This window comes from Variovorax sp. AB1(2024), assembly GCF_037482385.2.
Taxonomy (GTDB): Bacteria; Pseudomonadota; Gammaproteobacteria; order Burkholderiales; family Burkholderiaceae_C; genus Variovorax.
This window is the reverse complement of sequence record NZ_JBBHKP020000001.1, coordinates 2,594,801-2,709,380: the sequence shown is the minus strand read 5'-3', so window position 1 is coordinate 2,709,380 and position 114,580 is coordinate 2,594,801. Positions and strand designations below refer to the sequence as shown.

General features: G+C 67.0%; 100 protein-coding genes and 1 other RNA gene (2 of these 101 cut by a window edge). 62 read left to right on the top strand and 39 right to left on the bottom strand.

Translation table 11 applies throughout. From position 1 onward, the window contains the following. From WIX39_RS12620 to WIX39_RS12610, 3 genes are all read right to left on the bottom strand, one after another. Positions 1-4,961, bottom strand: partial view of an Ig-like domain-containing protein gene (locus tag WIX39_RS12620; protein WP_409195104.1) — the 5' portion only. 4,534 nt of this gene lie to the left of the window's left edge; only the first 4,961 of its 9,495 coding nucleotides appear in the window; it begins with the start codon at positions 4,959-4,961; its stop codon lies beyond the left edge, outside the window. A 26-nt stretch (positions 4,962-4,987) separates the two neighbouring features. Next, positions 4,988-5,968 carry a winged helix-turn-helix domain-containing protein gene (locus WIX39_RS12615; protein ID WP_106935164.1) on the bottom strand — a complete coding sequence of 327 codons (981 nt, stop codon included), beginning with the start codon at positions 5,966-5,968 and terminating at the stop codon, positions 4,988-4,990. A gap of 409 nt (positions 5,969-6,377) precedes the next feature. Then, positions 6,378-8,309: a sensor histidine kinase gene (locus WIX39_RS12610; RefSeq protein WP_106935165.1), complete on the bottom strand. Its 1,932-nt coding sequence runs from the start codon at positions 8,307-8,309 to the stop codon at positions 6,378-6,380. A 59-nt stretch (positions 8,310-8,368) separates the two neighbouring features. Between WIX39_RS12610 and WIX39_RS12605 the strand changes: the two genes are divergently transcribed. The 7 genes from WIX39_RS12605 (at position 8,369) to WIX39_RS12575 (ending at position 15,579) form a co-directional block, all read left to right on the top strand. Beyond that, the gene (locus WIX39_RS12605; protein WP_234382717.1) at positions 8,369-9,100 is read left to right on the top strand and encodes a response regulator transcription factor; all 732 of its coding nucleotides are present in this window, start codon (positions 8,369-8,371) and stop codon (positions 9,098-9,100) included. A 170-nt stretch (positions 9,101-9,270) separates the two neighbouring features. Next, positions 9,271-10,764: an NCS1 family nucleobase:cation symporter-1 gene (locus WIX39_RS12600; RefSeq protein ID WP_081266787.1), complete on the top strand. Its 1,494-nt coding sequence runs from the start codon at positions 9,271-9,273 to the stop codon at positions 10,762-10,764. A gap of 31 nt (positions 10,765-10,795) precedes the next feature. Next, positions 10,796-11,533, top strand: coding sequence for an aspartate/glutamate racemase family protein (locus WIX39_RS12595; protein ID WP_106937510.1), 738 nt, complete (start codon positions 10,796-10,798; stop codon positions 11,531-11,533). Between the two features lie 14 nt (positions 11,534-11,547). Continuing rightward, positions 11,548-12,312: a GntR family transcriptional regulator gene (locus WIX39_RS12590; protein WP_106935166.1), complete on the top strand. Its 765-nt coding sequence runs from the start codon at positions 11,548-11,550 to the stop codon at positions 12,310-12,312. Positions 12,313-12,322: 10 nt separating this feature from the next. Beyond that, entirely contained in the window at positions 12,323-12,883 is a 561-nt protein-coding gene (locus WIX39_RS12585) for a helix-turn-helix transcriptional regulator (protein WP_081266790.1), read from the top strand. A 69-nt stretch (positions 12,884-12,952) separates the two neighbouring features. Further along, positions 12,953-13,936 carry an NAD-dependent epimerase/dehydratase family protein gene (locus WIX39_RS12580; protein WP_106935167.1) on the top strand — a complete coding sequence of 328 codons (984 nt, stop codon included), beginning with the start codon at positions 12,953-12,955 and terminating at the stop codon, positions 13,934-13,936. Positions 13,937-14,088: 152 nt separating this feature from the next. Continuing rightward, positions 14,089-15,579 (top strand): nucleobase:cation symporter-2 family protein, encoded by a 1,491-nt coding sequence (locus WIX39_RS12575; protein ID WP_409195103.1) that lies wholly within the window; start codon positions 14,089-14,091, stop codon positions 15,577-15,579. Between the two features lie 15 nt (positions 15,580-15,594). Here the strand turns inward: WIX39_RS12575 and WIX39_RS12570 are convergent, their stop codons facing one another. After that, positions 15,595-16,452, bottom strand: coding sequence for an aldo/keto reductase (locus WIX39_RS12570; protein WP_106935169.1), 858 nt, complete (start codon positions 16,450-16,452; stop codon positions 15,595-15,597). 31 nt (positions 16,453-16,483) lie between these two features. After that, positions 16,484-17,956: a sensor histidine kinase gene (locus WIX39_RS12565; protein WP_409195102.1), complete on the bottom strand. Its 1,473-nt coding sequence runs from the start codon at positions 17,954-17,956 to the stop codon at positions 16,484-16,486. A 348-nt stretch (positions 17,957-18,304) separates the two neighbouring features. Here WIX39_RS12565 and WIX39_RS12560 point away from each other — a divergent pair, with 348 nt between their 5' ends. The 9 genes from WIX39_RS12560 to WIX39_RS12520 are packed head-to-tail and all read left to right on the top strand — an operon-like array spanning position 18,305 to position 28,406. Next, positions 18,305-19,387 carry a tartrate dehydrogenase gene (locus tag WIX39_RS12560; RefSeq protein ID WP_106935170.1) on the top strand — a complete coding sequence of 361 codons (1,083 nt, stop codon included), beginning with the start codon at positions 18,305-18,307 and terminating at the stop codon, positions 19,385-19,387. 39 nt (positions 19,388-19,426) lie between these two features. Further along, a complete protein-coding gene (locus WIX39_RS12555; protein ID WP_081266795.1) occupies positions 19,427-20,377 on the top strand; it encodes an ABC transporter permease in 951 nt (316 codons plus the stop codon). Continuing rightward, the gene (locus WIX39_RS12550; protein ID WP_237679443.1) at positions 20,374-21,255 is read left to right on the top strand and encodes an ABC transporter permease; all 882 of its coding nucleotides are present in this window, start codon (positions 20,374-20,376) and stop codon (positions 21,253-21,255) included. Before WIX39_RS12555 ends, WIX39_RS12550 begins: the two co-directional genes overlap by 4 nt. 7 nt (positions 21,256-21,262) lie before the next feature. Continuing rightward, complete coding sequence (locus tag WIX39_RS12545) at positions 21,263-22,264, top strand: ABC transporter ATP-binding protein (RefSeq protein WP_409195101.1); 1,002 nt, start codon at positions 21,263-21,265, stop codon at positions 22,262-22,264. Beyond that, positions 22,261-23,076 (top strand): ATP-binding cassette domain-containing protein, encoded by an 816-nt coding sequence (locus WIX39_RS12540; protein ID WP_081266798.1) that lies wholly within the window; start codon positions 22,261-22,263, stop codon positions 23,074-23,076. Before WIX39_RS12545 ends, WIX39_RS12540 begins: the two co-directional genes overlap by 4 nt. Before the next feature lie 45 nt (positions 23,077-23,121). Next, positions 23,122-24,615, top strand: coding sequence for an ABC transporter substrate-binding protein (locus WIX39_RS12535; RefSeq protein WP_409195100.1), 1,494 nt, complete (start codon positions 23,122-23,124; stop codon positions 24,613-24,615). Positions 24,616-24,619: 4 nt separating this feature from the next. Further along, complete coding sequence (locus WIX39_RS12530; RefSeq protein ID WP_409195099.1) at positions 24,620-26,032, top strand: amidase; 1,413 nt, start codon at positions 24,620-24,622, stop codon at positions 26,030-26,032. Positions 26,033-26,057: 25 nt separating this feature from the next. Next, positions 26,058-27,506, top strand: coding sequence for an aldehyde dehydrogenase family protein (locus tag WIX39_RS12525; protein ID WP_409195098.1), 1,449 nt, complete (start codon positions 26,058-26,060; stop codon positions 27,504-27,506). A gap of 9 nt (positions 27,507-27,515) precedes the next feature. Next, a complete protein-coding gene (locus WIX39_RS12520; RefSeq protein WP_409195097.1) occupies positions 27,516-28,406 on the top strand; it encodes an NAD(P)-dependent oxidoreductase in 891 nt (296 codons plus the stop codon). Positions 28,407-28,457: 51 nt separating this feature from the next. Here the strand turns inward: WIX39_RS12520 and ssrA are convergent. The 4 genes from ssrA to ompA all read right to left on the bottom strand — a co-directional run bounded on the left by ssrA (position 28,458) and on the right by ompA (position 31,022). Beyond that, positions 28,458-28,842: a transfer-messenger RNA gene (ssrA, locus tag WIX39_RS12515) on the bottom strand. Between the two features lie 12 nt (positions 28,843-28,854). Beyond that, positions 28,855-29,526, bottom strand: a complete 672-nt coding sequence (gene gph / locus WIX39_RS12510; RefSeq protein ID WP_409195096.1) for a phosphoglycolate phosphatase — start codon at positions 29,524-29,526, stop codon at positions 28,855-28,857. Beyond that, positions 29,523-30,242: a bifunctional 2-polyprenyl-6-hydroxyphenol methylase/3-demethylubiquinol 3-O-methyltransferase UbiG gene (gene ubiG, locus WIX39_RS12505; protein ID WP_409195095.1), complete on the bottom strand. Its 720-nt coding sequence runs from the start codon at positions 30,240-30,242 to the stop codon at positions 29,523-29,525. Before ubiG ends, gph begins: the two co-directional genes overlap by 4 nt. 129 nt (positions 30,243-30,371) lie before the next feature. Further along, positions 30,372-31,022, bottom strand: a complete 651-nt coding sequence (gene ompA / locus WIX39_RS12500) for an outer membrane protein OmpA (protein WP_081266805.1) — start codon at positions 31,020-31,022, stop codon at positions 30,372-30,374. A 224-nt stretch (positions 31,023-31,246) separates the two neighbouring features. On the opposite strand from ompA, the gene gyrA reads away from it, so the two are divergent. From gyrA to mnhG, 18 genes are all read left to right on the top strand, one after another. Further along, positions 31,247-33,892 (top strand): DNA gyrase subunit A, encoded by a 2,646-nt coding sequence (gyrA, locus tag WIX39_RS12495; protein WP_081266806.1) that lies wholly within the window; start codon positions 31,247-31,249, stop codon positions 33,890-33,892. Continuing rightward, positions 33,889-34,470 carry a DUF2059 domain-containing protein gene (locus WIX39_RS12490; protein WP_081266807.1) on the top strand — a complete coding sequence of 194 codons (582 nt, stop codon included), beginning with the start codon at positions 33,889-33,891 and terminating at the stop codon, positions 34,468-34,470. The genes gyrA and WIX39_RS12490 overlap by 4 nt, the downstream gene beginning before the upstream one ends. A gap of 69 nt (positions 34,471-34,539) precedes the next feature. Further along, positions 34,540-35,607, top strand: a complete 1,068-nt coding sequence (serC, locus tag WIX39_RS12485; protein WP_234382874.1) for a 3-phosphoserine/phosphohydroxythreonine transaminase — start codon at positions 34,540-34,542, stop codon at positions 35,605-35,607. A 29-nt stretch (positions 35,608-35,636) separates the two neighbouring features. Next, complete coding sequence (gene pheA, locus WIX39_RS12480; RefSeq protein WP_081266809.1) at positions 35,637-36,761, top strand: prephenate dehydratase; 1,125 nt, start codon at positions 35,637-35,639, stop codon at positions 36,759-36,761. Between the two features lie 20 nt (positions 36,762-36,781). Next, on the top strand, positions 36,782-37,672 hold the full coding sequence (locus tag WIX39_RS12475) for a prephenate dehydrogenase (RefSeq protein WP_106935177.1): 891 nt from the start codon (positions 36,782-36,784) through the stop codon (positions 37,670-37,672). A gap of 1 nt (position 37,673) precedes the next feature. Continuing rightward, positions 37,674-39,686, top strand: coding sequence for a bifunctional 3-phosphoshikimate 1-carboxyvinyltransferase/cytidylate kinase (locus tag WIX39_RS12470; RefSeq protein WP_081266811.1), 2,013 nt, complete (start codon positions 37,674-37,676; stop codon positions 39,684-39,686). Between the two features lie 204 nt (positions 39,687-39,890). Further along, positions 39,891-41,579: a 30S ribosomal protein S1 gene (rpsA, locus tag WIX39_RS12465; protein ID WP_081266812.1), complete on the top strand. Its 1,689-nt coding sequence runs from the start codon at positions 39,891-39,893 to the stop codon at positions 41,577-41,579. Between the two features lie 71 nt (positions 41,580-41,650). Next, a complete protein-coding gene (locus WIX39_RS12460; protein ID WP_081266813.1) occupies positions 41,651-41,977 on the top strand; it encodes an integration host factor subunit beta in 327 nt (108 codons plus the stop codon). A gap of 57 nt (positions 41,978-42,034) precedes the next feature. Beyond that, entirely contained in the window at positions 42,035-42,373 is a 339-nt protein-coding gene (locus tag WIX39_RS12455) for a LapA family protein (RefSeq protein ID WP_081266814.1), read from the top strand. Continuing rightward, entirely contained in the window at positions 42,363-43,532 is a 1,170-nt protein-coding gene (lapB, locus tag WIX39_RS12450; protein ID WP_106935179.1) for a lipopolysaccharide assembly protein LapB, read from the top strand. The genes WIX39_RS12455 and lapB overlap by 11 nt, the downstream gene beginning before the upstream one ends. 137 nt (positions 43,533-43,669) lie before the next feature. Next, complete coding sequence (locus WIX39_RS12445; RefSeq protein ID WP_409195094.1) at positions 43,670-43,987, top strand: ComEA family DNA-binding protein; 318 nt, start codon at positions 43,670-43,672, stop codon at positions 43,985-43,987. A gap of 76 nt (positions 43,988-44,063) precedes the next feature. Continuing rightward, positions 44,064-44,441, top strand: a complete 378-nt coding sequence (gene crcB / locus WIX39_RS12440) for a fluoride efflux transporter CrcB (protein WP_081266817.1) — start codon at positions 44,064-44,066, stop codon at positions 44,439-44,441. A gap of 76 nt (positions 44,442-44,517) precedes the next feature. Further along, positions 44,518-47,466, top strand: coding sequence for a monovalent cation/H+ antiporter subunit A (locus WIX39_RS12435; protein WP_106935180.1), 2,949 nt, complete (start codon positions 44,518-44,520; stop codon positions 47,464-47,466). After that, positions 47,466-47,816, top strand: a complete 351-nt coding sequence (locus tag WIX39_RS12430; RefSeq protein WP_106935181.1) for a Na+/H+ antiporter subunit C — start codon at positions 47,466-47,468, stop codon at positions 47,814-47,816. Before WIX39_RS12435 ends, WIX39_RS12430 begins: the two co-directional genes overlap by 1 nt. Before the next feature lie 41 nt (positions 47,817-47,857). After that, positions 47,858-49,528, top strand: coding sequence for a monovalent cation/H+ antiporter subunit D (locus WIX39_RS12425; protein ID WP_081266938.1), 1,671 nt, complete (start codon positions 47,858-47,860; stop codon positions 49,526-49,528). Then, the gene (locus WIX39_RS12420) at positions 49,525-50,016 is read left to right on the top strand and encodes a Na+/H+ antiporter subunit E (protein WP_081266820.1); all 492 of its coding nucleotides are present in this window, start codon (positions 49,525-49,527) and stop codon (positions 50,014-50,016) included. The genes WIX39_RS12425 and WIX39_RS12420 overlap by 4 nt, the downstream gene beginning before the upstream one ends. Further along, positions 50,013-50,291, top strand: coding sequence for a K+/H+ antiporter subunit F (locus WIX39_RS12415; protein ID WP_081266821.1), 279 nt, complete (start codon positions 50,013-50,015; stop codon positions 50,289-50,291). Before WIX39_RS12420 ends, WIX39_RS12415 begins: the two co-directional genes overlap by 4 nt. Further along, positions 50,288-50,644 (top strand): monovalent cation/H(+) antiporter subunit G, encoded by a 357-nt coding sequence (mnhG, locus tag WIX39_RS12410; RefSeq protein ID WP_081266822.1) that lies wholly within the window; start codon positions 50,288-50,290, stop codon positions 50,642-50,644. Before WIX39_RS12415 ends, mnhG begins: the two co-directional genes overlap by 4 nt. A 19-nt stretch (positions 50,645-50,663) precedes the next feature. Here mnhG and WIX39_RS12405 read toward each other — a convergent pair whose 3' ends face one another. From WIX39_RS12405 to WIX39_RS12375, 7 genes are all read right to left on the bottom strand, one after another. Beyond that, a complete protein-coding gene (locus tag WIX39_RS12405) occupies positions 50,664-51,686 on the bottom strand; it encodes an XdhC family protein (protein ID WP_081266823.1) in 1,023 nt (340 codons plus the stop codon). A gap of 19 nt (positions 51,687-51,705) precedes the next feature. Beyond that, positions 51,706-52,299 carry a CoxG family protein gene (locus WIX39_RS12400; RefSeq protein WP_106935183.1) on the bottom strand — a complete coding sequence of 198 codons (594 nt, stop codon included), beginning with the start codon at positions 52,297-52,299 and terminating at the stop codon, positions 51,706-51,708. Between the two features lie 35 nt (positions 52,300-52,334). Next, positions 52,335-53,558, bottom strand: coding sequence for a vWA domain-containing protein (locus WIX39_RS12395; RefSeq protein ID WP_409195093.1), 1,224 nt, complete (start codon positions 53,556-53,558; stop codon positions 52,335-52,337). 15 nt (positions 53,559-53,573) lie between these two features. Further along, positions 53,574-54,476 carry an AAA family ATPase gene (locus WIX39_RS12390; protein ID WP_106935185.1) on the bottom strand — a complete coding sequence of 301 codons (903 nt, stop codon included), beginning with the start codon at positions 54,474-54,476 and terminating at the stop codon, positions 53,574-53,576. Between the two features lie 151 nt (positions 54,477-54,627). Continuing rightward, positions 54,628-55,422, bottom strand: a complete 795-nt coding sequence (locus tag WIX39_RS12385) for an FAD binding domain-containing protein (RefSeq protein ID WP_409195092.1) — start codon at positions 55,420-55,422, stop codon at positions 54,628-54,630. A gap of 22 nt (positions 55,423-55,444) precedes the next feature. After that, on the bottom strand, positions 55,445-57,895 hold the full coding sequence (locus tag WIX39_RS12380) for a xanthine dehydrogenase family protein molybdopterin-binding subunit (RefSeq protein WP_409195091.1): 2,451 nt from the start codon (positions 57,893-57,895) through the stop codon (positions 55,445-55,447). Positions 57,896-57,905: 10 nt separating this feature from the next. Beyond that, positions 57,906-58,403, bottom strand: coding sequence for a (2Fe-2S)-binding protein (locus WIX39_RS12375; RefSeq protein WP_081266829.1), 498 nt, complete (start codon positions 58,401-58,403; stop codon positions 57,906-57,908). A gap of 178 nt (positions 58,404-58,581) precedes the next feature. On the opposite strand from WIX39_RS12375, the gene WIX39_RS12370 reads away from it, so the two are divergent. Further along, on the top strand, positions 58,582-59,727 hold the full coding sequence (locus tag WIX39_RS12370) for a helix-turn-helix domain-containing protein (protein ID WP_081266830.1): 1,146 nt from the start codon (positions 58,582-58,584) through the stop codon (positions 59,725-59,727). Between the two features lie 33 nt (positions 59,728-59,760). On the opposite strand, the gene WIX39_RS12365 is transcribed toward WIX39_RS12370, so the two are convergent. The 8 genes from WIX39_RS12365 to WIX39_RS12330 form a co-directional block, all read right to left on the bottom strand. After that, entirely contained in the window at positions 59,761-60,138 is a 378-nt protein-coding gene (locus tag WIX39_RS12365) for a nuclear transport factor 2 family protein (RefSeq protein WP_409195090.1), read from the bottom strand. 92 nt (positions 60,139-60,230) lie between these two features. Continuing rightward, positions 60,231-61,724, bottom strand: coding sequence for a M81 family metallopeptidase (locus WIX39_RS12360; protein WP_409195089.1), 1,494 nt, complete (start codon positions 61,722-61,724; stop codon positions 60,231-60,233). Beyond that, on the bottom strand, positions 61,721-62,974 hold the full coding sequence (locus tag WIX39_RS12355) for a Zn-dependent hydrolase (RefSeq protein ID WP_409195088.1): 1,254 nt from the start codon (positions 62,972-62,974) through the stop codon (positions 61,721-61,723). The genes WIX39_RS12360 and WIX39_RS12355 overlap by 4 nt, the downstream gene beginning before the upstream one ends. Before the next feature lie 34 nt (positions 62,975-63,008). Beyond that, a complete protein-coding gene (locus tag WIX39_RS12350) occupies positions 63,009-63,725 on the bottom strand; it encodes an ABC transporter ATP-binding protein (RefSeq protein ID WP_409195087.1) in 717 nt (238 codons plus the stop codon). Beyond that, positions 63,722-64,489 (bottom strand): ABC transporter ATP-binding protein, encoded by a 768-nt coding sequence (locus WIX39_RS12345; protein ID WP_409195086.1) that lies wholly within the window; start codon positions 64,487-64,489, stop codon positions 63,722-63,724. Before WIX39_RS12345 ends, WIX39_RS12350 begins: the two co-directional genes overlap by 4 nt. Next, positions 64,486-65,448 carry a branched-chain amino acid ABC transporter permease gene (locus tag WIX39_RS12340; protein WP_409195085.1) on the bottom strand — a complete coding sequence of 321 codons (963 nt, stop codon included), beginning with the start codon at positions 65,446-65,448 and terminating at the stop codon, positions 64,486-64,488. The genes WIX39_RS12345 and WIX39_RS12340 overlap by 4 nt, the downstream gene beginning before the upstream one ends. Positions 65,449-65,459: 11 nt before the next feature. Further along, positions 65,460-66,320, bottom strand: a complete 861-nt coding sequence (locus WIX39_RS12335; protein WP_409195084.1) for a branched-chain amino acid ABC transporter permease — start codon at positions 66,318-66,320, stop codon at positions 65,460-65,462. A gap of 133 nt (positions 66,321-66,453) precedes the next feature. Continuing rightward, entirely contained in the window at positions 66,454-67,659 is a 1,206-nt protein-coding gene (locus WIX39_RS12330) for an ABC transporter substrate-binding protein (RefSeq protein WP_081266836.1), read from the bottom strand. A gap of 209 nt (positions 67,660-67,868) precedes the next feature. On the opposite strand from WIX39_RS12330, the gene WIX39_RS12325 reads away from it, so the two are divergent. Beyond that, the gene (locus tag WIX39_RS12325) at positions 67,869-68,633 is read left to right on the top strand and encodes a FadR/GntR family transcriptional regulator (RefSeq protein WP_409195083.1); all 765 of its coding nucleotides are present in this window, start codon (positions 67,869-67,871) and stop codon (positions 68,631-68,633) included. Between the two features lie 42 nt (positions 68,634-68,675). Here the strand turns inward: WIX39_RS12325 and WIX39_RS12320 are convergent, their stop codons facing one another. After that, complete coding sequence (locus WIX39_RS12320) at positions 68,676-69,635, bottom strand: LysR family transcriptional regulator (protein ID WP_081266838.1); 960 nt, start codon at positions 69,633-69,635, stop codon at positions 68,676-68,678. Positions 69,636-69,740: 105 nt separating this feature from the next. Here WIX39_RS12320 and WIX39_RS12315 point away from each other — a divergent pair, with 105 nt between their 5' ends. Together WIX39_RS12315 and WIX39_RS12310 are read left to right on the top strand one after the other, a co-directional pair. Further along, a complete protein-coding gene (locus tag WIX39_RS12315) occupies positions 69,741-71,096 on the top strand; it encodes an aspartate aminotransferase family protein (protein WP_409195082.1) in 1,356 nt (451 codons plus the stop codon). A gap of 77 nt (positions 71,097-71,173) precedes the next feature. After that, positions 71,174-72,622: an MFS transporter gene (locus WIX39_RS12310; RefSeq protein ID WP_106935193.1), complete on the top strand. Its 1,449-nt coding sequence runs from the start codon at positions 71,174-71,176 to the stop codon at positions 72,620-72,622. A 118-nt stretch (positions 72,623-72,740) separates the two neighbouring features. On the opposite strand, the gene WIX39_RS12305 is transcribed toward WIX39_RS12310, so the two are convergent. Beyond that, positions 72,741-74,027, bottom strand: a complete 1,287-nt coding sequence (locus WIX39_RS12305) for an SUMF1/EgtB/PvdO family nonheme iron enzyme (RefSeq protein ID WP_106935194.1) — start codon at positions 74,025-74,027, stop codon at positions 72,741-72,743. A 162-nt stretch (positions 74,028-74,189) separates the two neighbouring features. Here WIX39_RS12305 and WIX39_RS12300 point away from each other — a divergent pair, with 162 nt between their 5' ends. Further along, complete coding sequence (locus WIX39_RS12300) at positions 74,190-74,816, top strand: TRAP transporter small permease subunit (RefSeq protein WP_081266842.1); 627 nt, start codon at positions 74,190-74,192, stop codon at positions 74,814-74,816. Positions 74,817-74,835: 19 nt separating this feature from the next. Further along, the gene (locus tag WIX39_RS12295; RefSeq protein WP_081266843.1) at positions 74,836-76,671 is read left to right on the top strand and encodes a TRAP transporter large permease; all 1,836 of its coding nucleotides are present in this window, start codon (positions 74,836-74,838) and stop codon (positions 76,669-76,671) included. 69 nt (positions 76,672-76,740) lie between these two features. Here the strand turns inward: WIX39_RS12295 and WIX39_RS12290 are convergent, their stop codons facing one another. Then, the gene (locus WIX39_RS12290) at positions 76,741-77,823 is read right to left on the bottom strand and encodes a TRAP transporter substrate-binding protein (RefSeq protein WP_081266844.1); all 1,083 of its coding nucleotides are present in this window, start codon (positions 77,821-77,823) and stop codon (positions 76,741-76,743) included. 221 nt (positions 77,824-78,044) lie between these two features. On the opposite strand from WIX39_RS12290, the gene WIX39_RS12285 reads away from it, so the two are divergent. The 5 genes from WIX39_RS12285 to WIX39_RS12265 all read left to right on the top strand — a co-directional run bounded on the left by WIX39_RS12285 (position 78,045) and on the right by WIX39_RS12265 (position 82,604). Next, a complete protein-coding gene (locus WIX39_RS12285) occupies positions 78,045-79,199 on the top strand; it encodes an ABC transporter substrate-binding protein (protein ID WP_106935196.1) in 1,155 nt (384 codons plus the stop codon). A gap of 130 nt (positions 79,200-79,329) precedes the next feature. Continuing rightward, on the top strand, positions 79,330-80,211 hold the full coding sequence (locus WIX39_RS12280) for a branched-chain amino acid ABC transporter permease (RefSeq protein ID WP_081266845.1): 882 nt from the start codon (positions 79,330-79,332) through the stop codon (positions 80,209-80,211). Position 80,212: 1 nt separating this feature from the next. Continuing rightward, positions 80,213-81,076, top strand: coding sequence for a branched-chain amino acid ABC transporter permease (locus WIX39_RS12275; protein WP_409195081.1), 864 nt, complete (start codon positions 80,213-80,215; stop codon positions 81,074-81,076). Beyond that, the gene (locus WIX39_RS12270) at positions 81,073-81,876 is read left to right on the top strand and encodes an ABC transporter ATP-binding protein (protein WP_081266847.1); all 804 of its coding nucleotides are present in this window, start codon (positions 81,073-81,075) and stop codon (positions 81,874-81,876) included. The genes WIX39_RS12275 and WIX39_RS12270 overlap by 4 nt, the downstream gene beginning before the upstream one ends. Then, positions 81,873-82,604 (top strand): ABC transporter ATP-binding protein, encoded by a 732-nt coding sequence (locus tag WIX39_RS12265; RefSeq protein ID WP_409195080.1) that lies wholly within the window; start codon positions 81,873-81,875, stop codon positions 82,602-82,604. The genes WIX39_RS12270 and WIX39_RS12265 overlap by 4 nt, the downstream gene beginning before the upstream one ends. A 142-nt stretch (positions 82,605-82,746) precedes the next feature. On the opposite strand, the gene dxs is transcribed toward WIX39_RS12265, so the two are convergent. From dxs to xseB, 3 genes are read right to left on the bottom strand one after another with little or no spacing between them, the layout of a single operon-like run. Then, complete coding sequence (gene dxs / locus WIX39_RS12260; protein ID WP_409195079.1) at positions 82,747-84,600, bottom strand: 1-deoxy-D-xylulose-5-phosphate synthase; 1,854 nt, start codon at positions 84,598-84,600, stop codon at positions 82,747-82,749. 22 nt (positions 84,601-84,622) lie between these two features. After that, on the bottom strand, positions 84,623-85,546 hold the full coding sequence (locus WIX39_RS12255; RefSeq protein ID WP_409195078.1) for a polyprenyl synthetase family protein: 924 nt from the start codon (positions 85,544-85,546) through the stop codon (positions 84,623-84,625). Further along, on the bottom strand, positions 85,543-85,809 hold the full coding sequence (gene xseB, locus WIX39_RS12250; protein WP_081266851.1) for an exodeoxyribonuclease VII small subunit: 267 nt from the start codon (positions 85,807-85,809) through the stop codon (positions 85,543-85,545). The genes WIX39_RS12255 and xseB overlap by 4 nt, the downstream gene beginning before the upstream one ends. A 230-nt stretch (positions 85,810-86,039) precedes the next feature. Between xseB and WIX39_RS12245 the strand changes: the two genes are divergently transcribed. From WIX39_RS12245 to WIX39_RS12210, 8 genes are all read left to right on the top strand, one after another. Continuing rightward, entirely contained in the window at positions 86,040-87,179 is a 1,140-nt protein-coding gene (locus tag WIX39_RS12245; protein WP_081266852.1) for an aromatic ring-hydroxylating oxygenase subunit alpha, read from the top strand. 73 nt (positions 87,180-87,252) lie between these two features. Continuing rightward, positions 87,253-88,185 (top strand): DMT family transporter, encoded by a 933-nt coding sequence (locus WIX39_RS12240; protein ID WP_234382721.1) that lies wholly within the window; start codon positions 87,253-87,255, stop codon positions 88,183-88,185. 54 nt (positions 88,186-88,239) lie between these two features. Then, the gene (locus WIX39_RS12235) at positions 88,240-89,148 is read left to right on the top strand and encodes a sulfurtransferase (RefSeq protein WP_081266853.1); all 909 of its coding nucleotides are present in this window, start codon (positions 88,240-88,242) and stop codon (positions 89,146-89,148) included. Next, entirely contained in the window at positions 89,145-89,723 is a 579-nt protein-coding gene (locus WIX39_RS12230; RefSeq protein WP_106935200.1) for a DUF2796 domain-containing protein, read from the top strand. Before WIX39_RS12235 ends, WIX39_RS12230 begins: the two co-directional genes overlap by 4 nt. Positions 89,724-89,727: 4 nt before the next feature. After that, positions 89,728-90,474, top strand: coding sequence for an ABC transporter ATP-binding protein (locus WIX39_RS12225; protein ID WP_285412001.1), 747 nt, complete (start codon positions 89,728-89,730; stop codon positions 90,472-90,474). Further along, positions 90,471-91,733, top strand: a complete 1,263-nt coding sequence (locus WIX39_RS12220; protein WP_409195077.1) for an ABC transporter permease — start codon at positions 90,471-90,473, stop codon at positions 91,731-91,733. Before WIX39_RS12225 ends, WIX39_RS12220 begins: the two co-directional genes overlap by 4 nt. Positions 91,734-91,735: 2 nt before the next feature. Beyond that, entirely contained in the window at positions 91,736-92,374 is a 639-nt protein-coding gene (locus tag WIX39_RS12215) for a DUF3299 domain-containing protein (protein WP_409195076.1), read from the top strand. A 163-nt stretch (positions 92,375-92,537) separates the two neighbouring features. Next, on the top strand, positions 92,538-94,577 hold the full coding sequence (locus WIX39_RS12210) for a DUF3300 domain-containing protein (protein WP_409195075.1): 2,040 nt from the start codon (positions 92,538-92,540) through the stop codon (positions 94,575-94,577). 67 nt (positions 94,578-94,644) lie between these two features. Here the strand turns inward: WIX39_RS12210 and WIX39_RS12205 are convergent, their stop codons facing one another. Together WIX39_RS12205 and WIX39_RS12200 are read right to left on the bottom strand one after the other, a co-directional pair. Further along, entirely contained in the window at positions 94,645-95,913 is a 1,269-nt protein-coding gene (locus WIX39_RS12205; RefSeq protein WP_081266858.1) for a M20/M25/M40 family metallo-hydrolase, read from the bottom strand. 97 nt (positions 95,914-96,010) lie between these two features. Then, a complete protein-coding gene (locus WIX39_RS12200) occupies positions 96,011-96,739 on the bottom strand; it encodes a helix-turn-helix domain-containing protein (RefSeq protein ID WP_106935205.1) in 729 nt (242 codons plus the stop codon). 203 nt (positions 96,740-96,942) lie between these two features. Between WIX39_RS12200 and WIX39_RS12195 the strand changes: the two genes are divergently transcribed. The 8 genes from WIX39_RS12195 to WIX39_RS12160 all read left to right on the top strand — a co-directional run bounded on the left by WIX39_RS12195 (position 96,943) and on the right by WIX39_RS12160 (position 106,951). Further along, on the top strand, positions 96,943-98,106 hold the full coding sequence (locus tag WIX39_RS12195; protein ID WP_409195074.1) for an NAD(P)/FAD-dependent oxidoreductase: 1,164 nt from the start codon (positions 96,943-96,945) through the stop codon (positions 98,104-98,106). 34 nt (positions 98,107-98,140) lie between these two features. Next, a complete protein-coding gene (locus WIX39_RS12190) occupies positions 98,141-99,592 on the top strand; it encodes a M81 family metallopeptidase (protein ID WP_409195073.1) in 1,452 nt (483 codons plus the stop codon). Between the two features lie 46 nt (positions 99,593-99,638). Beyond that, complete coding sequence (locus WIX39_RS12185) at positions 99,639-101,222, top strand: ABC transporter substrate-binding protein (RefSeq protein WP_106935208.1); 1,584 nt, start codon at positions 99,639-99,641, stop codon at positions 101,220-101,222. A 30-nt stretch (positions 101,223-101,252) separates the two neighbouring features. Then, positions 101,253-102,188, top strand: a complete 936-nt coding sequence (locus tag WIX39_RS12180) for an ABC transporter permease (RefSeq protein ID WP_081266863.1) — start codon at positions 101,253-101,255, stop codon at positions 102,186-102,188. 19 nt (positions 102,189-102,207) lie between these two features. Continuing rightward, complete coding sequence (locus tag WIX39_RS12175) at positions 102,208-103,110, top strand: ABC transporter permease (protein WP_237679369.1); 903 nt, start codon at positions 102,208-102,210, stop codon at positions 103,108-103,110. 10 nt (positions 103,111-103,120) lie between these two features. Next, complete coding sequence (locus WIX39_RS12170) at positions 103,121-104,152, top strand: ABC transporter ATP-binding protein (protein WP_081266865.1); 1,032 nt, start codon at positions 103,121-103,123, stop codon at positions 104,150-104,152. Further along, positions 104,149-105,156: an ABC transporter ATP-binding protein gene (locus tag WIX39_RS12165; protein WP_081266866.1), complete on the top strand. Its 1,008-nt coding sequence runs from the start codon at positions 104,149-104,151 to the stop codon at positions 105,154-105,156. The genes WIX39_RS12170 and WIX39_RS12165 overlap by 4 nt, the downstream gene beginning before the upstream one ends. Before the next feature lie 331 nt (positions 105,157-105,487). Next, positions 105,488-106,951 carry an N-acyl-D-amino-acid deacylase family protein gene (locus WIX39_RS12160; RefSeq protein ID WP_106935210.1) on the top strand — a complete coding sequence of 488 codons (1,464 nt, stop codon included), beginning with the start codon at positions 105,488-105,490 and terminating at the stop codon, positions 106,949-106,951. Between the two features lie 18 nt (positions 106,952-106,969). Here WIX39_RS12160 and WIX39_RS12155 read toward each other — a convergent pair whose 3' ends face one another. The 5 genes from WIX39_RS12155 to WIX39_RS12135 all read right to left on the bottom strand — a co-directional run bounded on the left by WIX39_RS12155 (position 106,970) and on the right by WIX39_RS12135 (position 111,028). Continuing rightward, positions 106,970-107,182 (bottom strand): hypothetical protein, encoded by a 213-nt coding sequence (locus tag WIX39_RS12155; protein ID WP_081266868.1) that lies wholly within the window; start codon positions 107,180-107,182, stop codon positions 106,970-106,972. Positions 107,183-107,292: 110 nt separating this feature from the next. Then, positions 107,293-108,195, bottom strand: a complete 903-nt coding sequence (locus WIX39_RS12150; RefSeq protein ID WP_106935211.1) for a ZIP family metal transporter — start codon at positions 108,193-108,195, stop codon at positions 107,293-107,295. 120 nt (positions 108,196-108,315) lie between these two features. After that, positions 108,316-109,212 carry a dienelactone hydrolase family protein gene (locus WIX39_RS12145; RefSeq protein ID WP_081266870.1) on the bottom strand — a complete coding sequence of 299 codons (897 nt, stop codon included), beginning with the start codon at positions 109,210-109,212 and terminating at the stop codon, positions 108,316-108,318. A 99-nt stretch (positions 109,213-109,311) separates the two neighbouring features. Then, a complete protein-coding gene (locus tag WIX39_RS12140) occupies positions 109,312-110,061 on the bottom strand; it encodes an aspartate/glutamate racemase family protein (RefSeq protein WP_106935212.1) in 750 nt (249 codons plus the stop codon). A gap of 76 nt (positions 110,062-110,137) precedes the next feature. Then, positions 110,138-111,028 (bottom strand): transporter substrate-binding domain-containing protein, encoded by an 891-nt coding sequence (locus tag WIX39_RS12135; protein ID WP_106935213.1) that lies wholly within the window; start codon positions 111,026-111,028, stop codon positions 110,138-110,140. A 240-nt stretch (positions 111,029-111,268) separates the two neighbouring features. On the opposite strand from WIX39_RS12135, the gene WIX39_RS12130 reads away from it, so the two are divergent. Continuing rightward, entirely contained in the window at positions 111,269-112,480 is a 1,212-nt protein-coding gene (locus WIX39_RS12130; protein ID WP_106935214.1) for a D-amino acid dehydrogenase, read from the top strand. A gap of 22 nt (positions 112,481-112,502) precedes the next feature. Here WIX39_RS12130 and WIX39_RS12125 read toward each other — a convergent pair whose 3' ends face one another. Together WIX39_RS12125 and WIX39_RS12120 are read right to left on the bottom strand one after the other, a co-directional pair. After that, positions 112,503-113,405, bottom strand: a complete 903-nt coding sequence (locus WIX39_RS12125) for a LysR family transcriptional regulator (RefSeq protein WP_081266874.1) — start codon at positions 113,403-113,405, stop codon at positions 112,503-112,505. Positions 113,406-113,425: 20 nt separating this feature from the next. Next, positions 113,426-114,580, bottom strand: the 3' portion of a protein-coding gene (locus tag WIX39_RS12120; RefSeq protein WP_205366972.1) for a M20/M25/M40 family metallo-hydrolase. The gene runs 144 nt beyond the window's last position; the window shows 1,155 of its 1,299 coding nt (coding positions 145-1,299); its start codon lies off the right edge, out of view — the gene reads right to left on this strand; it ends in the stop codon at positions 113,426-113,428.

The window sequence follows — 114,580 nt, the reverse complement described above, 5'->3', positions numbered from 1 at the left end:
TCGACGGTTGCCGTAGCTTCGGAACCGACGTTGCCGGCGCGATCGGTCGCAACGGCATGCAGTACCGCGCCGTCCATCAGAGCCGTCGAGGGGGTGATGCCGTAGGTGCCGTCCGGCGCAGCGGTCGCGCTGCCGATCACCTTGCCTGCGTCGTCCCTGACCGTGACCAGGGCGCCGACTTCGGCCTTGCCCGTGAGCGCGTTGCCTCGGCCCGCATCGAGCATCGGTGCCGGCGGCGGTGTGCGGTCGACGGTGGTACCGGCTTCGAAACTGGCATTGCCGGCTCGGTCGATCGCAACAATGCGCAGCACAGTGCCGTCAGCAGGCGTGCTCGCTGGCGCGATGCTGTAGACCCCATCGTTCGCGGTGGTCGCGCTGCCAATGATATTGCCGGCACTGTCCTTGACAAGAACCAGAGCACCAACTTCGGCCGTGCCCGTGACCGAACTGCCATTGGTGGGATTGACCGTCGGCATATCGGGCGACTTGCTGTCCACCGTGACGCTGGCTTCACTGCTGGTGTTACCCGCAGCGTCGGTCGCGTCAACCCGCAATTCAGTACCGTTGGCCGGCGGAGTCGCCGGCGTGATGCTGTACTTTCCGTTGGCCGCAGCGGTGGCGCTGCCGATGACAACGCTCGCACCATTCCTGATGGTGACCAGAGCACCAGCCTCGGTCGTGCCGGTGATCGATCTTCCGTCGGTTGGATCGACAGTTGGCACGGGCGGGGGCGCATCGTCGACCACGGCTTTCGCTTCGAGGCCTGCATTTCCGGCGCGGTCGGTTGCCACGATGCGCAACTCCGTGCCGTTCGCTAGCTTGAGCGCCGGGTTGAATCTGTATGTGTCATCGGCTGCGGCGATGACGCTGCCGATGACCGCACCCGCGCCGTCCTTGATCGTGACCAGAGCGCCAGCTTCAGCCGTGCCCGAGACCGAAGTGCCGTTGGATGGGCGAATCGTCGGCGCAGCGGGCGCCGTGCCGTCGACCACGACTGGGGCTTCCTGGCTCGCATTGCCTGCGCGATCCGTCACCACGACGCGCAGCTCGGTGCCGTCCGCAGGCGCGGGCACAGGCGTGATGCTGTACTTGCCGTCGCCCGCCACGGTGGCACTGCCGATGACGGCGTTCGCAGCGTTCCTGATCGAGACCAGAGCGCCAGCCTCGGCCGTGCCGGTGATCGAGGTGCCATTGGTCGGATTGACGGTCGGCGCGGGAGGTGCCTTGCTGTCTACCTTGATCCTGGCTTCGGGGCTGGCATTGCCCGCAGGGTCGGTGGCGACAACGCTCAGCTCGGTGCCGTCCGCTGGAACGGCAACTGGCGTGACGCTGTATGCACCGTCGGTCGCGGCAGTGGCACTGCCGATGGTTTTGCCCGAGCCGTCCTTGACCGTGACCACCGCGCCGGCTTCAGCGTTGCCCGTGATCCTCGTGCCATTGGCTGGATCGACCGTCGGTACTGGAGGCGAAGTGCTGTCCACCGTGATTCTGGTTTCAGTGCTGGGATTCCCCGCAGCGTCGGTGGCTATGACCCTCAGCGCCGCGCCCTCCGCCGGCGCGTTCACTGGAGTGATGCTGTAAGAGCCATTGGCCTCAGCGGTGACGCTGCCGATCACGGCTCCAGAAGCATCCTTGACCGTGACCAGTGAGCCGATTTCAGCGGTGCCCGTGATCGACGTGCCGTTGGTCGGGTTGGCCGTGGGCGCGGCGGGCGGCATTCCGTCTACCCTGATCTTGGCAACCGGGCTGGCGTTGCCGGCCGTGTCGGTTGCCGAAACGCTCAACTCCGCTCCGTCTGTCGGCGCGCTCGCTGGCGTGATGCTGTATTTGCCATCCGCCGCGGCGGTGACGCTGCCCACGACGGCGCCGGTGGCATCCTTGATCGTGACCAACGCGCCAGCTGCAGCCACCCCGGTGATCGCGCGACCATTCGTCGGGTCGACCTTGGGCATGTCGAGCGCCTTGCTGTCGACCTCGATCCTGGCTTCCAGGCTGACGTTGCCCGAGGGGTCGGTGGCGGCAACACGCAACTCGGCGCCATGTGCGGGCGGAACTGCGGGAACAACGCTGTAGGAGCCGTCAGGCTTGACGGTAGCGGTGGCGACAACATTGCCCGAAGCGTCCTTGATCGTGATCACGCTGCCGACCTCCGCCGTACCGGTGATCAGCTTGCCGTTCGTCGGATTGACCTTCGGTTCGTCCGGCGACTTGCTGTCTACCGTCACCTTGGTTTCGAGGCTCGCATTGCCCGCGGAGTCGGCCGCCATGACGCGCAGTTCCGCTCCGTCTGCCGGCTTTGTCGCTGGCGTGAGGCTGTAGGTTCCATCGGCCGCGGCGGTGGCACTGCCGATGACTGCGCCGCTGCCGTCCTTGACGGTGACGACAGCGTCGACTTCGGCCGTGCCCGTGATCAGACTGCCGTTCGTCGGCTTGATCGACGGCGCAGGAGGCGCCTTGCCGTCGACAGTGGCCTTGGTTTCAGGGCTGACATTGCCTGCGCTGTCTGTAGCAACGACGCTCAAAACCACGCCATCTGAAGGCCGGCTCACCGGTGCGACGCTGTAGGAACCATCGTTCGCGACCGTCGCGCTGCCGAGGACAGCGCCTGCCATGTCCCTGATAGTGACGGTAGAGCCTGCCTCCGCAGTCCCCGTTATCGCGTTTCCGTTGGTCGGGCCAACCTTCGGTGCGAAAGGTTCTTTGCGGTCTACGGTTGCCGTAGTTTCGACGCCGACATTGCCGGCACTGTCTGTCGCGGTGGCGTGCAGCATCGTGCCGTCCGCCGGAACGGTCGAGGGGGTGATGCTGTAGGCGCCGTTGGTCGCGGTGGTTGCGCTTCCGATCACGTTGCCCGCGTCGTCCTTGACCACGATCAGGGCATCGGCTTCCGCCAGGCCCGTGATCAAGCGGCCATTGGTCGGGTTGATTGAAGGAGCAGGAGGCGATTTGCTGTCGACGACCGTGGTGGATTCAAGACTGACGTTGCCGGCACGGTCGGTCGCCACTGCGTGCAGCACCGCTCCGTCTGCCGGTGGGATCTGCGGAGCTATCTTGTAGGAGCCATTGGCCGCAGCGATCGCGCTGCCGATGAGATTGCCGGCACCATCTTTGATCGTGACCAGGACGCCGCGCTCTGCGACGCCAGTGATCGAACGACCGTTGGTCGGTTCGGCCGTGGGTGCGAAAGGCGGGTTGCTGTCGACTGTTACCTTGGCTTCGGGGCTGGCCTTGCCTGCGGGATCGGAGACGACGACGCTGAGTTCGGTGCCGTGCGCTGGAGCGGCCACGGGTATCACGCTGTATGTGCCGTCGAGCGCAACGGTCCCGCTGCCGATGACAGTTCCGGCGCCGTCCTTGATCGTGACCAGGGCACCCGCGCCGGCCGTGCCGGTGATCGAGCTTCCATTGGTCGGACTGACCGTGGGCGTATCGAGCAAATGTCCATCCACCCTGCCTCTGGTTTCCGGGCTGACGTTGCCGGCACTGTCGGTGACCGTGACACGCAGTTCGGTTCCGTCTGCCGGGATAGTCGCCGGACTCATGCTGTACGAGCCGTCGCCGCGGGTGGTCGCGCTGCCGATCACGTTGTTCGAGCCGTCCCTGACCAGGACTGTGGCGCCGGCTTCGGCCGTACCCGTGATCGAACTGCCGTTGGTCAGATTGACCGATGGTGCAATGGGCGGCTTCCCGTCGACCGTTACCCTGGCCTCGGGACCGGTGTTGCCGGCACGGTCGGTGGCGACGATGCGCAGATCGGCACCGTCTACCGGCTTGTCAGTCGGAACGACGCTGTAAGCGCCATTGCTACCGGCAGTGGTACTTGCGATGACGTTACCCGTGCCGTCCCTGATCGTGACGACCGCACCAGCTTCTGCCGTGCCGGTGATCGAACTGCCGTTTGTCGGGTTGGCAGTCGGCGCCGCGGGCGGCTTGCTGTCGACGATGGCCGTGGCTTCGATGCTCGCGTTGCCAGCGGCATCACTGGCCACGACGCGAAGCAGGGTGCCATCCGCTGGAGTGGTCACCGGGGTGACGCTGTAAGCGCCGTTGATCTCCGCAGTAGCACTGCCGACGAGGTTGCCCGCGCCGTCCCTGACGGTGATCAGCGCGCCAGGCTCCGCCGTGCCGGTGACCGGATTGCCATCGGTGGAGTCGACGGTTGGAGTGAATGGCGCTTGGCTGTCGACAGTAGCCCTGGCCTCCGAACTGGCGCTACCGTCCGGATTCTTTGCAATGACGCGAAGGACCGTTCCGTCCGGCACTGGCACGGCCGGGCGAACGACGTAGGTGCCGTCGGGTGCGGCGGTCGTGCTGCCGATCAGCGTGCCCGTGCTGCTGGAGACTGCAACTGTTGCGCCGGGCTCCGCCGTCCCGGAGATCGAACCGCCGTTGGTGGGATTGATGGTCGGCTTGGCCGGTGGCGGCGCCCGGTCGGCGGACGCCGGCGGAGACTGCGGCGACGCAACAAATGGCATGGGCACCCCACCGCCACTGCTACCGCCGCCTCCGCCTCCGCCTCCGCCGCCACCACCAGCAGCAGCCGCGGCCAAGCCACCGCCAAGCAACCACGGCCACGCACCGAAATCGGATGCCTTGGGCATGAGCAAGGGCTCGATGGGATCAATGCTCGAGTAGTTGACGGCCAATTCGCCTTGCTCCTGGCTGAGCCCGGCGAGCCAAGAACCGTCTTGTCCTTCATCCAGAACCAGATCGCTCTTGCTCCCATCCATCGCCGAGAAGAATCCACGAACAGTGACGATCTCTCCCGAAATGGAAGTGATGACCAAGTCGGCACCGACCCGACGCATTCCCTTGATCTGCTGTCTGGGCAAGTCCACCCGAACAATAGAAGCCTCTTTCAGAGAAATCTCATTCGCAGAGATTTGAACGCCTTCTCCGGTGCGCTTGACCACGACATACAACAAAATGATTACCTCAACACCGAACCAATGAACATCCAACAGCGCAAATGGAAGCTACGTTCAACCTATGACGTCTTTGAGAACGCAGTCCGCAACTCGTATCCGTAACCGAAAACCGCTTTCAGAATCAACCCGTTGGACGGCTCGATTTTTAACTTTTTCCTGATTTTTGCGACGTAGACATCCAGCACCCGAGAGCGCGAGTCTGCAAATTCCCGGCGAAGCAGGAAATTAAGATTTCCTCTGGCCAATGGAAAATCTATATTCTTGAAAAAATTCAGCGCAAGGTCGTATTCACGTCGCTGCAGGCTTACCTCTCGATCTTCGTAGAACACCTTTCGCTCATCCAACTGGAATTTATAGTTCCTGAAGGCCAAAACGCCGTTTTCCGTTTTCGCGCATCTGGCAGCAGCGCTTCTGGTCATCAGATTTCGCAGCCTCAATCTTATTTCCCCGCTGTCAAAGGGAGGAAAAACAAAATCAAAATTGCCATCTCCAAGAAACCTGTCACCCGCCCGCAGTTGCCATGCAGCCTTGCTCTCGTTGACGGCAAATAAGACCGGTGCGTTCGTCAGCCCTCGAATAGCCTTTACCCAGTTAATATTCACGTCCGTGGGAAGGGCCAAAAGCAGCAGCCCAAATCGGTCGCCCGAGCGGAGTGCGTTCATCAGATCCGTCACGGTCTCGAACGCAACGGAGGCGCAGCCCAGCCGATCGACGCTCTTTCGCAAAGTGGGGCAGCTGAGACTCGATTCGTCGAGTGCTACAACAGGCAATTGCAGCTCGCCCGAAGCCGACCCCAAGGCGCTTGGCGTCGCCTGAATTGGCATATTTGCGGCGCCCGCCGCGCCCAGGGAAAGCTCAGTGGCTACCGGGAATCGACCCTGGCTGGAATAGGAAGAACTCGATGGGGGGAATAAGGCCGGATGCCCACCGGCCTCAGAGAAGCGGTCGCCTTCTTCTTTCGCTATCGACGCCTGCACGATGTCATGGACGCCGCTCTGTTTCAGGAGTAGCGATCGGCTACGAGACTCTGGGGAAATCATTCCAACCTCTCAAGTTCAAGAAGAACGTCAAGAGAGGCTTGTCGCAGCACTCCGCTATGACCGTTCGGGCAGCGGAATGTATCTGCTTGCGACGGACATGATTAATGACATGTTCATGCAATTAATGTCATTAAATAGCAGGAAGGTCGCCCCGGGGAGATCTATTTACGAGCTCGGGGGCACTGAAGAACTGCCTAAAAAATCACCTTGCGCACCATATCTGTGCGCTGTCTTGCTTCTAAAAAATTTCACTTGGCGGCAATGATTCAAGATTCATGTCGATGCAAGTCGGAGGCAAAAATCGCCAGATTCGTGAATTAGTTCACACTATAGTGCTATGTTTGTAAGCACAAAGAAGCCCCTGGCACGCCTATCCGACCCGGACAAGTGGAGTGTTAACGAGGCTTGCCTAGTGCGGCAGCAGAGGGAGTGTCAGGCGAAACACGGTGCCTGCACCGTTACTCGAAACCAGCACGACGTCGCCGCCGTGCAAACGGGTGATAGCCCGTGAAATGTGAAGGCCAAGGCCGGAGCCCGGCACCAGCGAAGAATTGCCGCCCCTGAAGTAACGCTCGAACAACTCGCTCTTTTCAGACTCAGGAATTGGATTTCCCTTATTTGAAACAGTCACGCTAAAAATATTGGAGCTGGCGTCGCATTTCACATCAACCATCGAATCGGCCGGAGAATATTTGATGGCATTCAATATCAAATTCCGGATGGCCATTTCAATTTTTTCCTGATCCCCTTCAAACATTACTGGTTGACCCGCCGCGGTGACGTTCAGACGCACCTGTTCGTCAGGCAATCCGATATTGCGAACGTTTTCAATCACACTCCAGATGTCGAAGCTTCGGACCGTCGAACGCGCACCAGATTCCAGCGTATCGTCCAGAAGGATGTTCTCCACCAAGGTCGTGAGACGGCGCGTAGCCTTGCGGATTTTCTCGACACTGCGCTTGACTCGCTCGTCGTTTCCAGATGGCGATAACCCGAGTGCTTGGGCCACCGCATCGACGATGGCGAGTGGCGTACGGAATTCGTGCGAAAGGATCGCGACGAACTCGCGCTGCCGAACTCGCTCCTCCAAAGCGATCTTGGCGATCTTCATTGAGTCGAAAGCCCGTTTACGCTCGGCCCTCAGTTTTAACTCGGAATCCCTGGAACGGCTTACCACCGCAATGTTGAGAATTGCAAGATTAGCCAGCTGCGTAAACTGTATCAATGACTCCGTGACGAATGATTGCTCCAGCCTCACCATGCCAAGCAGGACCATGCAATAAAAGAGCCATGACGAATTTACAATGACGAAAACGAGTGCGGCAAAAAACTGATGGAAAACCTTTCGACGCACGATGAACCAAAATATGAATGTCGTGTTGAAAGCGCCAACAACAATTTCAAGGTAGAGCAGCCATCTGATGGAATTTTCTATTATTCCGCACAGCGCCAATACAGTGGCCAAAAGGAAAATGGATGCCGCCAGATAAGTGAATCTAGAAGCCCAATGCGAATATTCTTTGTAATTGAAAAACCGGCAAACAAATATGGCGGAAATCGCCATGAGCGCGCAGGTGGTCGCGTCAACAAAACGGTCCGCATACACAGGATCTTCAGGAAAAAACAAGGAACTGGCATATCCCTGCACGGCAAACACCGCTCCCAGCATCACAACCAGGAAAAGCGAATATATGAGGTAATTGGGGTCCCGCGTCCATTTCCAGAAAATCAGGTTCATCAGCACCATCACGCCAATCGAACCGGCAAATGCCGAGAAAAAAAGGCTTCTCTTCAATTCAACCCTGTCGAACACTGATTTTTGCCAGAGATTCAGATCGAGAATTGTCAGACCGTGCGTTTTTACCCTAAAATAATGCACCCTGGCCGTGGAATCCACGACCAGTGGAAATGCCATGATGCTGGATTTGATTTCCCTTTCGGAAAAAGAAAATTGGTCCCCGATCTTGTTGGATGAAATCTTTCCATCGGGGGCCACGCAGTACATCTCGACTTCGTCGATCCAGCCAGGAAATATTTGAACGACCCAGTCGATCGGCGTGCCTTCGTCGTGCTGCAGCGAGACCCGGATCCACAGGGCGTCGTTGGAATACCGCTCCAGAGAGCGAATATCCTCACGGACAAAGCTGTATTTTTGCGGTTCGGAGACGATATCGTTCATGGTGACCTTGCCGGTAGGGTCACGGAACACTTCCACTTCCTTCGCCAACGAAATCGGACCATCATCGCCTTGCCCCTTCTTGAGCACGACGCCTCCTGCGCCCTGGCATGACAGCCAAAGAATCAGTCCGAAGATCAAACACAGGCAGCGATTTTTTTTCATCTCATTGATTTGTCTGGCTCGCCGCCGAAACTCGCGCCGAAGCCGAAGAAATATGCACCATGAACAATACGAAAATCGACAGCCGTGAAAAAATAGTCGTCTACCTGATCGAAGACGAAGAAGACCTGCAAGAGGCCCTCGTATACAGCCTCAACCAGATGGACATCGAGGCACACGGTTTTTCGACGGCTTCGGCGTTTTATCGGGCCTACGCGGTCCGCCGTTGCGACATCGTGGTCATCGACATCGGCCTGCCGGATGAAAACGGGTTTTCAATTGCCCAGCACCTGCGCTCGGCCAGCAACGTGGGGATCGTGTTCGCGACCGCGCGCCACGAGCTGAGCGATCGGGTTCGCGGCCTGCGCGATGGTGCGGACGCGTATTTCGTGAAGCCGGTGCATGCCGAAGAGCTTGCCGCGTCGCTCCAGGCCATCCATCGGCGCCTCAAGGCAGCCGACCGCAGATCCCGTTCCACGCCCCCGCAGGCCGAGGCGCCAAGAGGCACAGGGCGCTGGGAGCTCAGGGAAGAAGACTGGATCCTCTGCGACCCCGGCGACCGGATGCTGCGCCTCACCATGTCGGAGCGAGCCATTGTGGGATGCCTGTTCAAGCGGCGCGACAAGCCCGTGGACCGCGCGGAACTCGCAGCCGCGCTCGGTGGCGACCTGGAGCAGTTCGATCTCCAGCGCGTGGACGTGGTGATCAGCCGCCTGCGGCGCAAGGCGCTGGCCGCGGGCATTTCGCTGCCGCTGCACACCGTCAGGGGCACCGGCTACCGATTCCGGGCCTGAGGCCCTGCTCCGCACACCCGCTCTCATCAGGGAATCTACGGATATATGATTCCTTGAATGGTCTTGATTGCGTGCAGTTTTTGTATACAAATAACGCATCCGAAAGGCGGCGCGAAATTTGCGTCAAAAACTGCTCCCAACCCCTACCTATCCGCACAAGGAAGAAGACCATGAGCACAGTCGTCAGCCAGGCCCCCACGGGGACAAGCGAAGCCGGCATTGCGCCGCACGCCGAGTCGAACGCAGTCATCAAGCCCGGCTACCACCCGCGGCTGACCAACGAAGACCTCGCGCCGCTGAAGAAACAGACCTGGGGGCAATACAACATCTTTGCCTTCTGGATGTCCGACGTGCACAGCGTGGGCGGCTACATCACGGCCGGCAGCCTGTTCGCGCTGGGGCTGTCGAGCTGGCAGGTGCTGGTGTCGCTGCTGGTGGGCATCGTGATCGTGCAGTTCTTCTGCAACCTCGTGGCCAAGCCGAGCCAGGTGACGGGCGTGCCCTACCCCGTGGTTTGCCGCGCACCGTTCGGCGTGCTGGGCGCCAACATCCCGGCCATCATCCGCGGGCTGATCGCGGTGGCCTGGTACGGCGTGCAAACGTATCTGGCGTCGGCGGCCTTCATGGTGCTGGCGCTGCACATGGCGCCGGGTCTCACGCCTTACGCGGACGTGGCGCAGCACGGCTTCGTCGGCCTGTCGGCCCTGGGCTGGGTCGCGTTCATGGTCATGTGGGTGCTGCAGGCCTTCGTGTTCTGGCACGGCATGGACGCCATCCGCAAATTCATCGACTGGGCCGGTCCTGCGGTGTACGTGGTCATGGCCATCCTGTGCGGCTGGCTGGTGTGGAAGGCCGGCTGGAGCAAGATCGACCTGAACCTGGGCGGCATCAAATTCCAGGGCTGGGACGCGCTGCCGGTGATGCTCTCGGCCATCGCGCTGGTGGTGAGCTACTTCAGCGGCCCGATGCTCAACTTCGGCGACTTCTCCCGCTACGGCAAGAGCTTCGACGCGGTGAAGAAGGGCAACTTCTGGGGCCTGCCGGTGAACTTCGTCTTCTTCTCGCTGCTGACCGTCATCACCACAGCCGCAACGCTGCCCGTGTTCGGCGAGCTCATCACCGATCCGGTGCACACCGTGGGCAAGATCGACAGCACCACCGCCGTGGTGCTGGGCGCGCTGACCTTCATGATCGCCACCATCGGCATCAACATCGTGGCCAACTTCGTCTCGCCGGCGTTCGACTTCTCGAACGTGGCGCCGCAGCACATCAGCTGGCGCACGGGCGGCATGATCGCCGCTGTGGGCTCGGTGTTCCTCACGCCGTGGAACCTCTACAACAGCCCCGAGGTCATCCACTACACGCTCGACGTGCTGGGCTCGTTCATCGGGCCGCTGTTCGGCATCCTCATTGCCGACTACTACATCGTGCGCAAGCAGCGCATCGACGTGGACGCGCTCTACACCATGAGCCCCAAGGGCGAGTACTGGTACAGCGGCGGCTACAACCCGAAGGCGATCCAGGCGCTGGTGCCGTCGGCCATCGTGCCCATTCTTTGCGTGATGGTGCCGACGCTGCGCGGCGCCGCCAACTATGCGTGGTTCATCGGCATGGGCCTGGGCTTCATCCTGTATGCGCTGCTGAACCGCAACAGCAAGACCTGAAACATTGGAAGACAAAGAAAGGGACCGCGCCGTGCGCATCAAGATCATCAATCCCAACACGACCTGGAGCATGACCGAGAAGATCGGCGCTTGCGCCCGCGCGGTGGCGCACAGCGGCACCGAGATCGTGGCGGTGAGCCCGGCCATGGGCCCGGTTTCCATCGAGAGCCACTACGACGAGGCGCTGGCCGTGCCGGGGTTGCTGCAGGAGATTGCGGCAGGCGAGCGCGACGGCATCGACGGCTACGTGATCGCCTGCTTCGGCGACCCGGGCCTGAAAGCCGCGCGCGAACTGGCAAGCGGCCCGGTGGTCGGCATCGCCGAGGCGGCGATGCACCTGGCCAGCATGCTCGGCAGCCGCTTCAGCGTGGTGACCACGCTGGGACGCACCATGGGCCAGGCCTGGCACCTGGCCGAGATCTACGGCATGGAGCGCTTCTGCGCCAACGTGCGCGCCTGCGAACTGCCTGTGCTCGAACTCGAGGAACCCGGCTCGCGGGCCCGCGAGCGCATCGTCGACGAATGCCGGCTCGCCCTCGAGCAAGACGGCTCCGACTGCATCGTGCTCGGCTGCGCAGGCATGACCGACCTGTGCGCGCACATCGAGCAGCTGCTGGGCGTGCCTGTGATCGACGGCGTGGCCGCCGGCACCAAGCTCATCGAATCGCTCGTGGCGCTGAAACTGCGCACCAGCAAGCGCGGCGAACTGGCAAAGCCCCTGCCGAAGCCCATCATTGGGGCGCTGGAAGGCTTCACGCTGCCGCGCTAGGCCACAATCCGCGCATGCCCCGCGCCAGTTCCAAACCTCCCGTTTCCGACACCTCCTCCGCCGCAGCCGCGCCGCCCGACGACGGCGCCGCGCCGGCGGACAAGCAAAGCTCCATCGAGAGCATCGCCAACGACATCGCCACCGCCATCGTCGAGAAGCGCCTGCCGCCCGGCACCTGGCTGCGCGAAGAGGCGCTGGGCCGCGTGTATTCGGTGAGTCGCACCAAGGTGCGCGCCGCGCTGCTGATGCTGTCGAAGGACAAGCTCATCGAGATGATCCCCGACAAGGGCGCCTTCGTCTGCCAGCCCACCGTGGAAGAAGCACGCGAGGTGTTCGCGGTGCGCCGCATCCTCGAGAGCGAGGTGGTGCGCCTCTTCATTGCCAATGCACGGCCGCGCGACTACCAGGTGCTCGAGCAGCACGTCAAGTTCGAGCGCACCACGCTGCGCCAGACCACCACCATGGGCACCGTGCGCGAGAAGCTGCTGGGCGACTTCCACGTGGCGCTGGCCGAGGCCACGGGCAACCGCACGCTGGCCGAACTGGTGCGCGAGTTGGTCGCGCGCAGCTCGCTGATCGCGATGCTGTACCACTCGTCGAACGACCCGCACTGCTCGTCCGACGAGCACGCCGAGTTCCTGCGGCTGTGCCGCAAGGGCGACCCGGAGGCCGCGGTGAAGAGCATGACCGAACACCTCGAGCGCATCGAGGCCAGCCTCTCGCTGGACACAGACAAGCCCGACCGCCAGCTCGACCTGGTGAAGGCGCTTCTGGCCTGAGGGTGAAGCCATGCGCCACGGAAGCACCCCGAACCCAGCGAGCCTGGGCACGGCCCTGCGCCGGATGCGCCTGCTGCGCGGCATCAAGCAAACGCATTTCGCACAACTGATGGGCGTGAACCAGGCGACGGTGTCGCGCTGGGAGCGCGGGCAGCTCGCGCTGTCCGCCGCGCAGCAGGCCGCGGCGCACCGGCTGCTCGCGGCCGCGCAGGACGCATCGCAGGACGCCGCCTTGAAGCGGCTGGTCGAATCGTCCACGCGCAAGGTGCACCTGATCTGCGACCGCACGCACCGGCTGCTGGCCGCGTCGCCGTCGCGCCAGGCCGAGTGGCGCGCCGATGCGGCGGAATTCATGGGGCGTTCGCTGATCGGCTACGCCTCGGCAGAAATCCTCGCGGCCGAAGCCACACTCGACGGGCTGGGCTGGCACGCGGGCGAGCTGTCGTCGCTGGAGATTGCAACGGGTGCCAATGCCGACCCGGTCATTCCGATCGTGTCGGGCCGCGTGCTGTGGGAGCGCATTGCACTGGCCGACGGGTGCGCCGGACGCATCGTCACCACCATCGCCTGAGCGCAGACGCCCGATCCACGCATAACTTATGCGTGGACGCCCTCAACGTCGGCCGATAGTCTTGCGGCCATGACCACTTTGATCACCGGCAGCGCCGGCCACCTCGGCGAAGCCCTGATGCGCACGCTGAGCGCGACTTCGCAAGACGCACGGGGCATCGACATCACGCCCTCCCGCTTCACCGACCGCGCAGGTTCCATCACCGACCGCGCCTTCGTGCGCGACTGCATGCGCGGCGTGCGCACGGTCATCCATGCGGCCACGCTGCACAAGCCCCACGTGGGCACGCACAGCCTGCAGGAGTTCGTCGACACCAACATCACGGGCACGCTGGTGCTGCTTGAAGAAGCGGTGGCGGCCGGTGTCGAGGCCTTCGTGTTCACGAGCACGACCAGCACCTTCGGCTCGGCGCTCACGCCCGCCGGAGGCATGCCGGCAGCCTGGATCACGGAAGGCGTGACGCCGATCCCGAAGAACATCTACGGCGTGACCAAGACCTCCGCCGAAAGCCTGTGCGAGCTGTTCCACCGCAAGCAGCGCCTGCCCGTGATCGTGCTGAAGACTTCGCGCTTCTTTCCCGAGGACGACGACGATGCCACCGCGCGCAGCCTCCATTCATTGGAGAACGCGCAGGCCAACGAGCTGCTGCATCGCCGCGTCGACATCGAGGACGTGGTCGATGCCCACCTGCTGGCGGCCAGGCGAGCACCGGCCATCGGCTTCGGCCGCTACATCGTCTCGGCCACCACGCCCTTCACGCAAGACGACCTGCCGATGCTGCGCGAGAGCGCACCGCGTGTGCTGAACCGGCTGTTTCCAGAGTGCGAAGCGCTCTATGCCAGGCAGGGATGGAAGCTGCCCGCGCAACTCGACCGCGTCTACGTGAATGCGCTGGCGCGGCGCGAGCTGGGTTGGCAGCCGCGCCATGACTTCGCGCAAGTGCTGCGGTGCCTGCGCGAAGGCCGCGACTTCCGCAGCCAGCTGGCGCGCGACGTGGGCAGCAAGGGCTACCACCGCGAGGTGTTCGGCGAAGGGCCGTACCCCGTCGCCTGAGCGACTGCCGGCGGAATGAACCCGGCCTGCTTCGGGTTTTTCCGGGTCAAGATTGTCGCATAAGTTGTATACAGTTTCGCGTACACATTGAGGCATGCGCCGTGGCAAGCCGCGCCGCCCCAGCCTCTTCCCTTGCGCAGCAGGAGACAACGATGACGGCCGACGCCACACTTTCCCAAGTCCATCCCGTGGATCAGCGCTTGCCTTCGGGCAAGCTCGCGGCCCTCGGATTGCAGCATGTGCTGGTGATGTATGCGGGGGCCGTCGCGGTGCCGCTGATCGTCGGGCGCGCGCTCAAGCTCTCGCCCGACGAGGTCGCCCTGCTGATCTCGGCCGACCTGTTCTGCTGCGGCATCGCCACGCTGATCCAGGCGCTCGGCGCCACGCAATGGTTCGGCATCAAGCTGCCGGTGATGATGGGCGTGACCTTCGCGTCGGTCGCTCCGATGGTGGCCATCGCCAACGCCAACCCGGGCCAGAACGGAGCCCAGCTGCTGTTCGGCTCGATCATCGGCGCGGGCGTGGTGTCGATACTGATCGCGCCGCTGGTGAGCCGCATGCTGCGCTTCTTTCCGCCGGTGGTCACGGGCACGATCATCGCCGTCATCGGCATCAGCCTGATGCGCGTGGGCATCAACTGGATCTTCGGCAACCCGGTGGGCCCGACGGCGCCCGCGCTGGTCGACCCGGTGTATGCCAAGTGGCTCGCCGAGGTGACGTCGCCGGGGAGCTCCATTCCGGCCGTGCCCAAGGGCTTCGCGATCATGCCGACGGTGCCCAACCCCAAGTACGCGGATCTTTCGGGTTTCGGCGTGGCAGCGCTGGTGCTGGTGTCGATCCTGCTGATCGTCAAGTACGCCAAGGGCTTCATCGCCAACATCTCGGTGCTGCTGGGCATCGTGATCGGCGCCGTGGTGGCGTCCATTACCGGCCTCATGACCTACGAGAAGGTGGGCAAGGCCGCGTGGGTCGACATCGTGCTGCCCTTTCACTTCGGCATGCCGCAGTTCGACCCGATCCTGATCCTCACCATGACGCTCATCATGATCGTGGTGATGATCGAATCGACCGGCATGTTCCTCGCGCTCGGCGAGATGACCGGCCGCAAGATCGAGCAGAAAGACCTGGCCCGCGGCCTGCGCACCGACGGCCTGGGCACGCTCATCGGCGGCATCTTCAATACCTTCCCGTACACCAGCTTCTCGCAGAACGTGGGCCTCGTGGCCGTCACCGGCATCAAGAGCCGCTACGTCTGCGTGGCGGGCGGCGTGATCCTCATCGTGCTGGGCCTGCTGCCGAAGATGGCCGCGCTGGTGGAGTCGCTGCCCACCGTGGTGCTTGGCGGCGCGGGCCTCGTGATGTTCGGCATGGTGGCCGCCACCGGCATCCGCATCCTGTCGGGCGTGGACTTCAAGACCAACCGCCACAACGCGATGATCGTCGCGGTGTCGATCGGCATCGGCATGATTCCGCTGATCGCGCCCAACTTCAAGCAATGGATGCCGCACGCCATTCACTCGCTGATCGAGTCTGGCATCCTGCTGGCGTCGATTGCCGCCGTGCTGCTGAACCTGTTCCTCAACGGCGCGAAGCACGACGAGCAGGCCGTGATCGCCGCGGCCAAGCAGGCCGAGGCGCACTGAGCCTTCCTTCCCGGGTCAGATCATCGCCAGCGGCCCCTTGCGCCGCGGCGGCGGGTGCAGGCGGTCGATTTCTTCCAGGGTTGCCGCGTCGAGCTTCAACGCCGCGGCGGCCAGGTTTTCCTTCAGGTGCGCGGCGCGTACCGCCTTCGGGATCGCCGCCACGCCGGGCCGCGCGATCACCGCGGCCAGCGCCAGTTGAGCGGCTGTCACGCCGAGACGCGCAGCCAGTTCCCCCAACGCCTTGTCACCCGCCAGCGCACCCTGGTCGATCGGGCTGTAGGCCATCAGCGGCATGCCGCGCTCGCGCTGCCAGGGCAGCAGGCTGAACTCGGGCCCGCGCTCGCCCAGCGACAGGTACACCTGGTTGGCCGCGCAGCCCGGCCCGCTGCCGGCGAGCGGCTCCAGCTCTTCCATGTCGTCGGTGTCGAAGTTGCTCACGCCCCAGCGGGCGATCCGGCCGTCGGCCACCAGCGACTGCATCGCGGCGACGGTGTCGCGCAGCGGGTGGTTGCCGCGCCAGTGCAGCAGGTAGAGATCGATGGCGTCGAGCCCCAGCCGCTTCAGGCTGCGTTCGCAGGCCTCGCGCGTGCCGCGCCGGCTCGCGTTGTGCGGGTAGACCTTGCTGACGATGAAAAGCGCATCGCGCCGCACGTCACCCGCGCGCAGCGCCTCGGCAACGGCCTGGCCCACGACGGTTTCGGCGCCGCCTTCGCCGTACATCTCGGCGGTGTCGATGAGCCGGTAGCCCAGGGCGATGGCCTCGCGCACGGCGGCCACTTCGGCCGCGCGGCGGCTTGCATCCTCGCCCATGCGCCAGGTACCCAGGCCGAGTACCGGCATCTCGCCGCCGGTGGGGAGTGAAAGTGTTCGCATCGGCACATGGTAGATGCGGCCGATACCCCTGTCAGCCTGCCGACAACGGCAGCCACACGGTCGCCAGCAGCCCCCGCCCGTCTTCGCCCGCCTCCAGAATGATCTGTCCGTGGTGCCTGTCGAGCACCGACTTCACGATCGCAAGCCCCAGCCCGCTGCCCGACTGCGTCTGGTCGGGGTTGCGGAAGAAGCGGTCGAACACCCGCTCGCGCAGCGCCGGTGGAATGCCCGGGCCCTGGTCGGCCACGCGAAGCACCGCGCGTGCGCCATCGCGGCCGACACGCACACTGACCGTGCCGCCCCCGGGGCTGTACTTGACGGCGTTCTCCACCAGGTTGCTCACCATCGAAATCAGGCTCTCGCGCTCGCCGAACACCGGCACCGGGCCTTCGTCATCCACCGCAAAGTCGAACTTCACGCCGCGCGCCTGCGCCAGCGGCCCGAGCAGCGCGATGCGCTCACGCGCCAAGGCGTCGAGCGCAAGCGCTTCGGGCAACGCGTTCTGCGGCACCTCGTCGCTGCGCATCAACTGCTGCAACTGCCCGACCAGCCGCGTCGCGCGGTCATTGCTGCGCAGCAGGTTGGCCATGAGCTCGCGCTGGCCCTCGTCGTTCGTCTGCGCCCTCAGCGCCTCGACGTTCACGCGCATCGCCTCGAGCGGTGTCTGAAGTTCATTCGCCGCGTCGGCGATCAGCCCGCGTTCGCGCACACCGCGGTCGCGCACGCTGCGCAGCAGGCCGTTGATGCTGCGCACCATCGGCCGCAGTTCCTTGTGCTGCGGCTCGAACGACAGCGGCGTGAGGTCGGCGGGGCCGCGCTCGGCGGTCTCCCGCGTCACCTGTCGCCACGGCCGCAGGGCGAGCAGCACGGCCAGCCATGCGGGGAACACCAGGAACGGCAGGCTGATGAGCAAGGGCAGGAAGTAGTAGCTGCGGTCGTCGGCGTTGAAGTACAGCCGCAGGAACTTGGGCTCGGCCAGCATCACGCGGGTGTCGAGCACCGGCGAGACCATGGTCCGCGCGCGCAGCGACCGTTCGCCCAGGCGGATGATCTCCACCTTGCCGATGGTCTGGTTGATGATCGGCGGCACCGATGCGCTCGAGTTGTAGATGAGCCTGCCGCGCTGCCATACCTGCATGACCGGCGCCTTGTCCTCGTCGGACGTGAAGTCGCCCGAGGTCTCGAGCAGCGCCATGTCGAAAGCGCGCAGCGTGGCTTGCTGGCGGTCCGGCGAGTCCGCGAGATTCCGCGCGGCGGTGATGATGCAGGCAAAGAGGCTGTCGTAGCGCACGAGTTCGGGAAAGCGGTTGGAGTCGTGCAGGAACAGGCCGACGATGCAGGCCCACAGCAGCCCGACCACCGAAACCTGCGCCAGCAGCAATCGCCTCAGCAGCGAGGGCTGGACCCAGCGCCGCCAACGTTGCCCGAGCGCGTGCCGCCACCCCGCATGCATGGCGGCGCCCGCGCCGGGGCCGGCGTTGTCCTGGACAGGCAAAGAATTCATGTGTTTCCTGGCGGCCGCTCCCTGGGGATCGGGCGCCGCGAGCGGCCGAAGTATCTGCCGGGTCTGGACGCCGGAATTCAGCAAGCCTTCATGAAGCTGCATGCGGGCTCTCCAGCGGCCTGGAGCGGCGCGCCGAGCCTTCTAATTTTTAGAAGTCAAAGACATTCCCGTGACACCGAAATCGTTTTCCACGCAAGCAAACCGCCTCGCCTTGCCTTCTGATTTTGTCAACACTTAGTGGGTGCCAACCCCGACCTCTCGCATGGCCACGGCTCCTAGAATTTTTCAGCGGCCTTGCGTCACGAGCGCGCTCGCCCCATCGAAACGAATTTGGAACAGGTTGAGTCAATGCAGAAAAAGCACAGGATTGCCGTCATTCCCGGAGACGGCATCGGCGTCGAGGTCATGCCCGAAGGTTTGCGCGTGCTCGACGCGGTCGGGCGCCGTTTCGGCATCGACTTCTCTTACGACCACTTCGACTGGGGCTCCGACCACTACGTGCGCACCGGCCTGATGATGCCGGCCGACTGGGCCGACAAGATCCAGGGCCATGACGCCATCTACTTCGGCGCGGTGGGCGCGCCCGACAAGGTGCCCGACCACATCGCCGTGTGGGGCCTGCTCATCAAGATCCGCCGCGACTTCGACCAGTACGTGAACCTGCGCCCCGTGCGCCTGATGCCCGGCGTGCCCGGACCGCTGGCGCACCGCAAGCCCGGCGACATCGACTTCCTGGTGGTGCGCGAGAACACCGAGGGCGAGTACACCTCCGTGGGCGGGCGCCTGTTCGAAGGCACGCCGCGCGAAATGGCGATCCAGGAAGCGGTGTTCACCCGCGTCGGCGTGGACCGCATCATCGAATACGCATTCGAGCTGGCCAGCCGCCGCCCGCGCAAGAACCTGGTGGCCGCGACCAAGTCGAACGGCATCTCGGTGACCATGCCCTACTGGGACGAGCGCCTGGCCGAGATCGCCAAGCGCCATCCGGACATCGCGACCAGCAAGTACCACATCGACATCCTGTGCGCGCACTTCGTGCAGCACCCCGACTGGTTCGACGTGGTGGTGGCCTCCAACCTGTTCGGCGACATCCTCTCCGACCTGGGCCCGGCCTGCACCGGCACCATCGGCATCGCGCCGAGCGCCAACCTGAACCCGGAGCGCAAGTTCCCGTCGCTGTTCGAGCCGGTGCACGGCTCGGCGCCCGACATCGCGGGCAAGGGCATCGCCAACCCGATCGGCCAGATCTGGTCGGCCGCGCTGATGCTCGACCACCTGGGCAACAACGATCCCGTGTACGCACAGGCTTCGGCCGCCGTCATCTCGGCCATCGAGACGGTGCTGAGCGAAGGCCCGCGCACGCGCGACATGGGCGGCACCGCGAACACCGTGGACGTGGGCCGCGCGATCGCCGACTGCATCTCGGCATGACGACGAGCCCCTCATCCCTTTGCGGCCGGGGACACTGAGATGGGCCTGTTCCTGCTGAAGCGCACGCTGACGCTGATCGGCACGCTGGTCGGCGCGTCGATCATCGTGTTCCTGGTGCTGGAGATTCTTCCGGGCAACGCGGCACAGATGCTGATGGGGCCGGATGCTTCGCCCGAAGCGGTGGCGGCGCTGGCCACCAAGCTCGGCCTCGACCTGCCCGCATGGACGCGCTACTGGCACTGGATCGGCGGCCTGCTCACCGGCAACCTCGGCGACAGCTACGCCTACAGCTCGCCGGTGCTCGACCTGATCCTCGAGCGCCTCGCGCTCACCATGCCGCTGGCGCTGCTGGCGATGTTCTTCACCACGGTCATCGCGCTGCTGGTAGGCGTGACGGCCGCGGCGCGCCACAACAAGCTCGGCGACGTCGGCCTGATGGGCATGGCCCAGGTCGGCATTGCGATTCCCAATTTCTGGTTCGCGATCCTGCTGATCCTCGTGTTCTCGGTGAAGCTGCAGTGGTTCTCGGCAGGCGGCTTCGAGGGCTGGGGCGACGGCTTCTTCTCGGGCATCAAGTCGCTGCTGCTGCCTGCCCTGTCGCTTGCGGTGGTGCAGGCCGCGATCCTCGCGCGCATCACACGCTCGGCGGTGCTGGAAGTGATGCGCGAAGACTTCGTGCGCACCGCGCGAGCCAAGGGCGTTTCGCAGCGCATGGTGCTCTGGACGCATGTGCTGCGCAACGCCATGATCCCCGTCATCACGGTGATGGGCATGCAGTTCTCCGAGCTGCTGGCCGGCACCATCGTGGTGGAGAACGTGTTCTATCTTCCCGGCTTGGGCCGGCTGATCTTCCAGGCCATCAGCAACCGCGACCTGATCGTGGTGCGCAACTGCGTGATGCTGCTCGCGGCCATGGTGGTCATCGTGAATTTCGTGGTCGACGTGCTCTACGCCGTCATCGACCCGCGCATCAAGGCCAGCGACATATGAACGCCATCACGGCCCCGGCCCCCAGCGCCGCGGCGCTCAAGCTCCCCGGTTTCTGGCAACGCGCGGTGAAGCACCGCAGCTTCGTCATCGGCGGCGTGCTGGCCGCGCTGCTGCTCATCGCGGCGCTGGTGTCCTTCGTGTGGACGCCGTGGTCGCCGTATGCGATGGACATGGCGAACAAGATGCAGGCCCCGACGGGCTCGCACTGGCTGGGCACCGATGCATTCGGGCGTGACGTGGCCTCTCTGCTGCTGGTGGGTGCGCGCGCATCCATCCTGGTCGGCATCATTGCCGTGGGCATCGGCCTGGTGGTCGGCACCGCGCTGGGCCTGCTCGCGGCGGCCAAACGCGGCTGGGTCGAAGAAGCGGTGATGCGCCTGTCGGACTTCACGCTGGCCTTTCCCGCGATTCTCTCGGCCATCATGATGACCGCCGTGTTCGGCGCGGGCATCGTGAATGCCATCGTCGCGATCGGCATCTACAACATCCCGACCTTCGCGCGCATCACGCGCGCATCGGCCAACGCCATCTGGTCGCGTGAATACGTGGCCGCGGCGCGCGCCTGCGGGAAGGGCTCCTTTGCCATCACCATGCAGCACGTGCTGCCGAACATCTCGGCCGTGCTGATCGTGCAGATCACGATCCGCTTCGCCATCGCCATCCTCGCGGAAGCGGCGCTCTCGTACCTCGGCCTCGGCACGCAGCCGCCGCAGCCGTCGTGGGGCCGCATGCTCAGCGAAGCGCAGACCCTGATGTTCCAGCAGCCGCTGCTGGCGGTTTTCCCCGGCATGGCGATCGCGCTGGCGGTGCTGGGCCTGAACCTGCTGGGCGACGGCCTGCGCGACCTGCTCGATCCGCGCCTCGCCCGCGCACGCTGAGACCACGATGCCCCTCCTCGAAGTCAACAACCTCCAGATCGGCCTGCAGACCCAGCGCGGCCCGGCGCAGGCCGTGCGCGGCATCTCGTTCTCGCTGGAGCGCGGCGAAACGCTCGGCATCGTCGGCGAATCGGGCTGCGGCAAGTCGATCACCGTGATGTCGCTCATGGGCCTGCTGCCCTCCAGCGCGCAGGTCACCGGCAGCATCAAGCTCGACGGGCAGGAACTCGTCGGCCTGCCCGAAAAGCAGATGTGCCAGATCCGCGGCAACCGCATCGGCATGATCTTCCAGGAACCGATGACGGCGCTGAACCCGGTGCACACCATCGCGCGCCAGGTCGGCGAGCCGCTGCAGTTGCACCGCGGGCTGACCAAGGCGCAGGCCCGCAAGGAAGCTCTGGGCCTGCTCGACCGCGTGGGCATTCCCGACGCGGCCTCGCGCCTCGACGCCTACCCGCACCAGTTCTCCGGCGGCCAGCGCCAGCGCATCGGTATCGCGATGGCCTTGGCCTGCGGCCCCGACCTGCTGATTGCCGACGAGCCCACCACCGCGCTCGACGTGACCATCCAGAAGCAGGTGCTCGACCTGATCCAGGGCCTGGTCCAGGAAATGGGCATGGCGATGATCCTGATCTCGCACGACCTCGGCGTGATCGCCAACAGCGTGAAGCGCATGCTGGTGATGTACGGCGGCAGCGCGGTCGAAAGCGGCCCGACCGACACCGTCTTCGCGGGCCGCGCGCATCCCTACACGCGCGGCCTGTTCGCGGCACGTCCCGCCATCGGCGCGGTGCGCGCGGGCCGGCTGCCGACCATCCGGGGCAGCGTGCCGGAGCTGGTCGACATGCCGCGCGGCTGCGCCTTCGCGGGCCGCTGCGCCCACACCATCGACCTGTGCCAGAGCACGCGGCCCCAGGCCACGCTGCTGCCGAACGACCACACGGTGCGCTGCCTGCGGCTCGGCGAGATCGCCGCGCTGAACGCCAAGGCCGCCGCCCTCCCCGCATGAGCCAGTCCACCAACGCCGGCCAGCCCCTGCTGGCCGTGAAGAACCTCTACCGCCACTACGCGCTGCCGCGTGAAAAACTGTTCGGCCCGCCGCCGACCGTGAAGGCGCTCAACGGCGTGAGCTTCGATGTGCACGCCGGCAAGAGCATGGGCATCGTCGGCGAATCGGGCTCGGGCAAGTCGACCATCGCGCGGCTGGTGATGGCGCTGGACACGCCCACGTCCGGCACCGTATCGCTCGAAGGCCGCGACCTGCATGCGCTGTCGAAGGAAGCGCTGCGCACGGCGCGGCGCGATTTCCAGATGGTGTTCCAGGACCCGTACGGTTCGCTCGACCCGCGCCAGACCGTGGCGCGCATCGTGGCCGAGCCGCTGGAGGCGCTGGCCGAGACCAGCCGCGCCGAGCAGCGCGAGCGCGCATCGGAGGCACTCGCCGCCGTCGGCCTGCGCACCACCGACATGGACAAGTACCCGCACGAGTTCTCGGGCGGACAGCGCCAGCGCATCGCCATTGCACGCGCGCTCATCACACGCCCCAAGCTCATCGTGGCCGACGAGCCGGTGAGCGCGCTCGACGTGTCGGTGCAGGCCCAGGTGCTCAACCTGATGCAGGATTTGCAGCAGCAGTTCGGCATCAGCTACCTGCTCATCAGCCACGACCTCGCGGTGGTCAACCACCTGTGCGACGAAGTCTGCGTGGTCTTCAAGGGCCGCATCGTGGAACGGGGCCGCCCGGCCGACCTGTTCGCGCATGCGCAGCACGAATACACGCGCACGCTGCTGTCCGCCGTGCTGCACACGCCGTCGCGCTAGGCGACGCCGGTTCTCAATTTCATCCTCACCTCCAGGAACTATCGAATGTTGAAGCGACGCACACTCATGACTTCCGCCATGGCCGCGGCAATCCCGGGGGTCTTCCTGCCCCAGGCACGTGCGCAGGCCGGCAAGAACACGCTGACGATCGGCATGCCGCTCGAGCCGCCGGGCCTGGACCCGACCACCGGCGCCGCGTCGGCCATCGCGGAGATCACGCAGTACAACATCTTCGAGACGCTCACCAAGGTGAATGCCGACGGCTCGGTCTCGCCGATGCTGGCGGAGAGCTGGTCGTCGTCGCCCGACATGAAGACCTTCGTCTTCAAGCTGCGCAAGGGCGTGCGCTTCGAGAACGACCAGCCCTTCAACGCGCACACGGTGAAGTTCTCGTTCGACCGCGCGGGCGGCGCCAAGAGCACGAACAAGGACAAGCGCTTCTTCAGCGAGATCGGCACCGTGGTGCTCGACGAGTACACGGTGGGCGTCAACAGCACGCTGCCCAACCCCGACCTGCCGTTCATGCTGGGGCAGTCGACCGCCTGCATCGTCGAGCCCAAGAGCGCCGACACCAATGCCACCGCGCCGGTGGGCACCGGCCCGTACAAGCTGAGCGCGTGGCAGCGCGGCGCCTCCTGCACGCTGGTCAAGTCGCCGAGCTACCGCGACCCGAGCCTCGCGAAGGTCCCGAAGTTCGTGTTCCGCTTCATGTCGGACACGGCCGCGCAGACTGCCGCGCTGATGGCCAGCGACATCGACATCTTCCCGCGCGCGGGCACCCGCTCGGTCGCGCAGTTCAAGGGCAACCCGCGCTTCCAGGTGATTGAAGTGGGCACGCGCGGCAAGGTGATCCTGACCATCAACAACCGCAAGAAGCCGCTGGACGACGTGCGCGTGCGCCGCGCCATCCTGGCGGCCATCGACCGCAACGCGATCATCCAGGGCGCGGCGGACGGCTTCGGCAAGCCCATCGGCAGCCACTACGCTATGGGCGCGCCGGGCTTCGTCGACACCACGGCGATGAACCCCTTCGACATCGAGAAAGCGAAGAAGCTGCTGGCCGAAGCCGGCGTGAAGACGCCGCTCGAACTGCGCCTGCAACTGCCCCCGCCCTCGTATGCACGCCAGGGCGGCGAGATGATCGCAGCGCAGCTGGCGCAGATCGGCATCAACGTGAAGATCCAGAACGTGGAATGGGCCCAGTGGCTCAGCGGCACCTTCGGCGGCGCGCACGATTTCGACCTGACGATGGTGGCGCACGTGGAGCCCTTCGACCTGGTGAAGTACACCGAGCCGGACTACTACTGGGGCTACGACTCCAAGAAATTCCGCGACCTGTTCGTCACCATCCAGAACGAAGAGAACAAGAAGCGCCGCGCCGACCTGCTGGCCGACGCCCAGCGCATGCTGGCCACCGATGCGGTCAACGGCTTCCTCTACCAGGCGGTGTTCCCGACCATCGCGCGCAAGGAAGTGAAGGGCCTGTGGCCGAGCATGCCGATCGTGGTGAACGACCTGGCCGCGATCTCGTGGGGTTGATGCGATGACGACCAAACCCCTCTATTCGCTGGGCGTGCAGGAGCTGCACGCGGCCTATGCCGCCAAGGAACTGTCGCCGGTGGAAGTGGCGCGCTCGGTGAACGAGCGCATCGCGGCGTACGAACCCGAGCTGCACGCAACCTGGCTTTTCCGCCCTGAACTCGCGCTCGAGCAGGCGCGCGCCTCCGAAGCCCGCTGGCTGGCCGGCAAGCCGCGCGGCATGCTCGACGGCGTGCCCGTGACCATCAAGGACAACCTCGCCACCGAAGGCGACCCGATGCCGCTGGGCACCGCCGCCTACGACCTGGTGCCGATGAGCTACGACTCGCCGCCCGCCGCGCGCCTGAAGGAAGACGGCACGGTGCTGGTTGCCAAGACCACCATGCCCGACCTGGGCATGCTGTCGTCGGGCCTGTCGAGCTTTCATGAACTCTCGCGCAACCCGTGGGACGTTTCGCGCACGCCGGGCGGTTCCAGCTCCGGCGCTGGTGCTGCTGCGGCCGCGGGCTACGGCCCGCTGCACGTGGGCACGGACATCGGCGGCTCGCTGCGCCTGCCGGCCAGCTGGTGCGGCATCTACACGCTCAAGCCCAGCTTCGGCCGCATTCCCCTCAGTTCACCCTACATGGGCCGCTGTGCCGGTCCGATGACGCGCACGGTGGCCGACTCGGCGCTGATGATGGCGTCGGTCGCGCAGCCCGACGATCGCGACTACTCGGAGCTGCCGCCGCCTGTCATCGACTGGAACGCCTTCGAGGTCGATCCATCGTTCCTCAAGGGCAAGCGCGTGGCGCTGCACATGGACGCGGGCTGCGGCCTGCCGCTCGATCCGCAGATCGCCGAGGCGGTGCGCCGCGCGGCGAAGCGCATCGAGGCTGCCGGTGCGCACGTCGAAGAAATCCCGGCCTTCATGACGCCGAAGATGCTGCAGGGCATGGACCACTTCTGGCGCATGCGCTCGTGCATCGACATCCAGGCGATGCCGGCCGAGAAGCGCGCGAAGATCCTGCCGTACATCCGCGAATGGGCCGAGAGCGCCGCCGGCTTCTCGGGCGCGCACATCTTCGACGCCTACAGCCAGTTCATCGCCACGCGCGCGGCCACGGTCGCCGCAACCAAGGCCTACGACTTCGTCATCTCGCCGGTGTCGCCCAACCTGCCCGCGCCGGCCGACCACGCCTCGCCGACCAACGATCCGATGCTGCCGCTGGAACATATCGGCTTCACGGTGCCCTACAACATGTCGGAGCAGCCCGCTGCCTCGATCAACTGCGGCTACTCGGCCGAAGGCCCGCAGGGCTTGCCCATCGGCCTGCAGATCGCCGGGCGCCGTTTCGACGACCTGGGCGTGCTGCAGTTCAGCCGCGCCTTCGAGCAGATCCGCGAAGCACAGAAACCCTGGCCGGAACCCAAGTGATCCGCCACAAGGAGACATCGACCCCATGAACGCCACCCACTACATCGACGGCCGCCGCGTGGCGTCCGAAGGCAGCGCCACCATCGACGTGATCGACCCGAGCGATGGCCAAAAATTCGGCGAGATCGCACGCGGCACCGCCGCCGACATCGATACCGCCGTGCGCGCGGCGCGCCAGGCCATGGGCGACAACTTCGACGGTCCCTGGGGCGAGATGACGGCGCTGCAGCGCGGCCGCCTGCTCGGCAAGCTCGGCGCCGCCGTCATGGCCCACCACGAGGAGCTGGCCCAGCTCGAAGCCCGCGACACCGGCAAGGCACTGCGCGTGGCGCGCAACGACGCGACCGCGCTGGCCCGCTACATGGAGTACTACGCCGGCGCCTGCGACAAGCTGCATGGCGACACGCTGCCGTACGAACGCGGCTACACGGTGCTGACGGTGCGCATCCCGCATGGCGTGACGGGCCACATCATTCCCTGGAACTACCCGATGCAGATCGCGGGCCGCAGCGTGGGCGCGTCGCTCGCCGCCGGCAACGCCTGCGTGGTGAAGCCGGCCGAAGACGCCAGCCTCTCGCTGCTGCGGCTCGCCGAGCTTGCGACCGAGGTCGGCTTCCCGGCCGGCGCGCTCAATGTGGTGACGGGCTACGGCAAGGAAGCCGGCGCGGCGCTGTGCGCGCACCCGGGCATCGACCACATCTCCTTCACCGGCTCGACCATGACCGGCCGCAGCGTGGGCCTGGCCGCCGCCGAGCGCCACTGCCCGGTGACGCTGGAGCTGGGCGGCAAGTCGCCGCAGATCGTGTTCGCCGATGCCGACCTCGACGCGGCCGAGCCGGTGCTGCTCAACGCCATCATCCAGAACGCGGGCCAGACCTGCTCGGCCGGCAGTCGCGTGCTGGTGGAACAGTCGGTCTACGAAGAAGTGGTGCAGCGGCTCGCGAAGCGCTTCATCGCCGTGCGCGCGGGCACGCCCGCCGAAGACTTGGACATGGGCCCGCTCATCAACGAAAAGCAGTTCCGCCAGGTGCGCGACATGGTCTCGACGGCCGAAGCCGCGGGCCTGAAGGTGGCGGCGCGCGGCACGGTGTCGCCCAACGCACCGTCCAGCGGCTACTACCAGGAGGCCGTGCTGTTCCGCGATGTGCCGCACGACAGCGATCTGGCGCAGCGCGAGATCTTCGGCCCCGTGCTGGTCGTGATGCCTTTCGCCGACGAGGCGGAGGCGGTGCGCCTGGCCAACGGCACGGACTTCGGCCTGGTGGCCGGCGTGTGGACCCGCGACGGCGCGCGCCAGCTGCGCATGGCACACAAGCTGCACTGCGGGCAGGTCTTCGTCAACAATTACGGTGCGGCGGGTGGTGTAGAACTGCCCTTCGGCGGCGTGAAATCCAGCGGCTTCGGCCGCGAGAAGGGCTTCGAGGCCCTGCTCGGATTCACGACCCTCAAGACCATCGCAATCAAGCACGGATGAAGACAACACATGACAACCACTGAACAGCAAACGCCGCGCAAGGTCGGCCTCGTCGGCGTCGGCCTGATGGGCCACGGCATCGCAAGCAACATCGTCAAGCATGGCCACCAGCTGACCGTGCTGGAACACGCGGGCAACCAGCCGATCGACGGTCTGCTGAAGGCCGGCGCCACTTCGGTGAAGGACGTGGCTGCGCTGGCTGCTCAGGTCGACGTGCTGATCCTGTGCGTCACCGGCACGCCGCAGGTCGAGGCCGTGATGCTGGGCGACCAAGGCGCACTGTCGGCGCTGCGCCCCGGCACGGTCGTGATCGACTGCTCCACGGCAGTGCCCGCCTCCACCGCCAAGGTGGCCGAGGCGGTGAGCGCCAAGGGCGGCAAGTTCATCGACGCGCCCATGACGCGCACCGCCAAGGAGGCGGCCGAAGGACGCCTGAACCTGCTGGTGGGCGGCGACGCCGAAGTGCTGGCCTCGTGCCTGCCGCTGCTGCGCTGCTTTGCCGAGAACATCACGCACGTGGGCGGCATCGGCGCCGGCCACGCGATGAAACTGCTGCACAACTTCGTGTCGCTGGGCACCGTGGCGCTGCTGTGCGAGGCCGCAGCCTGTGCGGAGCGCGCCGGCGTGAAGCCCGACGTGTTCGTCGATGTGCTCGCCAAGGGCGGCGGCAACGGCGTGGCGCTGGAACGCGTCAAGCCCAAGCTGCTGACGGGCGGCACCGATTCGCTGAAGTTCTCGATGGCCAACGCCAAGAAGGACCTGGGCTACTACAACGACATGGCGGAACAGGCGTCGGCCGGGCACGGCATCGCGCAAGCCGTGGATGCGCTGCTGACGCAAGGTGTCGAGAAATTCGGTCCGGACCGGATGGTGCTTGATCTGGTCGAAGCGTTGCGCTGATCGCCAGATCGCGTAAGTCCTTGATCTTGTTGGACTCAGCGTGTGTGAATATGGTGGAGCTGGGGGGATTTGAACCCCCGTCCGCAAGCCTTCATCGCGCAGTTCTACATGTTTAGTGATCTGATTTAAGTCTCGCTTCCGGAACCGCGCAGTCACACGCTGAACCGGACGCCAGCACCCTATTTTCTCGCCTCGACCCAAGGTACCCGGATCGAAGCCAGCCCATGTAATTATCCTTGCAGCCGGGAGGTCAGGATTGCTCCAGACCCCCTTGCCCAGCCCATCGGCCAACTGTTGCAAGGCTCACTGGCAATTAAGCAGCGAGTGCGAAACGTTCGTCGTTTGCAGTTAGTTTGTTTGAATCTGTTTTACGAGCGCATTCAGCTCGACATGCCCCGCTGCGACTCCGAACCCACGTCGAAACCAGTGCAGCCCCAAGCGACCCATTTTAGGCGCTATTGAGTAACTTCAAGAGCTCCAAGGGCGAAGATATTGAGGCGTCTGCCTTCCACAGGGCCGGATCGGCCTGCGAACCCATGTAGCCGTAGGTGGCGGCAACGGTGCGCATGCCCGCTGCGCGGCCCGCGATGATGTCCCGCTCGTCATCGCCCACGTACATGCAGGCGTCGGAAGGCACGCCGAGTCGGCGCGCGGCTTCATGCAGGGGCTCTGGATGCGGCTTGGCGAACGGCGTGGTGTCGCCGCTGATCACCGCTCCCGCGGTCTCGAAAAGCGGTATGGCGCGCGTGAGCGGGTCGGTGAACCGCATCGACTTGTTGGTCACGACACCCCATGGAAGCCCCTGCTCGCGCAGCGCTTCGATCAACGCATGAACGCCGTCGAACACCTGCGTATTGAGCAGCATGCGGCGCTCGTAGGTCACGAAGAACTCTTCGCGCAATTCATCGAATCCGGGCGACTCCGGCGTGATGCCGAAGGCCACGCCAAGCATGCCCCGCGCACCGGCCCCTGCCATCGGTCGGTATCTTTCGAGCGGATACGACGCCAAGCCGCGATCGGTACGCATCTTGTCGGCTGCCGCGCCCAGGTCGGGTGCGCTGTCGATCAGCGTGCCGTCGAGGTCGAACAGCACAGCTTTTGTCTTGAGCCCGCTGCTCATGCCGGAGCGCCCGGCTTCCGGGTGGCGAACATGTAGTTGACGCTGGTGTCGCCGCTGAGCCAGTAGCGGCGCGTCAACGGGTTGTGCTCCATGCCCCGGGTGTGCCGCAGGTCGAGCCCGGCTGCCCGGCAATAGGCGGCCAGTTCGCTAGGGCGAATCAACTTCGCGTACTCATGCGTCCCACGCGGCAGCATGCCAAGCACGTATTCGGCGCCCACTATGGCCAGCATGAAAGACTTCAGGTTTCGGTTGATGGTCGAGAAGAACACCCATCCACCCGGCTTCACCAGATCCGCGCAGGCCTGGATCACCGACGCCGGTTGCGGCACATGCTCGAGCATTTCCATGCAGGTGACGACATCGAAACTGCCCGGCTGCTCCGCCGCCAGCGCCTCAGCGCTGATCTCGCGGTACTTCACGCCGCGCGTGCCGGCTTCGAGCGCATGAAGTTGCGCCACCTTGAGCGCCTTGCCGGCCAGGTCGATGCCCAGAACTTCCGCACCCTTGCGAGCCATCGAATCGGCCAGGATGCCACCGCCGCAGCCGATGTCGAGCATCCGGCGCTGCGAAATAGGCGTAATACCGTCGATCCATTCCAGGCGCAATGGATTGATTTCGTGCAATGGTCGGAATTCGCTTTCCAAATCCCACCACCGGTGCGCGAGTTCTGAAAACTTGGCCAGTTCGGCCGGATCGGCATTCACGTTTTCTGTCATGCAGCGATTATGAAACGAGCCATGCCCGACAACACCGAGCAAGGCTTTGCTGAATGAGCGAATGCCAATTCGACAGGCATAAAAAAACCCCGCCGTAGCGGGGTTTTCATGATCGATGGAATCGATTGATTAGTTGGCGCGGGTGCCGACCACTTCGATTTCCACGCGACGGTTCTTGGCGCGACCTTCCTTGGTCTTGTTGTCAGCCACAGGCTGCGACTTGCCCTTGCCTTCGGTGTAGACGCGGTTGCGTTCGATGCCCTTCGAGACCAGGAAGGCCTTGACGGCTTCGGCGCGACGGACCGACAGACGCTGGTTGTAGGCAACCGTACCGATCGAGTCGGTGTGGCCCACAGCGATGATCACTTCGAGGTTCACACCACGGATCTTCTCGACCAGGTCGGTCAGCTTCGCACGGCCTTCAGGCTTCAGAACCGACTTGTCGAAGTCGAAGAAGGCGTCAGCAGCGAAGGTCACCTTGTTGGCGGCCACGACCGGGGGAGCCGGGGGAACCGGAGCAGCAGGCGTAGGAGCCGTAGCGACAGGAGCAGCAGGAACCAGAGCACCGTCGCAACCAGCGGCAGCCGTTGCGGGCGTCCAGTTGGCATCGCGCCAGCACAGTTCGTTCGTGCCGTTCTTCCAGACCAGTTCGCCGGTGCCGTTTTGCCAGTTGTCGATCGTAGGACCGCCGTCCGCAGCGGTGACACGGGTCTGCGCGCCGGCGGCAGTGGCGAGCGCAGCGACTGCAAACATCATCGCCACTTTATTCAGTTTCTTCATGGTTCTCCTCTTGGGGAAAAAGCCGCAGCCGCGCTGCGAATCAAGGACGCTTTAAGTGACCACCACCCAAAACGTTGAGGCGATTGTGCCATAGGGTCTTTGGCAAACAGGCCGCAGGACGGCCCCGAAGCGTAGGACGGAGGCGGAATAGAGGCCTTGTGTTGCGGCGGTGCGACACCCCTCACAGCGTAAAATTTCACCTTCCTGCCGCCAGCACCTCGTTCATGACCTCCTTCGCAAAAGAAACCCTGCCCATCAGTCTTGAAGAGGAAATGCGCAGCAGCTATCTCGATTACGCCATGAGCGTGATCGTCGGCCGAGCGCTTCCCGACGCCCGTGACGGCCTCAAGCCAGTACACCGGCGCGTGCTCTACGCGATGCACGAACTCAACAACGACTGGAACCGGCCGTACAAGAAGTCCGCCCGTATCGTCGGTGACGTGATCGGTAAGTACCACCCGCACGGCGACCAGTCGGTCTACGACACCATCGTCCGGCTGGCCCAGGACTTCTCCATGCGCCACATGCTGGTCGACGGCCAGGGCAACTTCGGGTCGGTCGATGGAGACAACGCGGCCGCAATGCGTTATACGGAAATCCGGCTGGCCAAAATTGCGCACGAAATGCTGGCCGATATCGACAAGGAAACTGTCGACTTCCAGGACAATTACGACGGTTCCGAAAAAGAGCCGAAGGTGCTGCCGAGCCAGTTGCCCAATTTGCTTGTGAACGGCTCGGGCGGTATTGCGGTCGGCATGGCCACCAATATTCCGCCGCACAACCTGAACGAGGTCGTCGACGCCTGCCTCTACCTGCTTCGCAACCCCGAAGCCTCCATCGACGAACTGATGGAAATCGTGCCGGCGCCCGACTTCCCCACCGCCGGCATCATCTACGGCATCAACGGCGTGAAGGACGGCTACCGTACAGGCCGCGGCAAGGTCGTGATGCGCGCCAAATGCCACTTCGAGGACATCGACCGCGGCCAGCGCCAGGCGATCATCGTCGACGAGCTCCCCTACCAGGTCAACAAGAAGACGCTGCAGGAGCGCATGGCCGAGCTGGTGCACGAGAAGAAGATCGAAGGCATCAGCCACATCCAGGACGAGTCCGACAAGTCGGGCATGCGCCTAGTGATCGAGCTCAAGCGCGGCGAAGTGCCCGAGGTCGTGCTCAACAACCTCTACAAGCAGACTCAGCTGCAGGACACCTTCGGCATCAACATGGTGGCGCTGGTCGACGGCCAGCCCAAGCTGTGCAACCTGAAGGACCTGATCCAGGTCTTCCTGCAGCACCGCCGCGAAGTGGTCACGCGCCGCACCGTCTTCAATCTGCGCAAGGCACGCGAGCGCGGCCATGTGCTCGAAGGCCTGGCAGTGGCGCTGGCGAACATCGACGAGTTCATCCGCATCATCCGCGAATCGCCCACGCCGCCGGTCGCCAAGGCCGAGCTCATGACGCGCAGCTGGGACAGCAAGCTGGTGCGCGAGATGCTCACGCGCTCGCGCGCCGACGGCGGCGTGATCAACGCCGACGACTACCGCCCCGAGGGCCTCGAACGCCAGTACGGCATGGGCGGCGACGGCCTCTATCGCCTCTCGGACACGCAAGCCCAGGAAATCCTGCAGATGCGCCTGCAGCGCCTGACCGGCCTCGAGCAGGACAAGATCGTGGCCGAGTACAAGGACGTCATGGCCGAGATCGACGACCTGCTCGACATCCTGGCCAAGCCCGAGCGCGTCTCGACCATCATCGGCGACGAGCTGGGCACCATCAAGCAGGAGTTCGGCCAGTCGAAGGTTGGCGCGCGCCGCAGCCTGGTGGAGCACAGCGCCTACGACCTCTCGACCGAAGACCTGATCACCCCGACCGACATGGTGGTGACGCTCTCGCACAGCGGCTACATCAAGAGCCAGCCGTTGGGCGAGTACCGCGCCCAGAAGCGCGGCGGCCGCGGCAAGCAGGCCACGGCCACCAAGGAAGACGACTGGATCGACCAGCTCTTCATCGCCAACACGCACGACTACATCCTGTGCTTCTCGAACCGCGGCCGGCTGTACTGGCTCAAGGTATGGGAAGTGCCTGCGGGTTCCCGCGGCTCGCGCGGCCGTCCGATCGTCAACATGTTCCCGCTGCAGGAAGGCGAGAAGATCAACGTCGCCCTCGCCCTCACCGGCGAAAAGCGCACCTTCCCGGCCGACCAGTACGTGTTCATGGCGACCTCGATGGGCACCGTCAAGAAGACCGCGCTCGACGAGTTCAACAACCCGCGCAAGGGCGGCATCATTGCCGTGAACCTGGACGAGGGCGACTACCTGATCGGCGCCGCCCTGACCGACGGCAAGCACGACGTGATGCTCTTCAGCGACGGCGGCAAGGCCGTGCGCTTCGACGAGGAAGACGTCCGCCCGCTGGGCCGCAACGCGCGCGGCGTGCGGGGCATGTCGCTCGACCCGGGCCAGGGCGTGATCGCCATGCTGGTGGCTGAGGACGAGCAGCAAAGCGTGCTCACCGCGACCGAAAACGGTTACGGAAAACGCACAAGCATTACGGAATACACGCGCCACGGCCGCGGAACCAAAGGCATGATCGCGATTCAACAGAGTGAGCGCAACGGCAAGGTCGTTGCCGCCACACTCGTGCATTCGGATGATGAGATCATGCTCATTACCGACAAGGGCGTGCTTGTACGCACGCGGGTTGCCGAGATTCGCGAACTGGGTCGTGCGACGCAAGGCGTCACGCTGATCGGACTCGACGAAGGCGCCAAACTCAGCGGGCTGCAACGTATCGTCGAAAACGACGCGAATGGCGAAACCGAGCCTGACGCGGACGATACTTCCTCATCTTCAACGGAGAATCCTCAGTGAAAAAAATCAAACTCGCACTTCTGACGGTCGCCCTGGCTAGCAGTTCGATGGCCGCAATGGCCCAGGACAAGGCCACGCTCATCAAGCAGTTCATCGACATCCAGCGTCCCGGCATCGAATCGCTGGCGCGCGGCCTGGTCGAGCAATCGAGCGCTCCGATCGCACAGGCGGGTTCGCAGTACCTGCAGACGCAGGTGCCGGAAGCCAAGCGCGAGTCTGCCGCCAAGGCTGCCGACGCCGAGCTGAAGAAGTACTTCGACGACGCCTACCCGATCGTGCGCGACAAGGCAGTGCAGCTGGCTCCTGGCGCCCTGACCCCGCTGCTCGAGCAGAACTTCAGCGAAGACGAGCTCAAGCAGCTGCTGGCCTGGATCAACTCGCCCCTGAGCAAGAAGTACCAGGAGCTGAACCCGAAGATGCAGACCGCACTGACGGAAAAGCTGGTGGCCGACACGCGCGCCACCATCGAACCGAAGATGCGCGCACTCGATGAGAACGTCGCCAAGGCCCTCGGCGCCCCGACCGATGCCGCCGCCCCCGCCGCCAAGGCCCCGGCCAAGGCACCAGCCAAGAAGTAAAGCAACGTGACCCAGCAGCAGACGCCGGCCGGCAAGCGCCCCTACAACTTTTCGGCCGGCCCGGCTGCCATGCCGGAAGCGGTGCTGCAACGCGCCGCCTCCGAAATGCTCGACTGGCACGGCAGCGGCATGAGCGTGATGGAAATGAGCCATCGCGGCAAGGAGTTCGGCTCGATCTGCACGCAGGCCGAAGCCGACATCCGCACGCTGCTGGCCGTGCCCTCCAATTTCCACATCCTGTTCATGCAGGGTGGCGGCCTCGGCGAGAACGCCATCGTTCCGCTGAACCTGTCGCGCGGCAAGACCGCCGACTTCGTCATTACCGGCAGCTGGAGCACCAAGTCGCACAAGGAAGCGCAGCGCTACTGCACCGCGCGCGTGGCCGCGAGCAATGCCGACGACCAGCACACCGGATTGCCCGATCCCGCGACCTGGCAGCTGTCCAAGGACGCCTCGTACGTGCACGTGTGCTCCAACGAGACCATCAACGGCATCGAGTTCCAGCAGCTGCCCGACCTGGCGGCGCTGGGCAGCAATGCCCCGCTGGTCATCGATTTCTCTTCGCACGTTGCCTCGCGCAGCGTCGACTGGAGCCGCGTGGGCCTGGCCTTCGGCGGCGCGCAGAAGAACCTCGGCCCGGCCGGCCTGACGATCGTCGTCGTGCGCGACGACCTGCTCGGCCACGCGCTCGAGATCTGCCCGAGCGCGTTCAACTACAAGACCGTGGCCGACAACAACTCCATGTACAACACCCCGCCGACCTGGGGCATCTACATGGCAGGGCTCACGTTCCAGTGGCTGCTGCAGCAAAAGGAAGGCGACCTCACGGGCGTCGCGGCCATCGAGCAGCGCAACATCGCCAAGGCGAAGCTGCTGTACGACTACATCGACGGCTCCGACTTCTACGCCAACCGCATCGACCCCAACTGCCGCTCGCGCATGAACGTGCCGTTCTTCCTGGCGGACGAAGGGCGCAACGAAGCCTTCCTGGCCGGTGCGCGCGAAGCCGGGCTGCTGCAACTCAAGGGGCACAAGTCGGTCGGCGGCATGCGCGCCAGCATTTACAACGCCATGCCGCTGGAAGGGGTGCAGGCGCTGGTGGGCTACATGCGAGAATTCGAGCGATCGCATGCCTAGGCGCATGCTCCGCTCAGTTGCCCGCACCGATGACCGCCTCCGCCCCCACACCACCCTCTTCACCTTCCGATAACTCCGAGAGCCTGGCCGATCTGCGCGTGCAGATCGACTCGCTCGACCAGCGCCTGCTCAGCCTGCTCAACGAGCGGGCCCACGTGGCCGAGCTGGTCGGCGAGGTCAAGAAGCGCGAGGGCACGCCGTTCTTCCGCCCTGATCGCGTGGCGCAGGTCATCGACAAGATGCAGAAGAGCAATGGCGGTCCGCTCAAGGATCTCCACGTGGCGGCCATCTGGCGCGAAATCATGTCGGCCTGCCTGGCGCTCGAATCGCCGCAGCGCGTCGCCGTGTTGGGCCCCGAGGGCACCTTCTGCGAACAGGCCGCCATCGAGTACTTCGGCGGCGCCGCCGACCTGATCTACTGCGCCAGCTTCGACGAAGTTTTCCACGCCACGGCCGCCGGCAGCGCCCAGTACGGCGTGGTCGGCGTCGAGAACTCGACCGAAGGCGTCGTCACGCGCTCGCTCGACCTGTTCCTGCACTCGCCCACCCATGTCGTCGGCGAAGTCAGCCTGCTGGTGCGCCACCACCTCCTGCGCAGCAGCAACTCGCTCGAAGGCGTGGAAGCCGTGCTGGCCCATCCGCAGGCGCTGGCCCAGTGCCAGACCTGGCTGTCCAAGCACCTCCCGAATGCCGAACGGCGCGCCGTGTCGAGCAACGCCGAGGGCGCCCGCCTCGCGTCGACCAATCCGGCCTGGGCCGCGCTGGCCGGCGAACGCGCCGCCACCCGCTTCGGCCTGCACATCGTGGCGCACGCCATCCAGGACGACTCCTACAACCGCACCCGCTTCTCCGTCATCTGCCTGCCGCAGACGCTGGCCATGCCGCCGGCCTCGGGCCGCGACTGCACCAGCCTGATCGTCTCGGTGCCGAACCGGCCCGGCGCGGTGCACGACCTGCTGGTTCCGCTGAAGGCCAACAACGTGTCGATGACCCGCTTCGAGTCGCGCCCCGCGCGCACCGGCCAGTGGGAGTACTACTTCTACATCGACCTCGACGGCCACCCCTCGCAGCCGAACGTGGCCGCGGCCCTGGCCGAACTGCGCGGACTCTGCGCCTTCTACAAGGTGCTGGGCGCCTACCCCGTCAAGTCCTGAGCGGCAGGCAGACACACAGCATGTTCGAACAACTGGGACTGATCGGCTGCGGCCTGATGGGCGGCTCCTTCGCGCTCGCGCTCAAGCGCGCGAAGCTGGTGAAACGCGTGGTGGGCTACAGCAAGTCGCCCTCCACCACTGAGCGGGCACGCCAGCTCGGCGTGATCGACGTGGCGGCGCCTTCGGCGCTGCTGGCGGTGTCGGGCGCCGACATCGTGCTGCTGGCGGTGCCGGTGGCCGCGTCGGAGGCCACGTTCAAGGCCATCCGCCATGGCATCGCAAGCGAAACGCTCGTGATGGACGTCGGCTCGACCAAGGGCGACGTGATCGAAGCCGCCCGCAACGGGCTGCAGCGCCAGTTCGCGAACTTCGTGCCGGCACACCCGATCGCGGGCAAGGAACTGTCGGGCATCGAGCATGCCGAGGCCTCGCTCTTCAACGGCCGCCAGGTCGTGCTGACGCCCGTGAAGACCACGCTGCGCTCCAACGTGCAGCGGGCCTCGCAGGTGTGGAGCGGCATCGGCGCGCATGTGGTCACCATGACGCACGAAGAGCACGACGCCGCCTTCGCGGCCGTGAGCCACCTGCCGCACCTGCTGGCCTTCGCATACACCAACGCCATCGCCAGCCAGCCCCAGGGCGACCGCTTCCTGAGCCTCGCGGGCCCGGGCTTCCGCGATTTCTCGCGCATTGCCGCAAGCGACCCGGTGATGTGGCGCGACGTGCTGCTGGCCAACCGCGAACAGGTGCTGCAGCAGTCGCAGGCTTTTCGCAAGGCGCTGCAAGACCTCGAGGCACTGATGACGGCGGGCGACCTGCAAGGGCTGGAGCAATCCATCGCCACCGCCAGCAAGGCCCGCGCGGCTTGGAAGCCGGCCACCGACACTTCGTCGCAGCAGCAGGACAACTGAGATGTTCTCGACCACCTTCCTCGACCTGCCGGCCCTCGCGGGCGCGGCCGGCACGGTGCGGCTGCCGGGCTCCAAGAGCATCTCCAACCGCGTGCTGCTGCTGGCGGCGCTCGCCAGCGGCACCACCACCATCCACGACCTGCTCGATTCCGACGACACGCGCGTGATGCTCACCGCGCTGCGCGCGCTCGGCTGCGGCATCGATCCGGACGGCAACACCCTGCGCATCACCGGCCTCGGCGGCCAGCTCCAGCCCAGCGAGGCGCTGCTGCCGCTGTTCCTCGGCAACGCCGGTACCGCGATGCGTCCGCTGACTGCGGCGCTGTCGCTGCTGGGCGGCGAGTTCGAGCTCAGCGGCGTGCCGCGCATGCACGAGCGCCCGATCGGCGACCTGGTCGACGCACTGACCCAGCTCGGCTGCCGCATCGACTACCTCGGCAACCCCGGCTATCCCCCGCTGCGCATCCACCCGGTGCCGCACGGTGAACTGGCGCTCGATGCGCCGATCCGCGTACGCGGCGACGTGTCGAGCCAGTTCCTGACCGCGCTGCTGCTGGCGTTGCCGCTGGCTGCAGCCAACGACATCGTGATCGAGGTGGTCGGCGAGCTGATCTCCAAGCCCTACATCGAGATCACGCTGAACCTGCTGGCGCGCTTCGGCATCCATGTGCGGCGCGACGGCTGGGAACGCTTCACGATTCCGGCCGGCAGCCAGTACAGCTCGCCTGGCGACATCCACGTCGAGGCCGATGCTTCTTCCGCCAGCTATTTCATAGCACTGGGCGCCATCGCGACCGGCGTTTCCGGCAGGAACGGCATCCGCATCGAGGGCGTGGGCGCCGATTCGATCCAGGGCGACATCCGCTTCATCGACGCAGCCCGCCAGATGGGCGCGCAGGTCGACAGCGGCCCCAACTGGCTCGAAGTGCGCCGCGGCGCCTGGCCGCTCAAGGCCATCGACATCGACGCCAACCACATCCCCGACGCCGCAATGACGCTGGCCGTCATGGCGCTGTATGCCGACGGCCCGACCACGCTGCGCAACATCGCGAGCTGGCGCGTGAAGGAAACCGACCGCATCGACGCCATGGCCAACGAGCTGAAGAAGCTCGGCGCCGCCGTCGAGGCCGGGCCGGACTTCATCCGCGTGCACCCGTTGGCACAGGCCGGCTGGCGTCCCGCGAGCATCCACACCTACGACGACCACCGCGTGGCCATGTGCTTCTCGCTCGCGGCGTTCAACCCGGCGGGCGTGCCGGTGCGCATCCTCGATCCGCATTGCGTCGCCAAGACCTTCCCCGACTATTTCGAGACCCTGTTCTCGGTGGCCGAGGCCACGGAGGTGCCGGTGATCTGCATCGACGGCCCGACCGCCTCCGGCAAAGGCACGCTGGCGGCCGAAGTGGCGCGGCTGCTGGGCTACCACTACCTCGATTCGGGCTCGCTCTATCGCGTGACAGGCCTGGCCATGCGCCGCGCCGGCCTGAGCGCCGACGCCCAGCACGAAGCGCAGATCGCCGCCCTCGCCGCCGGCCTGCCCCTGCAATTCACCGAGGGCAAGGTGCTGCTGGCCGGCGAAGACGTCAGCGACGAGATCCGCACCGAGGCGGCCGGCATGGACGCCTCCCGCGTCTCCACGCTGCCCGCCGTGCGCGCGGCGCTGCTGGCCCTGCAGCAGCGTTTTCGCCAGTTGCCCGGGCTGGTGGCCGACGGCCGCGACATGGGCACCGTGATCTTCCCCGACGCGGCGCTCAAGGTGTTCCTCACGGCCAGCGCCGCCGAGCGCGCCGAACGGCGCCATAAGCAGTTGATTTCAAAGGGTATTTCGACTACACTCGACAGTCTTCGCTCCGACTTGGAAGCGCGTGATGCCCGGGATTCCTCCCGCAGCGTCGCCCCCCTCAAGCCGGCGCAGGACGCCCGCCACCTCGACAACTCCCAGCTGTCCATCGAGCAATCGATCGACCAGGTGTTGGACTGGTGGCAGCAAGTACAGCCTTTCAAGTCCGCTTGAAAAGCTGGCGCCAGACGGAATATCCGAAGGCGCATACCGCTCCAGCAGGCTCTCTTCGCGCGACAGCGCACCGGCCTGCTGGTTGTTCAACCAACCCGGGTTTATATCCAAAAAGCCCACAAAACCGCCGTCTACAGACCCACAGCAGCCGCACGCAATTTCGCATGAGCGCCTGCCAACCCTGCCTGACGGAAGGAACCATAAATGTCTGAATCTTTTGCCGACCTATTCGAAGAGTCCCTGAAGCGTTCCGAAATGCGCACCGGCGAGGTCATCACGGCCGAAGTCGTGCGTGTCGAACACAACCACGTCGTCGTCAACGCCGGTCTGAAGTCCGAAGCGTATGTGCCGATCGAAGAGTTCAAGAACGACAAGGGCGAACTCGAAGTTCAGGCCGGCGATTTCGTTTCCGTTGCCATCGGCAGCGTTGAAAACGGCTACGGCGACACCATCCTCTCGCGCGACACCGCCAAGCGTCTGGCTTCGTGGCTCGCCCTGGAGAAGGCCCTGGAATCGGGCGACTTCGTCACCGGCACCACCAGCGGCAAGGTCAAGGGCGGCCTCACGGTCCTGGTCAACGGCATCCGCGCGTTCCTGCCGGGCTCGCTGATCGACACGCGTCCGATCAAGGACCTGACCCCGTACGAGAACAAGACCCTCGAATTCAAGGTCATCAAGCTCGACCGCAAGCGCAACAACGTCGTGCTGTCGCGCCGTGCCGTGGTCGAAGCCAGCATGGGCGAAGAACGCGCCAAGCTGATGGAAACGCTGAAGGAAGGCGCAGTCGTGCGCGGCGTGGTCAAGAACATCACCGAATACGGTGCGTTCGTGGACCTCGGCGGCATCGACGGCCTGCTGCACATCACCGACATGGCATGGCGCCGTGTCCGCCACCCGAGCGAAGTCGTTCAGGCCGGCCAGGAAATCACCGCCAAGATCCTCAAGTTCGACACCGAGAAGAACCGTGTCTCGCTGGGTCTCAAGCAAATGGGCGACGATCCGTGGATGGGCGTTTCGCGCCGCTACCCGCAATCGACCCGCCTGTTCGGCAAGGTCACGAACATTGCCGACTACGGCGCGTTCGTCGAACTCGAACCCGGCATCGAAGGCCTGGTGCACGTCTCCGAAATGGACTGGACCAACAAGAACATCGCTCCGAACAAGATCGTCTCGCTGGGCGACGAAGTCGAAGTCATGGTCCTGGAAATCGACGAAGACAAGCGCCGCATCAGCCTGGGCATGAAGCAGTGCAAGGCCAACCCGTGGCAAGAGTTCGCCCAGAACACGAAGCGTGGCGACCGCGTCAAGGGCCCGATCAAGTCGATCACCGACTTCGGCGTGTTCGTGGGTCTGGCTGCCGGCATCGACGGCCTGGTTCACCTCTCGGACCTCTCGTGGAACGAAGCCGGCGAAACCGCCGTTCGCAACTACAAGAAGGGCCAGGAAGTCGAAGCGATCGTGCTGGCAGTCGACGTCGACCGCGAGCGCATCTCGCTGGGCATCAAGCAGCTCGACAGCGACCCGTTCACCACGTTCACCACCGTGAACGACAAGGGCCAGATCGTGACCGGCAAGGTCAAGACGGTTGACGCCCGCGGCGCTGAAATCGACCTCGGCGAAGACATCATCGGCTACCTGCGTGCTTCGGAAATCTCGCGCGACCGCGTCGAAGATGCCCGCAACGTGCTGAAGGAAGGCGACGAAGTCACCGCCATCGTCGTGAATGTGGATCGCAAGACCCGCAACATCCAGCTGTCGATCAAGCAGAAGGACATGGTCGACGAACAAGGCGCCATGGCCAGCCTGAGCCAGCAGTCGGCACGCGAAAACGCGGGCACGACCAGCCTGGGCGCACTGCTGCGCGCCAAGCTCGACAACAGCGACAACAAGTAAGCTGAGTCCGGAGACAGAGCAGGCCCTGGGGCCGCTCTGTCTTTTTTTTCGTCCACGTTTTTGTTTGGCCCATGACCCGCTCAGACCTCGTCGAAGAACTCGCAGCCCGCTTTGCGCAACTGACGCACCGCGACGCCGAATACGCCGTCAAGACCATCCTCGACGCGATGAGCGACGCCCTGGTGCGCGGGCACCGCATCGAAATCCGCGGCTTCGGCAGCTTCTCGGTCAACCGCCGTCCGCCGCGCATCGGCCGCAACCCGCGTTCGGGCGAGAGCGTGCAGATTCCCGAAAAACGGGTGCCGCACTTCAAGCCCGGCAAGGCGCTGCGCGAAGCCGTGGATGCCAAGACAGCCGAGCTCGACGCGGACAAGGAAGCCAAGGCCCGCAAGGCCTGACGCACGGACGATCAGAATGCCTGCAAACGTAGAATGCTCCCGGCAACGGGAACGGCTATGAAATACCTCCTGTGGCTGCTCAAGGCAGCCATTTTTTTTACGCTATTCGCCTTCGCGCTGAACAACCAGCACGACGCGACCGTCTATTTCTTCTTCGGCACCTACTGGCGCGCACCACTGGTGCTCGTCGTGCTCGCGGCCTTTGCCGGCGGACTCGTGGTGGGTGCGCTCGGCATGCTGCCGGGCTGGTGGAAACACCGTACCGCGGCGGCGCAGTTGCCTGCCGTCCCCGCCGAAGCACCGTCCCCCGCGGCATCGGCGGCCGTGGCCGCTCCTGCAGCGGCCCAGCCCACTTCCGCCCCCGACCTTCCCGCCGTACGTCAACATGGACTTTGATCCCAGCTGGCTGCTGATCGGCCTGCCCATCGCCTTCGTGCTGGGCTGGCTCGCATCGCGCTTCGACATCCGCCAGCTCAAGCTCGAGAACAGGCAAGCCCCCAAGGCCTACTTCCGCGGCCTGAACTTCCTGCTCAACGAGCAGCAGGACCAGGCCATCGACGCCTTCATCGAGGCCGTGCAGAACGATCCCGACACACAGGAGCTGCACTTCGCCCTCGGCAACCTGTTCCGCCGCCGCGGCGAATACCAGCGCGCCGTGCGCGTGCATGAGCACCTGCTGGGCCGCGGCGACCTGAGCCGCAGCGACCGCGAACGCGCGCAGCACGCCCTGGCGCAAGACTTCCTGCGCGCCGGCCTGCTCGATCGCGCCGAAGCCGCATTGCAGAAGCTCGAAGGCACGCGCTACGAGAACGAGGCCCGCCTGTCGCTGCTGGCCATCTACGAGCGCTCGCGCGAGTGGGCGCAGGCCGCCGACGTGGCCCAGAAGCTCGACGAATCGGATCAGGCGAGCTACGCCACGCGCCGCGCACACCACCTGTGCGAGCAGGCCACCGAGCGCGTGGCTGCCAGCGACCTGCCCGGCGCCACCAAGCTGCTCGCGCAGGCCGTCGAGCTGGCGCCGCAGGCGCCGCGTCCCGCCATCGACACCGCCAACCTCCAGTTGCGCAAGAGCGAACCGGCCGCGGCCTTCGACACCCTCGTGGCGCTCAGCGAAACCGCGCCGCTCGCGCTGCCGCTCTATGCCGCCACGCTGCAGCAGGCGGCCGTCGGCGCGCACCGCGAAGGCGAGGCGCTCGCGCTGCTGCAGCGGCGCTATGTCGAATCGCCGTCGATCGACGTGCTCGAGGCGCTGATCGCCCTCGGCGGCAAGCCCACCGCCACCGCCGAAGATCCGCACCCCACGCCGCGCGACGGCTACATCGCCCACCTCGCGCAGCAGCCTTCGCTGGTGGCCGCATCGCGCTGGCTCGCTGGCGAACGCTTTGAGCACGAGCAGTTCCACCCGCAGGTGCAACGGGCGCTCGACCAGGCCACCCGGCCGCTGATGCGCTACCGCTGCGCGGCATGCGGCTTCGAGGCGCACCAGTACTTCTGGCACTGCCCCGGCTGCCAGGCGTGGGACAGCTATCCACCCCGCCGCGTGGAAGAACTCTGACCACAATTCAGAACAATGGTCACCCTGAGGCGATTGCGGCCCCAGGGCGTCAACGCCCCGCTCCCTGATCCCGTTGTGCCCGGGCCGACGTGCTCGTCGGCTGTCTGTCACATCAACAAATCACAGGGAGTTTTCAAATGTTCAAGAAGCTGCTGGCCACCACGGCCATGCTGTTCGCCATCACCTCGTTCGCAGCGGTCGATGCCAACAAGGGCACCGTCGCCGAACTCGACGGCCTCAAGGGTGTGGGGCCCTCCATGTCGAAGCGCATCATCGACGCGCGCAAGGAAAAGGAATTCAAGGACTGGCCCGACTTCATGCAGCGCGTGAAAGGCGTGAAGGAAAAGAAGGCCGCCAAGCTGTCGGCCGAGGGCCTGACGGTCAACGGCCAGGGCTTCTCCGGCGCGGCCGCCGCGCCGAAGGAGACCAAGGCGGCCAAGGCCTCGAAGTCCTGAGCATCGCCAGCACATCACGAAGCCGCCTCCGGGCGGCTTTTTCATTCCGAGCGACAGCTTGCGGATAATCCGGCGCATGCTGCTGAATGCCCTCGTCATCTGCCTTGCCGCCTGCGTCGGCGCCCTCATGCGCTGGGGCTTTGCCACCTGGCTCAACCCCGGAGGCGTACTGCCCTGGGGCACGCTGGCGGTCAACCTGATCGGCGGCTACCTCATCGGCATCGCCATCGGCGTGTTCAACGGCCTGCCGGACATCGACCCGGCCTGGCGCCTGATGGTCATCACCGGCTTCCTCGGCACCCTGACGACCTTCTCCAGCTTCTCGGCCGAGGTCGTCGGCATGCTGATGAACGGCCGGCTCGGCCTCGCGCTGGCCACGCTCATGCTGCACCTGGGCGGCTCGCTGTGCCTCACGTGGCTGGGCTTTCGAACCGTGCAGGCTTTCTCGGCCTGAATGTCCAGAAAACTGCCTTATGTCTTGCGGTTATAGATAAGGCCTTTGATAGGGGCCGCCGATAGAATCAACCACAATGCCCCTGGTCTTTCTCGTCGCACTCCCTTTCATTGCCAGCGTGCTGGCCGCGTTGATGCCCTCCAACGCGCGCAACAGGGAGTCGACGCTCGCGGGGCTCGTGGCGCTGGGCTGCGCCATCCAGGCCGCATGGTTCTTCCCGCAGATCGCGCACGGCAATGTGCTCCGGCAAGAAATCGAATGGCTTCCGGCCCTCGGGCTGAACCTGGTGTTCCGCATGGACGGCTTCGCATGGCTGTTCTGCATGCTGGTGCTGGGCATCGGTGCACTGGTGGTGCTTTATGCGCGCTACTACATGTCGGCCTCCGACCCGGTGCCGCGCTTCTTCTCTTTCTTCCTCGCGTTCATGGGCGCGATGATGGGCGTGGTGCTCTCGGGCAACCTGATCCAGATGGTGCTGTTCTGGGAGCTCACCAGCCTTTTCTCCTTCCTGCTGATCGGCTATTGGCACCACCGCCGCGACGCACGGCGCGGCGCGCGCATGGCGCTCACCGTCACCGGCGCGGGCGGGCTGTGCCTGCTGGCCGGCGTGCTGGTGCTGGGCCGCATCGTCGGCAGCTACGAGCTCGACGTGGTGCTGGCCTCGGGCGACCTGATCCGCGCGCATGCGCTCTACCCCACCGCGCTGGTGCTGGTGCTGCTGGGCGCCTTCACCAAGAGCGCGCAGTTCCCGTTCCATTTCTGGCTGCCGCGCGCCATGGCCGCGCCCACGCCGGTGTCGGCCTACCTGCACTCGGCCACCATGGTGAAGCTGGGCGTGTTCCTGATGGCGCGGCTGTGGCCCGTGCTCTCGGGCACCGAGCAATGGTTCTGGCTGGTGGGCGGTGCCGGCGCCATCACGCTGCTGCTGGGCGGCTTCATCGCCATGTTCCAGCGCGACCTGAAGGCGCTGCTGGCCTACTCGACCATCTCGCACCTGGGGCTCATCACGCTGCTGCTGGGCCTGAACAGCCCGCTGGCCGCCGTGGCCGCCGTCTTCCACGTGATGAACCACGCGACCTTCAAGGCGTCGCTGTTCATGGCGGCCGGCATCATCGACCATGAGACGGGCACGCGCGACATCCGCAAGCTCAGCGGCCTGATGCGGCTGATGCCCATCACGGGCACGCTGGCCATCATCGCCAGCGCCTCGATGGCCGGCGTGCCGCTTCTCAACGGCTTTCTCTCGAAGGAAATGTTCTTCGCCGAGACGGTGTTCATCCAGTCGACGCCGTGGGTCGATTTCAGCCTGCCGGTCATCGCCACCATCGCAGGCGTCTTCAGCGTGGCGTATTCGGCGCGCTTCGTGTTCGACGTGTTCTTCGGCCCGCCCTGCGGCGACGAAGTACCCAAGCACCCGCACGAGCCGCCGCACTGGATGCGCGTGCCGGTCGAGCTGCTGGTGCTGGTGTGCCTGGTGGTGGGCGTGGCGCCGGCGTGGTCGGTCGGCCCGATGCTCGCCGCCGCGGCCACGCCCGTGGTCGGCGGCACGCTGCCGGAATACAGCCTGGCCGTGTGGCACGGCTTCAACCTGCCGCTGGTGATGAGCTTCGTGGCGCTGCTGGGCGGCGCCATGCTGTACCTGCTGCAGCGCCGCCAGCGCGCGGGCGGCGGCCTCGAGAACACCCCCCTGCTGCATCGCTTCGACGGCCAGGTCATCTTCGAGCACCTGCTCGCGCTGCTGAGCGAAACCGGCCGACGCAGCCGCCGCCTGTTCGGCACCAAACGCATGCAGTGGCAATTGCTGTTGCTCGTGGTGGTGGCCGTGGCGGGCGCGGCCGCGTCGCTCTGGGCCACGCCCGCGGCGCCCGGCACGCGCGAGCCGCTGCCCTTCTCGCCGATGTTCGCAATGACCTGGCTCATCGGCGGCACCTGCGCGCTGGCCGCCGCCTGGCAGGCCAAGTTCCACCGGCTCGCGGCGCTGATGCTCGCCTCCGGCGCGGGGCTGGTCTCGTGCGTGACCTACATCTGGTTCTCCGCGCCCGACCTCGCGCTCACGCAGCTGGTGGTCGAGGCGGTGACCACGGTGCTGATCCTGCTGGGCCTGCGCTGGCTGCCGATGCGCAGCAAGGACGCCGTCCAACCTGCGCGCGCGCGGCTGCGGCCCTGGGGGCGCCGCGGCCGCGACCTGCTGGTGGCCGCCATTGCCGGCGGCGGCATGGCCGCGCTGGCCTGGGCCATGATGACGCGGACCTTCCCGCAGAGCATTTCCCCCTTCTTCCTCGAACGCGCGCTCACCGAAGGCGGCGGCACCAATGTGGTCAACGTGATGCTGGTCGACTTCCGCGGCTTCGACACCTTCGGCGAGATCACCGTGCTGGGCGTGGTCGCGCTCACGGTGTATGCGCTGCTGCGGCGCTTTCGCCCCGCGATCGAATCGATGGCGCTGCCGATCCAGCAGCGCCTGCAGGTCGACGACGGCAGCAGCGACCTGCTGAATCCGCGCCGCGCCAAGGACACCGCCGTCGGCTACCTGATGGTGCCGGCCGTGCTGGTGCGGCTGCTGCTGCCGCTGGCGGTGCTGGTGTCGGTCTACTTCTTCATGCGCGGCCACAACGCGCCGGGCGGCGGCTTCGTCGCCGGGCTGGTGATGTCGGTCGCGCTGGTGCTGCAGTTCATCGTCTCGGGCACCGAGTGGGTGGAGGAGCACCTGCGCATCTACCCGCGCCGCTGGATCGCCATCGGCCTGCTGTTCGCGCTCACCACCGGCAGCGGCGCGGTGGTGTTGGGCTACCCCTTCCTGACCACGCACACCGCGCACCTGCACCTGCCGCTGCTGGGCGAGGTGCACGTGCCCAGCGCCCTCTTCTTCGACATCGGCGTGTTCGCGCTGGTGCTCGGTGCCACCATGCTGATCCTGACCGCGCTGGCCCACCAGTCCATAAGAAGCCACCGCTGGGCCGATGAACAGGCCGAAAAAGAGGCCGAAGCGGCCGCCGCCGTCACCGCCGCCGGAGGGGCCCGCTGATGGAGGCCGTGCTCGCACTCGCCATCGGCGTGCTCACCGGCTCGGGCGTCTACATGCTGCTGCGCCCGCGCACCTTCCAGGTCATCATGGGCCTGACGCTGATCTCCTACGCGGTCAACCTGTTCATCTTCAGCATGGGCCGGCTCAAGGTCGACAGCGAGCCGGTGCTCGTCAAGGGCTTCGAGGCCACGCTGGCCAACACGGCCGACCCGATGCCGCAGGCGCTGGTGCTCACGGCCATCGTGATCGGCTTCGCGATGACGGCGCTGTTCCTCGTCGTGATGCTCGCCTCGCGCGGCCTGACCGGCACCGACCACGTGGACGGTGAAGAGCGGCAGGAGGCGGAGTGAAGGAAGTTTTTCACCTGCTCGACGAACTGCTCGAGTTCAGCATGCCGCACCTGGTGGCGGTGCCGATCCTGGTGCCCATGCTCACGGCCGCGCTAATGCTGCTGCTGGGCGAGAACCGCCGCCGCGCCAAGTCGGCGCTGAGCGTGGTCTCGGGCCTGGTGGGCCTGCTGGCGGCGCTGGCGCTGCTGCGCTGGGTGAACGCGCCCGAAACCGGCGGCGGCCCCGGCTCCATCGGCGTGTACCTGCCGGGCAACTGGCGCGCGCCCTTCGGCATCGTGCTGGTGGCCGACCGGCTCTCGACCATGATGGTCGCGCTCACCGGCGTCATCGCATTCGCGGCCTCGATCTACTCCACCTCGCGCTGGGACCGCGCGGGGGTGCACTTCCATCCGCTGCTGCAGCTGCAGCTCATGGGCCTGAATGGCGCATTCCTCACCGGCGACCTGTTCAACCTGTTCGTCTTCTTCGAGGTGATGCTGGCCGCGTCGTACGGCCTGCTGCTGCACGGCTCCGGCCGGCTGCGGGTGCAGGCGGGCCTGCACTACATCGCCATCAACCTCGCGGCGTCTTCGCTGTTCCTGATCGGCGCGGCCATTCTCTATGGCGTGACCGGCACGCTGAACATGGCCGACCTGGGCATGCGCATCGCCGAACTCTCGCCGGGCGACCGTGGCCTGGTGCACGCGGCGGCGGCCATCCTGGCGACCGCCTTCTTCGCCAAGGCCGGCGCGTGGCCGCTCAACTTCTGGCTGGTGCCGGCCTACAGCGCGGCGGTCTCCCCGGTGGGCGCGGTGTTCGCGCTGCTGACCAAGCTCGGCATCTACACGATCCTGCGGCTGTGGACCACGCTGTTCGCGCCCGACACCGGCGACTCCGCCGCCTTCGGCCAGGCCGCGCTGGTGGCCGCCGGGCTGGCCACGCTGTTCGTGGGTGCCATCGGCATCGTCGGTACGCAGCGGCTGTCCAACCTTGCGGGCTTCAGCGTGCTGGTGTCCGCCGGCACCCTGCTCGCGGCGGTCGGCCTCGGCCAGCCCGCCGTGTGGGCCGGCGCGCTTTACTACATGCTGAGCTCCACGCTCGCGGTCAGCGCCTTCTTCCTGCTGACCGACATGATCGAGCGCTGGCGCAACGCCGGCATGAGCGTCGCGCCGCACGAGGCGGCGGGCAATGCGCCCTTTCTTGCCGAAGACCTGCGCGCGCTCGCCGACGTGAACCTCGACGACGAGGCGCAGGCGCTCTACGGCCGCGCCATCCCGGCCGGCGTGGCCTTCCTGGGCTTGAGCTTCATGGGCTGCACGCTGCTGCTGGCGGGCCTGCCGCCGCTGTCGGGCTTCATCGGCAAGTTCGCAATGCTCTCGGGGGTGCTCGGGGGCGCGACGCCCGGCACCGCCGGCTGGGCCTTCCTTGCGCTCTTGATCGTCTCGGGCTTCCTGTCGCTGATCGCGCTGAGCCGCACCGGCATCCGCCACTTCTGGACCCAGCCGCACGCCACCATGCCCTCGCTGCCCGCGCTCGAAGTGCTGCCCGTGGCGGGCCTGCTGGCGGCCTGCGTGGCGCTCACCGTGTGGGCCGAGCCCGTGATGCGCCATGCCATGGCCACGGCGCAGGGCCTGAAGAACCCCGTGGCCTATCGCCAGGCGGTGTTCGGCGCCCGGCAGGTGCCCAACCCCGTGCCCGCGGCGGAGAAGAAACAGGAAGGCGCGGCCCCATGAAGCGTTTGCTGCCTTCACCGCCGCTGTCGTTCGCGCTATTCGTCGTCTGGCTGCTGCTCAACCAGTCGCTCGAGGCGAGCACGCTGGTCTCGGCCGTGATCCTGGCCATTGCAGTGCCTTTGCTGACCGAGAGCCTGCGCCCGGCCGCCGTGCGCATGCGCAGGCCCGGCGTCGCGCTGCGGCTGTCGTTCCTGGTGACCTTCGACATGCTCAAGTCGGCGTACGACGTGGCCCGGCTGCTGCTCACCCGCCGCACGAGCGGCATCGCCTCGAAGTTCGTCCAGATACCGCTCGACATGCGCGACCCCAACGGGCTGGCAGTGCTCGCGATGATCATGTGCCTCACGCCCGGCACCGCCTGGGGCGAAGTGTCGTTCGACCGCAGCACGCTGCTGATCCACGTGTTCGACCTCGACGACGAGGCCGCCTTCATCGCGATGATCAAGCAGCGCTACGAACGCCCCCTGATGGAGATCTTCGAGTCATGACACCCGTCCTCTTCTGGGCCCTGAAGTTCGCGCTGTTCCTGCTGGCCGTGGCCATGCTGTGCGCGCTCTCGCGGCTGCTGATCGGCCCCACCGCGCAAGACCGCGTCATGGCGCTCGACTGCCTCTACATCAACGGCATGCTCATGATGCTGGTGCTCGGCATCATCTACGCGAGCAACGTCTACTTCGAGGCGGCCATGCTGGTCGCGCTGTTCGGCTTCGTCGGCTCCACGGCCATGGCCAAGTTCCTGCTGCGCGGGGAGGTGATCGAATGAACGATTTCATCATTGGCCCGCTGCCGCTGTGGGCCGAGATCATCACCGCCGTATTCGCCGTGCTGGGCGCGGCCTTCGCGGCCATCGGCTCCTTCGGCCTGCTGCGGATGCCGACCTTCTTCCGCCGCATCCACGCGCCCACGCTGGGCGCGACGGTGGGCGTGTGGTGCATGACGGTGGCCACCATCGTGTATTTCTCGGTGCAGGGCTTCAGCCTGTTCCTGCACGCGGTGCTGATCGTGCTGTTCATCGCGCTCACCGCTCCGATCACCACCATCTTCCTCATGCGCGCGGCGCTGTTCCGCGAACGGCAAAAGGGCGGCGACGTGCCCCCTGAAGCCAAGTCGAACTGAGGCAGCCGCCCGGGCACGCTCAGCTCGGCTGCAGCTGCTGCATCTCCTTGGCCCGCGCCACCTCCATTTCGCGCGGCAGCGTCACCGCGTTCTTCACCGCGAGAATCTCCGCCATCACGCTCACCGCGATCTCCGGCGGCGTCTTGCTGCCGATGTAGATGCCGATGGGCCCGCGCAGCCGCGCCAGCGATTCGTCGGTCTGGTCGAAGTGCTCGATCATGCGGTCGCGGCGCGCGTCGGCATTGCGCCGCGAGCCGATGGCGCCGACGTAGAAAGCTTCGCTCTGCAGGGCCTCCAGCAACGCCAGGTCGTCGAGCTTGGGGTCGTGCGTGAGCGCCACCACGCAGCTGCGGCGGTCGGGCCGGAAGGCCAGCACCGCGTCGTCGGGCATCTCGGTGGTGATGTGCACGCCGGGCAGCGACCAAGCGGTGCGGTATTCGGCGCGCGGGTCGCACAGCGTGACCGCGAAGCCGCTGAACTTGGCCATGGTCGCGAGGTACTCGGCGAGCTGGCCGGCGCCGATCAGCAGCATGCGGTATTCGGGGCCGAAGGTGTTGGTCAGTTCGGTGTCGTTCACCGTGAGCTCGTCGGGCGCCTTGGCTTCCGCCAGCCGCACCGCTCCGGTGGCCAGCGTGACGGTGCGCCGCATGAGCCGGCCCTGCTCCAGTTGCGCCACCAGCAGGTCGAGCGAATCGGCATCGGGCGCGTATTCGAGCAGCAGCTCCAGCGTACCGCCGCAGGGCAGGCCGAAGCGGTGCGCCTCGTCGGCGGTGATGCCGTACTTGACGAGCGCGGGAGGCGCGCCCAGCGGCACGTCTTCGCCCTTGCCGTGGGCATGGCTGTAGCGCGCGATCAGGTCGTCCTCGATGCAGCCGCCCGAGACCGAGCCGACCACCGCGCCGTCTTCGGCCAGGGCCATGATCGAGCCCACGGGCCGCGGCGACGAGCCCCAGGTGCGCACCACGGTCGTCAGCAGCGCGCGTTTGCCGGCACGCCGCCAATCGCGCAGCGTGCGCAGCACCATGACGTCGAGGTTTTCCATGGCTCGCTCCCTCGGTTCCTCAGGCGGCGTCGCCCGGCGGAACCGGGTCGTCCTTCTTGCCGAGTCCGATCTTCTTCATGAGGCCGGACATGACGCCGGTCTTCTCGGCGGGCGCTTCGGCGCCCTCGGGGGCGGCGGCCGGCGGCGGGCCGTAGCGACTCTGCATCTCCGCCTCGAAGCGCTTGAAGAAGTCGTCGGCAGTCGACTTGGCCGCGCCGTCGATCAGCCGCTGCCCGAGCTGGGCGATCTTGCCGCCGACCTGGGCCTGCACCGTGTAGTCGAGCTCGCAGCCGGCATCGGGCGCGGCGGCGCCTTCCGACGGCTTGAGCGTGACGCTGGAAGAGCCCTTGGCAAACCCCGCCACGCCGCCCTGCCCCTCGAAGCTCAGCTTGTAGCCGTTGGGCGCCACGATGTCCGACAGCACCACCTTGCCGTTGAACTTGGCCGACACGGGGCCGATCTTCACCGCGAGCGCGACGCTGTAGGTGTTGTCGCCCGTCAGCTCGAACTTGTCGCAGCCGGGAATGCATTTCTTCAGCGTCTCGGGGTCGTTGAGCGCTTCCCAGGCTTGTTGTTGGGTGATGCCGAGGTGGCGGTTTCCGAGCATTTCCATGGTGGGCTTCCTTTTTTTCGGCGCTGCCGGACGTGTCAACGTCCGGCTCTCATCAGGGCTGCGAGGCTGGCGGCCAGCTGCTCGAGCGCGTTGAGATTGTGGACCGCGAGCATCGCGTCCGCATGGCGGTGCAGCACGGCGGCCCCACGGGCCAGAGGGGCGTAGCCTTCGAAACGCAGCAGCGGGTTGAGCCACAGCAGCCGGCGCGAATGGCGCTTGAGCCAGAGCAGTTCCTGTTGCAGCACTTCGGGCTCGCCGGTGTCCAGGCCGTCGCTGATCACCAGCACCAGCGTGCGGCGGCCGGTCAGGCGGCGGGCGTGGGCGCGGCGCAGTTCGGCCAGCGAAGCGCCCAGCCGGGTGCCGCCCGCGAAGTCGTCGATCGCCAAGCCGGCGGCGACCAGCATGTCGTCGGTGTCGGCCAGCCGGAAGGCGGGCGTCAGGTCAGTCAGGTCGGTGCCGAAGGCGAACACGTCGCGCCGGCCGGCACGGCGGGTTGCCGCATGGAGAAAGGCCAGCAACAGGCGCGCATAGCGCTCCATCGAGCCCGAGACGTCGACCAGCACCAGCAGCGGCAAGGGCTGTTCGCGGCGCGCCAGCCGGGGCAGCCGCAGGATCTCGCCGCCGGTGCGCGCAGCCTCGTGCAGCACGCCGGGCCAGTGCATGCGCGCATGCTGCCGGCCGGCATCGCCCGCCGCGCGCAGGCGGCGCGACGGCAGCGACGGAACCGGCAGCGAGATGTCGCGCGCGAGCCGCTCCACCAGCCGGTATTCGGAAGCGCCGAGCGCGTTGAAGTCGGCATGCTGCAGCCGCTGGCGGTCGCTCGACGTCATGGCGGCGTCGAACTCGATCTCGCGGTCGGGCTTGGCGGGCTTGGCGGGCTCGGCAGGCTTGGCGGCCTTGCGCGGCGCGGTGAGCGCCTCTCGCACGCGCGGGCGGCGCTTCGACGGCTCCGCCTTGCCCTCGGCGGTGGGCAGCATCTGCGCGAGCAGCTTGTTGGCCAGTTCCGGGTCGCGGAACCAGGCGTCGAACAGCTCGCGGAACACCATGCGGTCCTGCTCGCGGCTGACCATCACGGCTTCCATCGCCGCGCCCAGGTCGAGCTTGTCTTCCACGCCCACCAGCGTGGCGGCCTCGGCGGCCAGCGCGATGCGGGCGGCGTCGGTGCGTACGCCGGCACGGCGCAGCGCCCGGCCGAAGGCGGTGATGTTGCCGGCGAGCTTGCCGCTGCGGACGTCGCCGAGTTGCTGGATGCCGGCCATGCGTGCCCAGCGCGCTCAGCGCGCGGCCGGCTCCTCGGGACGCAGCAGGTCGGACGCCAGCTCCTGCGTGAGCGCGGCCACGTCGTCGCGCTGCTTGAACAGGATGCCGGCGGTGTCGACCACCACTTCGGGGTCGAGCTCGACGGTGTCTAGCGCGATCAGCGCGCGCGCCCACTCCACGCTCTCGGCAATGCCGGGCGCGCGCTGGAAAGCGTTGACGAAAGGCGCCTCGCGCAGCCGCGCGACAAAGGCCGACACCTGCGCCGACAGCTTCTCGCTGGCCTGCGGCACCTGGGCCCGCACGATGGCCAGCTCGCGTTCGCGCTCGGGATAGTCGAGCCAGTGGTAGAGGCAGCGGCGCTTGACCGCGTCGTTGAGCTCGCGCGTGCGGTTGCTCGTGAGAATGGTGACGGGCGGCACCACGGCGCGCACCGTGCCCAGCTCCGGAATGCTCACCTGGTACTCGCCCAGGTACTCGAGCAGGAAGGCCTCGAAGGGCTCGTCGGCGCGGTCCACTTCGTCGATCAGCAGCACGGCCCCCGGCGCGGGGGTCTGCAGCGCCTGCAGAAGGGGGCGGCGGATCAGGTAGTGCGGCTGGTAGACCTCGGCTTCCACGTCGCGCGCGGCGCCCGTCGCTTCGGCTGCGCGCATGTGCAGCAGTTGCGCCGCGTAGTTCCATTCATAGAGCGCCTCGCGCTGCTCCAGCCCGTCGTAGCACTGCAGGCGCAGCAGTTCGCGGTTCAGCGCGGTCGACAACGCCTTGGCCAGCTCGGTCTTGCCCACGCCGGGTTCGCCCTCGAGCAGCAGCGGCCGCTGCAGCTTGAGCGCCAGGAACACGGCCGTCGCCAGGCGCCGGTCGGCGAAGTAGCCGGCCTGCATCAAACCGTCGGAGAGGGAGTCGATGGTCGGAAAGATCATGGCGAAGCGTAGCGGAGAGCCAGGGCAGGCCAGCGTGCGCCGCGCCTCCTCTTCGAGAACACCGCGGAACCGGCTACGCCGGGCCGATGGTGTTGCCCCCTGCAAGGGGGTTGGAGAAGCGACACGAAGTGCGCGAAGCCTGGGGATGAGCCTAAGCCAGCGCCTTGGTCACGGCGCGCTGGGTGAGCACGCTGATCAGGTTCGCGCGGTAGGCAGCCGAGGCATGGAGGTCGCTGTTGAGGTCGCTCGCGTCGATCTTCACGGCGGAAGCGGCCGCGGCGGTGAAGTTCTGGCTCAGCGCGTCTTCCAGCCCGGCATGCCGGAACACGCCGTTGCCCGCGCCGGTGACGGCCACGCGCACCGCGCCGCTGGCGGCCTGGCTGAGGAAGATGCCGACGAGCGGAAAGTGCGAAGCCTTCTGGCGCAGCTTCTCGTAGGCGGCGCGCTTCGGAACGGGAAAGCGGATCGCGGTGATCAGCTCGTCTTCTTCCAGCGCGGTGGTGAACAGGCCCAGGAAGAAGTCGTCGGCCGCGATCTCGCGCTTCGACGTGACGACGGTGGCGCCCGAGCCCAGCACCGCGCTCGGATAGCAAGCCGCCGGGTCGTTGTTGGCCACCGAGCCGCCGATGGTGCCCATCGCGCGCACCTGCCGGTCGCCGATGCGCGAGGCCAGGTCGGCCAGCGCCGGGAAGGCGGCCTTGACGTCGGCGTTGTTGGCCACGTCCAAGTGGCGCGACATGGCGCCGATGGTGAGGACGTCGCCGTCTTTCCTGATGCCCGAGAGCTCGGCGATGCCGCTCAGGTCCACCAGCTGTTCGGGCGCCGACAGCCGCAGCTTCATCGACGCCAGCAGGGTCTGGCCGCCGGCCAGCGGCTTGGCGCCGGCGGCAACCAGCTTGGTGGCATCGGCCACGGAAGCGGGCCGTTCGAGGGTGAAGGCGTACATGGTGTGGTTCCTTCTTTGTTGTTCAGGGGGCCGGACGGCCTTGGGTGCTGGCGGCCAGCGCGGGCTCTTGCGGCAGGGTGTCGGCCGCGGCGCTGCCGCTGCCCTTTTGCATCGCTTCCCAGACGCGGCTGGACGATGCGGGCATGTCGAAATCCTTGACGCCCAATGGCGCCAGAGCGTCGAGCACGGCGTTGATCACTGCCGGCGGAGAACCGATGGCGCCCGCTTCGCCGCAGCCCTTGGTGCCCAGCGGATTGTGCGTGCACGGCGTGCACACGGTGTCCAGCTTGAACTGCGGGAACTCGGCGGCGCGCGGCATGGCGTAGTCCATGAAGCTGCCGGTGAGCAGCTGGCCGGTCTCGTTGTCGTACACGCAGTTCTCGAGCAGCGCCTGGCCGATGCCCTGCACCAGTCCGCCATGCACCTGGCCCTCGACGATCATCGGATTGATGATGGTGCCGAAATCGTCCACCGCGGTGAAGCGGTCCACGCGCACCTCGGCGGTCTGCCGGTCGATCTCGACCTCGCAGATGTAGGTGCCGCCCGGGAAGGTGAAGTTGGTCGGGTCGTAGAAGGCGGTTTCGTTCAGGCCGGGCTCCAGCTTGTCGAGCGGGTAGTTGTGCGGCACGTAGGCCGTGAGCGCCACCTGGCCGAACGGGATCTTCTTGTCCGTGCCCTTGACCGTGAACTCGCCGTTGGCGAACTCGATGTCGGCGTCGCTGGCCTCCATCAGGTGCGCGGCGATCTTCTTGGCCTTGGTCTCGATCTTGTCGAGCGCCTTCATGATGGCCGCGCCGCCCACCGAGATGGAGCGCGAGCCGTAGGTGCCCATGCCGAAAGGCACGCGGCCGGTGTCCCCGTGCACCACGTCGACGTTCTCGACCGGAATGCCCAGCCGCGCCGCCACCACCTGCGCGAAGGTGGTCTCGTGGCCCTGGCCGTGGCTGTGCGAACCGGTGAACACCGTCACGCTGCCGGTCGGATGCACGCGGATCTCGCCGCACTCGAACAGGCCGGCCCGCGCACCGAGCGCGCCGGCGATGTTCGACGGCGCGATGCCGCAGGCCTCGATGTAGCTCGAGTAGCCGATGCCGCGCAGCTTGCCGCCGGCCTCGCTGGCCGCCTTGCGCGCCGCATAGCCGTCGACCTCGGCCAGCACCCGGGCCTTGTCCATGCAGGCATGGAAGTCGCCGGTGTCGTACTGCAGCGCCACCGGCGTCTGGTACGGGAAGGCGGTGATGAAGTTGCGCTTGCGGATCTCGTCCTGCCCCAGGTTCATTTCCCAGGCGCAGCGCGACACCAGCCGCTCCAGCAGGTAGGTGGCCTCGGGCCGGCCGGCGCCGCGGTAGGCATCGACCGGCGCGGTGTTGGTGAACCAGGCATCGACCTCGACGTAGATCTGCGGCGTGGTGTACTGGCCCGCCAGCAGCGTGGCGTAGAGGATGGTGGGCACCGCCGTGGAGAAGGTCGACAGGTAGGCGCCCAGGTTGGCGTCGGTGTGCACGCGCATGGCCAGGAACTTGCCGTCCTTGTCCATCGCCATCTCGGCATGGCTCACATGGTCGCGGCCGTGGGCGTCCGACAGGAAGCACTCGGAGCGCTCGGCGGTCCACTTGATGTTGCGGTTGAGCTGCTTGGCCGCCCAGGTCAGGCACACGTCTTCGGCATAAAGAAAGATCTTGGAACCGAAGCCGCCGCCCACGTCGGGCGCGATCACGCGCACCTTGTGCTCGGGCAGGCCCAGCACGAAGGCCGTCATCAGCAGGCGCTCGACGTGCGGGTTCTGGTTGGACACGTAGAGCGTGTAGTCGTCGGTGCCCCGGCTGTAGCTGCCGATGGCCACGCGCGGCTCGATCGGGTTGGGAATGAGGCGGTTGTTGACCAGGTCGAGCTTCGTCACGTGCGCGGCGTTCGCGAATGCCGCGTCGACCGCCGCCTTGTCGCCCAGCGCCCACTTGTAGCACTGGTTGTCGGGCGCCTCGTCGTGCAGGGTGACGCCGCCGGCCTTCCTGGCGGCGTCGGCCACGCTCACGAGCGCGGGCAGCACGTCGTAGTCGACCACCACGGCCTCGGCGGCGTTCTTGGCCTGCTCGACCGTCTCGGCCACCACCATGGCCACGTGGTCACCCACGTAGCGCACCTTGTTGATCGCCAGGATCGGGTGCATCGGCTCCTTCATGGGGGTGCCGTCGGGGTTGTTGATGAGCCAGCCGCAGGGCAGCCCGCTCATCTTTCCCTCGATGTCCTTGCCGCTGAAGATGCCGATCACGCCGGGCATCTTCATGGCCTCGGAAATGTCGACCGACTTGATCGTGGCGTGCGCGTGCGGAGAGCGCACGAAAACCGCATGGCTCTGGTTGGCCAGCGTGATGTCGTCGGTGTAGTTGCCCGCTCCGGTCAGGAACCGGTAGTCTTCCTTGCGCCGCAGCGCCTCGCCGATATGCGGCAGATTGGAAAAGTCGGATGCGCCCATGTCCCTCTCCTCAGGCGGTTGCCGTTGTCTTGACGGGCGTGCCCGAGGCCATGGCCTCGCCGCCCATCTTCACGGCCTTCACGATGTTCTGGTAGCCCGTGCAGCGGCACAGGTTGCCGTCGAGCAGCTCGCGGATCTCCGATTCGCTCGACTTGGGGTGGTGGGTGCACAGGTCGATGGCGCTCATCACCATCCCCGGGGTGCAGAAGCCGCACTGAAGGCCGTGGCACTCCTTGAAGGCCGCCTGCATCGGGTGCATGGCGCCGTCGGCATCGGCGATGCCCTCGATGGTGGTGATGTCGGCGCCGGCCGCCTGCGCGACCAGGATGTTGCAGGACTTGACGGCACGGCCGTTCACAAGGACGGTGCAGGCGCCGCACTGTGCCGTGTCGCACCCGACGTGGGTACCGGTGAGATGGAGGTGCTCCCGGATTGCATGCACGAGAAAGGTGTTGGGAGGAGCGTCGACCGTGGCCTCACGGCCGTTGATCTTGAAAGCGACCTGCATTTGGCTGTCTCCGTGAAAGGTGATGGCTAATTCAGCGAAAGCATCTTGGATGCCGACCTCCCGCACTATCCTAGGCAAAACCCTTGACACTTGCACAGACGGCGCGAAATTCTCAAAATGAAACAGCTTGCCATCCTGCGAGCCGGCAAAAGCCCCCACACCGCGCGAACACCCCACGATGCCTGTCGCTTCAATCGTTTCGCCAGCCCCTGAGCGTTCGCTGGCCATCGCCCAGGCCCGCCGCGAGCTGATTCACGGCGAATCCCCCAGGGCGCGCGCAACGGCCCGCGTCGACTCCTGGATCAGCCGCTCCTGGCAGCGCTGCATCGAGGCCGGCCGGCGCCCCCAGCAGCGCATCAGTTTCGACCCGGTGAGCCAGTCCGCGCAGCGCGATGCCGCCGAGCGCAACCGCGTGCTGGTCGCCGCCGCGCGGCCGGTGATAGAGCGGCTCTCGCGCGCCATTGCCGACACCCGTTATTTCGCCATCCTGACCGACGCCGACGGCATCGTGGTCGATGTCGGCAACCTGCCCGACGGCACCGACGCCGCCAGCCGCTATGCGCGCGACATCGGCCGCATCGGCGTCGACCTGTCGGAGCGGGCGATCGGCACCAGCGCCATCGGCACCGCACTGGCCGAGCAGGAATCGGTGTGGCTGCACCGCGGCGAGCACTTCTTCGACGACACCAGCGTCTACAGCTGCGCCGGCGCGCCGCTGTTCGGTCCCCGAGGCGACTGCATCGGCATGCTCGACCTGACCGGCGTGCAGGTGGTGGAACGCCCGGAGCTGCGGCACCTGGCCACCCTGTCCGCGCGCAGCATAGAGAACATGCTGGTGCTGCGCGAACCCTGCGAGCTGCTGCTTCGCCTGGCCTGGCCCGGCAGCGCGGCCAGCGAAGCCACCGAGGGGCTGTTGTGCATCGACGGCGAAGGCCGCGTCACCGGCGCCAACGCGGCCGCCCGCCAGATGCTGCACCAGCCGCTGGCGCGCGAGCAGCAGGCGCTGCATTTCAACGACCTGTTTGCCCTGCCCCTGCACATGATGTTCGACGCCGCCCGGCGCGGCGACGCCATGCTCGAAGTGCCGCTGTGGTCGGGCCTGCGGGTGCAGGTTCAACCCCAGCACGGCGGGCGCGGCACACCGGGTGGGCTGCCCGCGGCGGACAGCCGGCCCCGGCTGCGCGACGTGGAGACCGCCCTGATACGCAAGGCGGTGGCCGACGCCCGTGGCAACGTGGCGGAGGCCGCCCGGGCGCTGGGCATCAGCCGAGCGACCGTGTACCGCAAGCTGTGGCGCGGCCGGCCGGCCGGCGCGCCGGACTGACCCTTCCGAAGCTCGCGGCTGTTCAGCTTTGGTTCAGGCGCCGACCGGGACCTTGTCGAGGAAGCCGGTCACCGAGCGCAGCTTGCCCGCCTCCACCTGCGCGAAGTCGGTGCCCTGGATCAGGTCCTCGGCGCCGCTCGGGCCCAGCGTCCATGAAAAGCGCAGGTGGTCGCCGTGGGAGTCGGCCTTGCCCAGCAGATTGAAGCGGAAGCCGGGAAAGCGCTGGTGCACAGCGTCGACCAGCGCGCTGATCTGCTCGCGGCCGCTGGCCTGCGCCATCGGGTCGACGTAGCGGGCATCGGCGGTCCAGCCGGCTTCGATCAGCGCGGCGCGGCGCGCGGCGTCGGTCTCGTTCCAGACGGCGATGTAGCGTTGGGCGATCGTGGCGGCGTCGTGTGCGGCGGTGTTCATGATGACCATTCCTTTCGGGAGTTTCGACCCGCAACATCGCGGGGTGAGTGAATGGTCGCGCCGCACGCGCACAGCGTCGATGACCTGGGAGGTCATGCCGCCCGTGCCATCTCCGCATCCGCGTCGAGCGGAAACACCGGCCTGCGCACCTTGCTGAACGGAAACAGGCTGTAGTCGGAACTCGTCACGCCGGGGCTGTCGCACTCCACCAGCGCGGCCGACAGCGGCTCGAACACCGGCCGGCAGTACATGCGCGACTTGAGCAGCAGGAAGCGCTCCTTGCGCGGATCGAGCCCCGCGCACTCGAACACGCCGATGTCCCACGGCTCCTGCGTGCGTTCCGTCACCACGATGCGCGCCGCGCCGATGTCGAACAGCACCGTGCGGCCCATGCTGCTGCGCTGGCCGGTGTAGGTGGGGCCGGTGATCACGTATTCGCCGTCGCTCACGGCACGCACGGTACCCGTCAGCCGCACCGGCGTCTTCTTCAGGCCGATGCCTTCGAGCGAAACCTTGTTGCCCAGCGCCACGGTCACCTCGGCGCCCTCGCCCGCGGCGACGAACTGCGCCACCGCCTCGGGGTCGCACAGCGGCCCCACGCCGATGCCGTGCAGCCCTTGCGCCAGCGCTTCCTGCAGCACGTCCATGGTGTCGCAGCTGCCGCCCGACATGCAGTTGTCGCCGTGGTCCAGCAGCAGCACCGGGCGCGTGGCGCCTTCCGCGACGAGCTTCGCGCGCGCAATCGATTCGGCCATCGGCTCGCTGCGGTAGACGAAAGCCTCGCGCTCGTTCCACATCTGCGCGGCGATGCGGTCGGCCGTGGCCTGCGCGCGCTCCGGCGAATGCGCATCGACCACGATCACGCTCATGCACGGCGCCTCGATGTCCGACAGCGAGAAGCCCGCCAGGATCGACACCGCGAGCGACTCCGATTTCTCCGCCTCGCGCGCCGCCTCGATGGCCCGCTGCATCGCGCCGGTGAACGATGCGCTGCGCAGCGTGTGCGCCATCAGCGGCAGACGGTGCCAGCGCATCGCTGGCTTGCCGCGTCCGGCGAGCATGTCGAACAGCAGGCGGCCGGCATGCGCGCCGGTTTCGTACATGTCGATGTGCGGATAGGTCTTGAAGCCGACGATCACGTCGGCGTTCCCAACCATCGCGGGCGTGACGTTGGCATGCAGGTCGAGCGCCACGCCGATGGGCACGCCCGGCGCCGCCGCGCGCAGCCGCACGAGCAGGTCGCCTTCGCCGTCCACGCTGTTCTGCGCAACCATCGCGCCGTGCAGGTCGAGCAGGATGGCGTCGCAGCCCGGCGCGGCATCGACGATGCATTGCGTCAGCAAGGTGTAGGCAGCGGCATCGACCGGCCCGCTCGGGTTGGCAGAGGCAGACACCGGCGTGACGAGTTCGGCACCCGCCGCCTCGGCCAGGTCGATGAAGGCCGACATCGCGGTGCGCATGCCCTTGTTGTCGCGGTAGGCCTGCTCGCCGAAAGTCGGCCCGTCGGGCCCGAAGGCCGAGAGTGGCGTGGGCACGGGCGAGAAGGTGTTGGTCTCGTGGTTGAGGCGCGCGATCAGCACTTTCATTGCGCGACTCCCGCGCTTTGCAGCATGGCCTGCAGCAGCACGTTGCAGCCGGCTTCCAGGTGGTCGGGCTGCGCGTCCTCGATCTCGTTGTGGCTGATGCCGTCGAGGCAGGGCACGAAGATCATGGCCGCGGGGCACACGCGCGCGAGGTACACCGCGTCGTGGCCCGCGCCGCTGATCACGTTCATCCAGGTCATGCCCTGCGCCTGCGCGGCTTCGCGCACCGCCGACACCAGCTTCGGCGTGAAAGGCTGCGGCTGGAAATACACGACCTGCTCCACCGACATCTCGACCTTGCCCTTCGTCGCGATGCGCTGCACGGTCTCTTTCAGTTCGGCGTCCATGGCCGACAGCACCACGTCGTCGGCCGCGCGCAAGTCGACACTGAGCTTCACGCGCCCCGGAATCACGTTGCGCGAATTAGGGTAGTTGTCGATCCAGCCGACGGTGCCGCGCCCATGCGGCGCATGGGCGAGCGCAATGCGGTTGACCTCGATCACGAGTTCGGCAGCGGCCAGCAGCGCGTCCTTGCGCAGGGCCATCGGCGTGGGGCCGGCATGGGCTTCCATGCCCTGCACCGCCACGTCGTACCAGCGCTGGCCCAGTGCGCCTTCCACCACGCCGATCACGCGCTCGTTGGCTTCGAGCACCGGGCCCTGCTCGATGTGCGCCTCGAAGTACGCGCCCACCGGCGATGCCGTCGCCGACGCGGGCGTGCTGCCCGCGTAGCCGATGGCGGCGAGCGCGTCGGACACGCTGACGCCGTCGTTGTCGCGCTGCGCCAGTGCGTGTTCGAGCGTGAACGCGCCGGCGAACACGCCGGAGCCCATCATCACGGGCACGAAGCGCGAGCCCTCTTCATTGGTCCACACCGCGATTTCGAGCGGTGCCTCGGTCTCCACTTCGGCGTCGTTGAGGCAGCGGATCACCTCCAGGCCCGCGAGCACGCCGTAGTTGCCGTCGAACTTGCCGCCGGTGGGCTGCGTGTCGATGTGGCTGCCGGTGGTGACGGGCGGCAGCGCGTTGTTGCGGCCAGCGCGGCGCGCGAAGATGTTGCCGATGGCGTCCACGCGGACTTCGCAGCCCGCCTCGCGCACCCAGCGCACGAACAGGTCGCGGCCCTGGCGGTCGAGGTCGGTCAGCGCGATGCGGCAGACACCGCCTTTCTCGGTGGCGCCGAGCTGCGCCAGTTCCATCAGCGAATTCCAGAGCCGCTGGCCGTCGATGCGGAGTTCAGTGTGTGAGTTCATGGCTTTGCGGTAAGGATGAGTGTTGCGGCAGGCCTCAAGCAAGGCCCACGCCCAGGTAGCGGTCTTTCACTTCGTGGTCGGCCATGAAGGCGGCATTGCCGGCCTCGTGCACGATCACGCCCTGCTCCACGATGTAGTGGCGGTCGGCCAGCTGCACGCAGACTTCGAGGTTCTGCTCGACCAGCAGGATGGCCACGCCGGCCGCCTTGATGGTCTTCAGCTGCGCGACGATTTCCTCGACGATCACCGGCGCGAGTCCTTCGACCGGCTCGTCGAGGATCAGCAGGCGCGGGTGGTTCATGAGCGCGCGGCCGATGGCCAGCATCTGCTGCTCGCCGCCCGACAGCTGTCCGCCGCCGTTGCGCCGCCGCTCCTTGAGGCGCGGGAAGATGCGGTAGATGTCGGCCAGCTGCCAGGGCGACTCGCGCCGCAGGCCGAGCAGCAGGTTTTCTTCCACCGTCAGCAGCTTGAAGACGCCGCGGTGCTCGGGCACCAGGCACACGCCGCGCGTGGCGATGCGGTGCGGCGGCATGCCCGCGATGTCCGCTCCCTGGAAGCGCACGCGCCCGCTCGTGGGCGTGACCGCGCCGGCAATGCTCTTGAGCGTGGTCGACTTGCCCGCGCCGTTGCGCCCCAGCAGCGTGACGAGTTCGGCCTCGCCCACGCGCATCGAGACGCCCTGCAGCACGTGGCTCTTGCCGTAGTGCGCGTGCAGCGCCTCGACTTCGAGGATGTTCTTCCCGCCGCTCATGCCTTGCCTCCTGTGATCATGTTGCCAAGGTAGGCCGTACGCACGCGCGCATCGGCGCGAATGTCGCCCGGCAGCCCTTCGGCGAGCACGCGGCCAAGCTGCATCACGGTCACGGTGTCGGAGATGTCCATCACGATGTTCATGTTGTGCTCGATCAGCACCACGGTGTGCCGGTCGCGCAGGCTGCGGATGAGCTGCTTCATGTCGTCGAGGTCGTCGATGCCCATGCCCGAGGTCGGCTCGTCGAGGAAGATGGCCTTCGGCCTGGCGGCCAGCGCCATGCCCACCTCGAGGCGGCGCTGCTGCCCGTGCGAAAGCTCGCTGGCCGGCGTGTTCGCGAACCGCTCGAGGCCGACGCGCTGCAGCACTTCGTCCACCGTCTGCGCGCAGGCCAGTTCACCGACCGGTGCGCGCCAGCAGTTCATGGCCTGGCGCGGCGAGACGCCCTGTGCCGCCACGCGCAGGTTCTCGCGCACCGGCAGGCTCAGGAACAGCGCCGTGACCTGGAACGAACGCGCCATGCCGCGCTGCACGCGCCGGTGGTCGGGCTCGCGCGTCACGTCGTGGCCGTCGAACAGGATGCGCCCGCCCGTGGTGGTGCCGGTACCCGTGAGCATGTGGAACAGCGTGGTCTTGCCCGCGCCGTTGGGGCCGATCACCGAGTGCACGGTGTTGCGCCTGATCTTCAGGTCGACCCCGCCGAGCGCGGCAAACTTGCCGTAGTGCTTGGTAACGCCGATGGCTTCGATGAGAACGTCGCTCATGCCTTTTCTCCTTGCGCGGCGGCAGCGTCCGGCGCCGCCGGTGGCGAGCGCCGGAAGACGCGCTTCCAGACGCCCTCGCCCAGCCCCCAGAGCCCGCGCTGCATGCCGATGCTCACGCCGATCAGCAGCAGGCCCAGCAGCAGCAGCCAGCGCGGCCACAGCGTGGAGAGCCAGTCGGCCAGCAGCACATAGAAGGCCGAGCCCAGCACCGACGCGAACAGGTTGCCGGTGCCGCCGATCACGGTGATGACCAGGATCATCTCGCTCGTGTGGTATTCGGCGTTCGACAGCGGCGCGATGCCGGTCATCATGGCGTGCAGCCCGCCCGCCAGTCCGGTGACGGCGCCGGAGATCATGAAGGCCAGCAGCTTGAAGCGCTTGAGGTCGTAGCCCACGGCGGCGGCCCGGTCCTCGTTGTCGCGGATGGCGAGCAGCGTGCGCCCGAAAATCGAATCGGTCACGCGCAGCAGCAGGCCGAAGGCGATGAGGAAAATCACCGCCACGAAAGCGTAGTACTTCCACGGCGTGTCCATGAAGCCGGGGCGCGGCACGTCGAGCAGGCCGTTGTCGCCACCCGTGAGATCGGTCGCGGTGTAGGCGATGAAATAGAACATCTGCGCAAAGGCCAGCGTGAGCATCACGAAGTAAGTGCCGCGCTGGCGGATGGCGACCCAGCCGACCACCGCCGCGCCGATCGCGCCCATGGCCATGGCCGCGAGCAATGCAAGCGGCATGGGCAGGTGCAGGCGCGTGAGCAGGATCGCGATGGTGTAGCTGCCCAGTCCGAAGAAGATGCCTTGCCCGAAGGACAGCAGCCCCGTGTAGCCCAGCAGCAGGTTGCAGCCCAGTGCCGCCAGCGCGTAGATGAGTACCTCGCTCGCGAGCGAGCCAGAGCTCAGCACAAGCGGCAGGCCCAGCGCGGCGACGAGCGCCAGGAGGAATGTGATTTTTCTCGGCATGTCGTGTCCGTTCATGCTTTCCGGCCGAGCAGGCCATGCGGGCGCAGCAGCAGCACGGCCGCCATCGCGATGTAGATCATCAGGCTGGCTCCCGGCGGCCAGATGGTGCTCATGAGGCTCTGCACGATGCCGATCACCACCCCGCCCACGAGCGCGCCGCCAAAGCTGCCGAGCCCGCCGATCACCACCACCACGAAGGCCACGCTCAGCGCCTCGACGCCCATGAAGGGCTCGGCCCCGCGAATGGGCGCAGCCAGCACGCCGGCCAGCGCCGCCGTGGCCGCGCCCAGCGCGAACACCAGGCTGAACACGCGGAACACGTTGATGCCGAGCAGCGACACCATCTCGGTCGATTCGCTGCCCGCGCGCACCGCGCTGCCCAGGCGCGTGCCTTCGAGCACCCACCACAGCAGCACTGCGAGCACGGCGGTGAAGCCGATCACGAACAGCCGGTACTTCGGATAGACGAAGCTGCCCCACATCACCACGCCCTGGAGCAGGTCGGGCGTGGGCACGCTGTTGCCCAGCGGGCCCCAGAACACGATGACGATCTCCTGCACCGCGAGCGCGAGGCCCACCGTCACGAGGATGTGGAACTCATGCGCCTTGGCATACACGCGGCGCAGCAGCAGCTTCTCGGCCAGCCAGCCGAGCGCGCCGACGAACAGCGGCACCAGCACCAGCGCGGCCCAGAAGTTCAGCCCCCACTGCATGGCCTGGTAGCACAGGTAGGCACCCAGCAGATAGAAAGCGCCGTGCGCGAAGTTCACGAAACGCAGCAGGCCGAACACGATGGACAAGCCAACGGCCAGCAGGAAATACAGCATGCCGATGCCGATTCCGTTGATGGTCTGGAGCAGGTAGACGGACATATGTGTGAGTGATGACGGGCTCGGATGCGGCACCCCGACCTTTCGGGAACACCGCGGAACCGGCTTTGCCGGGCCGCAGGTGTTGCCCCCTGCAAGGGGGTTGGAGGCCACACGCAGTGGGCAAGCCTGGGGGTTAGCCCAATCTGCAGCCGGTCTTGTCGGCCGGCAGGAAGGACTTGCCGGAACTCACCACGTCGACGTAGTCGGCCGCGTTCTTCATCTTCGACTTGGCCTTGCCCTTGAGCAGGTAGTAGTCCTTGATGACCTGGTGGTCGGCCTTGCGGATTTCCTCGGTGCCGGTGAGGCCGTCGAACTTCATGCCCTCGAGCGCGGCGATCACCGCCTTCTGGTCGACCGTGCCCGCCTTGACGATGCCGTCGATCAGGATCTTGGTGCAGACGTACGAGCCCGCGAGGCTGTAGTTGGGCACGATCTTGAGCTTGTCGGCGGTGCGCTTCACCAGGTCCTTGTTGAGGGTGGTGTCGGCCGTGTGCCAGTACTGCGCGCCGAAGTACACGTCTTCGCAGAGGTCGGCGCCCAGTTCGTCGAACTGCTCCAGGCCCGAAGCCCAGGCCATGAGGATCGTCATGTTCTTGTGCATGCCGAAGCTCACCGCCTGGCGCAGCGCCGCGGAAGACTGCGCGCCGAAGTTCAGCAGCAGCAGCACGTCGGGCTTGGCCGCCATCGCATTCGTGAGGTAGCCGCTGAACTCCTTCTCGTTGAGCGAGTGGTAGCTGTTGCCCACGTGCTCGATGCCCTTCTCCTGGAAGATGTTCTTGGCCGCGCTCAGCAGGCCGTCGCCGAACACGTACTGCGGCGTGATGGTGTACCAGCGCTTGGCCTTCGGCATGGTGGCGATCAGCGGGCGCACCGTCTGCTCGATGGCACCGAAGGTGGGCACCGACCAGCGGAAGGTGGCGGGGTTGCAGTCCTTGCCGGTGATCTCGTCCGCGCCCGCGGTGGTGATGAACAGGCCGCCGGCCTTCTCCGCCTCCTTGCCCATGGCCAGCGCTTCCGACGACAGGATGCCGCCCGCGAAGAACTTCGCGCCCTGCTGCTGCGAGGCTTCCTGCACCTTGCGCACGGCGGTGGCCGGCTTGCCCTCGGTGTCGAGCACGGTGTAGGCCAGCGGGCGCTTGAGCACGCTGCCGTACTGCTCGATGGCCAGCTTCATGCCCAGGTCGGCGTACTTGCCGTTGGCCGCGAAGGCGCCCGACATCGGGACCGGGCAGCCGAAGCGGATCGCCTCGGCCGACTGGGCAAAGGCGGCGCGGCCGGCCAGCAGGGAAGCGGGGGCGGCCGACAGGGCGGCAAGCTGAAGGAGGTGTCTGCGATGCATGGGGATCTCCGGTCGTGGTGGGTGAAACAAGGAAAAGGTGGGGCCTGCGATTGCCGGCGAATTTAAGCGGATAAATAGGATTAATATGCTGGTAAAAACCCGCTAGCAATCCTTGTGCCCAACACCGACCGGAGCTCGCCGATGACGCCGTTTAAGATCGCGCGCTGTTGCGCATCCCGCGCATCTCCCGATGGGCATGGAGCGTTTCAATGAGAGTGGGGCAGAACCGTCCTAAGCGGCAAAAGCTCTCGGACGTCATCGTCGAAGACGTCAAGCGCTGGATCGTGGCGGAGCGCAAGCAGCCCGGCGACCGGCTACCGAACGAGAAAGAACTGATCGAGCTTTTCGGGTACTCGAAGAGCACGGTGCGCGAGGCGCTGAAGGCGCTGGAGGTGCGCGGGCTGGTCTCCATCCGCACGGGGCCCGGCGGCGGGGCCTACCTGCAGCAGGTGTCGGTCGATCATGCGTCGGAGCCGCTGCGCAACTTCCTGCATTTCCATCACCTGGACGGGCACCATATCTATCAGTTGCGCAAGGCACTGGAGCCTGAACTGGCCGTGAGCGTGGTCGGCAGGCTGACGCCGGAGCAGTTCGACAAGCTCGAGGAAAACATCCGCCTGTGCACCATCGAGCCGACCAACGAGGACGAACTGCGCACCCAGCGCGAGGCGGAACTCGCCTTCCACACCATGCTGGCGGAGAGCTGCCCCAATCCGGTGCTTTCGTTCATGTGCCGCTTTCTCAACGACCTGCTGCGCGACCTGGTGGTCTACAAGAATGCGCTGGACCACCACCACTTCGGCGAGACGAATGTCGACTACCACACGCAGCTGCTCGCGGCCTACCGCAAGGAAGACGCTGAGGAAGTGCGCCGGCTGATGGCCGAGCACATGGTGGATGCAGAAGCGCACATGCACGAGATGGAGGCGCACATCGGGGCCAAGCATTTGCTGCTGCCCAGCGGGCAGCGATAGGCCGGTCCGTTCAGGGGGTGTGCACCGGAGAAACGGCGAAGGTCAGGCGTGCGCCCGCTCCAGGCAATCCTGAAACGCCAGCACGGCCCGCGACGGCTTCGGCGAACGCCGCAGCAGGCTCACGAATTTGCATGCGTAGTTGAACCGGGCCGGCAGCACCGCCTTCATCAGCCCGCGCTCCTCGAACACCTGCGCATAGTGGTCGGGCAGAAAGCCCAGGAAGCGGCCCGACAGGATCAGCGTGGCAATCGCCTCTTGGTCGAAGCCAGTCGCCTTGCGCGACAACCGCGCCCTGTGGCTCAGCTCCATGTTGGGCGAGTGATAGCCCAGCCCCGCGAAATGGTGTTCGCCCAGCTTGCCCCAGGTGAGCCTGGCATGGGGGCTGTCGAACAGGGGATGGCCCTTGCCGCAGTACAGCAGCATCGTCTCGTCGAACAGGTCCGCGTACACCAGGCTCTGCGAGGCGCGGTGCGCCGGGATGATGCCGATCTGGAAGTTGCCTTCCAGCACCCCCTGCTCTATGGCGTTGATGGAGCCCACGTGCACCGCCAGGCTCACCTCCGGCGCTATCTCGGTGAAACGCGCAATGGCCTCGCCGATGCGCGCCTTCGGGTTGGTCGCGGTCTTGTCGAACAGCGCCACCTCCAGCTGCCCGCCCATGCGGTTGTGGATGTCGTCGATGCTGCCGCGAAAGGCGTCGACCGAAGCCAGCAGGCGCAGGGTCTCGTCGTACACGCGCTGGCCCTCGGCGGTGAGTGCGAAACCCGCCCTGCCCCGGCGGCACAGCACCAGGCCCAGCCGTGTTTCCAGGTCTTTCACATGCCGGCTCACGGTGGAGGTGCCGATGTTCAGCTCCAGCTCGGCGGCCGCCATGCCGCCGCAGTCGACCACGCTCTTGAAAACCTTGAGCAGCCGCAGGTCCATGTCGCTGAGCTGCCCCAGGACGGCGCGATTGCGGGCACTGTTCTGGGCACCGTTTTGGGCCTTGGCCTTTACTTGCATGAAGTGTCAAGTGAACATTGATATTGCGCCATTCTCCACACTGAAGGGTCTGCCAACAATCGGCGCATTCACAACCCCCTCCGGAGCCCGCCCGCGCGGAACGCCATGACCCTTGCAGCCCCCGCCCTCGAACCCACGCCCGCCACGCGGACCGACGCCGCCTGGCTCGACGCGCACTGGATGCCCTACACCGGCAACCGCAACTTCAAGGCCGATCCGCGGATCATCGTGGAGGCCAAGGGCGCCTACTTCACCGACATCGACGGCCGCAAGATCTTCGACGGCCTCTCGGGCCTGTGGTGTTCGGGCCTGGGCCACGGCCGCCCCGAGATCACCGAGGCAGTGAGCCGCCAGATCGCCAAGCTCGACTACTCGCCCGCGTTCCAGTTCGGCCATCCGCTGTCGTTCGAGCTGGCCAACAGGATCAAGGAACTGACGCCTGCCGGGCTGGACTACGTGTTCTTCACCGGCTCGGGCTCCGAAGCCGCCGACACCTCGCTGAAGATGGCGCGCGCCTACTGGCGCACCAAGGGACAGGCCAGCAAGACTCGCCTGATCGGCCGCGAGAAGGGCTACCACGGCGTCAACTACGGCGGCATCTCGGTGGGCGGCATCGCGGCCAACCGCAAGCTGTTCGGCCAGGGCGTCGAGGCCGACCACCTGCCGCACACGCAACTCGCTTCCAACGCCTTCACGCGCGGCATGGCAGAGAACGGCGCCGAACTGGCCGACCGCCTGCTCGACCTGATCGCGCTGCACGACGCATCGAACATCGCGGCCGTCATCGTGGAACCTTTCGCGGGTTCGGCCGGCGTGGTGATTCCGCCCAAGGGCTACCTGAAGCGCCTGCGCGACATCTGCACCGCCAACAACATCCTGCTGATCTTCGACGAAGTGATCACCGGTTTCGGCCGCTGCGGCGCGCTCACGGGCTCGGAAGCCTTCGGCGTCACGCCCGACATCATGAACATCGCCAAGCAGGTGACCAACGGCGCGCAGCCGCTGGGCGCCGTGGTCGCCAGCAAGGAAATCTACGACACCTTCATGGCGGCAGGCGGCCCCGACTACATGCTCGAGTTCCCGCACGGCTACACCTACGGCGCGCACCCGGTGGCCTGCGCCGCCGGCATCGCCGCGCTCGACGTACTGCAGAAGGAAGACATGATCGGCCGCGTGCAGGCGCTGGCGCCGCACTTCGAGAACGCGGTGCACAGCCTGAAGGGCATCAAGCACGTCAACGACATCCGCAACTTCGGCCTGGCCGCCGGCCTGACCATTGCCGCGGTGCCGGGCGAGCCCGCGCGCCGTCCGTACGAGATCGCCATGAACTGCTGGAAGAAGGGCTTCTACGTGCGCTACGGCGGCGACACCATCCAGCTGGCACCGCCCTTCATCGCCGAGAAGGCCGAGATCGACCGCATGGTCAACGCGCTGGCCGACGCATTGGCGGAGACGGCCTGAGTCCGTCGCGGCCTCCGGCCTGATCGGAGGCCAGGTCCTACAGGCGGCGCGCCGGCCGCCTTTCAATAATCGGTGGCATGACGGCTCTGCGCAGCGACATTCCCGCCCGCCTGGACCGCCTGCCGTGGTCGCGCTGGCATTGGCGCGTGGTGATCGCGCTGGGCGTGGCCTGGGTGCTCGACGGCCTGGAGGTCACGCTGGTGGGCTCCATCGGGGCGGTGCTGGAGCGGCCCGACACGCTGGGCCTCACCGCCGGCGAGATCGGCCTGTCGGGCTCGGTGTACGTGGCGGGCGCGGTGCTGGGCGCCCTGATCTTCGGGCGGCTCACCGACCGGCTCGGGCGCAAGAAGCTCTTTCTCGTCACGCTGGTGGTCTACACGGTGGGCACGCTGGCCACGGCTTTTTCTCCGGATTTCGCTTTCTTCGCGCTCTGCCGCTTCGTTACCGGACTGGGCATCGGCGGCGAGTACGCGGCCATCAACTCGGCCATCGACGAGTTGATTCCGGCGCGCGTGCGCGGGCGCGTCAACCTCGCGATCAACGGCAGCTTCTGGATCGGCGCGGCGCTCGGCGCGGGGCTGAGCCTGGTGCTGCTGGACCCTCATGTGATCGGCCCGGTGTGGGGCTGGCGCGCGGGCTTCGCGCTGGGCGCGGTGCTGGCGGTGGCCATCCTGCTGGTGCGGCGCGACGTGCCGGAAAGCCCGCGCTGGCTCATTGCGCACGGGCGCGCGGACGAAGCCCGGCGCATCGTCGAGCAGATCGAAGCGGAGGTCTCGGCGCAGCACGGCCCGCTGCCCGCGCCGCAGGGCCATGTGGACTACACCGACGCTCGCCAGACCAGCCCCTCGATGCGCGAAGTGGCGCGCGTGCTGTTCAAGCGCTACCGCCAGCGCAGCGTGGTCGCGCTTGCGCTGATGGTGTCGCAGGCGTTCTTCTACAACGCGATTTTCTTCACCTACGCGCTGGTCCTCACGCGCTTCTACGGCGTGCCCGAAGCCAGCGTGGCGCTGTACATCTTTCCGTTCGCGCTCGGCAACGTGCTCGGCCCGCTGCTGCTGGGCCCGCTGTTCGACAGCCTGGGCCGGCGCAAGATGATCGCGCTGACCTATGTGCTCGCGGGCGTGGGCCTGGCGCTCACCGGCTGGGCGTTCATGATGGGCTGGCTCGACGCGCGCAGCCAGGCGCTGTGCTGGTCGGCCGTGTTCTTCCTGGCCTCGGCGGCCGCCAGCTCGGCCTACCTCACCGTGAGCGAAGTGTTCCCGCTGGAAATGCGCGCGATGGCCATCGCCATCTTCTATGCCGTCGGCATGGGCGCGGGCGGCTTCGTGGCGCCGGTGCTGTTCGGCCTGCTGATAGAGACAGGCAGCCGTGGCGCGGTGATGGTGGGCTACGGTATCGGCGCGGCGCTGGTCATCGTGGCCGGGCTGCTGGCCCTGCGCTATGCGGCCGACGCGGAGCGCAAGCCGCTGGAAGAAGTGGCGCCGCCGCTGGCGGCCGACCCGGGCGTGGTTGCTCGAAAAGATTGAGACCACACCACCGCGTTCCGCCGTGAGCGCCGCGGAACCGGCTTCGCCGGGCCGCAGGCGCTGCCCCCCGGAAGGGGGTTGGCGAAGCGACACGAAGTGCGCGCAGCCTGGGGGCAAGTCAAAGACTGCAGGTACGGAAGCCGAAGAATCCGTCGTCGCGCTCCGGCAAGGCGAAGCCGCGCCGCTTGGGTGAACGAAGACGCGCGCGTGTCGCGAACGAGGCGCCGCGCAGCACGCGTGCACGCCCGAATGCAGCAGCGGGATCGAACTCCCCGCCCGCGCTCCACGGATCGGCACGGTAGCCGGGCCAGGGGCTCAGCGTACCGGCGGTCCACTCGTGCACGTCGGCCCAGCGGAAGCCGCGCCGAGCGGCGGTGTGCGCGGCGATCTCCCATTCGACCTCGGTCGCCACGCGGCGTCCCGCCCAGCGCGCCCAGGCATCGGCCTCCCACCAGCTCAGGTGCACCGCGCTGTGGTGGCCGGCGGCGCGCACCGTCGCGCCAAAACGATGCTGCAGCACCGAGCCCCCGGAGCCGTGCCGCGCGGCGCCGATCTGCTCCACATGGCGCGGCCCGCGCCGCCCTTCGATCTGGGCCGAGAGCCAGCGCCAGCCTTCGCCGCGCCACAGTTCCTCGCGGTCGTAGCCGCCGTCGTCGACGAACTCGACATACTGGTTCCAGGTGACGGGCTGGGCGTCGATCTCGAACTCCGGCACGTCGACGCGATGCGCGCTGCGTTCCTGCGCAAAGGCGAAGCCGCTCTCGGGCATGCCCAGTTCCCAGCGGGTGGCCGGCAGCAGCAGCGGCTCGCGCGTGACGACGATGGGCGCCTGCTCGACGCCCAGAGGCAGCCCCAGCGTCTGCGCCATCACGACGAACTGTTCGCCGCGCAGGTCTTCATGCGCCAGCGCCAGCCTGTAGAAGTAGAGGCCGGCGTCGGTCTCGGCCGCATGCTCCAGCAGTTCGAGCGTGCTCTCCAGCGTCTCGAGCAGGTAGGCCTTGGTCTGGGCGAGGTCGGGCAGCCCGGGCGACCAGCGCTGGTCGGGCGTGGCCTGCGCCGGGTTCCACCAACTGTCGGCGCCGGGCTCGATGGCCGCCAGCCGCGTGGGCCGCACCGGGCAATCGGCACCGAAGGCGCGCTGGGTGTTGCGGCCGATCCACCATTCGGCGAACCAGCCGATATGGCCGGCCAGCCAGACCGGCGGCACGACATCGGGCCCGCGCGGCGTCGGCATGCCTTCCCCGAGCGCCTGCTCGAAGAGCGACAGCAGGTGCAGCGTGTGGTTGCGCGCGTCGATCAGCGCCAGGGAAAGCAGATCCCGGCCGGCCCGGCTCATGTCGGGGGAGTCGATCGATTGGGACGTCGCCACGGCCGGGGCCGGAGGGGGGCGCGGTGTCTGGTCCATGAAACATTATGGCCAAGCCACGCCTCCGGGTAGCCCCCAGAAGACACTTTCGATTACATCGATAGAATCCGCACCGCCTCACGCACCCGACCCGCTGGCACACAAGGCCAGTGCGTCGGGTGCGGTCGTATGTGGGGCATCCAATACAAAAATGGAGATGAAATGCAAGGCTTGCTCAAGCTTTCCCGGGCCATCGACTGGCTCAACGCCCAGGTGGGCAAATACGCGATCTGGCTGATCCTGGCCGCCACGGTGATCAGCGCCCTCAACGCGGTGGTGCGCAAGATATTCAACACCAGCTCCAACGCGTTTCTCGAAGTGCAGTGGTATCTGTTCGCCTGGTCGTTCCTGATCGCCGCCGGCTTCACGCTGCTGCACCGCGAGCATGTGCGCATCGACGTCATCAACAGCCGCCTGTCCAAGCGCAAGCAGGTGTGGATCGACATCATCGGCTTCGCATTCTTCCTGACGCCGCTGTGCCTGACGGTGCTCTACCTGTCGATGCCCGTGGTGATCCAGATGTACAAGTCGGGCGAGATGTCCGGCAACTCGGGCGGGCTGATCCGCTGGCCCGTGTGGGCGGCGCTGCCGGCCGGCTTCGTGCTGCTGATGCTGCAGGGCTGGTCCGAGCTGATCAAGCGCATCGCCTTCCTGCGCGGCCAAGGCCCCGACCCCATGGGCCGGCTGACCGACAAGACGGCCGAGGCCGAGCTGATCGAAGCCCTGCGCCTGCAGGCCGAGAAAGACGCAGCCAAGGCCGGCACGGCCGCTCCCGGCACGCAACACTGAACGGCCGAGCACAGACACCATGGAATTCATTGTTGCCAACTTCGCCCCGATCATGTTCGCGGGGCTGATCTGCTTCCTGCTGCTGGGCTATCCCGTCGCATTCAGCCTCGGGGCCTGCGGCCTGTTCTTCGGTCTCGTCGGCATCGAGCTCGGCGTGTTCCAGTCGTCGGTGATGGCCTGGCTGCCCCAGCGGCTGATCGGCATCATGGCCAACGACACACTGCTGGCGGTGCCCTTCTTCACGCTCATGGGGCTCATATTGGAGCGCAGCGGCATGGCCGAGGACCTGCTCGACACGGTCGGCCAGGTCTTTGGCCCGATGCGCGGCGGCCTGGCGCTGGCGGTGATCTTCGTCGGCGCGCTGCTGGCGGCCACCACCGGCGTGGTGGCGGCATCGGTCATCTCGATGGGCCTGATCTCGCTGCCGATCATGCTGCGCTACGGCTACGACCGGCGGCTGTCCAGCGGCGTGATTGCCGCATCGGGCACGCTGGCGCAGATCATCCCGCCCTCGCTGGTGCTGATCATCATGGCCGACCAGCTCGGCAAGAGCGTCGGCGACATGTACAAGGGCGCCTTCCTGCCCGGCTTCATGCTGATGGGCCTGTACGTGGTCTATGTCGTGTTCCTCGCGATCTTCCGGCCCGCGCAGGTGCCGGCGCTGCCGCCCGAGGCCCGCACCTTCCGCGAACCCAACGGCAGCGGCGGCTACACGTCGCTGGTGGCGCTCGCCGCGCTGTCGGCCGTGGTGGCGGTCTGGCTGGCGCGCAACATGGCGGCCGTGCACACCTGGTTCCAGGGCCAGGAAGTGACCTCGGTGGCCACCGACGAGAAGGTCGTGGTCGCCATGTGCGGCGGCGTGTTCGTGGCCCTGGTGATCGCGCTGATCAACAAGGGCCTGAAGCTCAACCTGCTGTCGCGGCTGGCCGAGCGCGTGACCTTCGTGCTCATTCCTCCGCTGCTGCTGATCTTCCTGGTGCTGGGCACCATCTTCCTGGGCGTGGCCACGCCCACCGAGGGCGGCGCAATGGGCGCCCTGGGCGCGCTGATCATGGCCTGGGTGCGCCGGCGCATGAGCCTCACGCTGCTGAAGCAGGCGCTGGCCTCCACCACCAAGCTGTCGAGCTTCGTGATGTTCATCCTGATCGGCGCCACGGTGTTCAGCCTGGTGTTCCAGGCCGCCGACGGCCCGATCTGGGTCGAGCACCTGCTGTCGTCCCTGCCCGGCGGCCCGGTGGGCTTCCTGATCGCGGTGAACGTGCTGGTGTTCTTCCTGGCGTTCTTCCTGGACTACTTCGAGCTGTCGTTCATCGTGGTGCCGCTGCTGGCGCCCGTGGCCCACAAGCTGGGCATCGACCTGATCTGGTTCGGCGTGCTGCTGGCTGTGAACATGCAGACCTCGTTCATGCACCCGCCCTTCGGCTTCGCGCTGTTCTTCCTGCGCTCCGTCGCACCCGACAAGCAATACGTTGACCGCGTGACCCAGAAGGTCATGGAGCCGGTGACGACGATGCAGATCTACAAGGGTGCGATCCCGTTCGTGCTGATCCAGCTCACCATGGTGGGCGTGCTGATCGCGTTCCCGCAGATCGTGACGGGCGCGCTCGACAAGGAGGTGAAGGTCAACCTCGACGACATCGGGGCGCAGATGCGCGACAGCCTGAAGCCCGAGGACGGCGGACCGGCCGCCGACCCCTACGGCGGCCCCGAGGAAGCCGCGCCGGGCGCCGAACCGCAGCCGGGCGCGGAAGGCGCCGCACCGGCACCGCCCCCCGAGGCCGCCCCGGCCGACAGCGGCGAGACCGATCCCATGAAGGCCATGCAGGACGCGCTCAAGCAGCAGCAGAAGCCCTGAACGGCCCCGCAAGCCAAAAGGCCGCCCCGTTTGCACGGGGCGGCCTTTTTCATGCGGGTCGCGTCGGTATCAGATCTTGACCGAGTTCATGTACTGGTTGAACGGGTACTCCGAGAAGCGGTTCCACAGGATCTGGTCGCGCTGGAAGGCGCGCATGTCCTGGTGGATCTTCTTGAACTCGGGCGACTTGGCTTCGTGCTCGGCGAAGACTTCCATCGAGGCCTTGAAGCCCGCGTCCATCACGGCCTTGGGGAACGGCTTGAGTTCGGTCTTGGCGGCAACCAGGCGCTTGAGCGCCACCGGGTTGTAGGCGTCGTACTTGGCGATCATGTCGCGCGCGGCGACCTTGGTGGCCGCGTCGAGGATGGCCTTGTTCTCGTCCGACAGCTTGGCGAAGGCCTTGTTGTTGATGAAGAACTCGAGGTCGGCGCCGCCTTCCCACCAGCCGGGGTAGTAGTAGTACGGGGCCACCTTGTTGAAGCCCAGCTTCTCGTCGTCGTAGGGACCGACGAACTCGGCGGCGTCCAGCGTGCCCTTTTCGAGCGCCTGGTACACGTCGCCGGCGGGCATGTTCTGCGACACCACGCCCAGCTTGGCCATGGCCTCGCCGAACACGCCGCCGCCCATGCGCATCTTCAGGCCCTTGAGGTCGGCGACCGTCTTGATCTCCTTGCGGTACCAGCCGCCCATCTGCGTGCCGGTGTTGCCGGCGCTGGCGGTGCGGAAGTTGTATTGCGCGAAGAAGGCGTCGAGCAGCTTGCGGCCGTTGCCGTACTCTTTCCACGAGTCGGTCTGGCGTGCGGTCAGGCCGAAGGGCACTGCGCAGCTGAACGCGAAGATCGGATCCTTGCCGGTGAAGTAATACGCGGCGGTCTGCGCCATTTCGAGCGTGTCGCCCTGCAGTGCGTCGACCACGCCGAATGCGGGCATCAGCTCGCCGGCGGGGTGGACCGAGATTTCGAACTTGCCGCCGGACAGTGCCTTGACGGTCTTCGACAGCATTTCGGCGCTGCCGAAAATCGTGTCGAGCGAGCGCGGGAAGCTCGAGGCCAGGCGCCAGCGGACTGCGGTCTGCGCATGAACGGCAGGCGCAATGCCGGCAGCCAAAACGCCGGCGATGCCGGCGTTTTTGATTAGGGAACGACGATCCATTGATAGCTCTCCGAGTTCTTTGAAAAAACAAAACGCGGCTTGTGACCGCGTTGGGGACTTTTGTATAAGCCCGGGCGATTGTAAAAACGCGCTTACAGCCTCCGGCGGGGGTTTACCCTGCGCCCGGCGCCTCCCCCTGTCGCGCGCGAACTCGGTCTCGTGTAGACGAGGCATAAAATGTTATATCGCCTTACATACACCGCTGGAAACGGCATCAAGACATGAGACTCCCTAACTCCTTCAAGCCCGCACTGCTCGCGTTCGCCGCAGCCACCGCTTTCGGCGCGCAAGCCGCCGACATCAAGATCGGCGTCGCAGCCGCCCTGTCCGGCGGTGCCGCGCAGTACGGCGCCGCCATCCGCAACGGCTTCCAGCTGGCCGCGGACGAAATCAACGCCGCCGGCGGCATCAACGGCGACAAGATCGTGCTGGCCGTCGAAGACGAGCAAGGCAAGAAGGAAGACGCGATCAACGTCTTCAAGAAGCTGATCTTCCAGGACAAGGTCCTGATGACCTTCGGCCCCACGCTGTCGAACTCGGCCCAGGCGGCCGACCCGATCGCCCAGGCCGCCAAGACCGTGGCCTTCGGCACCTCGAACACGGCCGACGGCATCACCTCGATCGGCGACTACGTGTTCCGCAACTCCGTGACCGAAGCCGACGTGCTGCCCGAGACCCTGCGCGTGGCCATCAAGCACGGCAACGTGAAGAAGGTCGCCGTGCTGTACGGCAACGACGACGTGTTCACCAAGAGCGGCTACGACAACTTCAAGAAGGCCCTGGAAGACCTGAAGCTGCCCGTGACCACGACCGAGACCTTCGCCAAGGGCGACGTCGACTTCAAGGCCCAGCTCACCAAGATCAAGGCCACCAACCCCGACGCCATCGTGCTGTCGGCACTGCTGGCCGAAGGCGCGCCGATCATGGTGCAGGCCCGCCAGCTCGGCCTGAACGTGCCGGTCATCGGCGGCAACGGCATGAACTCGACCAAGATCTTCGACCTGGCCAAGGGCAGCTCGGACAACCTGTACGTCGGCAGCCCCTGGTCGGCCAGCAACGCCACGCCCGAGAACACCAAGTTCCAGAAGGCCTACAACGACAAGTTCAAGATGGCGCCCGACCAGTTCGCCGCGCAGGCCTACGACGGCCTGTACGTGGTGGCCCAGGCGCTCAAGGGCGTGAAGCTGTCGGGCAACCTGGCGGCCGACCGCACGGCCCTGCGCGACGCGCTGCCCAACGTGAAGTGGACCGGCGCCACCGGCGCCTTCGCCTTCACACGCGCCAAGGACAAGGCCGGCAAGCCCGCCGGCTACGACGCGCAGCAGACGGCCATCGTGAGTGTCACGAAGGGCACCGCGTTCGTGATCGAGAAGTAAGCAAGCAGTCCCGGTGGCGGGCCGCGCGGCCCGCCATGCCTCCCGCATATGGCGCAGGACAGTCACTGCGCCGTTTTCTTTTTTGATTTGCCGCAACACGCCTCGTGCCGCGGCCTGACGAAAGCCCATCGTGCTCGATCAGCAGCTTGTCAATGCCTTGTCGCTGGGGTGCGTCTACGCACTCTTCGCGCTCGGCTTCACACTCATCTTCGGCGTGCTCGGCGTCATCAACCTCTCGCACGGCGCGGTGTTCATGGTCGGCGCGTATGCCGCGGCCGAATTCATGCGCGTGTCGGGCATGCCGCTGTGGGTCGGCCTGCCATTCGCCTTCGCCTTCTGCGGCGTGCTGGGGTTCCTGGTCGACGTGCTGGTGCTCAAACCGCTGCGCAAGCGCAACGCACCCCACCTGATCCCGATGATCGCCACCATCGGCGTGGCCATCATCCTGAACAACGGCATCCAGGGCATCTTCGGCGCGGAGAACCTGCGCTTCCCGCCCGGCACCATTCCCGACGACGCGCTGGTGTTCGCCGGCATCCACGTCACCGTGCTCGAGCTGGGCATCGTGCTCGCATCGTTCGTGCTGATGGGCGTGCTGATGCTGTCGCTGCAGCGCACCCAACTGGGCCGCGCGCTGCGCGCCATTGCCGAGTCGCCCAAGGCGGCGTACCTGGTGGGCGTGAACGTCGAGGGCCTGTTCTTCCTGACCTCGTTCGTGGCCGCCGGCCTGGGCGGCGTGGCGGGGGTGCTGATCGGGCTGTACTCGAACGCGCTCTTCCCGCTGATGGGCCAGCCGATGCTCGAGAAGGGCATCGCGGTGATCATCCTGGGCGGCATGGGCGACATCCGCGGCGCGCTGCTCGGCGGCCTGTTCCTCGGTTTCGCCGAGGTGCTGTCGGTGGCCTACGTGGGCTCCAACATGCGCGACGCGGTGGCCTTCGGCCTGCTGTTCCTCGTGCTGCTGGTGCGCCCGAAGGGCCTGTTCGGTTCGCTGAAGGAGCGCAAGGTCTGACATGGAAGCTTTCGACAACTTCTGGTCGGTCTACAGCAACCTGGTGCTCTCGCTGGGCATCAACGGGCTGCTGGCGCTCTCGATCTGGCTCACCCTCGCCTGCGGCATGCTGGCGCTGGCCAACGCCGCATTCATGGGCATCGGCGCGTACACCGCGTCGATCCTCACGCTGAACTACGGCGCGCCGTTACCGGTGGCGATTGCCGCGGGCATGGCCGCGCCGGCGCTGGTCGCCTTCATCATCGGCAAGCCGACGCTGCGGCTGTCGGGCGTGTACTTGGCCATGGCCACGCTGGCCTTCGGCGAGGTGGTGCGCATCGCCATCCTGAACGCCGAGTCGCTCACGGGCGGCGCGCTGGGCCTGAACGGCATTCCGCAATCCACCGAGTGGTGGCACGTGGCGCTGGCGCTGGTGCTCGTGCTGCTGGTGCTGTGGCGCATCCGCCGCTCCAAGGTCGGGCGCGCCTTCGAGGCCATCAAGGAAGACGAGACCGCCGCCGGCCTGATGGGCATCGACGTGGCGGGCCACAAGATGCTGGCCTTCGTGCTGGGCGGCGCCATTGCCGGCCTGGCGGGCACGCTGAACGCGCACCTGACCTTCTTCATCGGCCCGGCCGAATACGGCTTCAACCGCGCGGTCGACATCCTGACGATGGCCATCCTCGGCGGCATCGGCAGCCTCACCGGCCCGGTGCTGGGCGGCACCATCCTCACGCTGCTGCCGGAAACGCTGCGCGGCCTGGGCGCCTTCCGCCTGGTGGTCAATGGCTTCATCCTGGTGCTGATCGTGCTGTTCCTGCCCAAGGGCATCTGGGACCCGGCGCGCATCCGCCAGTGGTTCGGACGCAAGGGGAGCGCGGCATGAGCGACAACACCCTTCTCACGTTGAAGAACGTGTCGCGCCATTTCGGCGGGCTCAAGGTCCTGCAGGACGTGAACCTGGACATCCCGAAGGGCGGGATCTTCGGGCTGATCGGCCCGAACGGTGCCGGCAAGACGACGGTGTTCAACCTGATCACCGGCCTGCTGCCCACCACCAGCGGCACCATCCACTTCCAGGGCCAAGACCTGGCGGGCCGCAAGCCCTTCCAGATCACCCGTGGCGGCATCGCGCGCACCTTCCAGAACATCCGCATCTTCAAGGAGATGTCGCTGCTGGAAAACGTGACCGTGGGCATGGACGCCAAGCTGCGCTACGGCCCGCTGGGCCTGCTCGCAAGCACGGGCCTGTTCCGCAGCGAGGAAAAGCGCGCCCGCGACCGCGCGCGCGAACTGCTGAGCTGGGTCAAGCTGGACCACAAGGCCAACGACGTGGCCGACAACCTCTCCTACGGAGACCAGCGCAAGCTGGAGCTGGCACGCGCGCTGGCCACCGAGCCCACGCTGCTGCTGCTCGACGAGCCGGTGGCCGGCATGAACAGCACCGAGAAGAGCGAGCTGATGGTCGAGATCGAAAACATCGCGGCGCGCGGCTTCACGGTCTTCATGATCGAGCACGACATGCGCTTCGTGATGGGGTTGTGCCAGCAGATCGCGGTGCTGAACTTCGGCCGCATCATCGCGCGCGGCGGCCCCGAGCAGATCCGCAACGACCCGCAGGTGATCGAGGCCTACCTCGGCCGCGAAGACGACGAAGCCACGAACGACCAGGAGACCGCGGCATGAGCGCCGGCACCACGACCCCATTGCTGCAGGTGCAGGACCTGAAGGTGAACTTCGGCCATGTGCAGGCGGTGAAGGGCATCGATTTCGAGCTCCACGAAGGGCAGATCACCACGCTGGTGGGCGCCAACGGCGCGGGCAAGTCGACCACGCTGCTGGCGCTGTCGGGCCTCGTCAAGAAGACGAGCGGGCGCGTGCTGTTCGCGGGCCAGGACATCACCGCGCTGTCGCCCCACAAGATCGTGGCCGGCGGCGTTGTGCAGGTGGCCGAGGGCCGCGCCACGCTGACCACGCTCACGGTGCGCGACAACCTGGAGCTGGGCGGCTACACGCGCCGCGATGGCGCCGCGGCCCGCGCGGCCGACCTGGAACGCATCTACGCCCTGTTCCCGGTGCTGAAGGATCGGGCCGATGGCCTGGCCGGCAACCTCTCGGGCGGCGAGCAGCAGATGCTGGCCATCGGCCGCGCCCTGATGGCCAAGCCGCGCGTGCTGCTGCTGGACGAGCCCTCGATGGGCCTGGCGCCGATCATCGTGCAGGACATCTTCCGCACGCTGCGCGAGATCAACAAGCAGGGGCTGACGATCTTCCTGGTGGAACAGAACGTGCGCCAGGCACTGAAGATCGCGGACCGGGCCTATGTGATCGAGACGGGCAGCATCGTGCTGTCGGGCACCGGGCGGGAACTGCTGGGCAACCCGAAGGTGCAGGACGCGTACCTGGGGAGCTGACGGGTCTTTGGTATTCCTCCCTCCCCCGCTGGGGGAGGGTCGGGGTGGGGGCTCGGCGGCCTTCGAACCGCAGCGGCCTCTCCAGCGCCGCTTGCCCCCATCCCAGCCTTCCCCCAGAGGGGGAAGGAGCAAGACCGAAACCTCAGTTGCGGCCGAAGCGGTCCGCGATGGACTTCTCGATCCCCGCCGCATCGAGCCCGATGCCGGCCAGCAGCTTCGCCGGATCGCCATGCTCGATGAACTGGTCGGGCAAGCCCAGCTGCAGCACCGGCTTCTGCACGTTGGGCGCCTGCAGCGCCTCGAGCACCGCGCTGCCGGCGCCGCCCATGATGGCGCCCTCTTCCAGCGTCACGATGGCATCGTGCGTGCGCGCGACCTGCAGCAGCAGTTCGACGTCCAGCGGCTTGGCCCAGCGCATGTTGACCACCGTGGCGTCGAGCGACTCGGCTGCCGCGAGCGCCGGATACAGCAGCGTGCCGAAGGCGAGGATCGCGATGCGCTTGCCTTCGCGGCGGATCTCGCCCTTGCCCAGGGGCAGTGCGTCGAGCGTGAGGTGCGGCGCCACGCCGGCGCCCGAGCCGCGCGGATAGCGCACCGCCACCGGGTGGCTCTGCTCGTAGGCGCTGGACAGCAGCTGGCGGCACTCGCGCTCGTCGGCCGGGCACGCGATGCTCATGTTCGGAATGCAGCGCAGGAACGGAATGTCGTAGGCACCCGCGTGCGTGGCGCCGTCGGCACCCACGAGCCCCGCGCGGTCGAGCGCGAACACCACCGGCAGGTTCTGGATCGCCACGTCGTGGATCAGTTGGTCGTAGGCGCGCTGCAGGAAGGTCGAGTAGATGGCGACCACCGGCTTCAGCCCTTCGCAGGCCAGGCCGGCGGCGAAGGTGACGGCGTGCTGCTCGGCGATGCCGACGTCGTAGTAGCGGCCGGGGAAGCGCTTTTCGAACTCCACGAGCCCCGAGCCCTCGCGCATCGCGGGCGTGATGCCCACGAGGCGGCCGTCGGCGGCGGCCGTGTCGCACAGCCACTGGCCGAACACCTGCGTGAAGGTCTGCTTGGCCGGGGCGGTGGACTTGACCAGCCCCACCTGCGGATCGAACTTGCCGGGGCCGTGGTAGGCCACCGGGTCGGCCTCGGCCAGCTTGTAGCCCTGCCCCTTCTTGGTGACCACGTGCAGGAACTGCGGGCCTTCCAGGTGCTTGAGGTTCTCGAGCGTGGGCACCAGCGAATCGAGGTCGTGGCCGTCGATGGGGCCGACATAGTTGAAGCCGAACTGCTCGAACAGCGTGGCCGGCACCACCATGCCCTTGGCATGCTGCTCCAGCCGCTTGGCCAGCTCGAACAGCGGCGGCGCGTTGCGCAGCACGCTCTTGCCCACGCTCTTGGCGGCGGCGTAGAAATTGCCGCTCATCAGCTGCGCAAGGTAGCGGTTGAGCGCGCCCACCGGCGGGCTGATCGACATGTCGTTGTCGTTCAGGATCACGAGCAGCTTGCAGTCGCACACGCCCGCGTTGTTCAGCGCCTCGAAGGCCATGCCGGCGGTGAGCGCGCCGTCGCCGATGATGGCCACGGTGTGGCGGTCCTCGCCCTTCTGCTTGGCGGCCATGGCCATGCCCAGCGCGGCCGAGATGCTGGTCGACGAATGGGCGGTGCCGAAGGTGTCGTACTCGCTCTCGCTGCGCTGCGGAAAGCCCGAGATGCCGCCGATCTGCCGCAGCGTGGGCATGCGCTCGCGCCGGCCGGTGAGGATCTTGTGGGGGTAGGTCTGGTGGCCCACGTCCCACACCAGCCGGTCGTGCGGCGTGTTGAACACGTGGTGCAGCGCGACCGTCAGCTCGACCGTGCCGAGGTTCGAGCTCAGGTGGCCGCCGGTGCGCGAGACGTTGTCGAGCACGCAGGCGCGCACCTCGTCGGACAGCTGGCGCAGCTGCGCCCGGTCGTACTTGCGGATCGGCGCGGGGTCGTGGAGTGTGGGAAGCAGCGGAGCAGCCATGGGGGAGGTTTGTTCTTTTCTCTCAGCGATCGCGGTCGACCACCATGTGGGCCAGTGCGCGCAGGGCGGCGGTGTCGGCCAGGCCGCTGTTTTCCAGCGCGGCGAGCGCGTCGGCCAGCAGCTGGCGGGCCTGGGCGCGCGCCCCGTCGAGGCCGAGCAGCGATACGTAGGTGGGCTTGTCGGCCGCGGCATCCTTGCCGGCGGTCTTGCCCAGGGTTTGCGAATCGGCCGTGACGTCGAGGATGTCGTCGACCACCTGGAACGCGAGGCCGATGGCCGCGCCGTAGTCACGCAGCGCGGCCAGCACGGCCGGCGACACGGCGCCGCAGGCGGCCCCCATCTCGACGCTGCCCTGCAGCAGCGCGCCGGTCTTCAGGCGGTGCATTTCGCGCAGCCGCGCTTCGTCGAGCGCGATGCCCACGCTGGCCAGGTCGATGGCCTGGCCGCCGGCCATGCCCTGGCTGCCCGCGGCGCGCGCGAGCAGGCGGCACAGCAGGGCCTGGGTGGCCGCGGGGATCTCGTCGCCTTCAGGCGTGAGCAGCTCGAAGGCCAGTGCCTGCAGCGCGTCGCCGGCCAGCAGGGCGTCGGCCTCGCCGAACTTGACGTGCACCGTGGGTTTGCCGCGCCGCAGCACGTCGTTGTCCATGCAGGGCAGGTCGTCGTGCACCAGCGAATAGGCGTGTATCAGCTCGGTGGCGCAGGCGGCGCGCAGCGCGGCGGCCTTGTTGCCGCCCACGGCCTCGCTGGCGGCCAGCACCAGCAGGGGCCTCAGGCGCTTGCCGCCGTCGAGCACGGCATAGCGCATGGCGTCGCCCAGCAGCACGGGGGCGTCGACGCCGACCCAGCGCGAGAGCGCCGCCTCGACATTCGCCAGATGGGGATCACACCAGCCGGCCAGGGTCTTTGCGTCCCACCGGGGGGGAGCCGTGGTCGTGGCCGCGCTCATTCGGAAGTCCAGACCTTCAGGCTGCCCGCATCGAGCACCTTGATCTGGTCTTCGACCGCCTGCAGCTTGTCGCGGCAGAAGGCGAGCAGCGCGGCGCCGCGCTGGTAGCTGACGAGCAACTGGTCGAGGGGCAGCTGGCCTGATTCGAGTTCCGCAACCAGTTTCTCCAGCTCCTGGAGCCCGGCTTCGTAACTGGCGGGCAGCGGGCCCGTATCAGGCGTTGCCGCCGGGCTGGACGAGGAAGGGGTTGGCACCTTGGGCATGCAAGCGAAACGTGGGTGAAACCGGGCATTTTAGGACTGGGACGGGAACAAGCGGCCACCGCCTGCGGGCCACCCCGGCACGGACCGAGCCAAAAGATGCCCCCCGGGTACAATGCGAACTTCTCTCGTTGGCAACGCCAGCACATTCTTCGGGCCGCCGAGCCATCCAGGCGGCGCCTTTCCGTTCTTTTTTCCTTTTTCTCCCTGTGGGGAGCTTGGTCAGGTCCTCCATGTCTGATTTAAGTCTTCAACTGCAGCAGGCCGCGAGCCAACTTCCAGTTTCCGCGTATTTCGACGAGGCGCTCTATGCCCGCGAAATGCAAAACCTTTTCGCGCGAGGGCCCCGCTATGTCGGCCATCGCCTGGCCGTGCCCGAACAGGGTGATTTCCACACCCTGCCGCAGGAGCACCAGGGCCGCGCGCTGGTCCACACGCCCAAGGGCGTGGAGCTGATCTCCAACGTCTGCCGCCACCGCCAGGCCCTGATCCTGCAGGGCCGGGGCCGGCTCGAGAGCCAGACCGGCGGCAACATCGTCTGCCCGCTGCACCGCTGGACCTACGCCGCGAGCGACCCGCGCACCACGGGCACCCTGATCGGCGCGCCGCACTTCGAGCAGGACCCCTGCCTGAACCTGCACAACTACCCGCTGACCGAATGGAACGGCCTTCTGTTCGAGAAGAACGCCGACGGCTCCGGCCCCGACGTGGCCGCCGACATGGCCGGCCTCGGCCCGCAGGCCGACCTCGATTTCTCGGGCTACGCGCTCGACCGCGTCGAGCTGCACGAGTGCAACTACAACTGGAAGACCTTCATCGAGGTCTACCTCGAGGACTACCACGTCGGCCCGTTCCACCCGGGGCTGGGCAGCTTCGTCACCTGCGACGACCTGCGCTGGGAGTTCAAGCCCCGCTATTCGGTGCAGACGGTGGGCGTGGCCAACCGCCTGGGCCGCGCGGGCAGCCCGATCTACCAGAAATGGCAGGAGCAGCTGCTCAAGTACCGCGACGGCAAACCGCCGAAGTACGGCGCCATCTGGCTCACCTACTACCCGCACGTGATGGTCGAGTGGTATCCGCACGTGCTCACCGTGTCCACGCTGCACCCGGTGAGCCCGACCAGGACGCTCAACATGGTCGAGTTCTTCTACCCCGAGGAAATCGTCGCCTTCGAGCGCGAATTCGTCGAAGCCCAGCAGGCCGCCTACATGGAAACCTGCGTGGAAGACGACGAGATCGCCGAGCGCATGGACGCGGGCCGCCGCGCGCTGATGCTGCGCGGCGACAACGAGACCGGCCCCTACCAGAGCCCCATGGAAGACGGCATGCAGCAGTTCCACGAGTGGTACAAGGCTGCGATGCAGCAGCCCTGAGCCCCTGCCGCCCACGGCCCGATGGAACCATCGGGCTTTTTTATTTCCCTCTAGTTTTCGAGACTGACTGACGATGCAAGCGCTCTGGATGGTGCTCGGCGCCTTTTTGTTCGCCACGATGAGCGTGGTCGTGAAAATCGCCTCGGAATGGTTCAACAGCGGCGAGATGGTGCTGGGCCGGGGCCTCATCGGCATCGTGTTCCTGTGGCTTTTGGCGCGCAACCGCGGCGTCTCGCTCGCCACCCGCTACCCCGGCATGCACGCCTGGCGCAGCACCATCGGCGTGATCTCGCTCGGCGCATGGTTCTATGCCATCGCCCACCTGCCGCTGGCCACCGCCGTCACGCTCAACTACATGAGCAGCGTGTGGGTCGCGGCTTTCCTGGTCGGCGGCGCGCTGCTGGCCTGGGTGCCGGTGCCCGGGCGCGACGGCCGGGTGGAGCGCCCGCCGCTGCAGGGCACGCTGGCCATGACGGTGCTTGCGGGCTTCGCGGGCGTCGTGCTCATGCTCAAGCCCACGGTCAGCGGCAACGAAGGCTTCGCCGGCATGCTGGGCCTGCTGTCGGGCCTGACCGCCGCCTTTGCCTACATGCAGGTGGTGGCGCTGTCGCGCATCGGCGAGCCCGAACTGCGCACGGTGTTCTATTTCGCGGTGGGCTCGGCCGTGGCCGGGGCCTTCGCCACGGCCGCCACGGGGTTTTCGGGCGGTGCCTCGTGGACATGGCAGCATGCGCTGTGGCTGCTGCCGATCGGCCTGCTCGCCGCCCTCGGACAGCTCTGCATGACCCGCGCCTACGCCACCGCCAAGACCCAGGCCGGTACGCTGGTGGTGGCCAACCTGCAGTATTCGGGCATCGTGTTCGCGGCCTTCTACGGCGTGGTGCTGTTCAACGACCGCATCGACGCCGCAGGCTGGGGCGGCATGGCTCTTATCATCGCAAGCGGCATTGCCGCCACTGTGTTGCGGCAGCGGGCGGTGCCCAAGGCACCGGCCGAAGAACATTGAACTGAAACGCATCAAGCGGGCCTGTGCAGGCCCCGGCAACGAAGGACACACGCCATGTACACCACCCTCGTCACCGTCGAACAGCTGCGCCAACTGCAGGCCGGCGACAAGCCCTTCATGCTGTTCGACTGCAGCTTCGACCTCATGAAACCCGAAGCCGGCGCGCAGCAGTACGCCGCCGCGCACATTCCGGGCGCGCTGTACGCCAACCTCGACACCGACCTCAGCGCGAAGCACGGCGTACCCGGCGCCCACGGCGAAGTCGTGACCGCGCAGGAAGACGGCGTGCCCGCATCCGGCGGGCGCCACCCGCTGCCGAGCCGCGAGAAGTTCGCGGCCTGGCTCTCGGGCATCGGCTTTGCCAACGACATGCAGGCCGTGGTGTACGACCGCAACGGCGCCAACTACTGCGGCCGCCTGTGGTGGATGCTCAAGTGGATGGGCCACGACGCAGTGGCCGTGCTCGACGGCGGGCTGCAGGCATGGCAGGCCGCGGGCGGCGAGGTGACCGACCGCGAGGAGCCCGCGCGCTTCCAGTCGAACTTCGTGACGGGCGAGCCCATTGCAAAGCTCGTGACCACCGACACCGTGCTGCGCCGGCTCGGCCAGCCTGACCAGAACCTGATCGACGCACGCGCCGGTGCACGTTACCGCGGAGAGGTGGAACCTCTGGACCCGATCGCCGGTCACATCCCCGGGGCCCTGAACCGGCCCTTCGCCGAGAACATCGGACCGGACGGCAAGTTCAAGCCGGCATCGCAATTGCGTGCCGAGTTCGAAACGCTGCTCGCGGGACGCGACCCGGCGACCGTCGTCCACCAATGCGGCAGTGGCGTGAGCGCCGTGCCCAACCTGCTCGCGATGCAGATCGCGGGGTTCGGGACGACCGCGCTCTATGCCGGCAGCTGGAGCGAATGGAGCAACACGCCGGGGCTGCCGACCCGGCAAGGCGCTGAACCATGAAGCACAACCGACTCCGACGCACCACCGGTCTCGCAATGGCAGCCGCGCTGTTCGCGGCCGCCCCGTTCCTTTCCGCGCAGGCACAGCAGCAGCATGCGCATGTGCACGGCCAGCTCAAGCTCGACGTGGCCGTCGACGGGCCCACGGTGGTGATCGACATGGAGTCCCCGCTGGACAACATCGTCGGCTTCGAACGCGCGCCCAAGACCGACGCCGAGAAAAAAGCCGTCGAAGACGCCGTGGCCGTGCTGCGCGCGGCCGACAAGCTCTTCGTGGTCGACCCGGCCGCCAACTGCAAGCTGGGCCCGGTCGACCTGCGCTCGGGCGCGCTGGGCCTGGGCAACCCCGACCCGGCAGAGCCCGTCGGCCATGCCGACCTCGACGCCACCTTCTCCTTCAACTGCACCAATGCGTCCGCCGCGAAGTTCATCGACGTGAACCTGTTCGGCGCGTTCAAGGGACTGCGCCAGATCGATTCGCAGATCGCCTCCGCGCAAGGCCAGTTCAAGCGCCAGCTCAAGCGCCCCGCCGGCGCGCAGGCGTCGCAGCCGGTCCGCCTGAGCTGGGGCAAGTGACACTGTGAGCAACTTCCCGCAGGGCGAGACGACGCCATTGCGCGTCGTACTTGCCGCAGAAGCGCTGCGCTTCTCATGGCCCGGCGTGAAGACGCCGTGCATCGACATCGAGGCCTTTCGCATCACAGCCGGCGAATCGGTGTTCCTGCACGGCCCCAGCGGCTGCGGCAAGAGCACGCTGCTGTCGCTGCTGGCCGGCGTGCTGGTGGCCGACGAGGGCCGCGTCACGCTGCTGGGCCACGACTGGTCGAAGCTCTCGGGCACCCAGCGCGACCGCAGCCGCGTGGCGCACGTGGGCTACATCTTCCAGCAGTTCAACCTGCTGCCGTACCTGAGCGTGATCGACAACGTGCTGCTGCCCTGCCGCTTCTCCGCGCGGCGCGAGGCGCAGGCCTCACGCAACGGCAGCGCGCGCGAAGAAGCCGAGCACCTGCTCGCGCAGATGGGCCTGGACCGCAACCTGTGGAAGCGGCAGGCGCTGCAGCTGTCGGTGGGGCAGCAGCAGCGCGTGGCCGCGGCGCGCGCGCTCATCGGCCAGCCTGAAGTGGTGATTGCGGACGAGCCCACCTCGGCGCTCGACGAAGACCGCCGCGAAGCCTTCCTCGACGTGCTGCTGACGGCCTGCGCGCAGAACCATAGCGCGCTGGTGTTCGTGAGCCACGACCAGCGCATCGCACAGCGTTTCGTGCGGCACGTGCTGCTGCCCGAGATCAACCGCGCAGCGAGCAGCGCGATGGCGGTGGACGCATGAAGGCGCTGTTCTCGATTGCCTGGCGCAGTGCATGGAACCGCCGCTTCACGCTCGCGCTCACGGTGTTCTCGATCGCGCTGTCGACCTTCCTGCTGCTGGGCGTGGAGCGCATCCGCACCGAGCTGCGCGAGAACTTCGCGTCTTCCGTTTCCGGCACCGACCTGATCGTGGGCGCGCGCACCGGCTCCACGCAGCTTCTGCTGTATTCGGTGTTCCGCATCGGCGCGGCCACCAACAACATCTCGTGGAAGAGCGTGCAGGCGCTGCAGGGGCACCTAGGCGTCGACTGGGTGGTGCCGCTGTCGCTGGGCGATTCGCACCGCGGCTTCGCGGTGCTGGCCACCTCGCCCGAGTACTTCACGCGCTTTCGCTACGGCGACCGGCAACTGCTGAAGATGCGCGAAGGCAAGCCCTTCAGCGAACTCTTCGACGCGGTGGTCGGCGCCGAGGTGGCCGACAAGCTCGGCTACCACGTGGGCCAGAAGATCACGCTCGCGCACGGCAGCGGCGAACTCAACGTGGCCGAGCATGCCGACAAGCCATTCACCGTGGTGGGCGTGCTCGCGCGCACCGGCACGCCGGTCGACCGCACGGTGCACATCGGTCTGCCAGCCATGGAAGCCATCCACCTCGAATGGGTGGGCGGCGCGCCGATGCCCGGCGTGCACATTCCGGCAGAGCAGGTGCGCAAGTTCGACCTCACGCCCAAGAACGTGACGGCCGCGCTGGTGGGCCTGAAGAACCGCGCCGCGGTGTTCGGCGTGCAGCGCTGGATTTCCACCTACACCGGCGAACCGCTGATGGCCATCCTGCCCGGCGTGGCGCTCGACGAACTCTGGAGCGTGATCGGCATCGGCGAGAACGCGCTGCTGCTGATGTCGGCGCTGGTCGCGCTGGTGAGCCTCGCGGGGCTGGTGTCGGTGGTGATGGCGGGGCTCAATGAACGCCGCCGCGAACTCGCCGTGCTGCGCGCCGTGGGCGCCGGGCTGCGCCACGTGCTGGCACTGCTCGCGCTCGAGGGCGCGATGGTCACCGTGCTGGGCGTGGCCTTCGGCGTGGTGATGGCGGTGCTGGGCATCGCCCTGCTCTCCCCATGGCTGCAGGCGCAGTTCGGGCTGACACTGAGCCTTTCCGAACCTACACTGAACGAATGGCTGCTGATGGCGAGCCTGCTGGTCGCGGGCTGGCTGGCAAGCCTCTTGCCTGGCATCCGCGCCTACCGCCTCTCGCTGGCGGACGGCCTTTCCCCAAGGATATGAACATGCGCATTGCAAAGAAGACACCCACGGTCCAGCCTTTCATGCGGCTTTCAATGCTGCTTGCCGGCGCCGGCCTTGCCGCCGCGGCCTGGGCCGCGGACCCCGCACCCAAGGACACCACCGCCACCAACCCGCTGGGCGGCAAGGCAGCAGCTCCGGCTGCCGCCAAGGCCACGCCGGGCCAGCCGCGGCAGATCACCTGGGAAGAACTGGTGCCCAAGGACTGGGACCCGGCCAAGGAGTTCAAGGGCATGGACCTGAGCGCCCTCGATGACGGCGACCCGCGCGCCAACGAGCTGCTCATGAAGATGCAGGAGGTGTCGAACAACGCACCGACCAATGCCGCGATGAACGGCGTGGAAGTCAAGATCCCGGGCTTCATCGTTCCGCTCGAGGAAGCCAAGGGCGAGGTCACCGAATTCCTGCTGGTGCCCTACTTCGGCGCCTGCATCCACACACCGCCGCCGCCGGCCAACCAGATCCTGCACGTGGTGCCGCAGAAGGGTGCCAAGTTCCGCGCCATGGACACTGTGTGGGTCACCGGCAAGCTGCAGACGCTGCGCAACGACTCCATGATGGGCGTGAGCGGCTACCACGTCAGCGCGGCCAACGTGACCAAGTACACGGGCGGCGCCAAGTAGGTCTTCAGGCCGGCAGCAGCGGCCTGTGGTCCCGCGCCGACAGTGTTGACGGCGCGCCGCCGACACAGACCGTTGCATCCGAGGCGCAGGCTTTGTCATCGCCTGTTGCCGCGCGCCGTTGAAAGAGTTCCGGGCACGACACCGGCGCAAAAAGGAACTCCAGATGACAAAAAACCATCGTCCAACAGTCCCGCGGCTCCTTACGATTTCGCTGTGCATAGGGGCCATTGCCCTGGCCGGCTGCGACAACAAGACACCCGGCACGCCGGCTGCCGCCGTCGACCCCGCCGCCTCGTCGATCCCGGCGCCCTCGGTCCCGCAGAACAACGCCCCCGCCGCGGTGCCGGTGGCCTACACGCCGCCCTCGGCCGACAAGCTCTATGAAATGGTCGCGCCCATTGCGCTCTATCCGGACAAGCTGATCGCGCAGATCCTTGCCGGCGCCACCTACCCCGAACAGATCACCGCCGCGCACGACTGGCTTGCGCAGAACCCGAACCTCAAGGCCGGTCCGCTGGCCGACGCGGCCAACCAGCAACCCTGGGACCCGAGCGTGAAGTCGCTCACCGCTTTCCGCAGCGTGGTCAACCAGATGGCGGCCAACATTCCGTGGACCGAATCGCTGGGCAAGGCCTACTACAACGACCCGACCGACGTGATGAACGCCATCCAGGTCATGCGGCAGCGCGCGGCCAAGGCCGGCCGCCTCAAGAACAACGACAAGCTGCGCGTGGTCACCGCGGCAACCACGCCGCCGCGCAACTACGCACCCGCCGCGGATTCGCAGGCGGTGTACTACAGCGGCCCGCCCGTGATCGAGGCGCCGCCGCAGTACATCACCATCGAGCCCGTGCAGCCCGACGTGGTGTACGTGCCCGCCTATGACCCGCAAGTGATCTACGGCACGCCCCAGCCCGTGTACCCGGGCTATGCCTATGCACCGGCGGTCGAGGTGGCGCCGGGCTACAGCCAGGGGCAGGTGCTCGCGGCCGGCGCGCTGGCGTTCGGTGCGGGCGTGGTGGTCGGCGCCGCGCTGGAGCGCCACGACTGGGGCTGGCATTCGTGGAACATGAACTGGGGCGCACCGGGCTGGCGCGGCCGCGACACCGGCGCACCGCCGCCACCGGCCTACCGCCCCGCGGTGGTCTACAACAACAACACCTACGTCTCGCGCTCGACCACGGTGGTCAACAGCGTGACCAACGTGCGCAACGTCTACAACAACAACGGTGCGCCGCGCGGGCTGCCGGCAGGCGCCGCCGCACCCAACTTCGCTGCCGCTCCCGGCTTTGCGCCGCAGCAGCAACAGCAGATGCAGCAGCAAGCCGCGCTGGCACAACAGCAGCAACAGCAGCAGGCCCGACAGCAGGAAGCCCTGCTGCGCCAGCAGCAGATGCAGCAACAGGGACAGCAGCGTGCACAGCAGCAGGCCCAGCAACAACAGGCCCAGCAGCTTCACGCGCAGCAACTGCAGCAACAGCAGCAGCAAGCGCGGCAGGCGCAGGTCCAGCAACAGCAACAGCAAGACCAGCAGCGCCGCCAGCAGCAGGCACAGCAACTGGCGCAACAGCAGGCGCAGCAACAGCACCAGCCGGCCCGCTTCGCGGGCCAGCCACCGGGCTCGCAGCAGCATGAGCAGCAACAGCGCGAACAACAACGCCAGGAACGCCAGCAACAACAGGCGCAGCAGGCACAAGCACAGGCGCAGCAGGAACAGTCAAGGCGCCAGCAGATGCAGCAACAGCAGGCCCAGCAGCAGGCGCGTGCGCAGCAGCAGGCTCAGGCCCAGGCGCAGCAGCAACAACAGCAACTCCAGCACCAGCGGGAACAGCAGCAACAGCAACAACAGGCGCAGAACCAGGCACGCCAGCAGCAGCAGGCGCAGATGGAGCAGATGCGCCGCCAGCAGCAGCAAGCTCAGCAACAGGCAGCCCATCAACAACAGCAACAGCAGCAACAGGCGATGCAGATGCAGCAGCAACGCCAGCAGCAGCAAATGCAACAACAGCAGCAGCACATGCAGCAGGAGCAGGCGCGTCAGGCCCAGATGCGGCAGCAGCAGCAACAACAGGCGCAGCAACAGCAGCAGCACGCCCAGCAACAGGCGCAACAGCAACAACAGCGCGTGGCCGCCGCTGCGGCCGCGGCCGCCCATCGCCCACCCCGCCCCGGCGAGCCGGGACAGCCGCCGCAGCACCCTTGATGATTCCCTGATGAACGAAGAGCCGGCTGCTTGCGCAGGCCGGCTCTTTTTTTTCATCAAGACTCGATCAGTTCTTGCCGATCTCGGTCAGCAGCCGCGTGACGAGGTAGATGCGCGGCACGATCGAATCGACTTCGATGTATTCGTCGCGTGCGTGGTAGCCGAAGCCCGCGAGGCCGAAGCTCTCCACCACCGTGGCCTTGCCCGAGCGGCCCGCGTAGCCCGCGTCTGTGCCGCCGCCGGTCATGGGCGTGAGCGCGAGGTCGCGGTCGATTTCCCTGTAGATGGCCTGCGCCTTCTCGGCCAGCGCGCGGCCCTTCTCGCCCGCAATGAAGGCCGGGCGGCCCACTTCCACCTTCACGGTGGTCTCGGTGTCGGGAATCAGCTTGCCGGCCGCAACCTTGGCCTGCAGCGCTTCGTTGAGCTTCTTCTCCGCGCCGGGCTGCGTGATGCGCACGTCGCCCTGTGCCTGCGCCTTCTCGGTGATCTGGTTGAGCGGGCCGGTGGCGCGCGCCACGGTCCAGTTGAGCGTCACGCCGGGGATGTCCTTGGCGAGGTCCTTGGTCTGCAGCATCTGGTACGACAGCTCGTACAGCGCATTGCGGCCCAGCTCCGGCGCGGCGCCGGCATGCGCCGCGCGGCCCTTCACCTCGAGCGTGGCGGTGGCAATGCCGGCCGCGCCCAGCAGCAGCGATTCGCCCTTGGCCACCGACTTGGCCGCGGTCGGCTCGAACGACAGCACGGTGTCGTGCTGGTCGGCCAGGGTCGCGATCAGTTCGCCGGAGCCGACCGAGCCCACTTCCTCGTCGGGGTTCATCACCACGGTGAGCGTGTCGTAGTCGCGCCAGCCGGCGTCGGCCAGGATCTTCAGCGAGGCCATGATGACCGCGAGGCCGCCCTTGTCGTCCGCGATGCCGGGGCCGTAGATGCGGTTGCCGTCGACCTTGTAGGGCTGGCCGTTCAGGATGCCGGCCGGGTACACCGTGTCCATGTGGCCCTGCAGCATGATCTTGCGCTTGCCCGTGCCCTTGAGGGTGGCGATCACGATGTCGGCGCCCGCGCCGGCCGTCGCCTTGCGTCGCTCGGTCTTGAAGCCGGCAGCCTTCAGGCGCCCTTCCACCACGTCGGCCATCTTGAGCAGGCCGTCGACGTTGAGGCTGCCCGATTCGATCAGCACCATTTCCTTGAGGTTGTCGATCACTGCCGGCTGCGCCTTCTCGGCGGCGGCCAGCAGCCTGGCGTCGGGTGCGGCGTGGGCGGCAACCATGGCGCCGAATGCAAGGCCGCAGGCAGCGGCAATGGAGCGGAGGACGAAGAAGGAAGAGTGCTGGGTCATGTGTGTTGTCGACTCTGGTTGATGAGCGGCGCACAGCATATCGGCCGCTTCGCCGGCGGCCAGCAAATCGGCGACACCCGCTGCCGCCTGCCGGTTCTCAGCCCTTGCCGCGGGCCGCCTGCTTCTTCGCGGGTTGCCCGGCCTTCGCCTTGGCGATGCGCGGCGGCTTCAGCGCAGGAGCCTCGCGCGCCGACTGCATGTGCCCGCTCTCGCCGATCGTCATGCCGACGATACGCGCGAGCTGCCGGCTCACGCTCACGTAGGCGTGGCCCAGGCGGCTGTCGAAGTACAGCGAGTCGCCGCGCGACAGGCGCACCACCTCGCCGTTGTCGAAGTGCACGTCGATCTCGCCCGACAGCACATAGGCGAATTCCTCGCCCGCATGTCGCACGAAATCTTCGGGCCCGTTGATGCGGCGCGCGTGCACCGTGCCGACGATGGGGCTCATCTGCTTGCCTGCCGCCGTGGTGCCCAGGAACTCGTAGGCAATCGCAAGCCCCCGGTAAACCACGCCCTTGCCCGCGCGCGTGACCACCGGGCCGTCGAGCTGCGCGGGCTTGACGCCGGCGCCAGCGAACATCGCGTTCATGTCCATCTCGAGCGCGCGGCCCAGCGCGGTGAAGTTCTCGTAGCCCAGCGCGAGCTGGCCGCGCTCCGCGCGCGAAATGGTGGTGATCGACACGCCCGAGCGCTCGGCAAGCTGCGCCAGCGTCCAGCCGAAACGCTTGCGCGCGCTGCGCAGGCGATGACCGAAAGTGGTGCGGTCCAGCGTGGGCGGCTCGTCCTTCGGCCTGGTCGCCGGCTTGGTCCCTGTGTGTGGATTCACGCTTGGCTTTCTCTTGTGATGCAGGGAGATTCTGCCAGCCCGGTGCCGCCCCATCCATGCGGGGCGGCGCTCGCCGGGCCCGGAAGTTGCGTATCCGCAAATTGCGTGAACGCAAATTTCACCAGGACGGTGCACCATGGTTTCCCCTTGGTCGGCCTTTTTTAATTTGCGTATCCGCAAATTTGTTCCTACACTTTTCGCCGATGACTTCCAATACACCAGCGCCCCTCGTGGCCGACTACCTTGTGATTGGCGGCGGCATTGCCGGGGCTTCGGTGGCCCACTGGCTCGCGCCGCACGCCCGCGTGATCCTCCTGGAGCGGGAGTCCCAGCCGGGCTACCACTCCACCGGCCGCTCGGCCGCGCTCTTCATGGAAAGCTACGGCACGGCGCAGGTGCGCGCCCTCACCATGGCCAGCCGCGCCTTCCTCGAGCATCCGCCCGAAGGTTTCTCGGAGCACCCGCTGCTCACGCCGCGCGGCGCCATGATGGTCGCGGGCGCCGAGCACATGGCCGAGCTCGAGGCCCACTGGGAAGTGCTGCGCGCCATGGACACCGGCGCCTCGCGCCTGACCGGCGAGCAGGCCCGCGAACTGGTGCCCGCGCTGCGGCCCGAACAGGTGCAGGGCGCGGTGTACGAGCCCGACGCGGCCGACATGGACGTGCACGCCATCCACCAGGGCTACCTGCGCGGCATGCGGCAGGCCGGCGGCAAGCTGGTGTGCGATGCGGGCGTGACGGCCATCGAGCGCACCGGCGACGTCTGGCGCGTCACGGCCGGCGGCAACGTGTACGAAGCCCCCGTGGTGCTCAACGCGGCCGGCGCATGGGTCGACACCATCGCGCGCCTGGCCGGCGTGCCGCCGCTGGGCATCGAGCCGCGCCGGCGCTCGGCCTTCATCTTCGCGCCGCCCGAGGGCGAGAACGTGGCCCACTGGCCGATGGTGTTCGGCGCCGACGAGAGCTGGTACATCAAGCCCGACGCCGGCATGCTGCTCGGCTCGCCGGCCAACGCCGACCCCGTGGAGCCGCAGGACGTGCAGCCCGAAGAGCTGGACATCGCCTACGCCATCCACCACATCGAGGAAGCCACCACGCTCAACATCCGCCGGCCCACGCGCACCTGGGCGGGCCTGCGCTCCTTCGTGGCCGACGGCGACCTGGTGGGCGGCTTCGAGCCCGCCGCGCCCGGCTTCTTCTGGGTGGCCGCGCAGGGCGGCTACGGCATCCAGACCTCCGCCGCCATGGGCGAGGCCTGCGCCGCGCTGGCGCGCGGCCTGCCGCTGCCGCAGCGCATCGCGGACTTCGGGCTCACGGCCGAGATGCTGGGCCCGCAGCGGCTGCGCACCGCCGCCGCGGCTGCCTGAACAGAAAAACCCACAACCACAAAAGAGACCATCCATGCGTGTGTTCAGTGCCTCCCTCGCCACCGAGACCAACACTTTCGGCCCGATGCCGACCGGCCTCGCCTCCTTCAAGGACCGCGGCTACTTCCCCGCCGGCCAGCATCCCGATGCGCTGACGATCTACTCGGGCCCGCTGTGGGCAGCCCGCATCCGCGGCAAGGAAAAGGGCTGGACGCTGCTCGAAGGCATGGTGGCCGGCGCACAGCCCAGCGGCATCACCACGCGCCACGCCTACGAGACGCTGCGCGACGAAATGCTCACCGACCTGCGCGCCGCGCTGCCGGTGGACATGGTGCTGCTCGGCCTGCACGGCGCGATGGTGGCCGACGGCTACGACGACTGCGAAGGCGACATGCTGCAGCGCGTGCGGCAGATCGTCGGGCCCGACGTGGTCATCGGCGCCGAGCTCGATCCGCACAACCACCTCACGCCCGCGATGGTCGACAACGCCGACGTGATGGTCTCCTTCAAGGAATATCCGCACACCGACGTGCTCGAGCGCGGGCTGGAGCTGGTGGACATCTGCGCCGCGGCAGTCGAGGGCAAGGTGAAGCCGGTGCATGCGATGGTCGACTGCGACATCATCGTCACCGTGCACACCTCGCGCGAGCCGGCGCGCAGCTTCGTCGAGCGCATGCAGGCCCTCGAAGGAAAGGACGGCGTGCTGTCTGTCTCGCTCACGCACGGCTTCTCGTGGGGCGACGTGCCCGAGATGGGCACCAAGGTGCTGGTGTACACCGACGGCGACCAGGCCAAGGCCGATGCGCTGGCGCGCCAGCTGGCAGACGAAGTCATCGCCATGCGCGACGGCCTCACGGTCAACTACCCCAGCATCGACGCCTCGCTCGACGAAGCACTGGCCTTCGACGGCGGCCCGGTGGTGCTGGCCGACGGTGCCGACAACCCCGGCGGCGGCGCGGCGAGCGACTCCACCTTCATCCTGCGCCGCATGCTGGAGCGCGGCATCACCAACGCGGCTCTCGGCCCGATGTGGGATCCGATCGCGGTGCGCATCGCGTTCGACGCTGGCGTGGGCGCCAGGCTGCAGATGCGCATCGGCGGCAAGATCAGCCCGCTGTCGGGCGACCCGCTCGACCTTGACTGCACCGTGAAGGCGCTGATGCACGACCTGGTGATGACGGGCCTGTCGAACACGCCCACGGCCATGGGCGACTGCGCGCTGGTCGAGGCAGGCGGCATCGAGATTGTGCTGATCACGCGGCGCAACCAGGCCATGGGCACCGACCTGTTCACGCAACTGGGCTGCGACCTGGCCGCGAAGAAGATCGTGGTCGTGAAGTCTTCGCAGCATTTCTATGCGTCGTACTCCAAGGTGGCGAAGCACGTCATCTACGCGGGCGCGCCGGGCGCCGTGACGCTCGACCTGACGACGCTGCCTTACCGCAAGGCACGCCTGCCCAAGTGGCCGATCGGCGTCGCGGCCTGATTTTCTTCCTGCCTTTCTTTCGCCCCCACCGACCGGAGAACCGACGATGAAACGACGAACGCTTGCCGCCTTTGCAGCCCTGGGTCTTGCCGCTTGCGCGGCGAGCTTCCCGGCACTCGCCCAGACGCAGCCCAAGACCCTGAAGGTGGTGGCGCACGCCGACCTGAAGATCCTCGACCCGACCTTCACCACGGCCTACATCTCGCGCAACTTCGGCTACATGGTGTACGACACCCTGTTCGCGCAGGACTCCACTGGCAAGCCGCAGCCGCAGATGGTCGAGAAATACACCACCTCGAAAGACGGCAAGCAGTGGAGCTTCACCCTGCGCCCGGGCCTGAAGTTCTCCGACGGCAGCGCCGTGACCGCGGCCGACGCCGTGGCCTCGCTGCAGCGCTGGGCCGCACGCGACAGCCTGGGCCGCGCCATGACGGCGGTGGGCGCCGAATGGAAGGCGACCGACGCGCGCACCCTCACGCTCACGCTGAGCGAGCCCTTCGGCATGGTGCTCGACGCGCTGGCCAAGCCCTCGGGCTTTCCGCCGGTGATCCTGCCCGAGCGGCTGGCCAAGATGCCCGCCTCCGCGCCGCTGCCTGAAGTGCTGGGCTCCGGCCCCTTCATCTTCAAGCGCGACGAATGGGTGCCGGGCAACAAGACGGTGTTCGTGCGCAACCCCAACTACGTGCCGCGCAGCGAGCCATCAAACGGCCTGGCGGGCAGCAAGAAGAGCAACTTCGATCGCATCGAATGGCTCTACCTGCCCGACGCCAACAGCGCGGTGTCGGCGCTCAAGCGCGGCGAGGTCGATTTCATCGAGCAGCTGCCGCCCGACTACATCGCGCCGCTGCGCACCGATTCCAACGTCAAGATCGGCTCCGGCGGCGCTTACCAGGCCTTCCTGGTGATGAACCAGCTGCACCCGCCCTTCGACAACCCGAAGGTGCGCCAGGCGCTGCTGCAGGGTGTGAGCCAGGAGCGCTTCATGGCGGGCATGGGCTTTCCGCTGGACATGCGCATGGCCTACTGCGCCACCTACTTCATCTGCGGCAGCCCCAACGAGACCTCCGCCGGCGCGGAGCCCTACCGCAAGGCCGACGTGGCCAAGGCCAAGAAGATGCTCGCCGACGCCGGCTACAAGGGCGAGAAAGTGGTGCTGATGGTGCCCAGCGACGTGCCCTACCTCAACGCCGAGGCGCTGATGGCCGCGCAGACCATGAAGAGCATCGGCCTGAACGTCGATGCCCAGACCATGGACTGGGCCTCCATCGGCGCGCGCCGCGCCAAGCGCGACGCGGGCGATGCCGGCGGCTGGAACATGTACGTCACGGTGGCCGGCGAGTTCGACGCCAACTCGCCCATCGCCAACGCCTACCTGGGCGCGGCCTGCGGCAACACGCTGCCCGGCTGGCCCTGCGACAAGCCGCTCGACGAGTTGCGCACCGCCTGGCTGAAAGAGACCGTTCCCGCCAAGCGCAAGGAACTGCTCGACGCCTTCCAGGCCCGCGCCTACCAGGCCGTGCCGTACATCAACGCGGGCCAGTACTCGGCCGCGTATGCCGCGCGCTCCAGCCTCAAGGGGCTGGACAAGCTCTGGGCCGGCATGCCGGTGTTCTGGGCGCTCGACAAGTAACGCGCCCGAACAGCGCACGCAGGTCATTCCATGGGCTACATCGTTCGACGTTTTCTCTCGACGCTTCCGGTCATGGCGGTGGTGGCCGTGGTGGTGTTCCTGCTGATCCACCTGTCGCCGGGCGACCCGGCCGCGCTCATCGCGGGCGACCTCGCCACCACCGAAGACATCGAGAAGCTGCGCGCCACGCTCGGGCTGAACCTGCCGCTGTGGCAGCAGTTCACGCTGTGGCTGGGCAAGCTGTTCACCGGCGACCTCGGCACATCGATCTTCACGCAGGTTCCGGTGGCGCAGCTGCTGGGCCAGCGGCTGGAGCCCACGGTGTCGATCGCCGCGCTGACCATGCTCATCACGCTGGTGGTGGCGGTGCCGCTGGGCACGCTCGCGGCCTACCGCGCGGGCAGCTGGATCGACCGGCTGGTGATGCTGTTCGCGGTGCTGGCTTTTTCGGTGCCGGTGTTCCTGGTGGGCTACCTGCTGGTGTACAGCTTCGCCATCCAGCTGCCGTGGTTTCCGGTGCAGGGCTATGTGCGCTTCGCGGACGGCGCGGGCGAATGGCTGCGCTCGCTGGTGCTGCCCTGCGTGAACCTGGCGCTCGTGTACATCGCGCTGGTGACGCGCATGACGCGCGCCACCGTGCTCGAGGTGCTGCATGAAGACTACATCCGCACCGCGCGTGCCAAGGGCCTGGGCGTGCTGCCGGTGCTGGGGCATGCGCTGCGCAACGCGGCCATTCCCATCGCCACCACCATCGGCGCGGGCATCGCGCTGCTGATCGGCGGCGTGGTGGTCACGGAGACGGTGTTCGCCATACCCGGCGTGGGCCGGCTGGTGATCGACTCTGTGCAGCGGCACGACTACCCGGTGATCCAGAGCGTGCTGCTGCTGTCGGCGGGCGTGTACGTGCTGATCAACCTGCTGATCGACCTGAGCTACCGCTTGTTCGACCCGCGCATCCAGTACTGACGAAGAAGAACCCCACGCAATGTCCACGGTCCTTCCCTTGAACACCGCACAAGCCCCTGCCGCTCCGGCCGATGATGAGGCGCCCTTCGTGCCGCCGCGCTTTCGCTGGGTGCGCAAGCACCCGACGCTGATCATCGGCGCGCTGCTGCTGATCGCGATTGCCGCTCTCTCCATTGCCGCGCCGTGGATCGCCACGCACGATCCGCAGGACATCGACCCGCTCGCGCGCATGCAGCCGCCCTCGGCCGAGCACTGGTTCGGCACCGACGCGCTGGGGCGCGACGTGTTCAGCCGCGCCGTATGGGGCGGGCAGGTGTCGATGATCGTGGGCGCCACGGTGGCGGTACTCGCTACCTTCTTCGGCATCGCGCTCGGGCTGGTGGCAGGCTTCGTGCGCTGGGCCGACGGCCCCGTGATGCGGGTGATGGACGGGCTCATGGCCATCCCAGGCATCCTGCTGGCCATCGCGCTGATGGCCGTGACGCGCGCCAGCCTGACGACGGTGATCATCGCCATCACCGTGCCCGAGATCCCGCGCGTGGTGCGGCTGGTGCGCTCCCTGGCGCTCACGCTGCGCGAGCAGCTGTTCGTGGAGGCTGCGCATGCGGTGGGCACGCGGCTGCCGACCATCCTGGTGCGCCACGTGCTGCCGAACATCGTGGCGCCGCTGGTGGTGCAGGCCACCTTCGTGGCGGCGGCCGCGGTGCTGACGGAAGCGGCGCTGTCCTTCCTCGGCGTGGGCGTGCCTTCGCAGACGCCAAGCTGGGGAAACATGATGGCCGAGGGCCGCAACTTCGTGACCGTGGCCTTCCACATCATCCTGTACCCGGGGCTGCTGCTGGCGGCCACGGTGCTGGCCATCAACCTGCTCGGCGACGGCCTGCGCGACGCACTCGACCCGCGCCTGGCGCGGCAACTGTGAAGGACATGCCATGACGATCAACATGTCCCACACCGCGCTCGCCCCGGGCGAGCCGCTGCTCGAGGTCGACAACCTGCGCACCCACTTCCACACGCTGGCCGGCGTGGTGCGCTCGGTCGACGGGGTTTCGTACACCGTGCGCGCGGGCCGCACGCTGGGCGTGGTCGGCGAATCGGGCTGCGGCAAGAGCGTGACGGCACTGTCCATCCTGCGGCTGGTGCCGACGCCGCCGGGCCGCCACATGGGCGCCGTGCGGCTGCGCGGCACCGACCTGATGCAGCTCAGCGAACGCGAGATGCGGCAGATCCGCGGCAACCGCATCTCGATGATCTTCCAGGAGCCGATGACGTCGCTGAACCCGGTGCTCACCGTGGGCCGGCAGATCGCCGAGACGGTGCAGCTGCACCAGAAGGCCAGCCGCGCCGATGCCCTCAAGCGCGCGGTAGAAATGCTGCGCGTGGTGCAGATCCCCGAGCCCGAGCGCCGCGTGAACGAGTACCCGCACCAGCTCTCCGGCGGCATGCGCCAGCGCGTGATGATCGCGCTGGCCCTGGCCTGCAACCCCGAGGTGCTGATCGCCGACGAGCCGACCACCGCGCTCGACGTGACCATCCAGGCGCAGATCCTCGACCTCATCAAGCGGCTGCAGAAGGAGCTGGGCATGGGCGTGGTGATGATCACGCACGACCTGGGCGTGGTGGCCGAGAGCTGCGACCGCGTCGTGGTGATGTATGCCGGCAAGAAGGTGGAGGAAGCCGACGTGGTCGACCTGTTCGACCGCCCGCTGCACCCCTACACCCGCGCGCTGATGGCCTCGATGCCCGCGATGAACACCGCGAGCACGCGTCTTACCGAGATACCGGGCCTGGTGCCCGCCGCGCACGAACTGGGGCGCGGCTGCGCCTTCGCGGCGCGATGCAGCCATGCGCGCGCACGCTGCCGCGCCGAGGCGCCGCAACTCACCCTGCAAGGCGGCGACCACGTGGTGGCCTGCTTCGCGGTCGAAGAACAATGGGCCGGCGTGGAAGAGGTGACGGCATGACGACAACGACCACGGCCACCGCACCGCTGCTGCGGGTGCGCGACCTGCGCAAGCACTACACCGCGCCCAAGCGCTGGCTCAGCCCGCGCAAGCCGCCGATCCAGGCGGTCGACGGCGTGTCTTTTTCGGTGGCGCGCGGCGAGACGCTGTCGCTGGTCGGCGAGTCGGGCTGCGGCAAGACGACCACGGCCAAGTCGGTGCTGCGGCTGGTGGAGCCCAGCGGTGGCTCGGTGCAGCTCGAGGGCGAGGAGCTGCTGACGCTCTCGTCCGAAGACATGCGCATGCGCCGGCGCGACCTGCAGATCATTTTCCAGGACCCGTACGCCTCGCTGAACCCGCGCCTGACAGCCGGCGACATCGTGGCCGAGCCGATGCGCAATTTCAGCAACCTCGGCACGGGCAGCAGCGCGGCCGAGCGGCGCGAGCGCGTGCAGTGGCTGTTCTCGCGCGTGGGCCTGCGGCCGGAGGCGGCGAAGAAGTATCCGCACGAGTTCTCGGGCGGCCAGCGGCAGCGCCTGGGCATTGCACGCGCGCTGGCGTTGAACCCGAAGCTGATCGTGTGCGACGAGCCGGTCTCGGCGCTCGACGTGTCGGTGCAGGCGCAGGTGGTCAACCTGCTGATGGACCTGCAGGCCGAATTCGGCATCGCCTATCTGTTCGTGGCGCACGATCTTGCGGTGGTGCGGCACATCAGCCATCGCGTGGCGGTGATGTACCTCGGGCACATCGTCGAGATCGCGGACCGCGACACGCTGTTCTCGGCGCCGCTGCACCCATACACGGAGATCCTGCTGTCGGCCGTGCCCGTACCCAACCCGCGCACGCCCGCGCGGCGCATGTTGCTGCAGGGCGATCCGCCGAGCCCCGCCAATCCGCCTTCGGGATGCCGCTTTCACACGCGCTGCCCGATGGCGCAGGCGGTGTGCAAGGAGAAGGTGCCCGAGCTTGGCGAGCGCCCTTCTTCTTCCAATGGCGGGCATTGGGTTGCCTGCCATTTCCGCTGAGATGACTTTGCTTGTTGCTCAGGTCGGTTGTTCGGGGTGCGATCGTGCCGACGGGGTACCTTGCTCCGCGAATGTCCCCCGGCCTTCGGCCTCCTCCTTTATTTCGCTGCGCAAGGCACCCCGCCGGCACGATCGTTCAGAGCCCTGGTTGGTTGGCTCGCACAAGCGCTGCGTCCATGTGCACAGGGCGCCGGGTACTCCCCGCAGCGAAATAAAGGAGGAGGCCGAAGGCCGGGGGACATTCGCGGAGGGGAGTACCCGGCGGCCTGTGCACGCACCCTGAACCAGAGCACCAAGAAAAAAACGCCCAAAAAACACGAAAGGACCCGACATGACCGAACCCACACCCCACTACGACCTGCTGATCCGCGGCGGCACAGTCATCGACGGCACCAAGGCGCCGCGCTTCGACGCCGACGTGGGCATCACGGCCGGCCGCATCGCCGCCATCGGCAACCTCGCAGGCCACACCGCGGAACAGATCATCGACGCCACCGGCCGCATCGTCGCACCCGGCTTCATCGACTCGCACACCCACGACGACCAGGCCGTGCTGTCCCAGGCGCAGATGCCGTTCAAGGTTTCGCAGGGCGTGACCACGGTGATCGCCGGCAACTGCGGCATCAGCGCCGCGCCGCTGCGCATCGACATGGACCTGCCGATGCCGCTGAGCCTGCTCGAGTCGCCCGCCGAAGGCCGCTTCACCAGCTTTGCCGCCTACCTCGACGCACTGCGCGCCACCCCCTCCTCGGTCAACGTCGCCGCGATGGTCGGCCACTCGACCCTGCGCGCCGTCGTCATGTCCGACCTCGACCGCCCCGCCAACGACAGCGAGATCGCCGCCATGCAGACCCTCGTCGAAGAAGCCATGCAGGCCGGCGCCATCGGCATGTCGACCGGCACCTTCTACCCGCCTGCGGTGAAGGCCACGACCGAGGAAATCATCGAAGTCGGCCGCCCGCTCAGCGCGCGCAAGGCGCTGTACGTGACCCACATGCGCGATGAGAGCGACCGCGTGATGGAGTCGCTCGAAGAAACCTTCCAGATCGGCCGTGCGCTGGACATCCCCGTGGTGGTGTCGCACCACAAGGTGCAGAACACGCAGAACTTCGGCAAGACCAAGGTCACGCTGCCCTTCATCAAGGAGGCCATGCAGCACCAGTGCATCGGGCTCGACTGCTACCCCTACACCGCCGGCTCCACCATGATCCGCACCGACCGCGGAATGATGGAAGGCCGCGTGCTCATCGCGTCCAGCGTGCCGCACCCCGAGTGCGCCGGCCGCGACCTGAAGGACATCGCCGCCGAATGGGGCGTGTCGGGGGAAGAGGCCGCGCAGCGGCTGCAACCCGGCAGCGCGATCTATTTCATGATGGACGAGGACGACGTGCAGCGCATCCTCGCGTTCGACGACACCATGATCGGCTCCGACGGCATTCCGCTGGGCGACAAGCCGCACCCGCGCCTGTGGGGCACCTTTCCGCGCGTGCTGGGCCACTACAGCCGCGACATCGGCCTGTTCCCGCTCGAAACGGCGGTGTGGAAGATGACCGGCCTCACCGCCCGCAACTTCGGCCTGCACGAACGCGGCACGCTCAAGCCGGGCCACCATGCCGACGTGGTGATCTTCAACGCCGCGACGGTGCGCGACACCGCGAACTACGAAACGCCGATGCAGCCAGCCGAAGGCATCGACGCGGTGATCGTGAACGGGACCGTGACCTGGCGCGACGGCGTGCACAGCGGTGCGCGCAATGGGCAGGTGATCACGCGGCGCGAGACGCAGGCGGCCTGATCCCCTTGAAGGACTCGTTCAGTCGGGGGCGTTCATCACGCGATCGAATTCCTCGTCCGCCGGCACGTTGTCGGCATCGAGTTCGCTCGCATCGGTGAGATCGATGCCGGTTTCATCCGACAGGTCGTCGGAGGCATCGCTCTCTATCTCCTCGAAGTCGTCGGCTGGCGTGTTGTCCTCATCGTCGTCTGAGGGCGAAGCGGAGCGCGCGGTGGCGTCGACGTTGTTCATGATCGGTTCCTAGGCTGATTGCTGACAGGCCCCCTATGGTGCGCCTGTTTCAGCCGTTCCGGTTCATCCGGCACGCAGCGTCGGTGTCGGAAATTTTCCCGCCGGGCGCGTCAGTCCTTGTGCACGTGGCCGTGTTCGCCGTGCCCGGGGTCGTTGTGGCCGTGATCGTGGCCATGCTCGCCGTGGGCCAGCCGGCTCACGCCGGTGACCAGCACGATGCCCGCGGCCAGCCACAGGATCTGCGCCGCCGTCTGGCGGGCCGGCAGGCGCTTCTGCAACTGCGGAATCAGGTCGGCCAGCGCCACGTAGACGAAGCTGCTGCCGGCCAGCACCAGGAAGTACGGCAGCCAGCCGTGCAACTGGTCGACCAGCCACCAGCCCACGATGCCGCCGAGCGTGGTCATGGTGCCGGCGAGCGACACCTTCACCAGCGCCGCGCGCTGGTTGGCCGAACTCTGGCGCAGCACCACGAGGTCGCCGATGTGGTGGGGAATCTCGTGCGCCAGCACGGCGATGGCTGCCACCAGGCCCAGGCGGATGTCTGCGGTGAAGGCCGAGGCGATCAGGATGCCGTCGCCGAAGCAGTGCACGCTGTCGCCGGTCAGCACGGCCCAGCCGCCTGTGCGCGGCGTGTTGTCGTGGCTGTGGGCATGGCCGTGAGAGTGCCCGTGATCGTGGCCATGGTCGTGCCCCGCATGCGCGTCGGCCCCGCCGCCGTGGTGGTGTTCATGGCCGTGGTGCCACAGCTCGGCCTTGTCGAGCAGGAAGAAGAAGACCAGCCCGAACAGCAGCACCGCGAACAGCAGCGCGGGCTCGATGCCGCTTTCGAAGGCTTCGGGCAGGAGATGCATGAAGGCGGTGGCAAGCAGCGCGCCCGCCGCGAGGCTCAGCAGGTGCTGCGGGTTGACGCCGCCCGAACCACTGCGCACGCCCACTTTCAGCAACAGGGCCGCGAGCCAGACGCTCCCGATACCGGCAACCAGGGTTGCCACGATGATGACTATCAAATTCATAGCTGCTTGCGCAAGAGGGGCGGCCACCGAGACGGTCTCGGGGCCGTTGCCCGATCATAAAAAAGAAAAAGGCCGTCACATCGGACGGCCTTCGGCGGGGGTGGCTACAGGGCGCCGTGTTCAGGCGACGCCATTGGCTTTGAACCAGGCCGTGGCGCGTTGCCAGCCGTCGTCCGCCGCGCTCTTGAGGTAGCTGGGGCGGTAGTCGGCATGGAACGCGTGGCCTGCTTCGGGGTACACGACGAAGCTCGAAGCCTTGGCCGCCGGAGTCCCATTGGCCAGAGCAGCTTTCATCTTATCAACCGTGTCAAGGGGGATCCCCTGATCTTTTCCGCCGTACAGGCCGAGCACCGGCGCCTGCAGGCTGGCGGCGATGTCGACGGGGTGCTTCGGGGTCAGTTCGCTGGCCTGGCCGACCAGCCGGCCGTACCACGCCACGCCCGCCTTGACCTTGCCGGTCGCGGCATAGAGCCAGGTGATGCGCCCGCCCCAGCAGAAGCCGGTGATGCCGGCCTTGCTGGTGTCGCCGCCGTGGGCCTTGGCATAGGCCAGCGCGCCGTCGAGGTCGGCCATGACCTGGGCGTCGGGCACCTTGGTGACGATGTCGGCCTGCAGCTTGGGGATGTCGGTGTAGCCGCGCGGATCGCCCTGGCGCGCGTAGAGCTCCGGCGCAATGGCCAGGTAGCCCAGCCTGGCGAAGCGGCGGCAGGTGTCGGCGATGTATTCGTGCACCCCGAAGATTTCCTGGATGACGAGGATCACCGGCAGGCCGGTCTTGCCCTCGGGCGCCGCCGCATAGGCTGGCACCTCGAAGCCGTTGACGGTGTACTTGATCGGGCCGGCCTTCAGGCCCTCGGACGATGTGGCGACGGCTGTCTGCGCGGCGACCGGCAGCACGGCCGCGGCATAGCCCACGCCGATGGCGGCCTTGAGCGCGGTGCGGCGCGTGGCGCCCTGCCCTGTGCTCTCGCCGGGGCGAAGCGAGTCGAAGTCGGAACGGCTGTCGTCAAGGGACATGGGGAGGCTCCAGTGGAATCGTCGAACAAGGGGGATGCGCGAAAAACGCACCGCCGCAATGTAGGCGGTATTCGGCCGGCGGCCTCCATGCCCGGAATTTCAGTGGGGTTGGTCGATGCCGTAGGCGCGGCGCGCCAGCGCGGCGGCAAGCACCTGCGCCGGATCGATCAGGTCGAGCCCGGCCACGGCAGCCGAGCCCTGCAGGCCCAGCGGCACTTCGGTGCAGCCCATGACGATGGTCACAGGTCCGTGGCGATCCGCCAGGCGCAGCGCAACTTCGGAAAAGCACTGCTCGGCCAGCGCCATGTTGCCGGCCTTCACGCCGTCGAAGATGCCGCGCGTGATGGTCCGGCGCTCTTCCGCCAGTGGGATGTGGCAGTGCAGCCCCACGTCGGCCAGCGCCTGCTCATAAAGGCGCACGCGGTAAGTGCCCTCGGTGGCCATCAGCGCCACGCCGCTCGCGCCCTGCGCCGACAGCTGCCGCGCGGTCTCGCGCGCCATGTGCAGCAGCTCGACCTGCGGAAAGCGCTCCTGCAGGCTGGCATGCCAGGCGTGCGCGGTGTTGCAGGCGATGGCCACGGCCCGGCTGCCCAGCGCGGCCAGCCGGCCCAGCGCCTGCAGCATCGGCTCCAGCGGCTGGTGCGCGCCCTGCTCGGTGGAGGCCAGCGCGTCGGTGCGGTCGGGCACCGGCACCTGCGCGAGCCAGTGTTCGGGAAAGGACTGGTCGCGCACCGGCTCGCCGCGCGCGCGCATCTGCTGCGCGCAGGCCTGCACGAAGAGCCGGACGAAATCGGCGCCCGCCGCGGGGCCCATGCCCCCAAGAATGCCGACAACGTTCGTCGAAACCATGATCTCTTTCTATTTCAGGAATGTCGCGGAACCGGCTCTGCCGGGCCGCTGGCATTGCCCCCGCCTGGGGGCGAACTCAAATGGCTGGCTTGTCGCTCAAGGCTTTCAGGTTTTCCTTCAGCTGCGGGCTCATCGGCAGGTTCAGCGGCAGGTTCTTCGGCGGAATCGGCTGCATGAACCATTTGTCGTAGAGCTTCTCGAATTCGCCGCTCTTCATCATGGCGGCGAAGGTGTCGTCGACCACTTTCTTGAACGCCGGGTCGTCCTTGGGCAGCATGCAGGCATAGGGCTCGACCTGCAGCGACTCGCCCACCACCTCGAAGTCCGAAGGCGTCTTCGCGTTGGAGATCAGGCCGAACAGCAGGACGTCGTCCATCGCGAAGGCCACGGCGCGGTCGCTCTCCAGCAGCAGGAACGAATCCGCGTGGTCCTTGCCCAGCACGATGTTCATGCCGAGGTTCTTCTCGATGTTGTACTTGCGCATGACCAGCACGTTGGTCGTGCCGGTGGTGCTGGCCACGGTCTTCTTTGCAAGGTCGGCGTAGTCCTTGATCTTCGAGGACTTCTTCACCAGCAGCCGCGTGCCCGTATAGAAATGATTGATGGCGAAGGCCACGTCCTTGCTGCGCGCGGTGTTGTTGGTGGTGGAGCCGCACTCCAGGTCGATGGTGCCGTTGGTGATCAGCGGAATGCGGTTCTGCGAGGTGACGGGCATCAGCGCCACTTGCAGGTTGGGCTTGTTCAGTTTCTTCTTCACCGCCTCGACCACGGCATTCGAAAGCTCGACGGAAAACCCGATCGGCTTGCCGGGGCCGTCGAGGTAGCTGAAAGGCACCGAAGACTCGCGGTAGGCGAGCGTGATCTTGCCGGACTCGGCGATCTTGGCGAGCGTGTCGGCGGCTTGCGCGCCGGTGCCGGCAAAGAGCACCGCCGCGGCCATGGAAGCCATCAGTGAAGAGGATTTCATTCGAGCTCCGTTCGGTTGGATTGAACAGAAGGGCAGTGTAGGAAGGACGGGCCCAGGCGAATAATTCCAATTGAAACCCGGGCCATGCCCAAAGGTTATGGGTGCAAGACGGGGTCTGCCGGGCATGCACTTTGGCTATGGGGCGGGGTGCTATTTGCATGGGCGGCGGGCGGCGCGCGGCTCTAAAGTCTGCGTTGCGCCTCTTTCTTTTTTCTTCATCACTCCCGGAAAGTTGTCCCAATGCATGTGTGTGTGCTCGGTGCCGGCATCGTGGGCCTGGCCACGGCCTGGCAGTTGGAACGCCAGGGCCACCAGGTCACGGTGATCGATCGCGCGACGCCGGGAGCCGGGGCCAGCGGCGGCAACGGCGCGCAGCTCAGCTATTCCTACGTGCAGCCGCTGGCCGACCCGTCGATCTGGAAGCAGCTGCCCAAGCTGCTGCTCTCTCCCACTTCGCCGCTCAAGCTGCGGCCGCAGCTCGATCCGCTGCAGTGGCGCTGGGGCATGGCGTTCCTGGCCGCCTGCAACGCGCAAACCTCGCAGCGCACCACGGCGCAGCTGCTGGCGCTGGCGGCCGAAAGCCGCGCGGGCTTCGAGGCGATGCGGGCCGACATCTCGCCCGACTGCGATTTCTCGGCCACCGGCAAGCTGGTGCTGTATGCGAGTGCGGCATCGCTGGCAGGCGCGCGTGCGCAGCTGGAGCTGCAGCGCGCCATGGGCAGCGAACAGCGGCTGGTGACGCCCGACGAGTGCGTCGCCATCGAACCCGCCCTGGCAGGCTATCGGGCGCGCATGGCTGGCGCTGTCTACACGCCGAGCGAGTGCGCCGCAGACTGCCTCAAGGTATGCGCCGAGCTGATGCGCGCCTTGAGCGCACGCGGCGTGCGCTTCATGCTCGGCACCGACGTGCACGGCTTCGCGCGCAACGGCGAGCGCATCGCCGCCGTGCGCACCGGCAATGGCGACGTGGAGGCCGAAGCCTTCGTGATGGCGCTGGGCACCGCCTCGCACAGGCTGGGCCGCCTGCTCGGTGCCTACCTGCCGGTGTATCCGCTCAAGGGCTACAGCATCACGGTCGATGTCGACCCCGCACCCGGCGCGGCGCCGCGCGTGAACGTGACGGACAGCGCACGCAAGGTGGTGTTCGCGCGCATCGGCTCGCGCCTGCGCGTGGCGGGCATGGCCGAGCTGGTGGGGCATGACGCGCGCATTCCGGCCACGCGCATCGAGACGCTGGAGGCCGCGACACGCGCCCTCTTCCCGCACGCGAGCCGCTTCGAAGCATTGCACCCCTGGACCGGCATGCGCCCCGCCACGCCGACGGGCCTGCCGATCATCGGCCGGCTGGATAGCGCGCCGTCGAACATGCTGTTCAATACCGGCCACGGCGCGCTGGGGTTCACGCTGGCCTTCGGTTCCGCGCAGCGGATCGCGCGGGCGCTGGCGGATTGACCGGCACGAACGGAACAGCGCGCTAGACGGCGTCCTGCAGCGCCTGCTGCATGCAGCGCGTGATGCCGCGCACCACCACCGAATCGGGCCGCCCCGCGAAGCGCAGGGCTCTGATCGGCACCGGGATGTGCGGCTCCAGCGTGAGCACGTCGACCTTCTCGCGGTCGGCCGAGCGCGCGGTGCAGCCGTCGATCAGCGCAATGCCGATGCCGTGATGCGCCATGGCCAGCGCCGCGTGGTAGGTCTGCACCGTCACCACCGCCTGCTGGAAGCCCACGCCGGCCTGCCGGCAGGCCTGGCTCAGGCTGGTGCCGACGGGGTCGCGGCTGTCCAGGCCGATCACCGGCCGGTCGACCAGGTCGTGCAGCGCCACCGAGCCGTTGCGCAGCAGCGCGCGCGGCAGCATGCCCTTGGGCGCGATGCACACCATGCGGCTGTCGGCCAGCGACTCCTGCGTGAGCGAAGGATGCACCGCCGGGCTGAACGCAAAGCCCACGTCGGCCTCCTGCAGCAGCAGCGCCGACATGATCTGCGGCGAGTGCAGCGACTCGACCGTGATCGCATAGCCCGGGTACTGCTCGCGAAAGGCCTTGAGCGCGCGCGGCAGGATCTCGTAGCTCAGCGCCAGCACGCTCAGGATGCGCAGCTCGCCCGAGTCGCCGGCCGTGCGCAGGTTGGCGGCAAGCCGCTGCACCTCGTCGAGCTGCGCGAACAGCCGCTCGATGTGCGGATACAGCGTGAGCGCCTCGGTGGTCGGCGTCAGCCGCCCCTTGGCGCGCTGGAACAGCGGAAAGCCCAGCTGCAGTTCCGCATGCTGCAAGGTGCGGCTGACCGCCGGCTGCGTGATGTTGATGAGCCGCGCCGCCGCGCTCACGCTGCCGGTGAGCATGATCGCGTTGAAGACTTCGATGTGGCGCAGGCGCATCGCGGGCGGCGGTCGGGTCGTCAGTTGCCGTTAGCTGTTTTGCTGCGGGCGATGTCCATCACCATGCGCGTGCCCAAGTACAGGCGCGGCTCGATGGAGTCGACCAGCACGTACTCTGCATCGGCCGAGTGCGCGCCGAAGCCCTGCAGGCCGAAGCGCTCGATGACGGGCGCCTTGGTCTTCAGCGCCGCGAAGGCCGCGTCGGTGCCGCCGCCGGCGGCCTTGTCGTCCGCGCCCAGCGGCAGGCCGAGCTCGTCCTTGTAGATCTGCTGCGCATGGCGGGCCATGGCGCGCGAGGCGTCCGTGGCTTCCAGCGGCGGACGGCGGCGTTCGAAATTCAGCTGGACCTTGGCTTCGGGAATCAGCTGCTTCTTCACGCGCTCGTTCACCTGCTGCTCGATGCGGTCGTAGTCGCTGACCTTGAGCACGCGCACGTCGGCGCCGGCGGTGGCGCTGGCCGGAATCACGTTGCGGTTGCTGCCCGACTTCGAGATGGTCCAGTTCATCTTGAGGCCCGTGGCCGGGTCGGACAGGTCGCGCATCTGCAGGATCTGGTGCGACAGCTCGTAAAGCGCGTTCACGCCCAGCTCGGGCGCGGAGCCCGCGTGCGAGGCCTTGCCCGTGACATGCAGCGTGACCGAGGCAATGCCGGCCGTCGCAAGCGAGAGCTTGTCTTCCTTGACGTAGGCGCCCTCGAAGGACATGACCGCGTCGTGCTCCGCGCCCATGCGCGTGATGAGCGCACGGGCGCCCGGCGAGCTGATTTCCTCGTCGCCGTTGATCAGCACGGTGAGCGTGCCGTATTCCTTGAACTTCATCGCCTGCAGCATCGACACGATGTGCGTGATGACGGCAATGCCCTGCTTGTCGTCGGCGATGCCCAGGCCGTAGGCCTTGTCGCCCTCGACGCGGAACGGCTGCTTGTTGAGCATGCCGATGGTGTAGACCGTGTCCATGTGCGCGATCAGCAGGATCTTCTTCTTGCCGGTGCCCTTGAAGGTGGCGCGCACCACGCGGCCCATCTTCTCGGGCGTGTCTTCCATGCGGTAGGCCTCGGCGCTGGGGTCGATCAGTTCGACCTCGCCGCCCAGCGCCTTGAACCTGTCGGCGATGAGGTTCGAGATTTTCTCGAGCCCTTCGAGGTCGCGGCTGCCCGACTCGATGGAGACCAGGTC

Coding starts and splice junctions, on each gene's coding strand:
- WIX39_RS12315 (WP_409195082.1), top strand. CDS start 69,741: ATGACCCTTGCAGCCCCCGCCCTCGAACCCACGCCCGCCACGCGGACC.
- WIX39_RS12220 (WP_409195077.1), top strand. CDS start 90,471: ATGAAGGCGCTGTTCTCGATTGCCTGGCGCAGTGCATGGAACCGCCGC.
- WIX39_RS12540 (WP_081266798.1), top strand. CDS start 22,261: ATGAGCCAGTCCACCAACGCCGGCCAGCCCCTGCTGGCCGTGAAGAAC.
- WIX39_RS12580 (WP_106935167.1), top strand. CDS start 12,953: ATGACCACTTTGATCACCGGCAGCGCCGGCCACCTCGGCGAAGCCCTG.
- WIX39_RS12150 (WP_106935211.1), bottom strand. CDS start 108,195: ATGAATTTGATAGTCATCATCGTGGCAACCCTGGTTGCCGGTATCGGG.
- WIX39_RS12290 (WP_081266844.1), bottom strand. CDS start 77,823: ATGGATCGTCGTTCCCTAATCAAAAACGCCGGCATCGCCGGCGTTTTG.
- WIX39_RS12370 (WP_081266830.1), top strand. CDS start 58,582: ATGCCTGTCGCTTCAATCGTTTCGCCAGCCCCTGAGCGTTCGCTGGCC.
- WIX39_RS12275 (WP_409195081.1), top strand. CDS start 80,213: ATGGAAGCTTTCGACAACTTCTGGTCGGTCTACAGCAACCTGGTGCTC.
- WIX39_RS12255 (WP_409195078.1), bottom strand. CDS start 85,546: ATGAGCGCGGCCACGACCACGGCTCCCCCCCGGTGGGACGCAAAGACC.
- WIX39_RS12555 (WP_081266795.1), top strand. CDS start 19,427: ATGGGCCTGTTCCTGCTGAAGCGCACGCTGACGCTGATCGGCACGCTG.
- pheA (WP_081266809.1), top strand. CDS start 35,637: ATGACCGCCTCCGCCCCCACACCACCCTCTTCACCTTCCGATAACTCC.
- WIX39_RS12320 (WP_081266838.1), bottom strand. CDS start 69,635: ATGCAAGTAAAGGCCAAGGCCCAAAACGGTGCCCAGAACAGTGCCCGC.
- WIX39_RS12615 (WP_106935164.1), bottom strand. CDS start 5,968: ATGATTTCCCCAGAGTCTCGTAGCCGATCGCTACTCCTGAAACAGAGC.
- mnhG (WP_081266822.1), top strand. CDS start 50,288: ATGAACGATTTCATCATTGGCCCGCTGCCGCTGTGGGCCGAGATCATC.
- WIX39_RS12125 (WP_081266874.1), bottom strand. CDS start 113,405: ATGCGCCTGCGCCACATCGAAGTCTTCAACGCGATCATGCTCACCGGC.
- WIX39_RS12270 (WP_081266847.1), top strand. CDS start 81,073: ATGAGCGACAACACCCTTCTCACGTTGAAGAACGTGTCGCGCCATTTC.
- WIX39_RS12455 (WP_081266814.1), top strand. CDS start 42,035: ATGAAATACCTCCTGTGGCTGCTCAAGGCAGCCATTTTTTTTACGCTA.
- WIX39_RS12360 (WP_409195089.1), bottom strand. CDS start 61,724: ATGAAAGTGCTGATCGCGCGCCTCAACCACGAGACCAACACCTTCTCG.
- WIX39_RS12460 (WP_081266813.1), top strand. CDS start 41,651: ATGACCCGCTCAGACCTCGTCGAAGAACTCGCAGCCCGCTTTGCGCAA.
- WIX39_RS12435 (WP_106935180.1), top strand. CDS start 44,518: ATGCCCCTGGTCTTTCTCGTCGCACTCCCTTTCATTGCCAGCGTGCTG.
- WIX39_RS12535 (WP_409195100.1), top strand. CDS start 23,122: ATGTTGAAGCGACGCACACTCATGACTTCCGCCATGGCCGCGGCAATC.
- WIX39_RS12605 (WP_234382717.1), top strand. CDS start 8,369: ATGAACAATACGAAAATCGACAGCCGTGAAAAAATAGTCGTCTACCTG.
- WIX39_RS12190 (WP_409195073.1), top strand. CDS start 98,141: ATGCGTGTGTTCAGTGCCTCCCTCGCCACCGAGACCAACACTTTCGGC.
- WIX39_RS12185 (WP_106935208.1), top strand. CDS start 99,639: ATGAAACGACGAACGCTTGCCGCCTTTGCAGCCCTGGGTCTTGCCGCT.
- WIX39_RS12565 (WP_409195102.1), bottom strand. CDS start 17,956: ATGAATTCTTTGCCTGTCCAGGACAACGCCGGCCCCGGCGCGGGCGCC.
- WIX39_RS12180 (WP_081266863.1), top strand. CDS start 101,253: ATGGGCTACATCGTTCGACGTTTTCTCTCGACGCTTCCGGTCATGGCG.
- WIX39_RS12570 (WP_106935169.1), bottom strand. CDS start 16,452: ATGCGAACACTTTCACTCCCCACCGGCGGCGAGATGCCGGTACTCGGC.
- WIX39_RS12560 (WP_106935170.1), top strand. CDS start 18,305: ATGCAGAAAAAGCACAGGATTGCCGTCATTCCCGGAGACGGCATCGGC.
- WIX39_RS12470 (WP_081266811.1), top strand. CDS start 37,674: ATGTTCTCGACCACCTTCCTCGACCTGCCGGCCCTCGCGGGCGCGGCC.
- WIX39_RS12245 (WP_081266852.1), top strand. CDS start 86,040: ATGTCTGATTTAAGTCTTCAACTGCAGCAGGCCGCGAGCCAACTTCCA.
- WIX39_RS12520 (WP_409195097.1), top strand. CDS start 27,516: ATGACAACCACTGAACAGCAAACGCCGCGCAAGGTCGGCCTCGTCGGC.
- WIX39_RS12295 (WP_081266843.1), top strand. CDS start 74,836: ATGGAATTCATTGTTGCCAACTTCGCCCCGATCATGTTCGCGGGGCTG.
- WIX39_RS12210 (WP_409195075.1), top strand. CDS start 92,538: ATGACAAAAAACCATCGTCCAACAGTCCCGCGGCTCCTTACGATTTCG.
- WIX39_RS12395 (WP_409195093.1), bottom strand. CDS start 53,558: ATGGCCGGCATCCAGCAACTCGGCGACGTCCGCAGCGGCAAGCTCGCC.
- xseB (WP_081266851.1), bottom strand. CDS start 85,809: ATGCCCAAGGTGCCAACCCCTTCCTCGTCCAGCCCGGCGGCAACGCCT.
- WIX39_RS12340 (WP_409195085.1), bottom strand. CDS start 65,448: ATGCCGAGAAAAATCACATTCCTCCTGGCGCTCGTCGCCGCGCTGGGC.
- WIX39_RS12590 (WP_106935166.1), top strand. CDS start 11,548: ATGCCCCGCGCCAGTTCCAAACCTCCCGTTTCCGACACCTCCTCCGCC.
- WIX39_RS12610 (WP_106935165.1), bottom strand. CDS start 8,309: ATGAAAAAAAATCGCTGCCTGTGTTTGATCTTCGGACTGATTCTTTGG.
- WIX39_RS12420 (WP_081266820.1), top strand. CDS start 49,525: ATGAAGCGTTTGCTGCCTTCACCGCCGCTGTCGTTCGCGCTATTCGTC.
- WIX39_RS12310 (WP_106935193.1), top strand. CDS start 71,174: ATGACGGCTCTGCGCAGCGACATTCCCGCCCGCCTGGACCGCCTGCCG.
- WIX39_RS12215 (WP_409195076.1), top strand. CDS start 91,736: ATGCGCATTGCAAAGAAGACACCCACGGTCCAGCCTTTCATGCGGCTT.
- WIX39_RS12385 (WP_409195092.1), bottom strand. CDS start 55,422: ATGTACGCCTTCACCCTCGAACGGCCCGCTTCCGTGGCCGATGCCACC.
- WIX39_RS12335 (WP_409195084.1), bottom strand. CDS start 66,320: ATGTCCGTCTACCTGCTCCAGACCATCAACGGAATCGGCATCGGCATG.
- WIX39_RS12415 (WP_081266821.1), top strand. CDS start 50,013: ATGACACCCGTCCTCTTCTGGGCCCTGAAGTTCGCGCTGTTCCTGCTG.
- crcB (WP_081266817.1), top strand. CDS start 44,064: ATGCTGCTGAATGCCCTCGTCATCTGCCTTGCCGCCTGCGTCGGCGCC.
- WIX39_RS12600 (WP_081266787.1), top strand. CDS start 9,271: ATGAGCACAGTCGTCAGCCAGGCCCCCACGGGGACAAGCGAAGCCGGC.
- WIX39_RS12545 (WP_409195101.1), top strand. CDS start 21,263: ATGCCCCTCCTCGAAGTCAACAACCTCCAGATCGGCCTGCAGACCCAG.
- WIX39_RS12195 (WP_409195074.1), top strand. CDS start 96,943: ATGACTTCCAATACACCAGCGCCCCTCGTGGCCGACTACCTTGTGATT.
- WIX39_RS12405 (WP_081266823.1), bottom strand. CDS start 51,686: ATGGAAAACCTCGACGTCATGGTGCTGCGCACGCTGCGCGATTGGCGG.
- WIX39_RS12585 (WP_081266790.1), top strand. CDS start 12,323: ATGCGCCACGGAAGCACCCCGAACCCAGCGAGCCTGGGCACGGCCCTG.
- WIX39_RS12135 (WP_106935213.1), bottom strand. CDS start 111,028: ATGAAATCCTCTTCACTGATGGCTTCCATGGCCGCGGCGGTGCTCTTT.
- WIX39_RS12205 (WP_081266858.1), bottom strand. CDS start 95,913: ATGACCCAGCACTCTTCCTTCTTCGTCCTCCGCTCCATTGCCGCTGCC.
- gyrA (WP_081266806.1), top strand. CDS start 31,247: ATGACCTCCTTCGCAAAAGAAACCCTGCCCATCAGTCTTGAAGAGGAA.
- rpsA (WP_081266812.1), top strand. CDS start 39,891: ATGTCTGAATCTTTTGCCGACCTATTCGAAGAGTCCCTGAAGCGTTCC.
- ompA (WP_081266805.1), bottom strand. CDS start 31,022: ATGAAGAAACTGAATAAAGTGGCGATGATGTTTGCAGTCGCTGCGCTC.
- WIX39_RS12325 (WP_409195083.1), top strand. CDS start 67,869: ATGAGAGTGGGGCAGAACCGTCCTAAGCGGCAAAAGCTCTCGGACGTC.
- WIX39_RS12525 (WP_409195098.1), top strand. CDS start 26,058: ATGAACGCCACCCACTACATCGACGGCCGCCGCGTGGCGTCCGAAGGC.
- WIX39_RS12240 (WP_234382721.1), top strand. CDS start 87,253: ATGCAAGCGCTCTGGATGGTGCTCGGCGCCTTTTTGTTCGCCACGATG.
- WIX39_RS12375 (WP_081266829.1), bottom strand. CDS start 58,403: ATGCAGGTCGCTTTCAAGATCAACGGCCGTGAGGCCACGGTCGACGCT.
- WIX39_RS12300 (WP_081266842.1), top strand. CDS start 74,190: ATGCAAGGCTTGCTCAAGCTTTCCCGGGCCATCGACTGGCTCAACGCC.
- WIX39_RS12330 (WP_081266836.1), bottom strand. CDS start 67,659: ATGCATCGCAGACACCTCCTTCAGCTTGCCGCCCTGTCGGCCGCCCCC.
- WIX39_RS12160 (WP_106935210.1), top strand. CDS start 105,488: ATGACCGAACCCACACCCCACTACGACCTGCTGATCCGCGGCGGCACA.
- WIX39_RS12430 (WP_106935181.1), top strand. CDS start 47,466: ATGGAGGCCGTGCTCGCACTCGCCATCGGCGTGCTCACCGGCTCGGGC.
- WIX39_RS12140 (WP_106935212.1), bottom strand. CDS start 110,061: ATGGTTTCGACGAACGTTGTCGGCATTCTTGGGGGCATGGGCCCCGCG.
- dxs (WP_409195079.1), bottom strand. CDS start 84,600: ATGGCTGCTCCGCTGCTTCCCACACTCCACGACCCCGCGCCGATCCGC.
- WIX39_RS12390 (WP_106935185.1), bottom strand. CDS start 54,476: ATGATCTTTCCGACCATCGACTCCCTCTCCGACGGTTTGATGCAGGCC.
- lapB (WP_106935179.1), top strand. CDS start 42,363: ATGGACTTTGATCCCAGCTGGCTGCTGATCGGCCTGCCCATCGCCTTC.
- WIX39_RS12175 (WP_237679369.1), top strand. CDS start 102,208: ATGTCCACGGTCCTTCCCTTGAACACCGCACAAGCCCCTGCCGCTCCG.
- WIX39_RS12575 (WP_409195103.1), top strand. CDS start 14,089: ATGACGGCCGACGCCACACTTTCCCAAGTCCATCCCGTGGATCAGCGC.
- WIX39_RS12130 (WP_106935214.1), top strand. CDS start 111,269: ATGCATGTGTGTGTGCTCGGTGCCGGCATCGTGGGCCTGGCCACGGCC.
- WIX39_RS12305 (WP_106935194.1), bottom strand. CDS start 74,027: ATGGACCAGACACCGCGCCCCCCTCCGGCCCCGGCCGTGGCGACGTCC.
- WIX39_RS12155 (WP_081266868.1), bottom strand. CDS start 107,182: ATGAACAACGTCGACGCCACCGCGCGCTCCGCTTCGCCCTCAGACGAC.
- WIX39_RS12265 (WP_409195080.1), top strand. CDS start 81,873: ATGAGCGCCGGCACCACGACCCCATTGCTGCAGGTGCAGGACCTGAAG.
- WIX39_RS12530 (WP_409195099.1), top strand. CDS start 24,620: ATGACGACCAAACCCCTCTATTCGCTGGGCGTGCAGGAGCTGCACGCG.
- WIX39_RS12380 (WP_409195091.1), bottom strand. CDS start 57,895: ATGGGCGCATCCGACTTTTCCAATCTGCCGCATATCGGCGAGGCGCTG.
- WIX39_RS12285 (WP_106935196.1), top strand. CDS start 78,045: ATGAGACTCCCTAACTCCTTCAAGCCCGCACTGCTCGCGTTCGCCGCA.
- WIX39_RS12235 (WP_081266853.1), top strand. CDS start 88,240: ATGTACACCACCCTCGTCACCGTCGAACAGCTGCGCCAACTGCAGGCC.
- WIX39_RS12345 (WP_409195086.1), bottom strand. CDS start 64,489: ATGAGCGACGTTCTCATCGAAGCCATCGGCGTTACCAAGCACTACGGC.
- gph (WP_409195096.1), bottom strand. CDS start 29,526: ATGAGCAGCGGGCTCAAGACAAAAGCTGTGCTGTTCGACCTCGACGGC.
- WIX39_RS12355 (WP_409195088.1), bottom strand. CDS start 62,974: ATGAACTCACACACTGAACTCCGCATCGACGGCCAGCGGCTCTGGAAT.
- WIX39_RS12350 (WP_409195087.1), bottom strand. CDS start 63,725: ATGAGCGGCGGGAAGAACATCCTCGAAGTCGAGGCGCTGCACGCGCAC.
- WIX39_RS12230 (WP_106935200.1), top strand. CDS start 89,145: ATGAAGCACAACCGACTCCGACGCACCACCGGTCTCGCAATGGCAGCC.
- WIX39_RS12165 (WP_081266866.1), top strand. CDS start 104,149: ATGACGACAACGACCACGGCCACCGCACCGCTGCTGCGGGTGCGCGAC.
- WIX39_RS12550 (WP_237679443.1), top strand. CDS start 20,374: ATGAACGCCATCACGGCCCCGGCCCCCAGCGCCGCGGCGCTCAAGCTC.
- WIX39_RS12170 (WP_081266865.1), top strand. CDS start 103,121: ATGACGATCAACATGTCCCACACCGCGCTCGCCCCGGGCGAGCCGCTG.
- WIX39_RS12445 (WP_409195094.1), top strand. CDS start 43,670: ATGTTCAAGAAGCTGCTGGCCACCACGGCCATGCTGTTCGCCATCACC.
- WIX39_RS12400 (WP_106935183.1), bottom strand. CDS start 52,299: ATGGAAATGCTCGGAAACCGCCACCTCGGCATCACCCAACAACAAGCC.
- serC (WP_234382874.1), top strand. CDS start 34,540: ATGCCGGAAGCGGTGCTGCAACGCGCCGCCTCCGAAATGCTCGACTGG.
- WIX39_RS12145 (WP_081266870.1), bottom strand. CDS start 109,212: ATGTCCCTTGACGACAGCCGTTCCGACTTCGACTCGCTTCGCCCCGGC.
- ubiG (WP_409195095.1), bottom strand. CDS start 30,242: ATGACAGAAAACGTGAATGCCGATCCGGCCGAACTGGCCAAGTTTTCA.
- WIX39_RS12425 (WP_081266938.1), top strand. CDS start 47,858: ATGCCGCACCTGGTGGCGGTGCCGATCCTGGTGCCCATGCTCACGGCC.
- WIX39_RS12365 (WP_409195090.1), bottom strand. CDS start 60,138: ATGAACACCGCCGCACACGACGCCGCCACGATCGCCCAACGCTACATC.
- WIX39_RS12475 (WP_106935177.1), top strand. CDS start 36,782: ATGTTCGAACAACTGGGACTGATCGGCTGCGGCCTGATGGGCGGCTCC.